This window comes from Micromonospora sp. C28ISP2-4 (assembly GCF_030519385.1).
Taxonomy (GTDB): Bacteria; Actinomycetota; Actinomycetes; order Mycobacteriales; family Micromonosporaceae; genus Micromonospora; species Micromonospora tulbaghiae.
Genome location: NZ_JAUMKG010000005.1, coordinates 1 through 115,343, shown reverse-complemented (window position 1 = coordinate 115,343; position 115,343 = coordinate 1). Strand labels below are relative to the sequence as shown.

Genomic DNA, 115,343 nt, shown 5'->3' with positions numbered 1-115,343 from the left:
CCGGTGGCGTCCAGCTTCTCCGCCGGCCACGGCGTGTCCCCGTACCGTCGCTCCAGGATCCGGTGCAGCGCCCGGACGGCGTAGCGGAAGCCGTGGATGAAGCCGCTCGTCGAGCGTTTGAAGTCCCGTTCCTGGCTGATCGTGCCGGCGAAGTAGAGGCCGGGCACGTTCACCGACTCCCACGCCGGGGTCTGCGCCGGGAAGCGGCCCCTGATCGCGAGTTCCGGACGGCAACTGTCGTCGAAGACGGACGCGTCGAAGGCGAACCCGGTGCAGGCGAGCACCCGGTCGTACCGCAGTTCCTTGACCACCTCGTTCGCGCGGGAGAACGAGAACGTCACCGCGTAACCGGCGTCGTCGCGCTCGATGCGTCTGACCTCGCCGTCCAGGATCGCGTTCGCCGACTTCAGCTGGTAGGTGTCCAGGAAGTTGTTGTTCACCGCGCGCAGGTGCCCCACGTAGTGCGTGCGCCAGGCCATCCGCACCGAACTCGGCCCGGCGACGTGGATCAGCGTGGTGGTCTCCATCAGGTTGTCGGCGGTCTCGAACGCGGAGTTCCCCTTGCCGATGATCAGCACCTTCTGGTCGAGGTAGTCGCGCGGGTCGACGGACATGTCCGCGTACTGTTCGGCGAGTTCCAGCCCGGGGATCTGCGGCAGGTACGGCCGGGAGACGCCGGTGGCGACGACCAGCCGGCGCGCCCGGAAGACCTCCTCCCCCGCCCGGACCTCGAACACCCCGTCGGCCTTGCCGATCGACGTCACGCGGGTCCCGTACCGGACCCGTACGCCGGTCTTCGCGGCGAAGTCCGCCAGGTAGCGGAGCATCACGTCGGCGTCCGGGAAGTACCGCTCGGTGTAGCCGGTGAACCGCAGCGCCGGGTCGTCGCTGAGCAGCGAGTTCCAGTCCAGCCGCAGGTTCAGCTCCGGGTCGTCCGAGCCGGTGCGCGGCTTGTTGATGGAGATCAGTTGCCGGTGGCGGGGAAAGGTGGCGAAGAACGCCCCCGGAATGTCCGCCTGTTCCAGGACCAGATAGTCGCGCTTGCCGTCGGCCTCCAGCAGAGCCGCGAGTTGCAGGCCCGCCGGCCCGGCCCCGACGATCAGGTAGTCAAGCGTCATGTGCGCCCACTCTCAGGAGAAGGAAACGGAGAAGTCCGCGATCACGTCTGCCGCGCGCCGCACGTCACCGTCCAGCGGCCGGTCCGGGTCGACAGGCGGTACGACAGCGGCCACCGCCGCGAGCGCACCGGCGCAGCCGGACGCGGTCGGCGTACGCGCACCGACGTAGGCGGCCTGGCGCAGACCCAGCGCGAGCGACCCGACGACGAGATGCAGCAGCTTGGCCTGGTCCAGTGCCCGCAGCGCGGCCTGGGTGCCGAGCGGGACGACGTCCTGGTTGTGCAGGTTGGTCGGCACGCTCTGCATGCTGGCGGGCACGCTGTCCCGGCGGATCTCGGTGATCAGCGCGGTGGCCGCCAGCTGCACCCCCTGGAGCCCGTGCTGCTGTCCGGGGCCGGCGGCCAGCATCGGCGGCAGGCCGCCGTTGCGGTTCGGGTCGACGAGGAGATCCAGTTGCCGTTCGGCGAGGTTCCCGACCTGCGCCACGACCGTCGACAGCACGTCGGCGGCGAACGCGGCCGGCTGCCCGAAGAAGTTCCCGCCGTGCACCACGAGGTCGTCGCCGGGAAAGAACAGCGGGTTGTCGGTGATGCTCGCGAGGTCGGCCGCGACGACGGCGTCGACGTAGCGCAGGGCGTCCTCGGCCGCGCCGAGCAGTTGCGGCGTGCACCGGATGCTGTACGGCTCCTGCAACGGACGTCCGCCGGACGCGACGAGTCCGTCGCTGACGCGTCGCATCCGCGCGCCCACGTCGATCGCGCCCGGATGGCCGTACGCACGCAGCAGCCGGGCGTCGAGGAACTGCGTGTCGCTGCCGAGCAGATCGGCGAGCAGGCAGGTGAGCACCTGGACCGCCCGATGTGCGGCGCGGACCGCGTCCAGTGCCAGCGCTGTCGCCGCCGTGGTCAGGGATGTGCCGTTTACGAGGGCGAGCGCGTCCCGGCCGTCCAGCGGCAGCGGTTCGAGCCCGGCCAGCCTCAGCGCCTCGGCCGCGGGCATCCGTACCCCGTCCAGGTAGGCGTGGCCGCGGCCCCGTAACGCCTGGGCGGCCGCGCCCAGCGGGATCAGGTCACCACTGGCGCCGACCGAACCCAGCCGGGGCATCGCGGGCACGAACGTGGTCGCGAGCATCGCCGCGAGCGCGTCGATCACGTGCGGGGACACGCCCGACGCGCCGCGGGCCAGCGAGGCGGCCCGCAGCAGCAGCGTCGCGCGGACCACCTCCGGGTCGAGGTCCGGGCCCTGACCGGCGCCGAGGTGGGCGAGCGTGTTGTCGGCCTGGTCACGCAGGTCGGCGCGGCCCGCGTACCCGACGAGGGCGCCGAAGCCGGTGGTGGCGCCGTAGACCGCGCGGTCGTCGCCGAGCACAGTGGACAAGAAGGTACGGGCGGCAGTGACCCGGTCGCGGACCTGCGGGCCGGCCACGACCTTGATGGGGTCGCGGGCGGCGCGGAGATCGGCGATCCGCAGTGGGACATCGAGGTCCACCTCTGTCGTCATGCGATCGCACCCTAGAGACGAATTCTCAGAACGCTCTGAGATCGAGTCGCTACGTTGCGGCGCATGACGCTCGACTATCTGATCATCGGAGCCGGACCGGCCGGGTTGCAGCTCGCTCACCTGCTCGAGCGCGACGGCCGCGACTATCTGGTCCTGGAGGCCGGCCCGGCGCCGGGCACGTTCTTCACCACCTACCCCCGGCACCGGCAACTCATCTCGATCAACAAGGTCTGGACCGGCTCCGACGACCCGGAGTTCAACCTGCGGGCGGACTGGAACTCACTGCTCACCGACGAGCCGGCGCTGCTGTTCAAGAACTACAGCCGGCGCTACTTCCCGGACGCCGCGGACCTGGTGCGCTACCTCGCGGACGTCGCCCGCGGCCTGCGGGTCAGGTACGGCACCCGGGTGTCCCGGGTCGCGCGCGACGGCGAGCTGTTCACCGTCCACGCCGGAGACGACACAGTCACCGCCCGCCGCGTGGTCGTCGCCACCGGCGTGTCCCAGCTGTACGTCCCGCCGATCGAGGGCGCGGAACTCGCCGAGCGGTACGACACGGTCAGCGTCGACCCGGACGACTTCACCGACCAGCGCGTCCTCATCATCGGCAAGGGCAACTCCGCGTTCGAGACCGCCGACGCGCTCGTCGAGACGGCCGCCGTGATCCACGTCGCCGGCCCGCACTCGGTCAAGCTGGCGTGGCAGTCGCACTACGTCGGGCACCTGCGCGCGGTGAACAACAACTTCCTCGACACGTACCAGCTCAAGTCGCAGAACGCGGTCCTCGACGGCACGGTCGAGCGGATCGCCCGGCGCGACGACGGCGGCTTCCGGATCGACTTCCGGTACGCCCGCACCGTCGAGGCGATCCGGCGGATCGACTACGACCGGGTGATCCTCTGCACCGGGTTCCGGTTCGACGCGAGCATCTTCGACCCGTCCGCCCGACCCCGGCTCGTCATCAACGACCGCTTCCCCGAGCAGACCTCGGCGTACGAGTCGGTGAACGTGCCCGGCCTGTACTTCGCCGGCACGCTCACCCAGCAGCGCGACTTCAAGCGCTCGACGAACGGGTTCATCCACGGCTTCCGGTACGGGGTCCGTGCCCTGCACCGGATCCTCGGCGCCCGCCACCACGACACGGCATGGCCGGCCACGCCGCTGGAGGTCACCCCGGAGGCGATCACCGACGCGATCATCGCCCGGATCAACCGCACGTCGGCGCTGTGGCAGCAGTTCGCCGTCCTCGGCGACGTCGTCGTCGTCTCCGGCGACACCGCGCGCTACCACGAGGAGGTGCCGGTCGCGTACCTGCACGACGGCGGCCTGGGGCCGGAGCCGTTCGCGTTCGTGGTCACGCTGGAGTACGGGCCGGACCACGACCAGGTCGACCCCTTCGACATCACCGTGCCGCGGATCGCCGAGAACGACGCCGCGCACGCGCACGACGCCAGCTACCTGCACCCGGTCGTCCGGGTCCACCGTGGCGGCCGGGTCGTCGCGGTGCACCACCTCGCGGAGAACCTGGAGAACCACTGGAACCTGCCGGACGTCCACCACCAGCCGCTCGTGCTCTTCGTCAAGGGCGTCCTCTCCGATGTCGGCTGAGGTCTGGCCCCAGCCCGTGCTGGACCTGCTCGCCGCCGGTGACGACCGGCCGGTCTTCGAGGACGGCGACCGGGCCGTCACCACGACCAAGATGTACCGGATGATCCGGCGCATCGCCGCCGGCCTCCGTGCCGCCGGTGCCGGCCCCGGCGTCGGGGTGGCCCTGCGGCTGGGCGTCAGCGCGGAGGCGTTCGCGGCGATCATCGCGGCGTTCGCGGTCGGCGCCCGGGTCTCCGGGGTCCGCCCCGACCTCAGCCCGGCCCACCGCGCCTGGCAGCTCGGCGGCAACTCGCTCCTGGTCGACGACGCCCGGGTCGCCGAACTGGCACGCAACCCCGACGACGGAAGGCCGCTGATCGCCGCCGGACGCCCGGACGACGTCGCGCGGATCATCTGGACCAGCGGCAGCACCGGCAGCCCGAAGGGCTGCGCGCAGACGTACGCGGCGATGAGCGCGGCCTGGGCGCCGTACCCGGACCGCTGGCCGCCGGCGGTCGCGGACCTCGCCACCCGGCTCCAGCGTTATCTCGTCTTCGGTTCGCTGAGCAGCCAGGTGATGCTGGAGTACGGCATCCTCACCCTGGCCGCCGGCGGCACCCTGGTCGCGGCCCGGTCCCCGGGTCTCCCCGGCATGATCGCCCGGCACCGGGCGACCGCGAGCGTGATCACCGTGGGCAAGCTGTACCAGCTCGTGCGGGACCAGCGCACCGACCCCGTCGACCTGAGCAGTCTGCGGGCCCTGCTGGTCTCCGGCTCCCCGCTCGCACCGGGCCGCCTCGCCGAGGCGCTCGACGTGCTCGGCCCGGTCGTCTTCCACGGTTACGGCCAGACCGAGACCGGCATGATCACGATGGTGACGCCGGCCGAGATGCTGGCGTACCCGGCCGCGCTCGCCTCGGTCGGCCGGCCTCCCCCGGTGACCGAGCTGTCCATCCGGGACGCCGACGGCCGTCCCGCCACCGAGGGAGAGCTGTTCGTCCGCACACCGGCGCAGGCAGCCGCCTACTGGAACGACCCGGCCGAGACCGCCGAGGTGTTCGTCGACGGCTGGGTCCGCACCCGCGACCTGGCCCGGCGCGACGGCGACGGCTACCTGCACCTGCTCGGCCGGATCCGGGACGTCGTCATCGTGCAGGCCAACCTGGTGTACGCGGGCCCGATCGAGCGGGTCCTCGCCGCCGACCCGACAGTCGCCGAGGCGTACGTGGTCGGCCGTCCCGACGATGTCGCAGGGGAGGCGGTGCACGCGTACGTGGTGCCCGCCGCCGGTCACACGCCGGACGCCGGGCGGCTGCGCGCGGCGGTGGCGGGGGCACTGGGGGAAGCGTCGGTCCCGCGGACGATCCAGTGGATCGAGCGGGTTCCGGTGGCGCCGAGCGGCAAGCCCGACAAGCGCGCCCTGGCGCACATGCCGATGAGCTGATCGGGTGAATCACGCGCTACGTGACGCGGTACGCGGTGTAGCGCACCCGGTCGGTCTCGCGGATCGCCGACGCCACGAAGACGCACTGCTCCAGCACGGCCAGCGCGGGCACCGACGTCTCCAGTCGTACGCCCAGGCGGAAGTAGTACTCGGCGGGGTCGACCGCGTCGCCGCGGAGCAACGCGTCGAGGACCTCCGGGCGGCCGCTGCGGACGCCGAACGTGCGGATGTAGACGTGGCCGCCGCCGGCGGTGCGCGCCGAGTAGCGCGTGTCGATCTCGATGGCGCCGTCGGGGCGGATCACCTGCCAGTCGGCGCCGCCGGGCAGGATGTCGGCCTCGAACAGGCCGGTGACCCGGCCGCCGACGATCGGCACGACGCGACGGTGGCCGGCGCGGGTCACCCCGTGGTCCTCCAGCGCCCCGAGCCGGGCCTCGACCTCGAACGCGGCCTCCAGACCGGGCACCGCCGGGGCACTCACCGCGTCCCGGCCGGCGGGTCGGCGCGTACTCATGGGGTGTCCTTCGTGTGCGCGAGGGCGTCGCGGAGGCGTTCCAACGCGGGCACCGCGGCGGCGAGGGCCGCGCGGTCCGCCGCCGGCAGGGTGGCCGCGGCGCGGGCGACCAGGTCTCCGCTCGCGAGGTCGAAGCGGTCGAACAGGTCGAGGGCCTTCGGGGTGGCGAGGACGTCGACGTGGCGGTGGTTGCCGGGGCGGGGGCGTCGCTCGACGAGACCGTTGCTCTCCATCGTGGTCAGGAGGTTGCTGACCGTCGAGCGGCTCAGGCGGAGTCGTTCGGCCAGCTCACCGGGACCGGACACGGTGCCCCGGGGCAGGGCCCGCACGATCTCGATCTGCGCGTCCGGGATCTCCGGCAGGTGTTCGGCGGCCCGGGCGGCGGCGAGCAGCGTGCGGCGCAGCGGTGAGATCACCGACGCCAGTCGCGCCGCGTCCAGCTCGGCCGGTTCCGGGGCAGTCACGGCAGGACGCCCGAGAAGACCGTCGGCGTCAGGGAGACCCGTTCGTTGAGATCGGCGGGCAGGAAGCCGGCCGCCTTCTTGTACCCGGTGGCGATCTCGGTCAGCTCCTCCGGCGGGATGACGTCGTGGATGTGGTCGAACCCGTCGGGCGCGCGCTCGCGGGCGAGCACCATCACCTGTTCCGGGCCCTGCCGCCGGTTGCTCAGCACGAGCGCTGTGGTCGCCGGCCGCCGGTCCGCCTCGTAGGCGTCCAGCGCCGCCCGGACCGTCTGCGCGCCGGCGAGGTGGAACGCGAGGGTACGCGCGTCGAGGATCGCCTGTGACGCCCCGTTGGAGCCGTTCGGATACATGGGGTGTGCGGCGTCCCCGAGCAGCGTCGTGTTCCCGTGGGTCCAGGTGTCGATCGGGTCGCGGTCCACCATGGGGTATTCGAGGATCTCGTCGGCGGCGGCCAGCAGTTCCGGCACGTCGAGCCACGGGAAACGCCAGTCCGCGAAGAGGGAGACGACGGGCGCGGGGTCGACCGACCGGTTCCAGTCCGCGTTGGGCCCGGCGAAACCGGGCCCGCGCCGCTCGGCGACGACATTGATCAGGCCGGCACCGATCGGGTACGCGACGAACTTCTGTTCCGCGTCCCCCGCCATGATCATGGTTCGTCCGTCCAGGAATCCGGGTGCCCGCGCCGTCCCCCGCCACAGCGTCAGCCCGTTCCAGATCGGCGCGCCCTCGCCGGGTTGATGTTGCCGGCGCAGCTCGGAGTGGATGCCGTCCGCACCGACGATCAGGTCGGCGGCGACGCTCACCTCCCCCGCTGCCGTCTCGAAGCGGGCGACGCCGTCCCGGACGCCGACGAGCCGGTGCCCGGTGCGCACCGCGTCGGCCCCCAGCCGTTCCCGTACCGCGGCGAGCAGTTCCATCTGGAACCGGCCGCGGTGCACGGAAAGCTGCGGCCAGCGATATCCGGCGTCCAGCCCGCGGGGTTCGCTCCAGATCTGCTGACCGTACCGGTTGTAGTACGCCAATGTGCCGGGCGCGGCGCCGAGCCTTTCCACGCGTTCGCCGAGACCCAATTCGGTCAGCTCCCGGACGGCGTGCGGAAGCAGATTGATCCCGACGCCGAGTGGGCGCAGCGCGGCGGCGCGCTCATAGACGGCGATGTCGCGGAAGCCGGCCCGATGCAGGCTGAGCGCGGTGGTGAGGCCACCGATACCAGCGCCCACGATCACGATCGCCAAGTCGTCGCTCCCTCCGCCGCCGCCCCACCAACCACACAGTTTGGTCACAAAATCGTCACGCGTCAAGGCGTATTCACATCGAGGTCGACCACTCGTTCCGCATTGCGATTCGCCTTATCAGAATTCTTGACAATCAATCACTTCTGCATGACGCTGATCGACGCGGTCGGATGGTTCACCTCTCCTCGCCGGCCCCCACTCCTCCGGATGCACCAGCGCTTCGCACGGAAGGGCTCGTCGATGAAGAAGGTCACCGCCCTCGCTGTTCTCGCCGGCGTCGCGATCGCCCTGACCGGCTGTACGGACTCCGACGCCACCGATCCGTCCCCCGGCGCGAGCGGCGAACTGCGGAAGGTTCGCGTGGCGGCGCTGCCGATCAGCGAGACCGCCGCGCTGTGGGGCGGCATCAAGGCGGGCATCTTCCGGGAGCAGGGGCTCGACGTGGAGGTGGTGCCCGCACAGGGCGGCGCGCAGGCCATCCCGGCCCTGATCAACGGCGACATCGACTTCGCCATCGGCCAGCCGTTCGGCCCGTTCCGCGCCGACCTGCAGAACCTCGGTGTGGCGATCATCGGGAACTACGCGTCGTCCTACGCCGACGGCGACGACATCAACGCCGTGGTCGCGTCGGCGAAGTCCGGCATCACCCGGCCGGCCCAGCTCGCGGGGCGCAAGGTGTCGGTGAACAGCCTGGGTGCGGCCGGCGACGTCACCATCATGGCGGCCGTCGAGAAGGACGGCGGCGACCCCGCCAAGGTCAAGTTCGTCGAGGTGGCCTTCCCGGACGCGCCGGCCCAGCTCGCGGCCGGCAACATCGACGCCGCCTGGGTGACCGAACCGTTCATCACCCAGATGCGCAAACGCGGTGACGTCCTCGTGGTCGCCCCGTACCAGGCCACCGTTCCCGGACTCACCACTCTGACCACGATCACGTCGAGCAAGCTGAAGGACTCCGACGCCGCACTGGTCGCGGACTTCTCGGCGGCGATGAAGAAGACGCTCACCTGGGCCAAGGATCCGGCGAACGAGAAGGACCTGCGTCAGGCCATCAAGGACAATCTCGAACTGCCGGAGGCGGTGGCGGACTCCGTGCGGCTGCCCGAGTTCGGGTGGGAGCTCGACCGGGCCGGCCTGGAGCAACTGGCGACGCTCGCGCAGAAGTACCGCGTCCTCGACCGGCGACCCGACTTCGACCGCCTCATCCAGCAGCAGTAGCCGGCCGATGCGCAAGATCCTGCTGGGCGCCGTGGGTCTGCTGGGGTTCCTCGTCGTCTGGCAACTGGTCCCGACGCTCGGACTCGTCGACCCGGACTACCTGCCGTACGCCACCGACGTGCTCGGGTGGCTGGTCCAGGAGGTCCGCGACCTGGCGTTCTGGCGGCGGGTCCGGCTCACCATGACGTCGTGGGCGATCGGCCTGACGGTGGCGACGCTCGCGGCGGTCGCGCTGGGGACTGTGGTCGGGATGGTGCCGTTCCTGCGTCGCGCGACGCACACGACAGTCGAGTTCCTGCGGCCGGTGCCGTCGGTCGCGCTGATCCCCCTCGCCGTGCTGATGTTCGGCCTGCAGATGCGCGCCGCGCTCGTCATCATCGTGTACGCGGCGTTCTGGCAGGTGTTCGTGCAGGTGATCTACGGCGTCGCCGACGTCGACACCGTCGCCCGGGACACCGCGCGGAGTTTCGGCCTCACCCGCGCCGAGCGTCTGCGGTACCTCGTCCTGCCGACCGCACTGCCGTACCTGATGACCGGCCTGCGCCTCGGCGCGGCTGTCGCACTCATCCTGGCCGTGACCGCGGAGATGGTGATCGGCAACCCGGGCCTCGGGCGCATGATCGAGCTGTCCCGCTCCTCCGGGGACGCGGTCGGCCTGTACGGCCTCGTCGTGGTCACCGGGCTCCTCGGCCTGCTGGTGAACGTCGTGTTCCGCTTCGTCGAACGCCGCTCGCTGGCCTGGCACCAGTCGGTGCTGGCGGACGAGGCAGCCCGATGACGGCCGTCGGCGCGGGCCGGGCCCGTCCCCGCGACCTGGGCGTCAGGGCCGCCGAGACCATCCTGTACGCGGTCGGGCTTCCCGTCCTGGCCGTGGGGCTCTGGGCCGTCTGGTCCACCCGGTCGACGAACCGGTTCCTCGTCGGCCCCCGTGCGCTCCTCGACGCGTTCCGGCAGACGTGGATCGGCCCGGCGTTCGTCGACGACGTCCTGCCGAGCCTGTACCGGCTACTGGCCGGCCTGTTCGCGTCGATCCTCCTCGGCGTCGCCGCCGGCGTCGTCATCGGCCGGCTCCGCCCGCTGCGTGAACTCCTCGAACCACTGCTGGAGTTCTTCCGCGCGATTCCGCCACCCGTGCTGATTCCGGTCGCGATGCTCCTGCTCGGCACCACCGACACCATGAAGGTCGTCGTCATCGTGTCCGGCGCGATCTGGCCGATCCTGCTGAACACGATCGAAGGCGTCCGGGCGACCGACAGCGTGATGACGGAGACCGCGTACTCGTTCCGGATCTCCCGGTGGGACCGGCTGTGGCTGCTGATCCTCCCGGCGGCGAGTCCGCGCATCATGACCGGCGTACGGCAGGCGCTCTCGGTGGCCCTGATCCTCATGGTCATCTCGGAGATGTTCGCGTCGTCCGCCGGCCTCGGTTACCGGATCGCCTACTTCCAACGGAACTACCTCATCGCCGAGATGTGGAGCGGCATCCTGCTGCTCGGCCTCATCGGCGTCGTCCTCGCCGTGGCCTTCGGTGTCGTCGAACGCCGCGTCCTGCGCTGGTACCACGGAATGAAGGAGGTGACCCGTGGCTGACGGGAGCCCCCTGCTGAGGGTCGAGCACCTGCGGAAGGTCTACCCGACCGGCCGGGGCGAGGTCGAGGCGATCGGAGACCTCAGCTTCACGATGGATCCCGGCGAACTGCTGTGCGTCGTCGGCCCCTCGGGCTGCGGGAAGACCACACTCCTGAAGTGTCTCGCCGGGCTGATCCGGCCCACCAGCGGCCTCGTCGAGATGGAGGGGTCGCCGGTGACCGGCCCGAGCCCGGCGATGGCAGTGGTCTTCCAGGAGTACGGCCGCAGCCTGTACCCGTGGCTGACGGTCCGGGGCAACGTGGAGCTTCCGCTTCGCCACAAGAAGCTCTCCCGCGCCGAACGCGCCCGGAGAGTCGCCGACGCCCTCGACGCGGTCGGGCTGCCGCAGTCGGCGCGGAGCCATCCGTGGCAGCTCTCCGGCGGGATGCAGCAGCGGGTGGCAATCGCGCGCGCCATCGCGTACCAGCCGGACGTGCTGATCATGGACGAGCCGTTCGCCGCCGTGGACGCGCAGACCCGCGCGGACCTGGAGGATCTCGTCCGCGAACTGCACCTGACCCGTGGGATCTCCACTGTCTTCGTGACGCACGACATCGACGAGTCGGTGTATCTGGGCCAACGCGTGCTCGTCCTGTCGAACTCGCCGACCCGGGTGCAGGAGGACCTCGTGGTCGACCTCCCACGGGAACGCGATCAGCTCACCACCCGGGCCCTGCCCCGGTTCACCGAACTGCGGACCCGCGTCTACGAGCAGATCCAGCGGGCCAAGCGCGGGCCGGCCGCGGCGCCACAACCGGCACCTTGACGCTGCCTCGCCGGTCCCGGCACAGGGTCACGTAGCCCACGCGTACGGGCGCGGGCCGGTGGTCCCGTCCTCGCGGGTCCATCGGCCGTGCCCGCATTGATCGCCGGAGATCTATGTTCGGGGTGACGGACCGATGGAGGGCGGAAGCATGATCGGAACCCTGGTGGAGAACGGTCTCACGGCGCTGGCCCGCTACGACTCCTACGGCCAGGAACAGATCGACGAGATCGTGAAGAAGGCGTCGGTGGCCGCGCTCGGCCGACACGCCGAACTCGCGATGCTGGCGGTCGAGGAGACCGGCCGAGGCCTGTTCGAGGACAAGGCGGTGAAGAACATCTTCGCCTGCGAGCACGTCACCAACCACATGGCCGACATCCGTACCGTCGGAGTGATCGCGCAGGACGACATCACGGGCATCACCCAGATCGCCGAGCCGGTGGGCGTGGTGGCCGCGGTGACGCCCGTGACGAACCCGACCTCGACCACCATCTTCAAGGCGCTGCTGGCCCTCAAGACCCGCAATCCGGTGATCTTCGCCTTCCACCCGGCGGCGCAGCGCTGCAGCGCGGAGGCGGCCCGCACGGTCCGCGACGCCGCCGTCGCCGCCGGAGCGCCGGAGCACTGCATCCAGTGGATCGACGAGCCGTCGGTGGCCGCGACGAACGAGCTGATGCGGCATCCCGCCGTCTCGGTGGTCCTGGCGACCGGTGGCAACGCGATGGTGCGGGCCGCCTACTCCACCGGCAAACCGGCGCTCGGCGTCGGAGCCGGCAACGTCCCCGCGTACATCGAGGCGTCGGCCGACGTGGCCCGCGCCGTCAACGACGTGGTGCTGTCCAAGGCGTTCGACAACGGCATGATCTGCGCCTCCGAGCAGGCGGTCATCATCGACGACGCGATCCGGCCGGCGGCCCTCGCCGAGTTCCGGCGACTGCACGCCCACATCGCGACGCCAGAGGAGAAGTCTCTGCTGGAGAAGCTGCTCTTCGGCTCCGGGAAGCTCAACCCGGACGTGGTCGGGCAGCCGGTGACGTGGATCGCCGAACACGCGGGCTTCCCGGTCGACCCGGACACCTCGATCATCCTGGTTCCGGTCGACCGGGTCGGCCCGGCTGAGCCGCTGACCCGGGAGAAGCTCTGCCCGGTGCTCGCCCTGCTGCCCGCCACCGGTCACGACCAGGCCTTCGGGTACGCCGAGCAGATGGTCGAGTTCGACGGCCTGGGTCACAGCGCCGTCATCCACACGCGGGACGCCGACCTGGCCGAGGCGTACGGCCGCCGGGTCAAGGCCGTCCGGATCATCTGGAACGCACCGGCCTCCCAGGGCGGCATCGGCGACATGTACAACGCCTTCCTGCCGTCGCTGACGCTGGGCTGCGGAAGCTACGGCCACAACTCGGTGTCGCACAACGTCACGGCGGTCGACCTCATCAACATCAAGCGGGTGGCCCGGCGAACGAACAACCTGCAGTGGTTCAAGGTTCCGCCGAAGATCTACTTCGAGCCGAACGCGATCCGCTACCTCGCCGACATGCCCGACGTGCACCGGGTCACCGTGGTGACCGACCACACCATGACCAGACTGGGGTACGTGGACCGCGTGCTGTCCGTGCTGCACCGCCGCCGCGAGCAGGTGGCCCTGCAGATCATCGACGACGTCGAGCCGGAGCCCAGGGTGCGCACGGTCGACCGGGGCGCCGAGTCGATGCGCTCGTTCCGCCCGGACACCATCGTCGCGCTCGGCGGGGGTTCGGCGATGGACGCCGCCAAGGTGATGTGGCTGCGCTACGAGCACCCCGAGGTGGTCTTCGCCGATCTGCGGGAGAAGTTCTTCGACATCCGCAAACGCGCCTTCAAGTTCCCCACCCTCGGCGCGCTGGCCCAGCTCGTCTGCATCCCGACCACCTCCGGCACCGGAGCCGAGGTCACCCCGTTCGCGGTCATCACCGACACCGCGTCCGGCAAGAAGTACCCGCTCGCCGACTACGCCCTCACGCCGAGCGTGGCGATCGTCGACCCGGTCCTGGCCGCCGACCTGCCGGCGGTGGTCACCGCGGACAGCGGCTTCGACGCGCTCACCCACGCGATCGAGTCGTACGTGTCCGTCTACGCCAACGACTTCACCGACGGCCTGGCTCTGCACGCCGTCCGGCTCATCTTCGGCAACCTCGCCCGGGCCGTCCACCAGGGCGCCGCCGACCCGGTGGCCCGCGAGAAGATGCACAACGCCGGGACGATCGCCGGCATGGCGTTCGGCAGCGCCTTCCTCGGCATCGTGCACGCCATGTCGCACACCCTGGGTGCCACCTTCCACGTCGCACACGGGCGCACCAACGCGATCCTGCTCCCGCACGTCATCAGGTACAACGGCACCGTGCCGAGCAAGCTCACCGGCTGGCCCAGGTACGAGACCTACCGGGCGCCGCAACGCTTCGCCGACATCGTCCGTACCCTCGGGCTCCCCGCCGCCACCGACGCCGAAGCGGTGGAAGCCCTGGCCACGGCGATCGAGCGCCTGCGCGACGAAGTCGGCATCGAGCCGTCGTTCGCGGCAGTGGGCGTGGACGAGCGGGCCTTCCTCGCGGCGCTGCCGCAACAGGCGCTGAACGCGTACGAGGACCAGTGCGCCCCGGCCAACCCCCGGATGCCGATGCTCGGCGACATGCAGGAGCTGATGCGCGCCGCGTACTACGGACCGGCGACCACCGGCTGACGCGGCGGTGACCGCCGCTTCGTTCAGGAGGGAGAGGTCATGAACGGAACAGTGCTCCGACGGCCCGGACGGTGGCTCACCTGGGGAGCCACGGCGGCCGAGGTGGACGCGACGCTGCCCGGTGACGAGCTCCTCGCCGATCCGGACATCGTCTCCACCCGGGCGGTCACCGTCGACGCGCCACCCGAGGCGGTCTGGCCCTGGCTCGTGCAGATGGGCAGCGGTCGCGGTGGCGCCTACACCTACGACTGGATCGAGAACCTGTTCGGACTCGACATGCACAGCGCCGACCGGATCCTGCCGCAGTTCCAGCAGCTCGCCGGCGGCGACGAACTACCGCTCGACAGGAACGGGCCGGCCATGCGGGTCGAGATCCTCGACCCCCGCCGGACGCTGGTGTTCCGGTCCGCCGACGGCGCCTGGGTGTGGGGCTTCCACCTGCGACGGTACGGCGCGGGCACCCGGCTGATCAGCCGCAACCGGATCTCCCTGGCCGGGCGTCCGGGACCGGGCCGGGCCGCGTACCGAATGGTGATGGAACCGGGCAGTCTGGTCATGGAGCGCCGGATGCTGCTGGGTATCAAGCAGCGCGCGGAACGAACGTCATGAATGTGCCCGGCGGTGCGCGGCGGTTGCCGGCGAGGGCCGAAGGTCCCGCGGCTTCCGGCCTGCGGCCCCCCGCGGCCGGGCGCCGCCGGGCCTAGGCTGGGTCCGGACAAGACGAGATCAGTGGAAGGAAGCACGGTGACCGCGGTCGAATCCGAACTCCGTACGCTCGCCGAACTCGACGACACCGAACTCGCCCGTCTGGACGCGTGGTGGCGGGCGAACAACTACCTGACCATCGGTCAGATCTACCTGCAGGGCAACCCACTGCTGCGCGAGCCCCTCTCGGCTGAACACATCAAGCCGCGCCTGCTCGGTCACTGGGGAACCAGCCCCGGCCTGTCGCTGATCTACGCGCACGTCTCCCGGCTGATCCGGCACACCGGCCAGCAGGCGATCTACCTGGCCGGTCCGGGTCACGGCGGGCCGGCACTGGTGGCCGCCGGCTACCTGGAGGGCACCTACAGCGAGATCTACCCGGACGTCAGCCAGGACGAGGCCGGGATGCTGCGCCTGTTCCGGCAGTTCTCCAGCCCCGGCGGTATCCCGTCGCACGTGTCGGTGACCACCCCGGGTTCCATTCACGAGGGCGGTGAGCTGGGCTACGTCCTGGTCCACGCGTTCGGCGCGGTCATGGACAACCCGGACCTGCTGGCCATCGCGGTGGTGGGCGACGGCGAGGCCGAGACCGGGCCCCTGGAAGGCTCCTGGAAGGGCGTGTCCTTCCTCAACCCGGAGCGCGACGGCGCGGTCCTGCCGATCCTGCACCTCAACGACGCCAAGATCTCCGGTCCCACCGTGCTGGGGCGCAAGGACCCCGAGGAGGTTCGCCACCTGCTGCGGGGCCACGGTTACGACGTCATCGAGGTCGAGGGCTCCGACCTGCCCGGCATGCACCACCGCTTCGCCGCCGCCCTGGCCACCGCCTGGACGAGGATCCGCGACATCCAGACCGCCGCCCGTGACGGCTCCTGGGACGGTACGCGTCCGACCTGGCCGCTGATCGTCCTGCGGTCGCCGAAGGGCTGGACCGGGCCGGACGCCGTCGACGGGGTCACCGTCACCGGGACGTGGCGCTCCCACCAGGTGCCGCTGTCCGGCGTCAAGGACAATCCGGAGCACCTCGCGCTGCTGGAGCGCTGGCTCAGGTCGTACCGTCCGGAGGAGTTGTTCGACTCCACCGGCGCGCCCGTGGCGCTGGTCCGGGACCAGGCCCCCGACGGCGACCTGCGGATGAGCGCCAGCCCGCACGCGAACGGCGGGCTGCTCACCCGGGACCTGGACCTGCCGGACTTCCGTTCCTACGCGATCGAGGTGCCCCAGCCGGCGCAGCAGCGGGCCGAGTCGACGCGCAAGCTGGGCGAGATGATGCGCGACATCTACGCCCGCAACGCCGACCGGTTCCGGTTGTTCTGTCCGGACGAGACGAACAGCAACCGCCTCGGCGGCGTCTTCGACGTCTCCGACCGCGCCTTCATGGAGCGGGTGACACCGGAGGACGTGGCGATCAGCCGCGACGGCCGGGTCATGGAGGTGCTCAGCGAGCACAACTGCCACGGCTGGCTGGAGGGCTACAACCTGACCGGCCGGCACGGCATGTTCGCCACCTACGAGGCGTTCGCCATGGTCAGCGCCTCGCAGACCGTGCAGCACGGCAAGTGGTTGCAGGAGGCCAAGCACCTGCCGTGGCGCGCGAAGGTGCCGAGTCTCAACGTGCTGCTCACCTCGACGGCGTGGCGCAACGACCACAACGGCTTCTCCCACCAGGGCCCGGGCCTGATCCAGGTGGTGCTCACCCAGCGCGGCGACGTCGCCCGGGTCTACCTGCCGCCGGACGCCAACACCCTGCTGTCGGTGGCCGACCACTGCTTCCGGTCACGGTCGTACATCAACCTGATCGTCATCGACAAGCAGCCGCAGTTGCAGTACCTCTCCATGGACGAGGCGATCGAGCACTGCGCCCGCGGCGCGGGGATCTGGGAGTGGGCCGGCACCGACGACGGCACCAGCGATCCCGACATCGTCCTCGCCTGCGCCGGCGACGTCGTCACCATGGAGACGGTCGCGGCGGCACAGATCCTGCGCGAGCGGCTGCCCGGTCTCAAGGTCCGCGTGGTCAACGTGGTCAACCTGATGACCCTGGTCCGGCCCAAGGACCACCCGCACGGCATGAGCGAGACCCTGTTCACCGAGCTGTTCACCGACGACGTCGACGTGGTCTTCTCCTTCCACGGCTACCCCGGCGCGATCCACCAGCTCGTCCACGGCCGCCCGGACGCGGACCGGTTCCGCGTGCGCGGCTTCATCGAGCAGGGCACGACCACCACCCCGTTCGACATGACGGTGCGCAACAAGGCGTCGCGGTACCACCTCGTGATGGACGCCATCAACAACGCCAAGCGTCTGCCACGCGGTGCGGCGGACCTCAAGGCGTGGTGCCGCAGTCAGCTCGACCGCCACGAGGCGTACGTGGTGGAGCACCTGGAGGACATGCCCGAGGTCCGCGACTGGGCCCTCGGCGACTGGGCCGCACGCGGCTGAGGTCGACGGAGACGGTGACGCCGGCCGGGCGTCACCGTCTCCTTTCGCGTACGCGGGTCCGTCGTCAGAGGATGCGGGTGCGGCACGCCCCGGACGCGAGGCAGGCGATCGGGCCGACGGCGCCGTCCCGTCCCGGTTGCCGGGGTTCCCCCAGCAGGTCGACGTCCATGACGGCGGGGCTGCCGTCCGCCTCCTCGAAGTCCGCGTCGGCGCACCGGACCCGTTCCAGGTCCCGGCCGGTGACCACGCCGATGCGTGCCTCGTCGAACGCCTCGGGAAGGTCGGTGACGAGCCAGACCCCGTCGCCCTCGTCGACGACCGTCGCCGTAGCGGTGCCCAGCACCCGTGGCTCCCGCTCACCCTCGAACGGGCGGGCACCCGCGGCGTAGGCGTTCGCGCGGGCGTACACCGGTTGTCTCACCTCGACGTACTTCTGCTGGTCGCTGGGCGGCTGCTCGTCGAGGCGGGCCAGGTACTCGTCGAACGACGCGGGGTGGCCGTCGTATCCGGCGGTGCCGGCCAGCGGCGGTCCCTCACCCTCCGCGCCCATCCCGTAGGCCGCGCCCGGGTCGCCGCCCACAAAGAGGTTCCCCACGTACCTGTCGTCGCCGCCGTAGATCACCGCGTACCCGGCGACCTGAGTGCTGTGCGGCAGGTGATACGGCGTGGCGCGGTCCAGCACCGGCTCCAGCCGCACCGTGCCGCAGATCAGGTTGCAGACGAAGGCACCCCCCTGGCTGAACAGCTCCAGCGCGGCGGGCGAGCCGAAGATGTTGTGGTCGACCAGGTAGGGGCCGTGGCTGACCTCGACGAAGAGGTCCCGGCAGTTGTCGTGGTAGACGTTGCGGGACAACCGGGTGCCCTGCGCCTGCCAGTCCAGCCAGGTGCCGAGCGAGCAGTCGTGGATCCGGTTGTGCCTGATCACCACGTCGATGGCCGCGTGCAGCTTGATGCCGGCGATCTCGTAGCCGTAGAACTCGCGCTTCACGCCGATGCGGTGGATGTGGTTGTCCTCGATCGTGGAGAACGCGCAACCGAGGTGACCCACTATTGCGTTCTGGCCGCAGTCGTAGATCGTGTTGCGGCGGATCACGTGGGAGCCGATGTGCTCCCGGTCCCACCCGATCCGGCGGGCCGCGAAGACCGACTCCAACTGGTACTGGTAGCCCGGCTTGTCGCCGCGCAGAGCCGCGTGGTTCTGCCCGGTCGACCCCTCCTTCCCGATCGAGATCGCCGAGCACTTGGCGTCATGGATCACGTTGTCCTCGATCACCCACCCCTTCGCCCAGTTCGGCCCGATCAGGCCCGGCTGGTCGGCGGTCGGCGGCGCCCACGGGCTGGCCGCCTGTGCCAGCTCGAAGCCGCGCACCGTGATGTAGTCCAGGTGCGGCTGTTCCGGGTAGAAGACGCTGCGGCGTACGTTGATCTCCACCAGTTCCGTGTTCGGGTCGGCGCCGGTGAAGTTGGCCCAGATCGTCGTCTGCTCATCGACCTCGGCGTACCAGACGAGCCGGGTCTGGTCGGGGTCACCGATCGGATGCGTCACCCGGGTCCAGTCGTCGACGACCTCCGTACGCCGGGGCGGATCGTCGACCTCCGCCCGGCTCGCCACCTCGAAGAAGCTCACGCCGTTCAGATACACGTCGCCGAGGTGCCGGCGCGGCGCATCCCTGCCGTACACGATCCAGTCGCCGGTCACCTCCTCGGCGAACGGGTTGAACGAGCCGAACAGCGAGTTGTCGACGACCGCCCGCCACACCGTCCCGCCGAGCGGCTCCCAGCCCGTGACGCGTTCCGATCCCTTGATCACCACGTGCTCGCCGGGCGCCGCCTCGTAGGTGATGCGGCGGGAGTCGCTGAGACCACCGTGGCGTGGCTTCACCCACTCGCGGTACTCCCCCGCGTGCACCACCACCGTGTCACCGGGCTGCGCGACTCCGGCCGCCCGGCTGATCGTCCGGAAGGGCCGCTCGGCGCAGCCGTCGGCGCGATCCGAACCGTTCGTCGCCACATGGAATACCGATGCCATCCGGGTGCCCTCCTTGTCGATCGATTGAGATGCCTTCGGCGCAGCGGCCGGTGCGTTCGCGCCCGTTCACGTCCACACCGGCAGGTCGATCCGGGACGGGTGGGCGCCGTCGTGGGAGATCTCCTGCTGCGCCCGTACGGTGGTGGTCGCGGTGGCGGCAGGTTCACCGGTGCCGGGATTGCGGGCGTAGCGCGGATGCGCTCCGGAGCTGACCTGCACGGCGACGCGGTGGCCGGCCGCGAAGCGGTGGAACGCCGGCCACAGCGGCACGTCCAGCTCGACGTAACCGTCCTCGTCGGGCCGCGGGTCGGTAGCCGCCGTGCCGACGCCGCCGATGCGGCGGATGCCGTCACACACGGTCATCGAGCGGCCGTCGGGGTGCACGTCGCAGATCCGGATGAACACGTCCGCGCTGGCTGCCGTCGAGCGGAACCGGAGACGGGCGACCGGCTCCCCGGCGAGGACGACAGGATGGCCCAGCGGTGGACTGCGGAAGACCGCCACGTCCGTACGGCGTTCGTGGGCGCTGTTGTCGACCGGCCCGGAGGACGGGCCCAGGCCGGGACCACCGAGTGCGGGCGTGGGCCGGTCCGGATCGTATGTGTAGCGGGTGCCGCCCCCGTCGGGAGCGGCGGGGTCGAGCAGCCCGTCCGGGTGCAGGTACCACAGCTGCGCGGCGGTGCCCGGCGGCGGCCACGCGGGCAGGTCGCGCCACTGCTCCGCGCCGGTGAGGAAGGCGCGCACGCGCGCCGGCCGGGCCGCCGGCGTACCGGCGAAGTGTTCCTTGAGGAACGCGATCGACTCGGTGAGGAACGGGCTCTGCTCGCCGCTGTGGCCCCACGGGCCGATCGTGAGCCACGGCGGGCGACCGGCCGCGGCGAGCTGGGCGTAGTTGCGCAGCTGCCAGGGAAGGAAGATGTCGTACCAGCCGGTGGCCATGTACATGGGTGCGGTGACGTCGGGCACCGACGCGGTGTGCGACTGACGGGTCCAGTAGGCGTCGGTGAGCCTCTCGTGGGCCAGCCAGTCCTGATACCAGCTGATCGGGTGGCCCGCCGCCGCCGTGTCGCCGCGGGACAGGGGCAGGACGTCGAACGCCTCGGCCAGCTTCCGGTCCGGCCGCCGGGCGAGCCGCGCCCTGATCAGGGCGCCGCGCATGCCCCGCAGAGCCATCAGGCGCGACCAGCCGAGCGAGCCGCCCAGCGAGAAGGCGCCGTTGGTCCAGGTGACCGCGCCGAAGTCGGCCATCGTGACGTTCAGGCACAGGGCATCGGGGGCGTTCCCGGGATCGTCCCGGCACATCCGCCCCGCCACGGCCCACTGGGTGTAGCCGAGGTAGCTCTCCCCGTACGTCGCGACAGTGCCGGTGAACCACTGCTGTCGGCGTACCCACCTGTGGGTGGCCATGCCGTCGCGCTGCTCGTCGAGCTGCGGCCGGAAGCTGCCACCGGAGCCACCCGTACCGCGGCAGCTCTGCACCAGCACGGTGAACCCCTCGCCGGCCAGCGTCGGCGCGCCTGTGAGCGAGCCGTGGCGGCCGTACGGCGAGCGGACGACGATCGTGGGCAGCGGCGGTTCCACCGGGCCGGCCGGCAGGTAGAGGTCGGCGATCAGCTCGACGCCGTCGTCCATCGGCACGCGCAGCCCGCGCCGCACGGTGAAGGGGTACGGCCGGCGGCGGGCGCGCCGGAGCCGGCTGGGCAGGCGGCGACGCAGGCTCGTCATCACCCGTCCCCGGTTCCGCAGCCCCGGTCGCAGCGCAGTGCGCTCGCGGCTTGCCCGAGGTGGTTCGCGACATCGACACTCATGAGAGGCCGATCGTACGAGGAGGAGCGGACATGGAACCGGAGCCCGCGGACGGTGGCTACCGCAACCCGATCCTCCCGGGTTTCTGGCCCGATCCGAGCATCTGCCGCGCCGGTGCGGACTACTACCTCGTGTGCTCCAGCTTCGAGTACACGCCCGGTGTTCCGATCTTCCACAGTCGCGACCTGTTCAGCTGGCGGCAGATCGGCAACGTGCTCGACCGCCCCGGTCAACTCCGGTTGCCCGCCGACACGCTCGCCTCGCGGGGCATCTACGCGCCGACGATCCGCCACCACGACGGCCGGTTCTGGGTTGTCACGACGAACGTCACGCTCGACCGGCACCTGATCGTCACGGCGACCGATCCCGCCGGCCCGTGGTCGGATCCGGTCTACCTGGACCTGCCCCACGTGGACCCGTCGCTGGCGTGGGACGACGACGGCAACTGCTGGATGACGGTGTCCGGCGTCGAGTCGTACCGGATCGACCCGTGCACGGGAGAGGTCTTCGAGGGCCCGGTGCCGATGTGGTCGGGAACGGGTGGCCAGTACCCCGAGGCACCGCATCTGTACCGGGTCGGCGACTGGTGGTACCTGCTCGTCTCGGAGGGCGGCACCCACACCGGCCACGCGGTGAGCGTCGCCCGCGCGCGCTCGCCGCGCGGGCCGTTCCAGCCCGGGCCGGCCAATCCGATCCTGACGCATCGCGGCACCGACCGGCCGGTGCAGGCGACCGGACATGCCGACATGGTCGAGGCCGCCGACGGCAGCTGGTGGATGGTCCTGCTGGGCATCCGGCCCAGGGGCCAGTGGCCGCCCTACCACGTACTGGGGCGGGAGACGTTCCTGGTGCCGGTGCGCTGGGTCGACGGGTGGCCGGTGGTCGATCCCGTCTCGTCCGGGACCGGCCCGGCGGGGACGGGCGGGTGGGACGACCGGGACGACTTCGACGACGAGCGGCTGGGCGTTCAGTGGATCTCTCCTCGTGACCGGCCCGCCTCGGCCTGGTCGCTGACCGAGCGGCCCGGCTGGCTGACCCTGCACGCGACCGGCGACAGCCTCGACCGCAGTGGCGCCACAGTCGTCGGCCGCCGCCAGCAGCACCACGACTGCCGCGTCAGCGCCCGCATCGACCCCGGCTCCGGCCGATGCGGCCTGACGATCAGGATCGACGAGGCCCATCACTACGACCTGGAACTCGTGCGGGGACGGGCCCGGGTCATCGGCCGGGTCGGGCCGTTCCGTCAGGTGTTCGGGGAATGTCAGGTGCCGGCGGGGGCGGTGACCGTGGCACTGAGCGTCCGGACCTCCGACGTGCTGCCCCCGACGGTCACCTCCTCCGACACCCTGGCGCAGGCGGGCCTCGTGGGCGTCACGGCCGCCGGCAGCGACACGATCAGCTTCGAGGTCGAGACCGGGGACGGCTGGTCGTGTCTGGCGGAACTCGACGGGCGATACCTGTCCACCGAGGTCGCCTCCGGGTTCACCGGCCGGGTCATCGGCATGTACGTCACCGAGGGAACCGCCGGGTTCGACTGGTTCGACTATCGGCCGGCCGGATGACAGGACGGCACCGGACCTCACCCCTTGAACGCGCCTTCCATGATGCCCTGCACCAGGCGGCGCCCGACGAAGACGAACAACACCAGCAGCGGAATGGTGGCCAGGAAGGAGCCGGACATCGCCAGGCCCAGATCGATGTCCCGGTTCTGCTGCAGTGCCTTGATGGCGATCTGGACGGTGTAGTTCTCCGGCGACTTCAAGACGATGAACGGCCACAGGAAGTCGTTCCACGCGTAGACGAACGTGAACAGCCCCAGCACGTACGCCGCCGGGCGGACCAGCGGGAAGGCGATCCGCCAGAAGATCTGCCAGGTGGTCGCGCCGTCCACCCGCGCCGCCTGCATCAGCTCGTCGTCGATGGTGCTGCCGATGTGCTGGCGCATCCAGAAGATGCCGAACGCGCTGACCAGCCCGGGAACGATCACCGCCTGAAGACTGTCCACCCAGTTCAACTGCGAGATGATCAGATACTGCGGCACCACTGCCAACTGCGCCGGCACCGTCATGGTGAGCACCACGATGAGGAACAGCGTGTTGCGGCCGGGGAAGGACAGCTTGGCGAAGGCGAAGCCGGCCAACGCGCAGAGCACCGCCTGGCCCACGGCGATCGTGCCGGCGACGATCAGGCTGTTCAGCAGGGACTGCACGAACGGCACGATGGTGAAGACAAGCTCCGCCAGGTGCAGGAAGTTGCCACCGGGTGTGAGGGTCGGAGGGAGACTCGTCGCGGTGGCGGAGTCCGTCGTCGCCACCACGAACATCCAGTAGAGCGGAAAGACGCTGACGAGCGCCATGAGGGTGAGCAGCGCGTACACCGGGATCGGGACGCGGTTGGCCTGGCGCCGCCTGGCCCGCCTGGGCCTGGCGCTCGGGGGTACGGGCTTCATGGGCGCTCCGAACGGATTCGGGTGGTCAGCAGGTAGTTGAGTCCGGAGAAGGCCACCACGATGACGAAGAGCGCGACGCCGACCGCCGCGCCGTAGCCGAAGTGGAACTGCCCGAAGGACTGCTCGTAGAGGTAGAGGGTGACGGTCTGGCACTGCCGTGCCGCCCCGCACGTGAGCCCACCGACCGGGTTGGCCAGCAGCGGCTCGGTGAAGACCTGCAGCCCGCCGATGGTCGACGTCACGACTGTGAACGCGATGATCGGCCGCAACGAGGGGATGCTGATGTGCAGGAACTGCTTCCAGCCGTTCGCACCGTCGGCGGCGGCGGCCTCGTACAGTTCCCGGGGAACCGCCTGCAGCGCGGCGAGGTACAGCAGCGTGTTGTATCCGGTCCAGCGCCAGGCGATCATCGTCGCGATCATGATGTGACTGCCCCACAGCGACGCCGTGAAGTCGATGTGGTCGAAGCCCAGCAGCCCGAGGAACCAGTTGATCATGCCGTAGTCGCGGTCGAACATCTGGGCGAAGACGATGGTCGTGGCCGCCACCGAGGTGACGTAGGGGACGAGCACCGACATCCGGAACAACGCGGCCAGCCGCAGCCGCGCGTGGTTGAGCAGGTGCGCCAGGCCGAGCGCCAGGAGCAGCTGCGGCACCGTCGACAGCACCCAGATGCTGAACGTGTTCCGCAACGCCCCCCAGAAGCGCGGGTCGTGCAGGAGTCCGGAGAAGTTGTCCAGCCCGACGAAGCGGTGCTCACCGATGGGATCCCAGTCGAACAGGGAGATGTAGAAGGTGAACAGCAACGGGAAGAGACCGAAGATCAGGAACAGCACGAAGAACGGCGAGATGTACGCGTACGGCGCCAGGAACTCCCGTACGCCCTGCCGGATCCGCCGGTTGCGAGCGGGCCTGCGGACGTCCGGTGGGACCGGGGCCGGGCCGAGCATGGTGGTCAAAGCGTCACCCTCCCGATGCGCGGCGGCCGGGCGGTACCCGGCCGCCGCACATCAGCCCTCCGTCATTCGCGTACGGCGTTCTTGACGTTTGTCAGCGCGGTGTCCCAGGCGTTTGCCGGATTCACCTTGCCCTGCTCGACGCTGGTGAGCGTGTTGAGGAACTCGGTGCCGATGGGACCGTCCTGCGGGCCGAAGTAGAAGGGCTTGATCCCCAGCACCGACTGGGTGTAGATCTTGCCGATCGGCGCGTTGCTGAAGAACGGGTCGGTCTTGCCGACCAACTTCGGGTCCGTGTAGACCGACGGGGTGGTGGGCAGCGAGCCCTGCATCAGGAAGTGGTCCAGCTGGCCCTTCGGCGACTGCATCTCGGAGATGTAGTTCCACGCCGCCTTCGCGTTCTTGGCGCGCTTGGGGATGGCGAGGAAGCTGCCGCCCCAGTTCCCCGAGCCACCGGGAATGGTGGCGATGTCCCACTTACCGTTCGTCTCGGGGGCGTTGGTCTTCATCTGGCTGAGCATCCAGGACGGTGAGCACACCACCGCGTAGTCGCCCTTCTTCATGGCCGCGGTCCAGCCGGACGAGAACGACCCCTGCTTGGCGGAGATGCCTGCGTTGAAGGCCTTCAGCGTCACGTCGAACGCCGCCTTGACCTGTTCGTTGTCGTAGTCCAGCTGGCGGTCGGCGCTGTAGTAGCGCTGGCTGCCCTGGTTGACCGCCTGGAAGAAGACGCTGGTCGGCGTGTTGTCCACGAACGGTTTCCCGGTCTTCTGGACGTACTGCTTACCGACGTTGATGAACTCGTCCCACGTCGGCCAGAGCTTGGAGACCTCGTCCCGGTCGGTGGGCAGGCCGGCCGCCTTGAACAGGTCGGTACGGTAGGCCACCGCCAAGCCGCCGACGTCGGTCGGCACGCCGATGATCTTGCCGTCCTTGGTCGTCGACTGCGCCATCACCCAGTCGAGGTAGTTGCCCTTGATGTCGTTCGCGCCCAGCGTGGTGAGGTCGACGAAGTTGTCCGGGGACTGCATGAACTTCGGCAGGTCGTCGGCCTGGATGAGCACCAGGTCGGGCACCTTGCCACCGGCCAGCGCGGCGGTGAGCGCCTGCGCGGTCTCGGTCGTGGTGCCCACCTCGGTGAGCTTGACGCGCACATCCGGGTGCGCCTTCGTGTAGACGTCGACGTCGGCCTTCTGGTTGATGTTGGCGAACGACCAGAACTCGAAGGTCTTCGAGTCGGATTCGCCGTCTGATCCCCCACAACCGGCAAGGAGGAGCGCGACGGCGGCGATGACGGCTGCGGTGGTCCGGACGCGTTTCAACGGCCCTCCAGCGGTGTGATCGTGGGCGGCGGCGGTGGGGTGGCGCGTTCTCGCCGGCGCGGGCGCGCAGGCGGAATCCGGCGAGTGGCCTCACCGACGGGTCAGTCGTTGTCCCGTCGTCGGTGCCCTCGTCGCCTCCGAAACTTATCGAGATATTTACATGCCATGATTTTGTGCGCTGAGGCTACTAACTGCCCCGTCATCCGTCAATGACCTCGCTGCCAGCAAGAGCGCCGGACGGCAGGGTGGATTTCCGACCGACGAGCGCCGAAAGTTTCGGAGCCGGTGGCGCGACCCTCTCAGAAGGAGGCCGTCGGCGACCCTCTCGTCCACGCCCGGACAGCGGCCTGACGCCGATCGCAGCGGCGCGTTTCGGGCTGAGGCGGCGCGTCTGCCGGCCGTGGGCCGCCCGCGTTCGCCAGTCGTCGAGGCGGGTGCCGGCGATGCGGGCGCCGTCGGCGGGGACGACCGAGCGTTCGGACAGCGCGGCACCGAAATAGCGGGCGTCGGGGTCACTCACCACCGAACGAGGATCGTGCCGGGCCGCCAGGGCGGACCGTCCCAGTTCGTCGAGGGGGAACTGCTCCGGGGCCACCGATGACGACGATCTTCATGATCGAGCCCTTCCCTGTCCGCCCTGGCTGAGTCGCGCTGCCACCAGTAGGACGGAATCCCCGCAGGGAATGCAGGAATCGCCTTGAGGATGGCGAAGCGGCCTGAGAGCGTACTCGGTCCCGAGTCGGGCTCCCCGCCGTCAGGTAACTCTGTCGCCGCGTCGTGCCGGGTCCGGCGACAATGCTTGCCGGACGGTGATACGACGAGGGTTGAAGGGTGTTGCTGGAGTGGGTCGACGGTTGGGCGGACACGAATGGCCGGTGATGGTCAGTACCGTCCACCTCGGGCGCCATCGGCACCGGGTCATCCGGCCGGCAAGGCCGCCGGGGTTCGCCGGTCTGTACGAGGGCCGTCTTGGCGCCCAGTTCTGCCTCGACAAGGAAACAGCGATGCTGCTCGCGCTGGCGTGGGGGCTGGCTGCCCGGTCGCCGCACACGATCCTCTATCTTCCTCTACGCCGCGCGACACTTCCTGACCATCACGGTTGGGGGCGACCGCTCGACCTGGTGCTGCTGCATCACCGCCTCGCGTTCCCGCCGTCGCGGTGGAAGCAGGTCCGTTCCCGGTTGGGGACCGGTCGGCCACACACCGTCGTCCTACCCGGTCAGGCGTGGCCGGCGCGGTCGACCCATGATCACCGGCGAGTCCGGCATCAAGAGTTCCGCGATCATCTGCGGTGGGACATCGCCGCCGACACGTTGGTGCTCACCGGCAGCCGCGAGGCGTTCGAGTTGGAAGCCGACCAGGTCCGCGCCTTGGCCGAGGAGTGCCCCGCCCATCGCGCTCGCGTCCCAGGCACGCACTGCTGCGCCGAGATCGGCATGGGCAGACCCCGCCGCCACCCCGACCGACGCCGGCCGCACGCCGAACTGCATGCCGAGTACTCACGGTGATGCCGGGTCCGGCAACGGCAGGCCACGCCAAGGAACTCGCGGCGGTTCCGTGCATCCGATCTTGGCCCCTCAACGACTCGTGCTGCATTTCGCGGTGCCGCCGGGACCATCTCGGCTTGCGCCGGCGTCTCGTTGCCGCGGCAGCACATCACCGCGTAGGCCGCAGCGCGTGAACACCGCTCTTGAAGTCTGGTTGTCGCGCTACGAACGGCCGCCGGTGCGGAGGACGCCGCCTGATGTCTCGCGCGTGTGCCCCGATCAGACCATCCGGTACCTCGGAAGCAGGTAGCGACCGAATCGCACCGAGAGAACGCACGGAATCAATTGGTAGTGGTGACCTGGGTCATCGCTGCCTCAGCACGTGCCTTGACCTCAACCAAGCTTCAGCTTGAACACTGGCCGGGACGCTGTCTCATTCAAGGGGTGCTGCTACATATGCGCGCAATCCAGGTGGCCGTGTTCGGTGGTCCGGAGGTGCTGTGTCCCACGGAACTGCCCGACCCGGTACCCGAACCCGGCCAGGTCGTCGTCGGTATGGCTGCGGCAGACGTCATTCTCCTCGACACCCTGCTGCGCAGCGGCTGGGGCCAGGACTTCTTCCCGCGGACGTTGCCGTACGTGCCGGGTGGCGGAGGAGCGGGCACGGTGGTGGAGACCGGCGAAGGGGTGGACCCGGCATGGATCGGTCGCCGTGTGGTCGTACGGACCAGCACCGGTTACGCCGAACGGATCGTCGCGGACGTCGAGGAGACCATGCCGGTGCCCGACGGACTGGCCATCGAGGTGGCGGCCGCGCTGGTGCACGACGGCGTGACCGCGCTCAGCCTGGACCGGCTGGGCAGGCCGGAGAAGGGAGAATGGGTGCTGGTCTCAGCGGCTGCCGGTGGAGCCGGCTCGCTGCTGGTGCAGTTGGCCGTCGATGCCGGTGCCCGGGTGGTCGCCGCCGCATCCAGCGACGTCAAACTGGCACTGGCCCGCGAGCTGGGCGCGGAGGCTACCGTCGATTACACGCGGTCGGACTGGATCCGCCGGGTGCGGCAGGCGACCGGTGGCGGTGCGGCGTTGGTCTACGACGGGGCGGGTGGCCCGCTCGGCACGGCCGCCTTGGGCGCGGTGGCCGACGGCGGCCGGTTCGTCACCTACGGCACCGCCGACGGGTTCGCCGCACCGGACCCGGAGTCGGCCGCGCGCCGCGGCATACGGGTGCTCGCTCCGCTACTGGATGGTCCCCCGAACCGGGAAACCGTGCGCGAACTGCTGGGTCGTGCGCTGGAACGGGCTGCGGAGGGACGGCTGCGGCCGGCGATCGGCGCCGCCTACCCGTTGGAGCAGGCCGCCGATGCCCACCGTGCACTTGCCGCACGTACAACGGTGGGCAAGTCCCTGTTGTTGGTCGGCGGCCGAACGGCCAGCTGACTTGTCGTCGTCGCCGACGGCGCATGGAACTCGGCGTCCCACACCGCTGTGCGCAGCAGCCGCTGCATCGCCTGCGGATCATCGTGCCCCCGCCCGCTCTGCCAGAGATCAGCAGGTCTTGCTTTCCACTGTCGACAACGGCCCTTCGACGTACACGAACGGTCACGGTGGGCCGGACGGTGAGGGATCGTCGTCGGCACCGGGCCGGGCACCGTCGCCGCGCCGGCTACTCCGCTGCCGAACAGGCGTACGCCGGTCAGCGCGACAGCATCCGGCGGACCCGGCCGCCCACCGCCTGCTTGACCTGCTCGCGCAGTGGCTGCGCGCGGTGTGCCTTGAGTTTCTGCTGCAGCGTCCGGTTCTCGTCCCGCAGCCACTGCATGCGCGCCAGCAGTTCGTCGGTGGTGTGGGCGGAGGCTGGCCGGACCGCCTGCGGGTAGACGGTCTGGCGGACCTGCTCGTCGAAGCGGGTGGCGCTGTCCCCGTCGGCGAACGAAAGGCCGAGGTCGTGCTTGGCGAGGAAGGCGGTGATGCGCGCGAAGCGCTCCTTGTGGCCCTCGTTCAGGGCCGCGTAGTCGGCTTCCTCGTAGAGTTGGGCGGCATCGACGTCGGCCGGTACGTCGCGCATCAACCGGTGCGGGATGTCGAAGTAGCGGGCCAGTTCCAGGGTGCGCGAGTCGTGTGCGAGGAGATACCCGGGAGTGCCGGAGATCAGCGCCGTGATGGTGCCGTGGATCCGGGTGCCGAAGGCGAAGTCGAATCCGGAGAGATACTCCATCCAGGGCCACGGGTCCACGAACATCCGCACCTTGTCCTCGACGAAGAGCGGGTGTGAGGTGTGGATCGGCATGTCGTCGGTCTTGCCGCGCAAATTCGGTGCGTCGCCGTAGAGCAGGGTGCCGAGGGTGTACAGGCCCTGCGCAAGGTAGCGCAGGTTCGGGTAGCGCTGGTGGTGGCGGCGGACGATCGGGGCCAACGCGCGGACGTATGGCGAGATGACGAACGCGAGCCGATCCCCGGTGCCCAGGGTCGCCTTCGCCTTCTCGACCCGGAAGCTGTCGCCGTGCAGGAACATCGACGGACAGCCGATCTGCTCGACAGCGGAGAAACCCAGCGTACGCAGGTAGGTCTCGCTGATCTCGCCGCGTACGCCGATGCTGTGCGACCGGTCCAGCACCGCCCGGCAGAACGCCTTCACCGGCTCGTCGATCGGGCGCAGGTACTCCAGGTCCCCGTCCACGTCGGTCTGCGCCCCGACCCCGAGCACCACCACCGGGATCTTGAGCCGCTCGATCAGCCGGGTCATCGACATCAGCCGGTTCGCGTAGTCGTGGCGAAACGCGTTGGCCAACGGGATCACGAAGACGTCGTACTTCTCGTTGATCTCGTCGGCATCGCGCGGGTCCGCCCGGAACCGCGACGGGGTGATCTCTGCCGCCCGGGTGGCCAGAAGCTTGTGCGCGGCGTGGCTGAAGACCAGGTTGCCGGTGTTCTTGCCGATCCAGTCCCGCTCGTAGGTCTCCTCGGCGGTGTAGACGTCGAACGGGCCCTTGCGGGCTCGCAGCAGGATCCGCTGGTGCATCCGGGGTGTCCACCCTTCGTCCCGGACGCCACGGCGCCCGGCGAGGCCGAATCGGCGCGACCGGCCGAACACGGCCCGTTCCGTGCAGGAGCCGAAATCCTACCGTCTCCACGTCGGTCCGGATCCCACTGGCGGCCGCCACGTCGGCCCGAAGGTCGGCGGGGCAACAGCCAGGGCGTCGACCACATCCTCGCCGCGTACCTGGCCTGCCGTCCGCCTGGGCTGAACGCGTCCCAGCGGTGGAGCGCCTGGGCGAACGAGCCGTGGCGTTCGACCTCGACGTCAACCGTCACCGACTACATCACCGAGCCGGTACAAGCCCCAGACGTGTCCGGCATCCTCGAACGGCTCGGCAGCGACCCGAGCAGCAGCGGGTGACCGCCGGAAGGAAACGATGCCTCGCTGGACCTGCGCGTCGACCCTCGCTACGGGCCCGTCTGGCTTGTCGCCGTTGCGACCCAGAGCACGAACACGATCGTCACGACCACCCGGCGACTGCGACCAGCCCGGTCGCCAGGGCGGCACGAGGCGAGTTGCGCCGGCGCAGTTCAAAGGCCGTGGTGACGGTGAACAGCAACGCGAACATCTCGAACGCGGCGAGCCAGAGGAGTCCGACGAAGCTCAGCAGGCCCTCGACCATGTTGCGGCCGAGAAAGACAACCCGACCGCCGTATGCCGCGCCGCACCAACACAACGTCGCCAGGCCCGCCAACGCCCGCTGCGGCCGCGAGCGGGACTCGAACCCCGATACCGAGGGACTGTGAGATCAAGGCGGCTGTCTGCCGACCTCGATGACCGTTGCTGAACTACTCGTCCCGCCGGCCTCCGCCGGGTACGTCGACCGGCTTGGCTGTACGGATGGCTGTACAGCCGCACACACCGTCAGAATCAGCGGATGGACTGGGCCGACCGTCAACTGAGCTTGCGACCGTCCTTCTGAGCTCCCGCACGCCTCAGGGACGCCGTCAGTTCGAAAGAGCGCCGCTCAACGGCCGCGGCCACATGGCTCGACCAGCGGTCAAGCAGCGTTAGCCAGCTGCAACGTGACTGATCTTGGTCCCCGGAACGACGAAAGGGACGTCCTCCCCGCGGCGGTCACGTCCGCGTTGCCGGCGGTGGAACGCCTCGAACGCGTTCCGGTCGCCACCTGCGGTCAGGGGCCACGAGTTCGGCGTCGTCGTGGGCGGTCATGCCTACCTGTCGCAGCGGGACCGGGTTGTGGTTCGCGACACCGGCCCGGCTTCGTCAGAGGATGGTGACGGTGATCACCTGTAGCACTTGACGTGGTGCTGCACATGTCTGTCCTGGATGCAGTCGTGTATCCAGGACAGGAGCGGAGCATGACGACCGCGTTGCTCGACCGCGCGCCGACGCCGTCGCCCGTCAGCAGCCCTCCCGGGCAGGCGCCACGGTTGTACGTGCTGGACGGGTTGCGGCTGATCTGTGCTCTTGCGGTGGCCGGGTACCACTTCGGCGACTCATGGAGGTTGGACGGGGTGCGCCCGCCGGCATACTTCCTGCCGGACGCGGCACCGGTGCTGATCTATGGCTTCCTCGGAGTCGAGACGTTCTTTCTGATCAGCGGATTCGTCATCCTCATGAGCGGCTGGGGGCGCACCGTTCGCGAGTTCGCTGCCTCCCGCGCCGCGCGACTCTATCCGGCGTTCTGGGTGTGTGTGCTGACCACGACAGCCGTAACGACAGTGCTGCCGATCAGCGGCGGGCTGCCTTTCCCACCTCCGCCGGACGGGTGGGGCGTGCTGGTCAACCTGACCATGTTGGCGGAGCCCCTCAACACGCCGCTTGTCGACACCGTGTACTGGACCCTCTGGATCGAGCTCCGGTTCTATCTGATCGCGGCGTGCATTCTTGCGGCCAAGCTGACCGACCGGGGGGCAAAAATATTCGCTGCCGTGTGGCTGGCCGTCGCCGTGATCATGCCCGTTTTCCGGGGTGCCGCCCTGGACGAGGTCGTGATGTCCGATTTCGCGCCGTACTTCGTCGCCGGAATTACCCTGTTCCTGCTTCGCCGCAACCGATCCGATCGATGGCTGTGGGTGCTGCTACTCGCCGCGTGGCTGGTCAGCCTGCAGCGCGTGCACGAGCGGACCCTGGAGTTGAAGCCCGGCTTCGAGGTGCCCGTCTGGCCGGCACCGGTGCTGCTCACCGGGGTGTACCTTTTGATGCTCGTCATCGCGCTCGGCTACACCGACCGGGTAAAGATGCTCTGGCTGGCCACCGCGGGTGCACTCAGCTACCCCTTCTACCTTTTGCACCCGCGCATCGGATACAGCGTGATCCGCAACGTGTACGAGGAAACCCACCTCCCCCCGTCGGTACTGATCGGCGGCACCGTGTTCGGGCTGCTGGCGGCAGCGTGGCTTGTCCATCGCTTCGTCGAGCGCCCACTCGCACCCGTGATCCGCGGCTTCGTGTTGGGCCGGCGACGACAATGACCATCAGACGCAACGCGCCGAACACGAGGGAGAGCGTGGATCCCAGGACCGCGGATGCCGATTCCGCCTTCCGCGAGCTGTTCGAGGCCGCGTATGACGATTTGCTGCTCTTCGTCGAACGCCGTGCTCACCTCGCCGTTGCCGAAGACGTGGTCGCCGAGACGTTCTTGGTAGCGTGGCGCCGCTTGGACGAAGTACCGAAATCACTCGGCGAGGCCCGCGCCTGGCTGTTCACCGTCGCCCGCAATGTTCTGCACAATCGGCAGCGCAGCGACCAGCGGCAGCAGAGCCTCGCGCTTCGCGTCCTACGGGAACCCGATGCTCGGAGCAGCGCCGAGGCCGACCTCGCCGCTACCCGCATCGACCTGGTGAAGGCTTGGCAACGCCTGTCATCCGCCGATCAGGAAGTGCTGACGCTGACCGCGATCGAAGACCTCACCGGACCGCAGGCAGCACAGGTACTGGGCATTTCCCGGCCCGCGTTCAGTCTGCGCCTGCTGCGCGCCCGCCGCCGACTGCGTCAGCATCTTGGTCAGCGGCCGAACAGCGAACCCACAAACGTCCCTGCACCGGCCGGCCCTTCACGACGCGGAGGCTCCGCATGACCGACGACGATGTCCTCGACCAGACGATCCGCGCCGCCGCGGTCCCGGTGCCCGCACGCGTCGGGCAGGAACCCGCGCGAGAACTGCTCGAGCGGATCGTCGCCACTGATCGGCGACCACGCCCAGCACCAGCGCGCACACCGCACCGCCGGCCTCGCCTGGTGATCGCCGGCGCGGCCGGAGCGCTCGCCGCCGCTGTCGCGTTCACCCTGACACTTGTCAACGCTGGTCCCGCGTTTGCGTCGTGGACGCCCGAGCCGAGTCCGATCTCGGATGCCGAGGCACGCGACCTCGTCAGCAAATGCCTGCCCGCCCAGGACGCGAGCGTCGCAAGGGTGGTCATCGGTGAAAAACGCGGGGAGTACGCATACGTGAACGCCGTGTCGCCGGCTGGAAGCCAGACGTGCTTCCGCGATCGCCACGGAGACGTGACGAATACCAGCATCCTCACCGTGCTGACCAGCACCGAGCGGCTCGGCGCCGGGGGTGTCGAGATGTACTCGTGGGGCCAACTACGCACCGACGAAGGCTACGTCCGGATCATGGCGGGACACGTCGGCTCACAGGTGACGAGTGTGGAGATCAACTTGCGGACCAAGGATGGCGATCTGTCACGGACGGCGCGGGCAACCGTTCGCGACGGTTACTTCGGCGCCTGGTACCCCGAGGGCCGCGACGAGTCGAGCAGCAACGTCACCACACTGACCGTCCGCCTCGCAGACGGCAGCGCGGTGAACCTGTCCGCCCGCGAACTGTACGAACAACCGAAGCTGGACTGAGAGGGGGTCGGCAGGCCCCACCCTCCGACAGTCACCGGCACACCTTTCTTCCGCATCGCCGGAAGCGCCTACCGCCGGCCGGGAGGCCGGCTTGCGGCACGCCCTCGCACCGTCGCCGGTCAGCGGCCCTGCAGGCGCTTGACGTTGTCGCCGAGCCTCCCTGACCTACCTCGGCGAGCAAGCTGATCCCTGCCCTCGCGCTGACCGGCCGATTCAACGAGGCACTGCTGCACACCGAGGCCATGTGGGCCGGCTGGTGCCGGGCGCGCCGGCCCCCGCCCCCTGGCTGTGGCTCCCCGTCAGCTTCATAGATCGTGTGCCGACCGGACTTGCGGCAGCCCGTCCTCGGTCAGCACGATCGTCACCCGGGGGTGCCCGCTTCGACGCCACCGCCGGGACCGCCCGCCGAGCACGACGACGGGCGACGCTCGCCGCCGCGACAGCCGGAGGAAGCGGCCCTCGATGCGCGGTGAGCGCGACGAGGGCCGCGGCCTGGGCGGGTGGCAGCGGACGGCGGGCGGTGGTCAGTCGGGCGGGGCGAACCGGCGACGCAGTTCCCGCTTGAGCACCTTGTGGCTCGGCCCGAGCGGCAGGTCGTCGACATACCGGACCTGCCGCGGGTACTTGTGCCGGCCCAGATGCTCCCGCGACCAGTCGATCATCTCCTGCTCGTCGGGCAGGCCCGGGCCGGCCGGGTCCGCCACCACCACCGCGCAGACCTCCTCGCCGTGACGCGGGTCGGGCACCCCGATCACCGCCACCTGGCCGACCGCCGGGTGCCCGGCAAGGACCTCCTCCACCTCGCGTGGGTAGACGTTGAAGCCACCTCGGATGATCATGTCCTTCTTCCGGTCGATGATGGTGATGAACCCGTCGGCGTCCTTGCGTCCCAGGTCACCGCTACGGAACCAGCCGTCCACCACCGCCTCCGCGGTCGCCTCGGGCCGCCCCAGGTAACCGGCGAAGACGTTGTGCCCCCGGATGACGATCTCGCCGAGCTCTCCGGTCGGCAGCAGCTCGATCCGCTCGTCCACCTCCGCGCGGGCGATCTCCACCTCCACGCCCCAGACCGGGTGCCCGATGGTCCCGGCGCGGGTGCCGAAGTGCGGCTGGTTGGTGGTGGCGGTGGGTGAGGTCTCGGAGAGCCCGTACCCTTCGAAGACCGTCGTCTGGAAGGCGGCGTGGAACCGTTCCAGCACGGCCACCGGCAGCGACGCCCCGCCGGAGACGCAGAGCCGCAGCCGGGGCAGGTCGTCCCGGTCCCGGGCGGCGTCGAGCAGCGCCACGTACATGGTGGGCACGCCGTGGAAGACGTCCACCCCCTCACGCAGCATCAGGTCGATGGCGGCCGGCCCGGTGAACCGGCTCAGCAGCACCAGCGTCGCGCCGATCCGGAAGGAGCCGTTCATCGCCACCGTCTGGCCGAAGCTGTGGAACAGCGGCAGGCAGCCGAGCACTACGTCCGTCCTGCGCGCGTCGTTGGCGTCGAAGACGTTCACGGTGGCGTTCATGACCAGGTTGAGGTGGGTGAGCACGGCGCCCTTGGGCACCCCGGTGGTGCCGCTGGTGTAGAGCACCACCGCCGGGTCCTCCGCCGACCGGGTGACGTACGACGGCAGCGGTGGCAGCGGGTGGCTCAGCTCCTCCAGGCGGGGCGCGACCGCGCCGTCGGCCGCCGGCCCGACGGTCACCAGCGGCACGCCGGCCGCCGCCGCGGCGGCGGCGCCCAGGGCGAGCTGGGAGCTGTGGCACACCAGCAGCTTCGTGCCGCTGTCGGTCAGCACGTGCGCCGCTTCGTCCACGGTCAGCAGCAGGTGCACCGGGACGAGCACCGCGCCGGCGGCGAGGGCCCCGTAGTAGACCCGGGGGAAGTCCACCACGTTCGGGGCCAGCAGGGCCACCTTGTCGCCGGGGCCGATCCCCCGCTCGCGCAGCCCGGCGGCGTAGCTGCGCGCCTCCAGCCACAGCTCGGCGTACGTCACCCGGGTGTCGCCGTCGACCACGGCGACGGTGTCGGCGTGCCGGCGGGCGGACTCGGCCAGCACCATGGCCAGCGACAGCGCGGTCATCGGGCCACGCCCCGCACCAGGCGGCTGACCGTCTCGGCGACGCAGACCGGCTTGCCGCCGACGTCGCTCTCCACGGTGACCGCGGTCACCACCTGCACGCCGCCGTCCACGGGTGACACCTCGGCCAGGGTCGCGGTGGCGCGGACCGCGCTGCCGACCCGGAGCGGGGCCGGGAAGCGCACCCGGTTGAGGCCGTAGTTGACCCCCATGGCCACCCCCTCGACCCGGTAAAGGCCACCGGCCAGCGCCGGCAGCAGGGACAACGTGAGGTAGCCGTGCGCGATGGTGCCGCCGAACGGGCCGGCCGCGGCCCGTCGCGGGTCGATGTGGATCCACTGGCGGTCGTCGGTGGCGTCGGCGAACCGGTCGACCCGTTGCTGGTCGATCCGGAACCAGGGGCCGGGGCCCAGGGTCTCGCCGGTCGCCTCGGCCAAGTCCTCGATGGACGCGAAGACCCTCATGCCAGGTGCCCTCCCAGCTTCGTGTAGCCGCGCAGCAGGTCGCGGGAGATGATCAGTCGCTGCATCTCGTCGGTGCCCTCGAAGATCCGGTAGAGCCGGACCTGCCGGTACCAGCGCTCGATCGGCAGCTCGCGGGTGTAGCCCATGCCGCCGTGGATCTGCAGGACGCGGTCGACCACCCGGTTGACCATGCCCGCGCCGTAAAGCTTCGCCATCGAGGAGGCGTGCCGCGGGTCCATGCCCTGCTCGACGGTCCAGGCGGCGCGCAGGATGAGCCAGCGGGCCGCCTCCAGCTCGGTCTCCGAGTCGGCGATCATCCACTGGATGGCCTGGTTGGTGCCGATCTTCGCGCCGAAGGTCTCCCGGGTGTTGGCGTAGTCGATGGCCATCGACAACGCCCGCTCGGCGATGCCGACGGCGTGCGACGGGATAATGTAACGGCCCTTGCCGATCCACTCCATGCCGAGGCTGAAGCCCTGCCCGGGCTCGCCGAGGATGTTGCGCCCGGGCACCCGGACGTCGTCGAAGACCAGCGAGGCGGGACCACCCTCGCCCATCGTCTGGATGAACTCCGAGCGCCAGCCCATCGACCGGTCCACCAGGAACGCGGTGGCGCCGCCGTGGCGGGCCCCCTTCTCCCGGTCGGTCACCGCGATCACGATGGCGAAGTCGGCGTCGTGACCGCCGGTGATGAAGGTCTTCTCGCCGTTGAGGATCCAGTCGTCGCCGTCGCGGCGGGCGCTGAGCTTGATGTTGGCCGCGTCGGAGCCGGCGCCGGGCTCGGTGATCGCGAAGCAGCTGCGCCGCTCCCCCTCGATGGTCGGGACCAGGTACTCGCGCTTCTGCTCCTCATTGGCGTGGAACAGGATGTTGTCCGCCTCGCCGCCGAACCGGAACGGCACGAACGAGCGGCCGAGTTCGGTCCAGATCAGGGACTGGGTGACGGCCGGCAGGTCCATGCCGCCGTACTCCTCCGGGGTGGCCAGCCCCCAGAACCCGAACTTGCGCGCCTTGAGCTGCAACTCGCGCAGCTCGCTGTACTCCAGTCCGGGCCGGTGCGCCCGTTCCCGCCGCAGCAGCTCCTGCTCCAGCGGCATGACCTCCCTGGTGATGAAGTCGCGGGCGGTGTCGCGGATCGCCCGCTCGGTGTCGGAAAGCGCGAAGTCCATGTCCCCTCCGGGTGCTGGTCCGCCGGCGCGCCTCAGCGCGCGCCGCCGTTGACGTACAGGGTCTGTCCGCTGACGTACGACGCGTCGTCGCTGGCCAGGAAGGCGATCACCGAAGCGATCTCGGTCGGCTGGGCGACCCGGCGCAGCGGGGTGTGCTCGGCGACCGTCCGCTGATGCTCCTCCGGGCTGCTGCCGACCCGCTGCGCGGTGGCGGCGGTCATCGCGGTGGCCACGTAGCCCGGGGCGACGGCGTTGACCGTGACGTTGTACGGGCCGAGTTCGATGGCGAGGGTGGCCGTCAGGCCCTGCACCCCCGCCTTGGCCGCCGCGTAGTTGACCTGGCCCCGGTTGCCGAGGGCGGAGCGGCTGCTGAGGTTGACGATCCGGCCGTAGCGGGCCGCGACCATGTGCTGTTGGGCGGCCTGGCAGCAGAGGAACATGCTGGTCAGGTTGGTGGTCAGCACCGCCTCCCAGTGTGGCAGGGGCATCTTGAACAGCAGGTCGTCGCGGGTGATACCGGCGTTGTTCACCAGCACGTGCAATCCGCCGTACGCCTGCACCACCCGGTCGCTCATCGCGGCCACCGCCGCGGGGTCGGTCACGTCGCAGCCGATGCCGACGGCCCGGCCGCCGGCCGCGGTGATCTCGTCGGCGACCGCTCGGCTGCGCTCCTCGTCGAGGTCGACCACGGCGACGGCGGCGCCCTCGGTGGCCAGCCGGTGCGCGGTCGCCGCGCCGATGCCCTGCCCGGCGCCGGTGACGACGGCCACCCGGTCGGCGAATCTGGTCACGGTTCTCCCCTTTGCTAGAAGGCGTTGACGCCGGTGAGCGCGCGCCCGATGAGCAGCTGCTGGATCTGGCTGGTGCCCTCGTAGAGGGTGGCGACCCGGGCGTCGCGCAGGTACTTGCCGACCGGGTACTCGTCGATGTAGCCGTACCCGCCGAAGACCTGGACGGCGTTGTTGGCCGCCCGGACCGCTGCCTCGCTGGCGAAGAGCTTGGCCATCGAGGCCTCGGTGGCGAACGGCTCGCCCCGGTCCACGAGGTCGGCCACCCGCCACACCAGCAGCCGGGCGGCGGCGGTGTCCACGGCAATGGCGGCGAGCAACTGCTGCACCAGCTGGTGCCCGGCGATCGGCTTGCCGAACTGGGTGCGCTGCCCGGCGTAGCCGACCGCCGCGTCGAGGCAGCCCTGGGCGATGCCGACGCAGCCGGCGGCCACCGACATCCGGCCCTTGGCCAGGGTGGCCAGGGCCAGCCGGAACCCGCCGCCGGCCGGGCCGAGGCGCGCCGAGTCGGGCACCCGGACGGCGTCGAAGCGCAGCTCACCGGTTGCCTGCCCGCGCAGCCCGAGCTTGCCGTGGATCTCCCTCCGGGTGAGCCCGGCGACGTCGGTGGGCACCAGGAACGCGCTGATGCCCCGGTGTCCGGGTCCGCCGGTGCGGGCGAAGAGCAGGACCACGTCGGCCACGGTGCCGTTGGTGATGAACGTCTTCGCGCCGGTGATCAGCCAGTCGCCGCCGTCGCGGGTCGCCCGGGTGGTCAGCGCGGCCGCGTCCGAGCCACTGTCCGGTTCGGTCAGGGCGAAGCAGCCGAGCGCGGTGCCGGCGCAGAGCCGGGGCAGCCACTCGGCCCGCTGCGCGGCGGACCCGTACGCGGCGATGGCCTTGGCGACCAGCCCGAGCGACACCGAGACGATGCCCCGGACGGCGGAGTCGCCCCGGCCGAGCTCTTCCAGCACCAGGCAGTAGGAGAGGTGGTCGCCGCCGGACCCGCCGTCTTCCTCGGAGATGGTCAGCCCGAGGAAGCCCAGCCGGCCGAGCTTGTCCACGATCTCCGGGTCGACCGACTCACGCCGGTCCCACGCCGCGGCGTGCGGAACCACCTCACGATCGACGAACTCGGCGGCGAGCTGACGAACCGCCGCCTGCTCCGCGGAGAGCTGAAGGTCCATGCGGCATAAACTAGCGCTGCAAGTTTAAGCACGTCCAGACCCGGCTGTGGCAGAGTTGCGGACCGACGAGTGAGCGAGGGAGACGCGGATGCCCCGGCCGAGGCAGGCGTTGCTCAGCCGGCAGCGGATCGTCGATGCCGCCGCCGCGCTGATCGACGCGGACGGGCTGGAGGCGTTCTCCACCCGCCGGCTCGCTGCCGAACTCGGCGTACGCGGGCCCTCGCTCTACAACCACTTCGCCACCAAGGACGACATTCTCGACGCGGTGGCCGACAGCGTGACCGCCCAGGTGGACGTCTCCTTCTTCGGGCGCCTCGACTGGCGCGAGGCGCTGCGCCGGTGGGGGCACTCGTATCGGGCGGCACTGGCCGCGCACCCGAACATCGTGCCGTACCTGGCCCGCGGGCCGGGCCGGCGGCCGGCGGCGCTGGCGATGGCCGACGCGGTCTACGGCGGGCTCGTCGCTGCCGGCTGGCCGCCCGCGCGCGCGACGCACATCGGCGCGCTGATGCGCTACTTCGTGGCGGGCTCCGCGCTCGGATCGTTCGCCCGTGGCTTCGTCGAGGACCCGGGGTTGTACGGGGAGCGGTATCCGCACCTGACCCAGGCGCACCGGCTGGCCGAGCATCAGCAACGGGTGGACGAGGGCGCCTTCGCGCTCGGCCTCGACGCGCTCATCCATGGGCTCTCCCGCACCTATGAGGAGCACGTCGGGCCGTTACCACCCCTCCCGCCAGCCGATCCGGGGCACTAGAGTAAAACTTGCAGCGCTAGTTTTCGACCGCCGTGATGGGCGCGATGGATCTCGCACGAACCGACATCTATCTCGACGAAGCGTGGGGTGCCCCCTCCTGCGGGCAGACCATCGCGGTGCACAACGTGCGGAATCCGCGTTCGGCGTCGGCGCTGCCGCGCGCGGAGAGCGCCCGCCGGGACGGGCTGGCGGTGCTGCTCGCCCCCTGGTCGAGGAGGGCGAGCGCGGTGGTGGCCGCCTCGTGCCGCCCGTTGACCAGGTCCAGCACCGCGAGCGCCCACTGGGCGAGCGCGCGCGGGCGGCTGTGCGGGGCGGGCGCCTCACCGATCTCGCGGATGCGGCACAGGCTGGTCAGAGCGTCGCCAGTCCACCGCGCCCCGCTACCCCATCAGCAGAACACCCGCCACCAAGGGAACGGTGCGCCCTACCGTTCGCTACACGCTGGTCGCAGGCATGGGGTCTGTCGGTGGGGCGGCACGGTGACCTCTTCGTATCCGTGCAAGTGGTCGCCACAGAGAATGCGCTATCACGACGCCTCGCCCACGGCGCTCACCTGCACCGGTACGGCGCGCTCCCCGGCGTGCACCGCGTCGAAACCGAGATCGTCGCGCAGAGGATCAAGCGGGCGAGACCCCTCGTCGCCTCCGGAGCCTGAGCGCGGCTTGCTTTCGAGCGCGCTCGAAGCTTTAGCGTCGGGGCCGTGACCACGACAGCCGAGACGAGAACATGGATCATCACGGGCGCGAGTTCAGGCCTCGGTCTGGGGCTCGCCGAGGCGGCACTCCAGGCTGGCGAGCACGTGATCGGGACCGCGCGACGGGCCGACCGCTTCGACGGGCTCAAGGCGCGGTACGGGGATGCGCTCCTCGCCGTCGAGCACGATGTGCGCGACACGGCCGGAGCGGCCGGGGTCGTGCAGCGGGCGCTGGAGGTGTTCGGGCGCGTCGACGTGCTCGTCAACAATGCAGGCGCCGGACAGGTCGGCGCCGCCGAAGAGATCACGGACGCTGCTCTGCGGGCCATGCTCGAGCAGCACCTGTTCGGCCCGGCCGCCTATGTGCGTGCCGTGCTGCCCCACCTGAGGGAACGTGGCTCTGGTGCGATCGTGCAGATGAGCAGCCAGGGCGGGCGGATGTCGTTTCCCGCCGTCGGCAGCTACTCAGCCGGCAAGTTCGCGCTCGAGGGCTGGTCGGAGGCGCTGGCGGGCGAGGTCGCACCGTTCGGCATCCGCGTCCTCATCGTCGAGCCCAGTCGCTTCCGCACCGCGTTCAACGCCGCGGACGTGCTCAACACCGCGCGGCAGAGCGCGATCTACGACGGGGTCACCGGTGCCGTGCGCGCGAACATGGAGGGAGCCGACGGCATCCAGGAGGGCGACCCGGCACGAGCCGCCCGGGTGATCCGGGACATGCTCGAAACACCCGACGCGCCGCTCCGGCTCCCGCTCGGCACCGAGGCGGTTCGCAACCTCACCCGCGTCTACCGTGCAGCGCTCGACGACGTCGAGAAGTGGGCGTCGGTGAGCGAGTCGGCGGACTTCCCAGGCATGCCGCCCGCGGTTCGCGCGTTCTGATCGCCGTACCCTGATGGTCATGGCCACCGAAACGCTGATCGAGCGCATCCTCGCTGCCAGCGACGGGCCGTCCTCGGCGACGGTCGACGCGCTGCACGAGCTGCTCGACGACGCCACCATCGAGGCCTCGACGGCGCCAGGCCCGCGCCGAGGTCACCGACACCTACTACATCGCCCAGCCGGTAGAAGCCCCAGACGTGTCCGGCATCCTCAAACGGCTCGGCAGCCACCGGAGCAACGAAGGATCGTCGCCAGGAGAGAACTATGCACACCGATGACGAACTTGGTTGCCGCACCGCGCAAACGGGGGGCGGTTCAAATCTCCATCGAAGAAAACCAGAGCCCTGACCAGTGTTCCCGCTGGTCAGGGCTCTTTCTTTGTCGGGACGGCCGGATTCGAACCGACGACCCCTTGTTACCGTCCGTAGCTATCCCGACCTTGTCATTGGTCGTCAGAAATAAGCGCTGAGCTGCACAGACACGGTCAGAGATTGATCGCCTCTTGTCACTGGTTGTCAACTACAGGTGGGGGTTTTCGGGGGGTAAACGGGGGGCAGACCGACAGGACGTCGCCAGGGTCCGACCGCGCCCGCCGCCCTACCATCGAGGTCTCCTGCCGCCAAGAGAACGACGAGCCCCATCCATCGGGACCGCCTGCCGCAGGCATGGGGGTACCTGTCGGTGGGGCCACACGAACCATTGCCTCGCCGCCGATGAGGATCGACAAAACCTTGCGGATAACCCAGGTCTAGCTGGTCGGTGACCTCTTTGGGCACGCCGAAGAGCGAGGAGCAACGCCGGCTGCTCGCCGACGTGCGATACGACTCCGGCGCAACCGTCAAGTCATGCTCGTCGAGGCTGACATCAGCTGATCAAGCAGACGTCGGCGGGACGAGATCCGCAGCGTCAAGCGGCCCTGCGGGCGGCGAGGCGTTCGATCACACCGCGGGCGAAGCGCTGATGCTGTTCGATCCGCAGGCCTGCCGCCTGCACGTGGTGCAGGGGGCGTCGGCGGAAGTGCTCGCCGGCCCTGGGAATGCTGACCAGTTCGATGAGGTGCTGTAGCGCGCGTACCGGGCGGGTGGCGCCGATGACGTTGTCGGCCAGGAGAAGCAGGCCGTCCGGGCGGAGGACGCGGACCATCTCCAGGACGACGCGTCGGTCGTCCGGGATCGCGCAGAGCGAGAGCGTGCAGACGACGGTGTCGAAGCTGGAGTCGGGAAAATCCAGGCGGTGGGCGGTGGGCGGTGCCGAGCCGCAGATCCGCCTCCCGGCCCAGGTCGGTGGCTCGCTGTCGCGCGATCTCCAGCATCCTGGGGCTCAGCTCCACCCCGGTGAGCCTCACCTCCTGTGGGTAGTACGGCAGGTCCCGCCCGGTGCCGATGGCGACCTCCAGGGTATGGCCGGTCCAGGCAAAGCGACGCCCTGCCGCCGGAGAGCCTCGCGGGCGTCTCGTTCGGCGCGGTGCTCGACCATCGCACCGGCACCGTATACGCCTCCGCGCCCCCTGTGGGAGCGCATGATCGTCACTTCGATCTGCGTGCCACGCTGAGGGCGGCCCGGCCCGATGTGCGCTGGCGCGTCGTCAACGACGCCATCGCCGCGTTGTTGCACCTGGCTAACACCCCGTCGGCCCGGGTCTACGCAAGATCCTGCTCAGGACGATCAGCACCGGCATCGCCTGCCGCACGATCGATCAGCGCACCGGCGAGATTCCGGTCGACGAGTGCGGGCTGCAGGGTGAAATCGGCCACCTGCGACAAGCGTGGCGATCAGTGGTGTGCCCGTGGATCTACGCTGCGACTGCGGACAGCCGCGACACGTAGCCGCCTTCTCGTCCGGCCCGGAGGACCTGCTTCTTCAGCTGCCTGCCCTCCTGGAGGGCCTCGGAATCGTCGTGATCATGCTGTCACTGGCTCTGCTCAGGACAGACGGACAGGCGCACGGGCCAAGTACGCGGGTCAACAAGACTTGCCGCCCGGCCATACTGCAGCTCGTTCAGCCTGTAACGGCGGTAGCGGTTGGCAGTGACGGTGCGGCGCGAGTCGACCACCGCCCTCGACCAGTCGATTCGCCGGTAGCTGCCCGAGCCGGTCCACGATCCCCTCGGTCTTCAGCGCTGACGCATCAGCCCCGCCGGCGGTCAAGGCTCTGCTGGCCGGCGTCATCTTCGTCTGCTACCCGTTGGCCCCCCGATGACACCGGCGGGCGCCCCTGCCGTACACCGGCTCTGGCCGTGTTTCCCGCAACGCGGCCTACCCGGCGCCGAACACGGCAACCTCGGCCTGCCCGCTGGTTCCCGGGGTAATGATTGCGTCCGATGACGAACCTATTGTGGACTTGTCGTCCGTCGATTCCTGAAGCCTTGTGGACCATGGCAGGATCGGCGATACTTGGACGGGGCCGGTTGGCTGACCTGCTTAGGATTCCTGCGATTTATCCGCCGCATTCCGATGGCGCGGCGCCGGTCCATCCAACGCGGCCCGGCCCATCTCCGCAAGGATCCCGCCGACGCCTCTCTCACCGCAGCTGATTCCAGCGGAAGGGTCACCATGCAGCGCACCATGCTGAAATCGAAGATTCACCGCGCCACGGTCACCCAGGCCGATCTGCACTACGTCGGGTCGTTGACGCTCTGTCGGGACCTCATGACGGCCGCCGACCTCCTGCCCGGTGAGCGGGTCGACATCGTCGACATCAACAACGGCAACCGGCTCTCCACGTACGTCATCGAAGGCCCGCCCGGCAGCGGTGTGGTCGGTATCAACGGCGCGGCCGCGCGGCTCATCGCCCCTGGTGACATCGTGATCATCATTGCCTACGGGGTGTTCTCGGAAGCCGAGATCGCGCACCACCAGGCGCGGGTGGTCTTCGTGGACCAGGACAACCGGGCGCTCGGGACCGGCGCGGACCTCGCCGCACCCGTGCCGGGCACCGGGACTGTACGCGGTGATGTCGTCGCCCGGTGACCCGTCTCGTCGATGGTCCCGCGGGGCGCGCCGGCGGCCGGCGGCAGCCGCGACACCTCGCTAGAACGGCCACGCCCGGTCATCATAATAATTACCGCCCATCGACTGAGGTAATCGCCGCACGTAGAATCTGGATTTTTCACGACCAGCGAATGCGAATCCGCACCCCCGATGGCAGGCTGTTGCATCTAGAGCCGCTCCGCCACGAGCTGCCACTCCCTAGAAACATTTCTGCGAGTTTCCGCAGTGCCGCACGTCTGCTCACATTGAATTCGGGGGAAAGCGTGACCCAGGTCCAAGTTCTCGTCAGCTCACCGGCGTATCGCGCCGACCTGGTCGAGGGCCTCGCGATCGCCGGAATCGCGGCGTCCGTGGCGAAGACCCTGTCCGACTCCGAGATCCTGTGGTCCGCCGACGCTGTCCTGATAGATACCGACGTGCTGCGGTCGGACCGGGACCTGTCGCATGTCGCCGACATCGCCCGGCTCACCGTGGTCCTTCTGCTCCACGACACGGCGACGGTGACGGCGGCCAAGCACCGGATGTACCGCGAGGCCGGAGCCGTCGGTGTGATCTACAAGCGCGAGCCCGCCGACCGCCTCGTCGCCGTGGTACGGGCGGTCACGTACGGATGCGAGACGACCGCCCGGCGGGATGGCGAGGGCGCCGGGACCGGGGAACACGCCGAACCGGTCGGGGGCGAGCTCTCGGAGCGGGAGCAGCAGGTGCTGTCGAAGATCTCGCGCGGCCTGACGCACGGGCAGATCGCGACGCGCCTGGGGATCAGTCCGCACACGGTGGACACCTACGTCAAGCGCATCCGGGCGAAACTCGGGGTGGGCAACAAGGCGGAACTGACCCGGGTCGCCCTGCTGCGTCGCACGGCGACCGCGTCCGGCTCGCCGGCGGGAAGGCCGGACCAGGTGGGCCCGGGACGTGCTTCCCTCGACGGCCGGCGCGGACGCCCAGCGGCGTGAGGTCAACCGACGCCCGAGTCGCCGTCCGTCAGCCCAGGTCGCGTGAGATCACGTCGATCACCCGCTGAAGGCCGAGCTCGTTGAGGAAGTGGCCGGTGTCGAGGACGTCCAGGTGGAAACCCGCCACCGTCTCCTCGCTCCACGGCGCCATCAGGTTCGGAGACGCCTCGACGTCGTCCCGGCCGGCGAAGGCGTGGACGGGGACGTTCAGCGGTGGTGACGGACGGTACGCGTGAGTGGCGAGGACCGTCAGGTCCGCACGCAGGATGGGCAATAACGCCGAAAGGAGATCGTCGTCGTCGAACACCTCCGGCGGCGTTCCACCCAGCTCTCTCATGTAGGTGACGAGTTCCTCGTCGCTCTCGTTCCATCCCCGGACCACCTCTTCGAGAACGGGAGCGGTGCTGCTCGACACGTAGAGCTTCCTCGGCAGGGGGAGCCGACGGTCACGGAGCGCGTGCGCGAGGGCCCGGGAGACCCGCGCGCCCATGCTGGCGCCGAAACACGCGAAGGGCCGGTCCAGCATCGGTTCCAGCACCTCGATCAGCTCGTCCACGAGCGTCGTCATGCTGGTGTGGGGCGTCTCCATGAACCGGTCCGCCCGCCCGGGCAGTTGCACCGCGACCGGTTCGATGGAGGGCGGCAGCAGGTGCGTCCAGTTCCGGAACATCGACACGCTGCCCCCGGCGTAGTGGAAGCAAAGCAGCATGATCCCGGCGTCCTCGCGCCTGCCCAGTCCCTTGAGCCAGCGGAGTTCGTCCACGGTCAGCCCGCGCGGCCCAGGCCGTCGCACAGTACCCGGAGCAGGTCCGGCGGCGCCTCGATGAACCTGTGGTGAGGGCCGGGCAGCAACTCGAAGGTCGTCTCGCCGCAGGACGCCCACCCACCCATGGTGTCGTGGCGTATCTCCACGTCCTCGGTCCATCCGATCGCGGTGATCGGGCAGGTGAGCCGGAACGGATCGGGCACCACGTAACGCTTGTTGGTCTCCACGTCCTCCCGCAGCACCTCTACGTAGAAGGAGATGAGGGCCGGATTCGGCTCCGCGCCGAGTTGCCGGCTCAGCGTGGCTAGCTCCTCGGCGAGTTCCTCGTCGGTCATCTGCAGGAAGCGGCCGAACGGACCGTCCTGGGGCGCCACCTGCGAGGAGATGTAGACCCGGGCGGGCTGCGGCAGCCCGGCCCGGATGATCTCCGACGACACCTCGTAGGCGGCCAGCGCCGAACCGCAGTGCCCGAAGAAGGCGTACGGCAGGTCGAGATACGGCTCGAGACCGGCGACCATCAGCTTCGCCAACTCCTGGTAGGTCTCGAAGTTGGGCTCCGCCAGACGGGTCTCGTGACCGGGTAGTTCCACCGGTAGCAGGTCGACCCCATCGTGCTGCGGGGGCCATCTGCGGTACATGCTGGCACCGCACCCCGAGTAGGGGATGAGGAACACCCGCCCGGACACCCCGGCGGACGGTTCCCGGGGCAACCACTGGTTCCGTTGATTGGGCATCGGCAGCACTCCAGGGGTCAACGTGGCCTGGCGACGATGGGTAGGTGCTTGTACCCGGAGATGAAGTTCGAGCGCAGCCGGGCCCGGTCACCCGCCGGCTCGAACGCGGTGAACCTGCGGAGCAGCTCGTCGAACAGGATCCGGAGGGTGACGCGCGCGACGTTGTGACCGACGCAGTAGTGCGGCCCGAGACCGAATGCGACGTGCCGGTTCGGCCGGCGCCGCAACTGGAACGTCATCGGGTCCGGGAATGCCTTGGCGTCCCGGTTGACCGCGCCGAACCAGACCGCGACGGCGTCACCCGCCTTGATCTTCGTGCCCCTGATCTCGGTGTCGTTGACCGCGTACCGCATGAAGTGGCTGACCGGCGACGCGAGCCGCAGCGCCTCCTCCACGGCGGTCGGCGTGACGCTCAGGTCGGCCGCCCACTCGTCCAACAGGCCGTCACCCATGTGCTCGGCGAGCACGTAGGTTGGCGAATGCGGGGTGGTGACGGCCGCACCGAGCAACACGCTGTAGCAGTTGGACATCACCTCGCCAGGCGACATCGGGCGTCCGTCGATCTCGGTCCGGATCAGCACGCTGATCAGGTCGTCACCGAGGTTCTTGCGTCGCTCGTGGGAGATGTCCTGGAAGTAGGCGAACAGTTCGCGGTGCGCGTTGTCCAGCGTCGTCTGGGTCCCACCCGGCAGCAGGTAGTCGGGGTCCTCCGGCGAACTCGACGCGGTGAGGAGCGTCACCAGCCGGGGCCAGTCCGCGCGCGGCAACCCCATGGCCACTCCCCCGACCGCCACCGGCAGGAACAGCATCGCCTCGGCGAAGTCGAAGGTGCCGCCGTCGGCGAGCGGTTCGAGCACCTCGAGCACAAGGCCACGGATCATCTCCTGCTGGCGCTCGATCGGCCGGATCGCGAGCGCCTTCTGCAGGGAGCCCCGCATGATCGTGTGCCGGGGCGGATCGGTGGCGGGCAGTTGCCGGCCGCCCGCCGGGTCCTCCACGCCGAGCATGCACAGCATCGTGCCGCGCTCCGAGGTGAACGTCTCCGGGTCGTGCAGGACCCGGTGGGCGTCGTCGAACGTGACCACCGACCAGAAGCCCCGCCGGTCGTCCACCTGCCGCCAGGCGAGGCCGTCGAGGCCACGCATCTCCTCCCAGACCGCACGGTAGTCCCCGTCGCTGTACAGCACGGGATCCTCGACGGCCATCGCAGCCGAGGTCACCGGGCACCGGGATGCAGGACTCCCGTTCATGGTCTGGCTATCGCGCTCTCGCATCAGCCGCCGCCTCCAACGGTTCAGTCGGGTGGTCACCGATCTGCCGACGTAGTTCTTCGGCGAGATCGGCAATGGTCGGGCGCAGGAACAGGGTGCGGGCCGGCAGCTCGACGTCGAACTCCTCCTGCAGCGCCACGAGCAGTTCGGCGGCCAGCAGCGAATGCCCATCCAGGTCGAAGAAGTTGTCGTGGATCCCGACCGGCTCGACCATCAGAGCGTCGCTCCAGATTTCGGCGAGCCTCCGCTCGGTTGGATCGGTCGGGCCCACGTAGTCGTTGGACACGTTGCGCGGGACCTTCGCACGCGGCAGTACCGACCGGTTGACCTTGCCGTTGCCGTTCAACGGGATGTCCGGCAGCACGATGATCGCCCACGGCACCAGGTGGGCCGGCAGGGTTTCCCGTAGCTGCTCCCGCAGCGCGGTGCTGAACGCGTTCCAGTGGGCCTTCGGCATCTGGCCCACCGCGACGTAGGCGACCAGTCGGGAGTCGCCGGCGCCGTCGGTGTGTGCCAGCGCGGCGGCCTGCTCGACGCCGGGTTGCCGGAGCAACTCCATCTCCACGGTGCTCGGCTCGACGCGGTAGCCACGAATCTTGACCTGCCGGTCCACCCGGCCGAGGAAGTCGAGTGTCCCGTCGTCGATCCACCGGACCAGGTCCCCGGTCCGGTACATCCGCCCACCGGGACGCGCCGGGTCGAGATCCGCCACGAACGACTCGGCCGTGGTGCCCGGCTTGTTCAGGTAGCCGGTGGCGACGCCGTCGCCGCCGACCCAGAGCTCGCCGACCTCGCCGGGCGGCACCGGCTGCATCGCGTCGTTGAGGACCGCGACGGTGGTGCCGTCGATCGGCGTTCCGATCGGCACCCGTGGCAGGTCGCCGGCGCTGCCGACGGGGGTCCAGCACGTGGTGAACGTGGTGTTCTCGGTGGGACCGTAGCCGTTGGTGAAGATCAGGCGCGGGTACCTGGCGAGCACGCGCTGGACGTGTGCCGGCGACAGGACGTCGCCGCCCGCCAGGAGGTGCCGGACCCCGGCGAGGTTGTCGAGCTGGTGGGTGACCATCTTGTGGAACAGCCCGGTGGTCAGCCACAGCACGCTGACCTTCTCCGCGCGGATCAGCTCGCCGATCTCGGCCAGGTCGGCGAACCCCGGCGGGGCGAGCGCCAGCCGGTTCCCCTTGACCAGCGGCATCCAGATCTCGAACGTCGAGACGTCGAAGCCGACCCTGGTCAACTGGAGGAACACGTCGTCGTCCCGCACGCTGATCCAGCTCGGGTCGTCGATCAGCCGGTGGATCGCCCGGTGGGGAACCACGACGCCCTTCGGCTCGCCGGTCGATCCCGATGTGTAGCAGACATAGGCGGGGGTATCAGGTCCGACTTCCGGCGCGTGGACCGGTTCGGCCCGGCCGGCACGGGCATCCTCGTACCGCAACACGACCGGCACCTCGGGCGCCTGCTCCTGGGGGCCGCCGCCGGTGACGACCGCGAACCGCGCCCCCGAGTCCCGGACGATGCGGGCCCGTTGCTCCGCCAGGTCGGCCGGGTCCAGATAGAGGTACGCGCCACCCGCCTTGAGCACCGCCGTCAGGGTCACGATCAGTTCCGGCGACCGATGGAGTACGACGGCGACGACCGCGCCGCCGCGGACCCCGGCGTCGCGGACGCGCCCGGCCAGTTCATCCGAGGCGCTGTCGAGCTCGCGGTAGGTCATCGTCCGGCCGCGGTAGGAGACCGCGACCGCGTCGGGCGTCCGGGCGGCCTGCTCCGCCACCAGTTCGTGAACGCACCGTCGCATGGTCAGTGACTGCTCGATGTCCATCAAGGATCTATCACTCCTGACTCATGCCCGTCGGCCGGGAGGGTGTGCGATCACCGGCCGGCGGAGATCGTGGCGGGGTCGTGCCGCGCGCTGCGCGGTCGCAGGTCGGTCCAGTGCCGCTCGATGTAGTCGACGCACGCCTGGCGGGAGTCCTCGCCGTGGACGACGGTCCAGCCCGCCGGCACGGAAAGCGTCGCGGGCCAGAGGGAGAACTGCTCCTCCTCGTTGACGAGCACCGAGAACCTTCCATCGGGGTTGTCGAACAGATTCATGCCGCCGACTCCTCAGCTCGAAGACCGGTACTGACCGACCGGTACCGACAGCCCCGCCGGAATCGTGGCCGGCCGCGGAAACCATGCCGTGCGGACGACGGTACAGACGCGCCACGCGGCGGCCCTGTCCCTTCTTCCGGTGACAGCACAGTGATCGTGAGTGTCGATACGGTCACGTGGCGGTCCGCGCCTACGCAGGGACCAGCGTCCCGAGTGAGGAAGGTGAACCGGTCCATGGTCGACTTCGAGATACGCCCGTCCGCGCAGCCCGTGCCGGAGGCGAGACGGAAGGCGATCCTGGCCGCGCCGGGATTCGGCCGGACCTTCACCGACCACATGGTCACGCTGCGCTGGTGCGCCGATCGGGGCTGGCACGACGGGCGCGTCGAGCCCTACGGTCCCTTCCTGCTCGATCCCGCGACGGCCGTCTTCCACTACGGCCAGGAGTGCTTCGAGGGCATGAAGGCCTACCGCCAGGCCAGCGGAGCGGTCGGGTTGTTCCGCCCCGAGGAGAACGCGGCGCGGTTCAACAGGTCGGCCGACCGGGTCGGCATGCCCCCGCTGCCGGAGGAGACCTTCGTGCACGCGCTCGAGCTGCTGGTGGGCCAGGACAGCGCGTGGGTGCCGGACGCCATCGGCACCAGCCTCTACCTGCGCCCATTCATGATCGCCACCGAGCCGGCCCTCGGGTTCACCCTGCCGTCCGCCAGCTACCTCTTCTGCGTCATCGCCTCACCGGTGACCGCGGCCTTCGACGCGGGAACCGCGCCCCGGTCGCTGACGGTGTGGTTGTCCAAGGACTACACCCGGGCGGCACCGGGCGGCACCGGGGCCGCCAAGACCGGCGGGAACTACGCCGCGGCGTTCAAGGCGACCCAGCAGGCGGTGGCGAACGGATGCGACCAGGTGGTCTGGCTGGACGCGCTCGAACACCGGTGGGTCGAGGAGATGGGCGGCATGAACCTGTTCTTCGTCTACGCGCCGGAGGGCGACGGTCGGCCACGGATCGTCACCCCGCCACTGACCGGGACCCTGCTGCCGGGGGTGACCCGTGACTCTCTGCTGACCCTGGCGCCCCAGCTCGGCCTCGCCGCGGAGGAACGCCGGATCTCCGTCGACCAGTGGCGGCAGCAGTGCGCGTCCGGTGAGATCACGGAGGTGTTCGCCTGCGGGACGGCGGCAGTGATCAGCCCGGTGGGTGCCGTCCGGAGCACCGCCGGCGACTGGCCGGTCGGTGACGGCCGGCCGGGTCCGGTCACGCTGCGTCTACGCGAGGAGCTGCTGGGCATCCAGCACGGCAATCGTCCCGATCCCTTCTCCTGGGTCCGCAAAGCCTGCTGACCGCAGCGACGGACCGATGGGCCGCGGGAGCCGTCGTCCCCGGGAGCGAACTTCGACGCTGGGAGGTACCGCCTTGAGGAATGATCCAGCGCCCGACGCGCGGAGCAGTGAGCCGGGCAGTGAGCAGAATCCGTACGATCTGATCGGCGTCGGCTTCGGGCCGTCCAACCTCGCGCTCGCCATCGCGGCCGAGGAGCTCGACGGCGAACGGACGTGTCTGTTCTTCGAACGCAGCCCTTCCCTGCAATGGCACCCGGGAATGCTGCTCGAGGGCTCCCGCATGCAGATCTCGTTCCTGAAGGACCTGGTGTCGCTGCGCAATCCGGCCAGCCCGTACACCTTCCTCCAGTACGCCAAGGCCAAGGACCGCCTGGAGCGGTTCGTCAACCTCAGCGAGTTCCGGCCGACCAGACTGGAGTACCAGGACTACCTGCGCTGGGTCGCGGAGTTCTTCGCCGACCAGGTCCGCTACCACACCGAGGTCACGAGGGTCTCGCCGGTACGGCGGCCGGGAGAGGACGTGCACCGGCTGTTCCGGGTGGAGGCGCGCGACATCCGAACCGGGGAGACCACGGTCCACCATGCGGCGAATGTCGTGCACGCCGCCGGCGGACGGCCCCGCCTCCCCCCGGGGGGAGTGTGCGCCAGCCCGGCGGTCATCCATTCCAGTGACTTCCTGCCGCATTTTCCCGACCGGTTCGCCGACCGGTCGCGGCCCTACGAGTTCGCTGTCGCGGGCGACGGGCAGAGCGCCGGCGAGGTCGCGTTGTACCTGATGCGCACGTATCCCGAAAGCCGCGTACACCTCTTCCTGTCCGGCCAGGCGCTGCGGGCGACCGACAACAGCCCGTTCGTCAACGAACAGTTCTTCGAGAGCAGCGCGAACGCCTTTTCCGCCCGGACCCGCGCCGAGCGGACCGCGCTGCGGGCAGAGCTGCGCAACACGAACTATGGCGTGGTCGAGGCCGGAACCCTCGACGACCTTTACCGGACGGTGTACGAGGACGAGGTCCGCGGACGCCAACGGCTGATCGTCCACCCGGCGACAAGGGTCGTCGCCGTGCGGGAGGGCGACGAGGGTCCGCGGGTCGCGATCCTCGATCGTCGCAGCGGCGCGGAGGGCGAGATCCGGTGCGACGGGGTGGTGCTGGCCACCGGATACGTCCGGGCCCTGGACGAGTCGATCTTCAGCGAGCTGACGCCCTTCCTGCGGACCGAGGGCGACAAGCTGCTGCTGTCGGGCTACCGGGTGCACACCACCGCGGAGGTGGAGGGCGGGTTCTACGTCCAGGGTTACGGCGAGCAGCACTTCGGACTCGGTGACACCCTGCTGTCGCTGCTCCCGTTCCGCTCCCGGCAGATCTTCACCGACATCTGCCGGCGGACCCCGCCGCCCCGACGGGCGGTGGCGGTGTCCGGCGCGTCGGCGTACCCGCCACCGCACTACCTCGAGCACGACCCGGAGAAGCTCTACGCGGTGATGGAACGCTTCAACTTCGCCACGGTGATCTCTGCCCGGGCCGCCGAGGACCCGGTCGTGACGCACGTGCCGCTCACGCTCGACCGGTCGCGCGGCGCACACGGCGTGCTCTTCGGGCATCTGGACCGGGCCAACCCCCATGCGCAGCTGATCGACGGCAGGCAGGTGACCGTGGTGTTCCACGGACCGAACACCTACCTGTCGCCGTACGCGCTCGAGACCGAAGCGCTCCCCACCTGGAACTCGATGAACGTCCACGTGCGCGGTCAAGGCAGGCTGCTCGCCGACCGGGCCGCTCTGGTGACCGGGCTCTCCGGGATCTGCGAGAAGTCGGACCCCGGCGCGGACTCCTACCGGCTGGATCCGGACGACCCGCGCATCGACCGGCTCGTCGACTACGTCGTGGGCTTCGAGATCGAGATCCAGGCTCTGGTCGGGCGGTTCAAGCTCTCCCAGGAACTCGACGACCGGAACCGGCGGCTGGCCGCGTCCGCGCTCATGGCCACCGCGCGACGCGACGAGAGCGAGGTGATCGGGAAGGTCTTCGGGATGAGTCCGGTCAACGGCCGGCAGAACGGCTCGCCCGCGCTGTGGAGTGCCCACTCACGCTGACTCGATCCGGCCGACGGGCCTGTGCGAAGGCCGACGATGCGACCGACCGACACCGATTGCGGAGGACGGCAATGCGGGAGGAACAGACCTCGTGGAACCTCGATCGTGGACGGGTGATCTCGGCGCTGCGCGAGGCCGGATCCGGCAGGGGGACGGTCCTGCTCTACGAGGGCGCACCGGAGACCGGGAAGACGTGGGTGCTCGACGAGGCGCTCCGGCTCGCGGCGGATGCCGGTTTCACGACCGTCCGGGTCCGCGTAGAGGACGAGCCGGTCGCGGACCCGGCCGCCGGCCGGGACCTGACCGCCGTGGTGATCGACGACGTGCACCGCGCCTCGCCGACGGTCGCCCGGACGCTCCGGTCGCTTACCACCGCCGAACGACCCGTCCTCTGGGTGCTGGCTCGCGAGTCCGGGGCCGGCTGTTCCGAGGTCGAGCGCCTCTGTCGGGCGATCCGGGCACGGGGTGACGCGGGCGGGGAACTCGTCCCGTGGACGGAGGACGAGACCACCGACTACCTCACCGAGCGGTTGCACGCGACACCGGACCCCGCGCTGACCCGCCTCGCCGGCACCGCCGGCGGCAACCCGGCGCTGCTCGAGACGCTCGTCGACGGCCTGTCGGAGGAGGAGTTCGTCGAGGTCAGCGACGGACGCGCACGGTTGGTCAGGTCAGGGCTGCCTGACCGCGTGCTGCGCTCGGTGCGGGAGCGCCTACTGCGCACCTGCCGTGAGCAGTTGGCACGTGACGCGATCGCCCAACTCACCGACGCCGCGCTTCCGGCCGGGGACCACGTCGGCGTCGTCGGTCGGCCGCAGGAGACGGTGACCCGCGCGACCCGCGCATGGCGCTGCGGCGCCCTGTCCCGTGGACTGCGACTCGCGCAGCAGACGATCTCGGAAAGCCGTCGTCTGGCCGGCCAGGGCGCCGCGGCTGACGTCGAGTTCGCCGCGGCCGTCCTGCTCGCCGACGCATCGCGGTTCGACCAGTGCGACGAGGTGCTGGAGGCCGTCCGTGCGCGGATGACGCGCGCCGGCCGCGCCGGATGGGAGGGGCGGTGGTCGGGGGCCAGAGCCCACTGCCTGATGCGGGCCGGCCGGCTCGGCGCCGCGGTGTCGGTCCTGGACGGTCGTCCGGTCGCCGAGTTGGCCCCGTCAGAGCTGGCGATACACGCGCTCGCCGCCCTCCGGGACGGCGACGTGGCGAAATCGGCGCGGTACGTCCGTCGCGCCAAGTTGGCCGGCGGTCGTCCGGCGGAGTACGGGTGGGTGGCACTGCAACTCGCGGAGGCCCAACACGGCCCGGAGCACGCCCTGTCCCTTCTCGCCGAGACCTACGGCACCGACCTGCGGCTCCGAGATCTGCTCGTGCACGAGCCGGCGGCGGCGCCGTTCCTCGTACGGGCCGCGCTGGCCTGCGACGAGCGCTCCACCGCTCGGTGGGTCTGCCGACTGATCAGTGACCTGGCGGACGGCCTCTTCCCCGCCTTCCGCGCGGCCGAGGCCCATGCGCACGGCCTGCTCCATGAGGATCCGGGACAGCTCTCACGGGCGCGACGGCTGTACCCGGACATCTGGTCGCGCGCCCGGGTGGCCGAGGACGTCGCCGATGTCGCACACGACGCCGCCGGCGGCGGACGGTCACGGGCGCGGCTGCGGACGACCGGCGCGCTCCAGGAGGCGCTCTCGCTGTACTCGGAGGCGGCTGCCGCACGGGACTTCGCCCGGGTACGCAGCAGACTGCGGTCGGTCGGCGTCTACGACACCTACGCCCGGTTCGGTGGCGCCTCCGGCACCACCTTCGTCGACCTCACGAGCCAGCAGGAACGCATCGTCCGGCTGGTCGCCGACGGCCTGACCAACCAGCAGATCGCCGACCAGATGTTTGTCAGCTCGCACACTGTGAACTTCCACCTCAGGAGCATCTTCCGCAAGATCGGCGTCAATTCCCGGGTCGAGCTGGCTGCGAGGTACAAGTCGTGGACGACCACCTCGATGCCGCGGTCGGGTTGACGGCCGTCCAGCACCGGCTCGCCCGCCGGATCAGCGCACCCACGCCAGGACCAGAGGAGTGTCGTCATGTCGCGTACCGATCGGTCGGCTGTCGGAGTCGTTCCGGCCACGCCGGCAGTCCAGACCGGGAACCTCGTCACCGACTTCTATGACGACATCCGGAGGCTCTCGGCGGCGACGTGGCCGACCCCGGTACGCGACGACCGGACACGGTTCACCGTGGGCGGAGCGCTGCCCGACCTGACCCCGGCCGTTCGCCGCTACCTAGAGGCGGCCGAGGTGTCGTGGCACGAGATGGGGTACTACCAGGACCACCGGTTGATGCTGCTCAACCTCGCGCGCAACCCGGGGACCAACACGACGAAGACTTTCGCGTCGTTGCTGATCGTCGCCCGTGCGGCCGAGTTCGTCCGGCGGTACGGCGAACCGGTGGTGATCTTCTCGCCGACGTCGGCCAACAAGGGCACCGCGCTGCGGGACGCGCTCGCCCGAGCGCTGTCCTGCGGTCTGGTGGAGCCGGAGCAGCTTCGTGTGGTCGTCCTGGCGCCGGCGGCGAACGCCGCCAAGCTGCGCGCGAACGCGTTGTCCGCGGACCCCCGGCTGGCTCGGCTGAACCCCGTGCTGACCTCCGACGACCCGGTCGCGGAGAGCGTCAAGGCGCTCGGCCGGCGCTTCGTCGACGACTACGCCGAGAGGGTGCACCGGGAGCACGGCAGTCACCTCTGGTATTCCCTCGACCTGAACAACTACCTGATCGCGGACGTCGGTCGCGCACTGTTCGAACACGCCGTGGCGCCGGTCGACGCCGCCGACCGGCCGCGCACCCACGCGCACGCGGTGTCGAGCGCCTTCGGCCTACTGGGCTACCACCTCGGCCGCGACATGCTGGAGCGCGACGGCCGGTCGGACCCGACGAGGCGGCCGCACAGCCTGCTCGTGCAGCACCTCGGCACGCCGGACATGGTGCTGCACCTGCGATTCGGCGACTTCGACCGCGACCGCGTCCCGCGGTATCGACCGGATCCCGTCACCGGCCATCTCCAGCAGCGGCACGACCCGCACTTCCCGCTGCTCACGACCGATCCGGGCGAGGTCCTCGACCCGACCTTCTACACCCGACGGCCCACGACGGCAGACCGGATGACCGACATCATCGAGCGGCACGGCGGGGACGGGATCGTCGTGTCCGGCCTGGAATGCGCCCAGCGGTACGCGCAAGCGGCGCCGCTGCTCGCCGACGCCGGTTTCCGCGTACCGGAGGACCCCGCCACGGTGCGCGAGTGGTCGCTCATGATGGCCCTCACCGGTGTCCTCAACGGCATCGACCGCGGCCTGGTCGGTCCGGCCCACGACCTGGTGGTGCACGGTTCGGGCTGGTACACCGACGAGGACGTCAGAGCACTGACGGGTCGCGAGCTGACGCCCGTGTCGTCGGCTGACGACATCTTCCGGGCCGTGTCCGCCGGGAGCCGTTCTTGCTGATCCGACGCTCGGTCCTCGCGCAGCCGGTGTTCGCCTGGCGGACCAGCACCCGGCCGGGGCTGGTTCGGCTCAGGTCGGCCTGGGACGACGTCCGGTTTCGCCGCGCGACGTCCGTCCGGTCCACGGTCGACGGCCCACTCACCCTCGGATACCTCGGCCTCCCGGAGGGGACCAGTCATGTGATGCCGTTCCTGGAGAAGCAGGCGGCCCGCGGCGGGCCGGTCCTGCGCCGGAGCACGCGGACGGTGCCGTGGGCCGAGGCGCTGGCGCCCGCCGACGTCGATCTCATGGCCATCGGCGCGCCGCCCGCCCGCGTCCGGCCGCTGTTGTCGGCCGGCGACCTGCTCCTTCCCTTCCGAGTCGAACTCGTCGTGCCAGTCGTGCCGGACGTGGCGGCCATGCGCGCCCGCGTGTCGAGGAAGGAGCGGCAGCGCGTCGCGCGCCAGCGGCGTGACCTCGGGTGGAGGCTCGAACACACCGCCGCCGCCGAGGACTTCCAGTGGTTCTACGACCACGTGCACCTACCGACCATGCGGCGGCGGCACGGCCCCGCGACCCGCAGCCTGGAACGCGACATCGCGCTCCAGTGCGTGTTCCGCCGCGGTTTCCTGTTCTTCCTCACCGATGAACACGAACGCGTCGCGGGAATGCTGTGTCTCTTCGACCGGCGGACCCACACACTCACCCTCCGGCTGGCCGGAGTGACGCACGGCGCCCCGGCCCACTACGCCACCGGCGCGTTCGCGGCACTGTACGTGCTGATCCTGGAGTGGGCGGCCGTACACGACGTCCGGGCGGTCAACCTGTCCGGATGTGAACCCTTCCTCAGCAAGGGGATCTTCCAGTTCAAGCGGAAGCTGCACCCGCAGGTGATGCGGCCAGCCGACCACTTCGGGGCCAAGCGGCTCCTGCTGCGGGTGGTCCGGGACACGCCGCGGGTACGGGACTTCCTGGTGGCCAACCCGGTCATCGCCGAGGCCCCCGGCGGCGGGCTGGAAGCCGTCTACTTCCACGACGACCGACGGGCGGCGCGCCTTGACCTCCGCTGGGAGGGCACCGGCCTGCGCGGCGCCCGGCTGACGCACCTGGACTCGTTCCTGCGGTCCACGTCCGACGGGGGGACACCATTCGTATCGGCGTGATGATCCTGCCCGCGATCGGGTGGCGGGAGGCACAACAGTGCTGGCGGCTGGTGGACGAGCTGGGCTTTGCGCACGCCTGGTCCTACGACCACATCGCGTGGCGCGACCTGATCGGGCGGCCGTGGTACGCGGCGGTGCCCACGCTCGCCGCCGCCGCGCAGTGCACCCGGCGGATCCAACTCGGCACGCTGGTCGCGTCCCCGAACTTCCGCCATCCAGTGCCCTTCGCCAAGGAGGCGCTCACCCTGTCGGAGATCTCCGGCGGCCGCTTCGTGCTCGGCCTGGGCGCGGGGGGCTCCGGCGTCGACGCGGAGGTGCTCGGCTCGCCGCCGTGGTCACCGGCCGAGCGCCGCGAGCGGTTCGTGGAGTTCGTCGAGGTCGTCGATCAGCTGCTCCGCGAGCCGTGTACGACCTACGCGGGCCGGTTCTACTCCGCGCGCCGGGCATGGATCGACCCGGCCGGAGGGGCGCGCGCCAGACTGCCGGTGATGATCGCCGGCAGCGGTCCCACCGGGATGCGCCTCGCGGCTCGCCACGGCGACGGCTGGGTGACCCACGGCGTGGCCGCGCAACGGGGGCGCGTGGCTCCGGAGGCGACACCCGAGACGGTCCGCAGGCAGCTCGACGCCGTCGCGCGGATCTGCGCCGAGGAGGGCCGGGACCCGGCCACGTTGCGGAAGCTTGTGTTGAACGTCAATCGCACGCACTCGCCGCTCGCCTCAGTCGGTGCGTTCACCGAGACGGTCGAGCGCTACGCGCGGATCGGCGTGACAGACCTGATCGTGCCGTTCCCGAGGAGCGAGGCGCCGTACCAGGGGAATGTGCGTGTGCTGGAGCAGATCGCGGCGGACGTGCTGCCCGCGTTGACGGAGGACTGACCGATGTGCGGAATCGCCGGCTGGGTGGACTTCACCCGTGACCTGTCCACGGAGGACGCTCTCGTCGGGGCGATGACCGGCGTCCTCGCGCCTCGCGGGCCGGACGACGGGGGCCTCTGGCTGTCCCGGCACGCCGCCGTCGGTCACCGCCGACTCGCGGTGATCGACGCCGCGGGTGGCACCCAGCCCATGGTGACCACCCGGTCACCCGGTGGCGAGCCGATCGTGCTGACCTACAGCGGGGAGATCTACAACTTCCGGGAGCTGCGCGCCGAACTCCTCGCGCGGGGGCACCGGCTACGTACCCGGTCCGACACCGAGGTGCTGCTGCACGCGTACGTGGAGTGGGGTTCGTCGGCCGTCGACCGCATGGTGGGCATGTTCGCGTTCGCCGTGTGGGACGGCGACCGCCGGGAGCTGTTCCTGGCACGCGACCGCCTCGGCGTGAAGCCGCTGTACTACCACCGCTACCCGGGGGGCCTGCTGTTCGGATCCGAGCCGAAGGCGATCCTCGCCAACCCGCTGTTCACCGCCCGGACGAGCGAGGACGCGTTACCGATGCTGTTCAACTCCCGGCTCACCCCGCTGGGCCGGACCCCGTTGCTGGGGCTGTCCGAGGTGCGGCCCGGGCACGTGCTGCGGTTCACGCCGGACGGGATCGCCGAGTCGCGGTACTGGGCGCTGCACAGCCACGAGCACACCGACGACCTCGACAAGACGGTGTCGACCGTGCGTGAACTGCTCGAACACATCGTCGCCGAGCAGCTGGTCTCCGACGTGCCGCTGGGCGCATTGCTCTCCGGCGGCCTGGACTCGTCCGTGGTGGCGGCGCTCGCGGCCGGGCACCTGCGAGAGAGGGGCGCTGGACCACTGGCGACGTACTCGGTCGACTTCGCCGACGCCGAGTCGCACTTCCGGCCAACCACGCTGCGCCCGGATCGGGACAGCCCGTTCGCCACGCTGGCTGCCGCGCACCTCGGCGTCGACCACCGTGAGGTGATCGTGGACGACGAGCAGATGCGCGCCGCCCTTCTGGTCGCCCGACGCGCACGCGACCTGCCGAGCCTCGGCCAGTTCGACGCGTCGATGCTGGAACTCTTCCGTTCGGTGCGCCGGACCTCGACTGTCGCGTTGTCCGGCGAGGCGGCGGACGAGGTGTTCGGCGGCTACCCGTGGTTCCACGAGCCGGACGCGGTGTGGGCGGACACGTTCCCCTGGTTGGGAGACGGGGTGCGGCTGACCGACTTTCTCGCGCCGGACGTGCAGGCCCGGATCCGGCCACGGGAGCAGGAGCGTGACCTCTACCGGACGCTGCTCGCCGAGGTGCCCGACCTGCCCGGGGAGTCCCGCCTCGGTGCGCGGATGCGGGAGGCGCTGTATCTCAGCATGCAGGCCCCGCTCTCCCTGCTCCTCGACCGGAAGGATCGGATGAGCATGGCTGTGGGGCTGGAGGTGCGGGTGCCGTTCTGCGACCACCGGCTGGTCGAGTACCTGTGGAACGTCCCGTGGGAGATGAAGACGGCCGACGGCCGGGAGAAGAGCCTGCTGCGGATGGCATTCGCCGACCGGCTGCCGCCCGGGGTGTCGAGCCGGCCCAAGAGCGCCTACCCGGCGTCGTTCTCGCCAGGCTACGCGGCGGAGGTGACCGCCGGTGTGCGGGCGCTGACCGGCGATCCGGCGTCGCCCCTGGCCGAGGTCCTGGACCAGCGACGGCTCGCGGACATGATCGCGGCCGCGGACCGTCCGACCCTGACGCACGCCAACCACGCCCACGTCCTGATCCCGCTGCTGGAGGTCGACCGGTGGATGCGCGACCTGCGCGTCAGCCTGTGCTGACGCCGCGACCGTGGGAGCGAGCCGGGCGAACACCGCCCGGGCCGTGCGAAGGAGGAACCCATGTCCGAACCTCATGACGCCACCGGAGCGCCGTCCGGGACGGATCCACGAATCGATCTCGTCAGGTCGATTTTCGCCGCTGTGCTCGACAAACCGACGGTGGCCCCGGACGACAACTTCTTCGACCTGGGCGGCGAGTCACTGCTGGCGTCCCGCCTGCTCACCCGGCTGCAGGCGACGTTCGGCGCCCAGCTCACCCCGCGGCAGTTCTTCACCGCGCCGACCCCGGCCGACGTGGTGAGCCGGCTCGACTCGTACCGGGCCAGCCGTCCCCCGATCCGGCGGCGTGACCGTCCGGAGCGGATCCCGCTGTCGTTCGCGCAACAGCGACAGTGGCTGCTCAACCAGGTCGCCGGTGGTGGTTGCGGCTACAACACGCCCCTGGCGTTGTGGCTGTCGGGCGAGCTCGACGTCGAGGCGCTGCGGTACGCGGTACGCGACGTCATCGCCCGGCATGAGCCGCTGCGGACCGTCTTCCCGGCGGAGGCGGGCACACCGCGGCAACAGATCCTGGACGTACCGGACGCGGCCACCGCCGTACCGGTCATCCCGCTCGACCCGAACGGGGCCCGGGCGACCATCCGGCGGTACGCGGCCGAAGGGTTCGACCTGACCCGGGACGCGCCGCTGCGCACGTACCTGTTCGTGCTCGGCCCCACCGAACACGTGCTCCTGCTGGCCCTGCACCACGTCGCGGTCGACGGCTGGTCGTTCGCCGCGTTGCGGCGTGACCTGTCCACCGCCTACCTGGCCCGGTTGGCCGGCAGCACGCCGACGTGGCCGGACCTGCCCGTGCGGTACACGGACTACGCGCAGTGGCAACGGGAGCTGGCCGACCGCGACGAGGGGTCCCTGCTGGCCGCCCAGCTGGACCACTGGCGGACGGCGCTCGAGGGCGTACCCGAGCGGCTCACCCTGCCGACGGACCGTCCTCGCCCGGCGGTCGCCGGCTACGAAGGGGGCCGGGTCCGTCTGGACCTCGACGCCGGCCTGCACCGGCGGCTCGCCGATCTCGCGCGGGAGCACCAGGCCACGCTGTTCATGGTCCTGCAGGCGGGCGTCACGGCGCTGTTGACCAGGCTGGGTGCCGGCACGGACGTACCGCTCGGCGCGCCCGTCGCCGGACGTATGGACGCGGCCCTCGACGACCTCGTCGGCTTCTTCGTCAACACGCTCGTGCTGCGCACCGACACCGGTGGCGACCCGTCCTTCCACGAGCTGATCCAGCGGGTCCGGACGGTCGACCTCGCCGCGTTCGACGCGGCGGACGTGCCGTTCGAGCACGTGGTCGAGGCGGTCAACCCGGCCCGCTCGCTCGGTGTGCACCCGCTCTTCCAGGTGCTGTTCCTGATGGACACGAACGTCGAGCCCGCGCTGGAGGCCCCGGACGTCACGAGCCGCTTCGAGACGGTCGACATCGGGACGTCCCGGTTCGAGCTGGCGTTCACCTTCCGGGAACGGCGGTCGACCGACGGCCGGCCGGGTGGTGTGGACGGGCTGGTCGAGTACGCGGCCGACGTGTACGACCACAGCACCGTCGAGGCCATGGCCGGGTATCTGCGCCGGCTTCTCGACCAGGCCGCGGCGGACCCCGACCTGCCCCTGTCCCGGTACGAGCTGCTCTCCGCGGCCGGCCGGTCCCGGGTGCTGACCGAATGGAACGACTCCACCCGGTCCCTGCCGCCCGGAGATCTCGTCACCTGGCTGGAGGACCAGGCCGAACGGACGCCCGCGGCGGTCGCCGTGGTCACGGACACGGTCAGCGTCACGTACGCCGAGCTGCATGCCAGGGCGAACCGGCTGGCCAGGGAACTGACCCGGCGTGGCGCGGGACCCGAGCAGGTCGTCGCCGTGTTCCTCGACCGCTCCGTGGACCTGCTGGTCGCGATGCTGGCCGTCGTGAAGGTGGGCGCGGTCTACCTCCCGGTGGACCCGGACCTTCCCGACGAGCGGGCCGGCTTCATGATCCGGGATGCGGGGGCGGTGGTCGTGGTGACGACCGGCGCGCACCGGCACCGTACGCCCACCCCCCTGATCCTCGACGACCCGCTCGACGCCGCACGGATCGACCGGCAGCCCTCGACGACCCTCACCCGGACCGAGCGGCGGATCGGGGGCCCTTCCGCTGCCGCCTACGTCATCTACACGTCCGGCTCGACCGGCGTGCCCAAGGGCGTCGTCATGCCCGCGGCCGGGCTGCTGAACATGGTGGCCTGGCAGGCGGACGGCGGCGCCGGAGATCCGGGAGGTGTCACCGCCCACCTGGCAAGTCTCGGCTTCGACGTGTCCCTCCAGGAGACTCTGGCCACGCTCGCCTGCGGTGGCGCGGTGGCGATACCCGACCCGGAGGTCCGGACCGATCCGGCCCGGCTGGTGCACTGGCTCGACCGGCACCGGATCAGCATGATCATCGCGCCGACGCTGATGATCGACGGCATCTGCACGGCCGCCGTGGCCGAGCACACCGAACTGCCGGCGCTGAGGGACATCGTGCAGGCGGGCTCACCGCTGACGGTGAGCGAGGGCCTGCGTGCGGTGTACGGCGGCCGCGCCGACCGCCGGCTGATCAACCAGTACGGACCGACCGAGACCCACTGCGCGGCCTCGTTCCCCGTGTCCGGCCCACTCGTCACGGGTAGCGCCGCCACCGCCGTGCCCATCGGTCGCCCCGTGTGGAACCAGCGCCTTTACCTGCTGGACGAGGCGCTGCGCCCGGTGCCGCCCGGCGTCCTCGGCGAGGTCTACATCGGCGGCGCGGGCGTGGCACGCGGCTACCTGGCCAACCCGGTGCTCACCGCGACGCGCTTCCTGCCGGATCCCTTCGGCACACCCGGCGAGCGGATGTACCGGACCGGGGACCTGGCCCGCTGGAACAGCGACGGAACGGTGACGTTCGCCGGCCGTGCCGATCACCAGGTGAAGATCCGGGGATACCGGGTGGAACCCGGGGAGGTCGAAGCGGTCCTGCTCCGGCACGCCGACGTGGCGCAGGCGGTCGTGACCGCGGTCGAGGCGGCGCCGGGGGACCTCCGTCTCGTGGCGCACGTGGTGGGCGCGGATGCCGGCCGGCCGGACGTCGCGGCGCTGCGGCGCCACGTGTCCGAGGCCCTTCCCTCCTTCATGGTCCCGGCCTCGTTCGTCGTGCTCGACCGCTTGCCGGAGAACGCCAACGGGAAGGTGGACCGGGCCGCGCTACCCGCGCCGCGGTGGACCGCCACCGGCCGGGCGCCGCGCACCCCCCAGGAAGAGCTGTTGTGTCGCTTGGTCGCCGAGGTGCTGGGACTCGCCGAGGTGGGTGTCGACGACGGGTTCTTCGACCTCGGTGGCCACTCGCTCCTGGCCAGCCAACTGGCCGGCCGGGTGCGCTCGGTGTTCGGCGTGGACCTGCCGGTGCGGGTGGTCTTCGACCGGCAGACGGTCGCGGGCATCGCCGGCGCCGTCGACGGGCTGACCGCCGGCCGGGCACCGGCGCGGCCGATGCCCCGTCCGGAGCGGGTGCCGCTGTCCTTCGCGCAGCAACGGCTGTGGTTCGTGGAGCAGTTGGCGTCGTCGGTGAGCAGCGGCTCGGCGTACCACCTGCCGCTCGTGTTCACACTGGCCGGCGAACTCGACGTGGTCGCGCTGGAGGCGGCGATCGGTGACGTGATCGGCCGGCACGAGATCCTGCGTACGGTGATCCGGACCTGCGGTGACGAGCCGTACCAGCAGGTGCTCGACCCCGAGCCGTTCCGACTGGCCACGGCGCGGTGCGCGGAGGCGGACGTCCCCGCGGCGGTGGCGGCCGAGGTCGACCGGCCGTTCGACCTGCACGGCGGGCGGCTGTTGCGGGCCCGGCTCCTGCGGCTCGCCGCCGACCGGCACGTGCTGGTCGTCTGCCTGCACCACATCGCCACCGACGGCTGGTCGATGCGACCGCTGCTGCGGGACCTGTCCGCCGCCTACACCGCCCGGCTCGGCGGCAGCCCTCCGGACTGGGCGCCACTGCCCGTCCAGTACGCGGACTTCACGCTGTGGCAGCGGGAGCTGCTCGGTTCCGGCGGGAGCGGTGTCGCCGCGCAGGTGCGGTACTGGAGGGAGCGGTTGGCCGGTCTGCCGGAACAGATCGCGCTGCCCGTGGACCGACCGCGCCCCGCCGTACGCGGTCAGCGGGGCCGGACCTTTCACTTCGACCTGGACGCGGACCTGCACGAGGGGCTCACCCGGCTCGCCCACGCCGGGGGCGCCAGCCTGTTCATGGCCCTGCAGGTGACCCTCGCCGGCCTGCTCACCCGGCTCGGCTCGGGCACCGACATCCCCATCGGCGCCCCCATCGCGGGTCGCGGCGACGAGGCGTTCAGCGACCTCGTCGGTCTCTTCGTCAACACCCTGGTGCTGCGCACCGACACCAGCGTTAACCCGACCTTCGCCGAACTTCTGGCCCGGGTACGCGAGACCGATCTGGGCGCGTACGCCAACCAGGACGTGCCGTTCGAGCAACTGGTCGAGGTGCTCAATCCGACCCGGTCGCTGAGCCACAACCCGCTGTTCCAGGTGGCGCTGGTCCTGCAGAACGCCGGCCAGGCCACCCTGGAGCTGCCCGGCGTGCAGGTGGCCGAGCAGCAGGCCGGGCTGCGCCACGCCAAGTTCGACCTCCTGTTCGCGTTCACCGAGCGGCGCGGCGACGGCGGCCGGCCCGAGGGCATGGACGGGCTGGTCGAGTACCCGACGGACATCTTCGACGAGGAGACCGTCACGGCGCTGACCCAACGGTTGATCCAGGTGATGCGTGCCGCGGTCGGCGAGCCCGACCGGCGCCTGGACGGCGTCGACGTGCTGCTCCCCGGTGAGCGGGAGAAACTGCTCGCCATGTTGGGTAGCTGACCCGGAGATTCGACGGGCGATCAGGAGGTGGCCGTGTCGGTAGCGGACCGGAGCGAGGTCGGGGCGGCCCGAAGGGCCGGCCCGCCGGGCGGGCGGCTGCGGAGCAACCCGACCTGGTGGCGCTGGCTGGCGGCGGCGTCGCTGGCCAGATTGCCCCAGACGATGCTGCCGGTCGCCCTGGTACTCACCGCCCACGCCTCGACCGGGTCGTTCGTCAGCAGCGGATTGCTCAGCGGCGCCAGCGCGATGACCTACGCGGTCTGCGCGCCCTGGCGGGGCCGGCAGATGGACCGGGCCACGCTACCCCGTGCGCTGGGCTGGTCGCTGCTCGGCTCGACGGCCGGCCTCGTCACCACGGCGATCGCGGCCGCCGCGGGAGCCCCCTTGGTGGTGCTCCTCGTCCTGGTCGTCGTGGCCGCCGCCAGTGGCGCGGGGGTGACCGGGGCGTACCGGTCACTGTTGCCGTACATCCTGCGTCCGGAGCAGCTCAAACAGGCCTACGCGATCGACGCGGTCGCCCTGCAGCTGGCGTGGATCGGTGGCCCGGCGCTGGCGTCCGTGGTGGCCGCCCTGGTCGGGCCACGGGCGTGCGTCGGCGCGGTGGCCGCCGTCCTTGCGTCGGGTGCGCTGCTCAGCTGGACGTTGCCGCGCCGGGCGGCCGCGAGCGCCACCCGGCGGTCCGGTCCGGCCCGCGCCATGCTGGCGCAACTCTGGGTGCCGTTGCTGCTCAACGTGGGGATCGGCATCAACCTCGGCGCCCTCGACGTGGCGCTCCCGGCGCTGCTCGCCGGCCACGGCCGGCCGGCCACGAGCGGTGGCCTGGTGCTCGCGGGCATCTTCGCCACGAGCGCGGTCAGCGGCTCCATCTACGCCGCGCTGCCGGCCACCAACCCGCTGCGCAGCGCGCCCACCCGCACCGTGGCCTGGCTGCTGATCGCCGTCTACGGGCTGGTCACCGCGCTCGCCGCCGGGGCGCCCGCGCTGTGGCTCGCCATCGCCTGCCTGCTGGTCGCCGGACTGGCCTTCGCGCCGGGTGACACCTCGGCCATGCTACTGGTCCCCGAGCAGGTCGCGGAGGACCGGTTGGCGGAGGCGTTCGGATACTTCGCCGCGTTCGGCTACCTGGGGACCGCCGCGGCCAGTCCGGTCGCGGGGTGGCTCGTGACGCGGTTCGGCGCCGACGCGGGTCTGCTCCTGGCCGGTCTCGCGCCGCTGATCACCGCCGTGGTGGTGCCGATGGCTCGGCTCCGCAGGAGCTAGGCCCCCGCCAGCAGGTCCGCCCGCCCGAGGTGGTCGCGCAGGCCGAGGAGTTCCCAGCGCTGCAACGCGAGCGGCACGTTGCCCTCGCGCCAGAGCCGGTCGTGGAACGCCTTCAGGTCGAACGCCGCGCCGTGGCGCCGCGCGCAGGTCGCCACGAGGTCGAGGACCTGCAGCTTGCCGACCTGATAGCTCAAGCCCTGACCGGGATTGCCGGCGAAGAACGCGGCCTCCTGCGCCGCGGTCGCCCGGTCCATGGGGACCGCTTCCGCGAGCACCTCCTCCGCCGCCTGCGGCGTCAGCTCGCCGAGCGCCAGCGCGACGTCGATGTCTGCTCGCAACGCTCGGAGCCGCCTCGCGTTGACGACGAAGTCGGCTCCGGGCGATCCGTCGTCGAACGCTCCCAGGGACAGCATCAGTTCTTCGTGGTAGAAGGCGATGCCCTCGTTCGGCGCGGAATCGTAGTAGCGACGGCGTGCCGGATTGTCGTGCCGCCATGACAGGGCGAGTTGGTGCGCGTGTACGCCCTCGTGCGCGAGCCCGGTGAGCGGATCCCGGATCTCTGCCAGGTCGAAGTACGGCAGTCGCGGGCTCGGCGGCCGGACGTAGCGCACCGCGTCGTCGTCGGACCTGGACGGCGACGCCGGGTCGTGCGCCACCCCCAGCCACGTCAACGGCTCGAGGTACGCGGGCATGGGCGCCATCCGGTAGCGTCGCCGACCCGTCAAGGGGCTCAGGAGGCCGTGCTCGGTGTGGAACCGCCGCAGAGCACGCTCGGCCGCGCGTTGCCGGCTGATCAGCTCGGCCAGATCGGGCAGCTTCCCACCGGCGGCGGCATCGGTGCGGCGCGGCAGCGTCTCGGTCCACACCGCCCGGTTCCATTCCTGCCGGGCCATCGCCCGCACCTGCTCCGCCGAGTACGGCAGGAGCGCCACCTGGTGCAGGAAGAACGCGAACGCGTCCGCGCCGACGGATACGTCGTCGGTGTCGAACGGAGCCTGCCGGGCCAGCCAGTCCCGGTATCCAGCCACCGCCCGCGCGGCGCCCGCTGTCGCGTCGGGCCACCGCCGGTCGGGCACCTCGGCGGCCAGCGCCGCCAGGGCGGAGCGCAACAGGTCGTCGGCCCGCCGGAGCACGGTGAGGGCACGCCGGGCGAACGGCCCGGCGATCGTGCCGGTGAGGTTCTCGCGTGCCTGCTCGAGCACGGCGGGCACGTTGCGCAGGTGGCGAACGATGGCGTCGACCCGCTCGGCGCCGAACGGCGGCGGCCGGAGCAGGAGGTTGTAGACGCACACCAGGCTCTGGTCGATGTAGAACGACGGGTCGCGCCGCCAGGCGCGTACCAGGTCCAGCTCCCACCGCACCCGCGCCAACGCCGAACCGAGCAGCCGCCTGTCCACCTGGGCACGCACGTCCGTCGGCGGCACGTCGATCCGGCGATACCGGTCGGCGAAGCCCGCGCCGGCCTCGCGTCGGGCGCGTACCGCCGCCGACGACCAGTCGGCCACCCAGTCCCGCGGCCGTTCCACCCGGGTGATGTCGTCGTAGGAGTCCGGTTGGGTCCGGGTGCGCCAAGCCCAGAATTCGGCGGCCAGCTCCGCCAGCGCGGGGGAAGAGGTGGTGTCCATGCCCGCTCACCGCCATGCCGGGAGACCCCGGATCGGGACCGACGATCGACAAGCGACCGTATCCGCTCGCCGGCGGGGCGGCAAGCGGAGGGCCACCGCGCGCGGTCTACCCATCTGAGTAGTTCTCCTGCCGCCGGCCGCGTCCCTAGAGTCAGTTCCTGACCTCCGTCCGGGATGGGAAAGGTTCCGGCGCGGAGTGGCCTGGCGCCGAAGAGAAGGAGCCGAGTGTGACTCTCCTGTCGTCGCATCGCCCGGTGGAGCCGCGGCCGTGACCGCGAGCCTCGTGGACCTCTTCGAAGCGCAGGTGCAACAGCGGCCGGACGCGGTCGCGCTGGCATGCGGCCGGGAATCGGTGTCGTACCGCGAGCTCGGCCGCCGGGCCGACCGGTTGGCCCGGCTGCTGACCGAGCACGGTGCCCGCCCGGGCACGTTCGTCGGGGTCCGGTTGCACCGGTCGGTGGACGTGCCGATGGTACTGCTCGCTGTCCTGAAGTGCGGAGCCGCCTACGTGCCGTTGGACCCGACCTTTCCCGAGGAGCGCGTGGCGTGGATGCTGCGGGACTCGGAGCCCGTCGTGGTCGTCGGCACGTCGGACGTGCTCGGCCCCGGTGACGCCGACCTGGGCGGGATGGAGGCGGTCCTTACCGGCCACTCGGCGGTCGAGGAGGCCCGTGTGCTCGCCCACGACGGCGGCGGAGTAGACGCCGGACCGGTCGCGTACGTGGTGCCCGCTCACGATCGCGCGGGTGCCGTGCGCCGCCTCGCCGGTGCCGACCCGGACGCGCTGCGACAGGTCCACACGCTGCCCAACGGTGTGGAGATGTTCCACCAGAACAAGAGCGAGACCGAATTCCTCTTCGAGGAGATCTTCACCCGGCACGGGTACCTGCGACACGGCATCAGCGTCCGTGACGGCGACGTGATCTTCGACGTCGGCGCGAACATCGGCATGTTCACGCTGTTCGCCGGCCTGCACTGGCCCCGCGCCACCGTCTTCGCCTTCGAACCGGTCCCGCCCCTGTACGAGTCCCTGCGCCGCAACGTCGAGCTGCACGACCTGCCCGCCACCGCGCTCCCGTACGGGCTCGCCGCGAAGACCGGCGAGGAGACGTTCACCTTCTACCCGTACAACACGGTCATCTCGTCCAGCCGTACCAGCCCCGAGGCGGCGCACGACCTGGTCCGGTCCTACCTGCGCAACCGATCCGACCATCTCCTCGACGCACCCGGTGACGACACGGGCATCAGCGACGAGGACCTCGACGAGCTGGTCGACGCCGGCCTGTCCAGCGAACGTTTCACCTGTCCGCTGCGTACGCTCTCCGACGTCGTACGGGAGCACGGCGTCGAGCGCATCGACCTGCTGAAGGTTGACGTGGAGAGCGCCGAGTACGAGGTTCTCCAGGGCATCGACGACGAGCACTGGCCCCTCATCCGCCAAGTGGTCGTCGAGGTGCACGACGTCGACGACCGCCTGGCGAGCGTGCTGACCCTGCTGCGAGGGCGCGGGTACGAGGTGACCCATGCGCAGGACCAGCTCCTGGGCGACACCGCGCTCCACAACGTCTACGCCACCCGGCCCGCCGCCGGTGGTGGTGTCGCCACCGACCGCCCGGCGACCGGCGACCCGGAGCCGGGGCAGCGGTGGCGCGGCCGTACCGCGTTCCTGGACGACCTCCGCGCCGCCGTCACCGCCGCGCTGCCCGGCCACCCGGTTCCGCCCGCGCTCCTGCTGGTCGACCGGCTGCCGCCGGAGCACGGTGGGGACATCGACCCGGGCGGCCCGGGCGTCCACCCGGCCGGGCCCGAGCGGATCCACCTCGACGACCCGGCGGTCGCGGCCCGACTGGCCGACGGCCCGGACGGAGGGCTGCCCTCGTCACCACGCGCGGACGACGCCGCCTACATGATCTACACCTCCGGGTCCACCGGCCGACCGAAGGGCGTGGTCGTCCCGCACCGCAACGTCGTAGCACTGTTCACCGCGGCGGGCGAGCTGTTCGACTTCGGTCCGGGCGACACCTGGACGCTGTTCCACTCGTACGCCTTCGACTTCTCGGTCTGGGAGATGTGGGGCGCCCTGCTGCACGGCGGCACGCTGGTCGTGGTGCCGACCGAGATCGCCCAGTCCCCGCCCGAGCTCCTGCGCCTGCTGGCCGACCGGCGTGTCACGGTGCTCAACCAGATCCCGTCGGCGTTCTACGAACTGATGCGGGCCGACGCCGAGGACCCGGTCACCTCGAACCGGCTCGCGCTGCGCTATGTCATCTTCGGGGGCGAGGCGCTCGACCTGGCGAGGCTGGACCAGTGGTACGAACGGCACGACCCGCACCACCCCGAACTGGTCAACATGTACGGCATCACCGAGACCACGGTGCACGTCACCCATGCCGCGCTCGATCGCGACCGGCTCTCCGCGCACAGCCAGATCGGCCGGCCGCTGCCCGGATACCGCTGCTACGTGCTGGACGAGAAGATGGACCTCGTGCCGCCGGGCGTGACGGGTGAGCTGTACGTCGGCGGTTCCGGCCTGGGATGGGGGTACTGGCGTCGCGGCGGGCTGACGGCCGAACGCTTCGTGCCGGATCCGTTCGGCCGTGCCGGTGAACGGTTGTACCGGACCGGTGACCTGGTGCGACTGGGCAGCGGCGGCCTCGAATACCTGGGGCGGGCCGACGACCAGGTCAAGATCCGCGGCTTCCGGATCGAACTGGGCGAGGTCGAGTCGGTCCTCGCGCGCTGCCCCGCCGTGGCCGGTGCGGTGGTCGTCGCCGGCACGGACGCACGGGGCGAGCGGTGCCTGATCGGGCACGTCATGCCAGACCTGGCCGGCGCCGCCGTGGACCGGGAGAGACTGAGCGCGACGGCAAAGGAATTCGTCGAACAGCGGCTACCCGCCTACATGGTGCCCGTGGCCGTCGTGGTCTCCGAGACGTTCCCCCTCGCGCCCACCGGGAAGGTCGACCGACGGGCCCTCCCCGCGCCGACGTTCCGTACCCGGTCGCGCGCCACCCGGACACCCGTGGAGAGCGAGCTGTGCGGATTGTTCGGCGAGGTCCTCGGCCTCGACGGGGTCGGTGCCGAGGACAGCTTCTTCGACCTGGGCGGGCATTCGCTGCTGGTGACGCGGCTGGTCAGCCGGGTGCGTTCGGTGCTCGGGGTGGAACTCGGCATGCGGGCGCCGTTCGACGCGCCCACACCCGCGCTCCTGGCGGACGTCGTGGCGCAGGCCCGGGAACGCCGGCTCAGGCTGCGGCCGATGCCGCGGCCCGAGCGGGTGCCGCTGGCCCCGGCCCAGGCAAGGATGTGGTTCCTGCACCGCCTGGAGGGACCCTCGCCGACGTATAACATTTCGCTGGCCCTGCGCCTGCGGGGCCAGCTGGACGGCGCCGCCCTCCGGGCCGCGCTGAACGACGTGGTCACCCGCCACGAGAGCCTGCGCACCGTGTACCCCGAGACCGACGGCGTGCCGTGGCAACAGGTGATCCCAGCCGCCACCGCCCACCTGGACGTCGAATCGGTGCGGGCGGACGGGAAGGACCTCGACGGCGTGCTACGGCCGCTGGCCCGCAACACCTTCGACCTCGCTCGTGACCTCCCGATCCGGGCCTGGCTGGTCGAGGTCACGGACGACGATCACCTCCTCATGGTGCTGGTGCACCACATCGCGGCGGACGGCTGGTCCCTCGCACCCTTGGTCAGGGACCTCCGCGCCGCGTACGACGCCCGGCGCACCGGCGCGGCGCCCGCCTGGGCGGAGCTTCCCGTGCAGTACGTGGACTACACGCTCTGGCAGCGTGAGCTGCTCGGCGACCCGTCCCGTCCCGACAGCATCCAGAGCACGCAGCTGGACTACTGGCGGCGCACGCTGTCGGGGCTGCCCGACCGCATCCCGCTGCCCGCCGACCGGCCGCATCCCGCCGTCGAGACCCACCAGGGCGACCTCCACGGTTTCAGTTGGGACGCGGACATGCGTGCCGCGCTGGCCACGCTCGCCGCAACGCACGACGCCAGCCTGTTCATGGTGCTGCACGCCGGTCTGGTGGCGCTGCTCGCGCGGCTCGGCGCGGGCACCGACATCCCGATCGGCACGTCGGTCGCCGGGCGTACCGACGAGGCGCTGGACGACCTGGTCGGCTTCTTCGTCAACACGCTCGTCCTGCGCACCGACTGCTCCGACGCTCCGACGTTCCGGCGCCTGCTCGCCCGGGTCCGGGACGTGGACGTGGACGCCTACGCGCATCAGGACGTGCCCTTCGACCACGTGGTCGACATGCTCAACCCGACTCGCTCCCGCGCCCACCAGTCCCTGTTCCAGGTGTTCCTCGGCCTGCAGAAGCCACCGCCCACCGACATCCCGATGGACGGACTAACCGTGACCGAGGAGGGATTCATCCCGACCGGTACGTCCAAGTTCGACCTCTTCCTGCACTTTACCGACCGGGAGGACCGGCTCGACGGCACGATCGAGTTCAACACCGACGTGTTCGACCGCGAAACGGCCGTGTCCCTCGTGACGCGTCTGCGCCGGCTGCTGACCGCGGTAGCCGCCGAACCGGAGCGGCCCCTGGCCCAGATCGAGCTGCTCACCGAGGACGAGCGGCGGCGAGTTCTGGTCGACTGGAACGACACGGCCCGGGCCGTACCGTTCGCCCCGCTCGCGGACCTGTTCGACGAGCAGGTGGCGCGCGCGCCGGATGCGGCGGCCGTCGTCCACGGCGACAGCCAGGTGACCTACGCCGAGCTGGCCGAGCGGGCAAACCGGCTGGCGCGGCTGCTCATCGACCACGGCGTCGGCCCGGAACGGACGGTTGCCGTGCTGATCCGGCGGTCGGTGGACGTCGTGGCCTGTCTGACGGCGATCCTCAAGGCGGGCGGCACGTACCTGCCGATCGATCCGGACTATCCGACTGAGCGGATCGCGTTCATGCTGGGTGACGCGAACCCGGTGACGGTGCTGACCACCACGGACCTGCGCGCCTCGGTGCCCGACGGCGCGTACGCGTGCATCGCCGTCGACGACACCGACCTGGCGGCCTACCCCGCCCGTCCGGTGCGCGACGACGAACGGATTGCGCCCGTGCACCGGCTGACCCCGGCGTACGTCATCTACACCTCCGGCTCCACTGGGCGGCCGAAGGGCGTGGTCATGACGCCGGACGTCATGGTGAACATGTTCGAGTGGCACAACACGGTGCTCGGCCGGGGTCCCGGGATCCGCACCGCGCAGTTCGCCTCGTTGAGCTTCGACGTGTCACTCCAGGAGATGCTGTCCGCGCTGACGTCCGGTCGCACCCTGGTGATCGTGCCGGGCGACGTGCGCACGGACCCGCCACGGCTGGTCCGGTGGCTCGAACGGCACCGGGTCAACGAGTTGTTCGCGCCGAACCTGCTGATCGACGCGCTCGCCGGCGCCGCCAACGAGCTGCACGCCGACCTGCCGGACCTGCGAGACATCGTCCAAGCCGGCGAGGCGCTGACGGTGAGCCGGCAGGTCAGGGCGTTCTGCGGACGCCTGCCGGGCCGCCGGCTGCACAACAACTACGGGTCGACCGAGGCCCAGGTCGTCACGGCGCACACTCTGGACGGCGACGTCGCCGGCTGGCCCTCACCCGTGCCCATCGGGCGGCTGCTGCCGAACCTTCGCGCCTACGTGCTCGATGTCGGCCTGCGCCCGGTGCCGGTCGGGGTCGTGGGGGACCTGTACACCGCCGGCGCGGGCCTGCCCCGGGGATACGGCAACCGTCCCGGGCTGACGGCCGAGCGGTTCGTACCCGACCCGTACGGCCCGCCGGGTGGTCGGATGTACCGCACCGGCGACCTGGCCCGCTGGCATCCGGACGGCTACCTCGAGTTCCGGGGCCGGTCCGACGATCAGGTGAAGATCCGTGGGTTCCGGGTGGAACCGGGCGAGGCGGAGGCGGCGCTCGTCGGATGCCCGGGGGTGGCGCGGGCCGCGGTGGTCGTCCGGTCGGACAGCCGGGGCGAGCCGTGCCTGGTGGGGTACGTGACACCGGAACCGGACGCCGCGCCGGACCTGGGCGTCGTGGCGCGCGGGTTCACCGCCGAGCGGTTGCCCGCCTTCCTCGTGCCGGCCGTGGTCATGGTCCTCGACGATCTCCCGCTGCTGCCCAACGGGAAACTCGACCGCAGACGGCTGCCGGAGCCGGTGTTCGCCGGGGCGGCCGGCGGCCCGCGTTCGCCGATGGAGGCGGCGTTGTGCCGGCTCTTCGCCGAGGTACTCGGTCTCGACGAGGTAGGCCCGGACGACGGGTTCTTCGAGCTGGGCGGACACTCGCTGCTGGCGGCCGGCCTGATCAGCAGGGTGCGCACAGTGCTCGGGGTGGACGTGGGCGTGGGCGCGCTGTTCCATGCTCCGACGGCCGCAGGGCTGGCCCGGTCGATCGCGGGCGACACCAGGGGCGGAGCCTTCGACACGCTGCTCGCGCTACGCGGACACGGCAGCCTGCCTCCCGTGTTCTGCATCCATCCGTCGAGCGGGATGAGCTGGTCGTACGCGGGCCTGCTGCACCACGTCGACCGGGAGACGCCGCTCTACGGGCTGCAGGCGGCCGGTCTCGTCGACGGGGGCGTGATGCCGGAGAGCGTCGAGCAGATGGCCGAAGACTACCTGTCCCACATCAGGCGGGTGCAACCGGAGGGTCCCTACCAGTTGCTGGGCTGGTCGTTCGGCGGTCTGGTCGCCCACGCGCTCGCGGTCCGTCTCGAGCAGGCCGGCGAGAAGGTGTCGTTGCTGGCGATCCTGGATGTGCCCCCGGTCGTGGACCGGACCGGCGAGGAACTCCCGGACGACAGCATCGAGCAGGCACTCGGGGATGAACTCGACCAGGCCAGCCTCCCGGACCATACCGTCGCGCGGATCACCGCCAACGTCCGGCACAGCCTGCGGCTGCAGAGCCGCTTCACGCCGAGCGTGTTCGGGGGCGACCTGCTGCTCTGCACGGCCGGCCCGTCCGGGTTGGCGGATCAATGGCGTCCCTACATCGGCGGTCACATCATCACGCACGAGGTCGCCACGACGCACCACCGCATGATGCGCGCCCCCGCCCTGAGGCAGCTCGGTCCCGTACTGGCGGCGGCCCTCGCCGACCTGGACCGGTAGCACAGGTGCCGGCGCCGGCCGTTTGTGGTGCCGGCGACAGAGCGTCAAGCCGGACGGCAACGTTTCAGATGCCGGACCTTTCCGCCCGCCGGATCCCATCATCCGAAAGCTTCTACCAGAACTACGCGTGCCTCGGTTGGAAACAGGCAGGTCAACTCACTTCGGGTGGCCCGAGGACCCCAGTAACGGAAAGTAAGCGCGCATGCGCTGAATAGCACAGTTGCCGGAGGGCACTTAATCTTCGCAATCAGGTCCGTGAATGTTCCACGGCCTGCCGACAGGACAGGGGCCCTCTCTCGGCTGCCGATGGGGGGCCGGACAAACGGGGGTGTTCCTAGGATGGCGCTTCGGGTACTCATCTGCGACGAGCGACCGCTGGTCACTGCTGGCTTGCAGCGGTTGCTGTCGGCGGAGCCCGACTTCGACATCGTGGGTGTGGCGGACAGCGGTGTGCACGCCCTGATGCTCGTACGCTCCGAACGGCCCCACGCCGTGGTGACCGGACTACGCCTGCGCGGAATGTCGGGCACCGACCTGACCCGTCGGCTGCGCGGCGACAACGAACAGACCAACCCCCCGGTGGTGGTGTACGCGGTCGAGGGCTCCGAAGAGACGCACACGGAGGTGCTGCGGGCCGGAGCCAACGCGCTGTTGTCGGATGACGCCAGCCGCGAGGAGCTGGTGCTCGCGATCCGGGCGGTGACCCGGGGGCAGGCGATGCTCGGCCCGTCGGTGGCCCGGCGACTGCTCGACTGGTTCCGCAAGCACGAGACCGAGCAGCCGCGTCCGCTGGACCCCCTGGCCATGACGCTCACCACCAGGGAGCGGGAGATCCTGCTGCTCACCGCGCAAGGGCTGTCGGTCGAGCAGATCGCGAGCAAGCTCTACATCGGCGTGGCGACGGTGCGGACCCACATCTATCGCCTGCGGTGCAAGCTCCAGGTCCGGGACCGCGCCCAGCTCGTCTCCTTCGCCTATCAGGCGGGGCTGGTCAACTTCAACTGACCGCGCGCGGTCGGTGGGCCGGGGCGGAGCCACCGACGGAAGTTGCTCAGCCCCGGCTGATCGGCGCATCCTCGACCACCTCGCGCGATGGCGGCGCCTCCCGGTCGGCCCCGGGCTCCGGTCCCGATGCCGGCGTCTCGTCGACCGGCTCCGGCAGCTCACGCATGGGCCGCAGCGGGCTGGCCAGGATCCAGAGCACGTTGAGCACCAGACCCACCGCACCGATGATCATTCCGGCCCGGAGGCTGAGCAGGTCGCCGACCACTCCGCCGGCGAAGGTGCCCAGGGCGATCACCCCGTAGGAGATGAACTTGTAGGTGGCATTCATCCGGCCGAGCAGGTCGTTGGGGGTGATGGTCTGCCGGACACTGATCGCGACCACGTTCGACACGACGAGGAAGCCGCTGGCGGCGAACGCCACGGTCAGCACCACCACGGTGAACGCCGTGTTCGCCGGCGTCACGGCGATGACGACGAACGCCACGAACGGCAGGACGATCGACGCCAGGTACGAGCGGCCGATGCCCAGCCGCGCGATGAGCCGCCCGGCGGCGACGGCGCCGAGCACGCCACCGATCGCCCCGCAGGAGCGGATCAGACCGATCGTCGCGGCGTTGAGGTCCAGCGCCCGGACGGCGAAGACCGGGAACAACGCCATCACCCAGTTGGCGAAGAAGTTGTAGAGGGCGGCGCTCACCACGAGGGTACGCAGCAACGGAGCGCGTACGACAGTCACCAGGCCCTGGCGGATCTGGGCCATGATCGGTGGAGCGCCCCCGGCAGGCGGCTCGGGCTGCGGCTCCCGATCCCGGATCGACGCCAGCGTCACGGCCGACACGACGAACGAGATCATCTGCGCCAGCAGCGCGAACGGTGCGGTGAGCAGTTGCACCAGCACACCGCCGAGGCCGGGACCGCCGACTTCGGCGACCGAGTCGCTGGCCTGCAACCGGCTGTTCGCCGCGACAAGGTCACGAGACGGCACGATCGACGGGACGAACGAGTAGTAGCAGAGCTCGAACAGCACCGAGCAGGTGCTGAACACGAAGACCAGGCCCAGCATGATCCACATGGTCAGCGTGCCGGTCACCGCCAGGCCGAGGATGCCGAGCAGGACGACGCCACGCACCACGTCGGTGGTGATCATGATGGGGAGCCGGCGGCGCCTGTCGATCCAGGCCCCCGCCCAGAGGGCGAACAACAGGTACGGCAGGAACGTCGCGGTGCCGATCAGGCCGACCATGGACGGGCTGGCATCCAGGGTGTAGATCGCCACCAGCGGCAGCGCCAACTGCGACACCTTGCTGCCCAGCAGCGCGACCGACTGCCCGCCCCACAACTTGAGGAAGCTGGCGTTGCGGTTCAACGGGACGTCTGCGGATGCCTTCACCTGCGGTCCTCCACTGCGGGCTCGCGTACGTCAAAGGGGGTTGCCGTGCGAAAAGGCGTGCCCGGCGAACTTCAGGCTCGGGACGGGGGACGTCCCGGGCATACCGACGTTACCGCCAACCCGGGCACTCGGCCCGGCGACGTCATCAAGGTAAGCAAAATGATGGCGCTGATTACCTCGGAAAATGCGTTTGAGCCGCTCAACTGCAACCCAGCAGCGCCTGCCGAATCAACGTCACGAGGCAGACGCCGTCCTCCGCGCTACCTAGCGTGAGGAGCATTCCGGATCAGATTCCCGCGACCGACGAGCGAGGGGCCATGACGCAGATGCGGCGAGAGGACGCCACGACGGATCGAGTGTCGATGCTGTCCGACGTCAAGCAGGAGTTGTTGCGGCGGCGGTTGCGGGAGCGGGCGTCGGTGCAACGGGGTGTGCCGGTGGTGTCGCGGGACGAGCCGTTGTTGCCGTCGTTCCAGCAGGAGGGGTTGTGGTTCCTGGACCGGTTGGATCCGGGGCAGACGGTCTACAACGTGCCGTTCGCGTTGCGGCTGCGTGGTGAGCTGGACGTCGCGGCGTTGCGGTCGGGGTTACAGCTGCTGACCGCCCGGCACGAGGCGTTACGGACCCGGTTCACCACCGCAGGCGACGGCAGTCCGCGCCTGCTCATCGACGCTGCAGGCGACGGCCCGGACCTGCCGGTGATCGACCTGTCCACCGCCGAGGACCCGTTCACCGAAGCGGTCCGCCACGCCGACACCGAGGCCCAGCGGCCGTTCGACCTGGCCACCGGACCGCTGCTGCGCGCCGCCCTGCTGCGCCTGCACACCGATGACCACGTGCTGCTGCTGAGCCTGCACCACGCCGTCACCGACGGCTGGTCGGTCAGCATCCTCACCCACGAACTGTCCGAGGCCTACCAGGCCCTCACCCAGGGCCGGCAACCCCAGCTACCCCCGCTGACCGTCCAGCCCGCCGACGTCGCCGCCTGGCAACGCCGCCAGCTCACCGGCGACACCCTCCGCGAACACCTCACCTACTGGGAACACAACCTGCGCGACCTGCCCACCCTCGACCTGCCCACCGACCGGCCCCGGCCCGCCGAACGCACCTGGGCCGGCGCCAGCTACCGGGCCCACCTGCCCCGCGACCTCGGCCACCGCCTCCGCCGACTCGCCACCGACCACAACGCCTCTCTCCTGGCCACCCTCCTGGCCGGCTTCACCGTGGTCCTGTCCCGCTACACCGGCCAGAGCGACATCACCGTCGGCTCCGTGTTCAGCGGCCGCCACCACCCCGAAGTCGAACCCCTCGTCGGCTACTTCGCCAACACCGTCGTGCTCCGCACCGACCTCACCGGCGACCCCGACTTCCACACCCTGATCAACCGCTGCAACGACACCGTCCTCGGCGCCCTGCAACACCAGGACATCCCCTTCAGCACCCTCGTCAGCCACCTCAAACCCCCACGCGACCCCAGCCGAAACCCCCTCTTCCAAACCAGCTTCTCCCTACGTTCGTCGGGGCCGGCGGATTCGGGTTTCGGATTGGGTGAGGTGCCCGGGGAAATGCTCCCCTTCCACACCACCCGGTCGCGGTTCGACATGACGGTGACCGCCATTCAGGGCCCCGATGACGAGCTCGAAGTGCTCGTCGAATATTCGACGGAGTTGTTCGGGGAAGGTCGGGTTCGGCGGTTGGTCGCTCATCTGGGTCGGGTGCTGGCCGCCGCGGTAGCGGACCCGGGGCTGCCGGTGAGTCGGCTGCCGTTGCTGGACGAGGAGGAACAGCGGCTGCTGGACTCGTTCAACGACACGGCGGTGGACCACGGACCCGCGGCGTGTCTGCACGAGACGATCAGCCGGCAGGCCGCCCGCACTCCCGACGCGGTGGCCGTGCGTTACGCAGGCGCCGACCTCACCTACGCGCAACTGGACCGACGCGCCAACCAACTCGCCCGGCACCTCATCGACCTCGGCGCCGGACCCGACCGGCTCGTCGGCATCTGCGCCCAGCGCAGCACCGAACTCGTCGTGGCCCTACTGGCCACCCTCAAAGCCGGCGCCGCCTACGTCCCCCTGGACCCCGACCATCCCCGCGAACGCCTGCGCTACCTCATCGACGACACCGGCGTGCCCGTGGTGCTCACCCAGCAACACCTCACCGACCGGCTCCCCGACACCACACCCCACCTGGCCCTGGACACCGACTGGCCCACCGTCGCCACCCACCCCGACACCCCACCCGAAACCGCAGTCACCCCCGACAACCTGGCCTACGTCATCTACACCTCCGGCTCCACCGGCCAACCCAAAGGCGTCATGGTCGAACACCGCGCCATCGACAACCGCCTGCGCTGGATGCAACACACCTACCCGCTGCACGCCCACGACGCCGTCCTGCAGAAAACCCCCTACACCTTCGACGTCTCCGTCTGGGAATTCTTCTGGCCCCTCATGGTCGGCGCCCGCCTCGTCCTCGCCCAGCCCGAGGGACACCGCGACAACGCCTACCTCACCCACACCATCACCAGCGAGAACATCACCACCATCCACTTCGTCCCCGCCATGCTCCGCCACTTCCTGAACCACCTCGACACCACCACCGCACCCACCACCCTCACCCGCGTCTTCTGCAGCGGCGAAGCCCTCACCGCCGACCTACGCGACCGCTTCTTCACTCACCTCGACGCCGAACTCCACAACCTCTACGGCCCCACCGAAGCCGCCGTCGACGTCACCTACTGGCAATGCCACCCCCACCACACCGACCCCACCATCCCCATCGGCCGACCCATCGCCAACACCCAATGCCACGTCCTCGACCCCCACCACCAGCCCACCCCCATCGGCATCCCCGGCGAACTCCACCTCGCAGGCACCTGCCTCGCCCGCGGCTACCACCACCGCGACGACCTCACCCATCACACCTTCATCACCCACCCCACCACCGGCCAACGCCTCTACCGCACCGGCGACATCGCCACCTGGAACCCCGACGGCACCCTCGAATACCTCGGCCGCAACGACCACCAGGTCAAAATCAACGGCCAACGCATCGAACTCGGCGAAATCGAAAACACCCTCACCACCCACCCCCACATCAACCACGCCATCGCCGGCACCCACCAACCCGACCCCCACACCACCCCCCACCTCATCGCCTGGATCACCACCGACCACCCCCACCCCGACCAACTCACCACCGACCTCCGCACCTGGCTCACCGACCACCTCCCCCTGCACCTCATCCCCGCCACCATCACCCCCATCACCCACCTCCCCCTCACCACCAGCGGAAAAATCGACCGCAAACAACTCCCCCTCCCCCACACCGACACCCCCACCCACCACCGACCCCACACCCCCACCGAACACACCCTCGCCACCATCTGGACCACCCTCACCAACAACCCCAACCCCCAACCCCACGACAACTTCTTCACCACCGGCGGCAACAGCCTCCACGCCATCCAACTCATCACCCACATCCACAACCACTTCCACATCACCCTCCCCCTACGCACCCTCTACACCCACCCCACCCTCACCACCATGGCCACCGCCATCGACACCGCCACACAAGCCGAGCAGGACCGGCTCGCCGAGGAGATCGACCAGCTGTCCGAGGAGGAGCTGGACCGGCTGCTCGCCGAGAGCGCCGACGACTCGAACCCGTCAGTCACCGGGGAGGACCGATGAGCACGCCGACCATCGAGGAGAAGCGCCGCGAGTTGTTACGGCGGCGGTTGCGGGAGCGGGCGTCGGTGCAACGGGGTGTGCCGGTGGTGTCGCGGGACGAGCCGTTGTTGCCGTCGTTCCAGCAGGAGGGGTTGTGGTTCCTGGACCGGTTGGATCCGGGGCAGACGGTCTACAACGTGCCGTTCGCGTTGCGGCTGCGTGGTGAGCTGGACGTCGCGGCGTTGCGGTCGGGGTTACAGCTGCTGACCGCCCGGCACGAGGCGTTACGGACCCGGTTCACCACCGCAGGCGACGGCAGTCCGCGCCTGCTCATCGACGCTGCAGGCGACGGCCCGGACCTGCCGGTGATCGACCTGTCCACCGCCGAGGACCCGTTCACCGAAGCGGTCCGCCACGCCGACACCGAGGCCCAGCGGCCGTTCGACCTGGCCACCGGACCGCTGCTGCGCGCCGCCCTGCTGCGCCTGCACACCGATGACCACGTGCTGCTGCTGAGCCTGCACCACGCCGTCACCGACGGCTGGTCGGTCAGCATCCTCACCCACGAACTGTCCGAGGCCTACCAGGCCCTCACCCAGGGCCGGCAACCCCAGCTACCCCCGCTGACCGTCCAGCCCGCCGACGTCGCCGCCTGGCAACGCCGCCAGCTCACCGGCGACACCCTCCGCGAACACCTCACCTACTGGGAACACAACCTGCGCGACCTGCCCACCCTCGACCTGCCCACCGACCGGCCCCGGCCCGCCGAACGCACCTGGGCCGGCGCCAGCTACCGGGCCCACCTGCCCCGCGACCTCGGCCACCGCCTCCGCCGACTCGCCACCGACCACAACGCCTCTCTCCTGGCCACCCTCCTGGCCGGCTTCACCGTGGTCCTGTCCCGCTACACCGGCCAGAGCGACATCACCGTCGGCTCCGTGTTCAGCGGCCGCCACCACCCCGAAGTCGAACCCCTCGTCGGCTACTTCGCCAACACCGTCGTGCTCCGCACCGACCTCACCGGCGACCCCGACTTCCACACCCTGATCAACCGCTGCAACGACACCGTCCTCGGCGCCCTGCAACACCAGGACATCCCCTTCAGCACCCTCGTCAGCCACCTCAAACCCCCACGCGACCCCAGCCGAAACCCCCTCTTCCAAACCAGCTTCTCGTTCCAGCCCGCAGGCACCACGAACACCTCTCTCCAGTTCCCCGGCATCGACAGCGAGACGTTGCCGTACGAGTCGAAGCGCTCCCGCTTCGACTTCGGCATCACGGTGCGCGAGCAGCCGGACGGGGCCATGGATCTGTCGGTGGAGTACTCGACGGAGTTGTTCGGGGAAGGTCGGGTTCGGCGGTTGGTCGCTCATCTGGGTCGGGTGCTGGCCGCCGCGGTAGCGGACCCGGGGCTGCCGGTGAGTCGGCTGCCGTTGCTGGACGAGGAGGAACAGCGGCTGCTGGACTCGTTCAACGACACGGCGGTGGACCACGGACCCGCGGCGTGTCTGCACGAGACGATCAGCCGGCAGGCCGCCCGCACTCCCGACGCGGTGGCCGTGCGTTACGCAGGCGCCGACCTCACCTACGCGCAACTGGACCGACGCGCCAACCAACTCGCCCGGCACCTCATCGACCTCGGCGCCGGACCCGACCGGCTCGTCGGCATCTGCGCCCAGCGCAGCACCGAACTCGTCGTGGCCCTACTGGCCACCCTCAAAGCCGGCGCCGCCTACGTCCCCCTGGACCCCGACCATCCCCGCGAACGCCTGCGCTACCTCATCGACGACACCGGCGTGCCCGTGGTGCTCACCCAGCAACACCTCACCGACCGGCTCCCCGACACCACACCCCACCTGGCCCTGGACACCGACTGGCCCACCGTCGCCACCCACCCCGACACCCCACCCGAAACCGCAGTCACCCCCGACAACCTGGCCTACGTCATCTACACCTCCGGCTCCACCGGCCAACCCAAAGGCGTCATGGTCGAACACCGCGCCATCGACAACCGCCTGCGCTGGATGCAACACACCTACCCGCTGCACGCCCACGACGCCGTCCTGCAGAAAACCCCCTACACCTTCGACGTCTCCGTCTGGGAATTCTTCTGGCCCCTCATGGTCGGCGCCCGCCTCGTCCTCGCCCAGCCCGAGGGACACCGCGACAACGCCTACCTCACCCACACCATCACCAGCGAGAACATCACCACCATCCACTTCGTCCCCGCCATGCTCCGCCACTTCCTGAACCACCTCGACACCACCACCGCACCCACCACCCTCACCCGCGTCTTCTGCAGCGGCGAAGCCCTCACCGCCGACCTACGCGACCGCTTCTTCACTCACCTCGACGCCGAACTCCACAACCTCTACGGCCCCACCGAAGCCGCCGTCGACGTCACCTACTGGCAATGCCACCCCCACCACACCGACCCCACCATCCCCATCGGCCGACCCATCGCCAACACCCAATGCCACGTCCTCGACCCCCACCACCAGCCCACCCCCATCGGCATCCCCGGCGAACTCCACCTCGCAGGCACCTGCCTCGCCCGCGGCTACCACCACCGCGACGACCTCACCCATCACACCTTCATCACCCACCCCACCACCGGCCAACGCCTCTACCGCACCGGCGACATCGCCACCTGGAACCCCGACGGCACCCTCGAATACCTCGGCCGCAACGACCACCAGGTCAAAATCAACGGCCAACGCATCGAACTCGGCGAAATCGAAAACACCCTCACCACCCACCCCCACATCAACCACGCCATCGCCGGCACCCACCAACCCGACCCCCACACCACCCCCCACCTCATCGCCTGGATCACCACCGACCACCCCCACCCCGACCAACTCACCACCGACCTCCGCACCTGGCTCACCGACCACCTCCCCCTGCACCTCATCCCCGCCACCATCACCCCCATCACCCACCTCCCCCTCACCACCAGCGGAAAAATCGACCGCAAACAACTCCCCCTCCCCCACACCGACACCCCCACCCACCACCGACCCCACACCCCCACCGAACACACCCTCGCCACCATCTGGACCACCCTCACCAACAACCCCAACCCCCAACCCCACGACAACTTCTTCACCACCGGCGGCAACAGCCTCCACGCCATCCAACTCATCACCCACATCCACAACCACTTCCACATCACCCTCCCCCTACGCACCCTCTACACCCACCCCACCCTCACCACCATGGCCACCGCCATCGACACCGCCCGAACCGGCGGCGAGGACCGGGAGACGGCATCGTCGCTGGTGCCGCTGCGTGCCGAGGGCAGCCGGACACCGTTGCACCTGGTACACCCGGTGGGCGGCTCCGTCGTGCCGTACCTGCCATTGGTCGCGCTGCTCCCCAGCGACCTGCCGGTGTGGGGTTTCGAGGCCGCGGGGCTGCACGACGGCGAGCCGTGCACGGACCTGACGGAGATGGCGGCCCGGTACGTTGCGGAGCTGCGCCGCCGCCAGCCGCACGGGCCGTACCGGCTCGGTGGCTGGTCGTTCGGCGGGATGGTCGCCTACCAGATGGCCGGCCGGCTGGCCCGGGACGGCGAGCGGGTGGAGCTGTTGCTGCTGCTGGACACCTCGTCCCCGGCTGGGGACGGCCCGCTGCCGGACGACACCGAACTACTGATCGACTTCGCCGCGGACGTCGCGGCGCTCCAAGACGCCGACGTGCCGGCGCTGGACCGCGACCGGCTCGCCGCGCTGCCGCCCGATGAGCGGACCGCGGCGGTCCTGGCCGCGCTCCGCGAGCGAGGACTCGTGCCGGCCGAGGCGGTCGACGAGATGGCCCGTCGCAGCGCGGTGTTCCGGGCCAACGCGTTGGCGTTCCGCCGCTACCGTCCGGCACCGTACGACGGGGTGGTGTCGCTGCTGACCGCGGAGGATTCGGGCGACCACCACACGCGTCGGTGGATCGAGGCGAACCTCGCCCGGGTCGAGCACCGGCGGGTGCCTGGTACCCACTACAGCATGCTACGGGAACCACACCTGACCGACGTCGCATCAATCATCGACGATCTGATTCACGGGTGTAGTTGAAAGCGACCCCGTCCGTCCCCGCCCGGTGCCGGCGATGCCGGCACCGGGCTGTCGACCTAGGAGTGTCACGGTGCGCACTACCGATGCACGTCACACCCCGGCCGTCAGCGTCCGCGTTGCGGGCCCGGCCGCCGAGGACTCCGCCCGGCCGCTGCCGCCGGCCACGGTCCGGGCGCTACGCGACGCGGCCACGGCCGCGGCCGCCGGCGAGGACGAGGTACTCGCCGCCGCGGCCGCGATTGTCCAGTGCGCCCTGCGGCACCCGGGCGAGCTCGTCCTGACCGGGCCGGCCGGCCGGCGTACCGTCCCGGTCGACCTCGCGGAGCCGCCGACCGTGCCGGACCTGCTCGACCGGATCCGCGCCGCGGCCGTCGACGTCCCGGACGGCATCCCGGCACCGGACTCCCTGGTGTGCTGGTCTCCCGCGCCGGCCGGCGACGGCCCCGACCGCGCCGGCACGGTCCCCGCGCTGCGGATTGCCGGGCGTCCCGCCACCGCCGTCCACGTCCACACCGAGGACCCGGACCGCAGAGCCGCGGAGCTGTTCGCGCAGCGGCTGCACACCGTGCTGACGCGGATCCCCGGTGCCGTCGCCGCCGGACGACCGGTCACGCACGTCGTCGGCGACGATGAGCTGGCATGGATCCGCCGACGGCTCACCGGCGATCGGCTGGGCGACCCGCCGGCCGAGCCCTGCCACCTGGCGGTGCTGCGGCACGGCGCGGAGAACCCGGACGCCCGCGCGATCGTCGACGGACCGGCCGTCCGTACCTACGGCGCGCTCCGCGCCGACGTGCTCCGGTACGCGGCGGCGCTGCGCAGCCACCTCCCGGCCGCCGCGACGCAGCCGATCGTGGGCGTGCTCGCGGACGACCTGACGTCGTTCCTGACCGGTGCGCTGGCCGCGATGACCGCCGACGCGGCCTTCCTGCCCCTCGACCCGGCCCTGCCGGTGGAGCGCATCCGCACGCTCGTCCGCCGAGCCGGCGCGAGCGTCGTGCTGACCGGGCCGGGGACCGACCGTTCGGCGCTGAGCGACGTGCCGGTCCTGCCGCTGGACGCCCCGACACCGCCCGGTCCGCCACCGGTTCCCACCGGGGATCCCGGCGACCTGGCGTACGTGCTGTTCACCTCCGGCTCCACCGGGACGCCCAAGGCCGTCGCGGTGGAGCACCGGCAACTGTCGGCGTACGCCCGTTCCGTCGCCGCGCTGCTCTCCCTCGGCCCCGGCGTCACCACCGCCAGCCCGGCCGGTATCGGCGCCGACCTCGGCTACACCGCCACGTTCCCCACCCTGGCCCACGGTGGCACTGTCGCGGCTGTCCCGGCGGACGCCCGTCTCGACGCGGGCCGGTTCGCCGCCCACCTACGCGCGGCCGGAGTCGACCTGGTCAAGATGGCCCCGTCCCACCTGGCGGCGCTCCTCGCCGACCCGCAGGGCCCGGCCTGCCTCCCGGCCCGCACGCTGGTGCTCGGCGGGGAACGGCTCGACCCCGCGCTGCTGGAGCGGCTCCGTGCTCTCCGGCCCGAGCTGCGGGTCTACAACCACTACGGGCCGACGGAGACGACAATCGGCGCGTTCGCCGGTGCCGCACCCGCCCGGCCGGGACGGGACGTCTCCCTCGGTGCGCCGCTGTCACACGTGTGGGCCGAACTGCGCGGCCCGGACGGCGCCCCCACTCCGGTCGGCGTTCCCGGCCGGCTGTTCATCGGGGGCGCCGGGGTGGCTCGCGGCTATCTCGGTGACGACGAGCAGACCGGGCAGCGCTTCCAGCTGGTGGCCCATCCCCCCGGCCGGCCGGATCTCCCCGGAGGGCGGGTCTACGACACCGGCGACGTGTGTGTCTTGACCCCCGCCGGTGACCTGGTCTTCGTCGGCCGCGCTGACGACCAGGTCAAGATCCGCGGCTTCCGGGTGGAGCCACGCGAGGTGGAGCGGACCCTGCTCGATCAGCCCGGCGTACGCCAGGCGTGTGTGCTCGCCGAGGAGCGTCACGGCGAGTCGGTGCTCGTCGGGTACGTGGTGCACGACGGGCAGCCGGACCCGGCGGCGCTTGTCGACCGGCTGCGTTCACAGCTCCCCGAGGCGTGGGTGCCGGCCCGGCTGGTGCCCGTCGCGGAGCTGCCGCTGCTGCCCAACGGCAAGATCGACCGGGCCCGGTTGCGGGCGACGGCGACGGACACTCCGGCCGGTGCCGGTGCGGCCGCCCCGGCGCCGGCCGACGACGTGACGGCCGTGGTCGCCATGGTCTGGGCCGACCTGCTCGGCGTCGATCGGGTCGACGCCGACGCCAACGTCTTCGACCTGGGCGCGCACTCGCTCACCGTGACCCGGGCGCTGGGTGTGCTCCGGGATCTGCTCCGGATCGACGTGGACACGGCGCTGTTCTTCAGCCGGCCGACCGTGCGGCTGTTCACCGAGGCGCTGCTGGCCGGCCCGGCCGCCGACCGGCTGCGCCGTCGTGCCGCGGTCGTCCGTGAGGTGCTGGAGCTGGCCGACGCAGCCTGAGCACCGCGGCAGGGTGACAAACGCGACGACGGCCGGTGTCCGAGGACACCGGCCGTCGTCGGGGCAGGCGGATCAGCCGGTGGCGCGGACCATGCCCGCGCCCACCGTCCGCTTGGAGACCGGGTCGATGAGGATGAACGAGCCGGTCGACCGGTTGAGCCGGTAGTCGTCGCACATCAGCGGCTGGGTGGTCCGCAGGCCGATCCGGCCGATGCCGTTGAAGCCCAGCTCGTCGGTGTCGTGCCGGTGCAACGTGTTCACATCGATGCCGTAACGCAGCGAGGTGACGATCGACGGAACCACTCGGGTGGTGTGCTTGACCAGCAGCCGAGACCCGGCGGTGAGTGCCGTGGTGTCCATCCAGCACACCACGGCACCCAGGTCCTGGGTGGCGCGGGGCTGGTTGTTGGGGCGGGCGAGCAGGTCGCCTCGGGAGACGTCGATGTCGTCGGCCAGTCGCACGGTCACCGACATCGGCGCGAACGCCTCCTCCACCGGCCCGAGCGGACCGTCGATCGCGGTCACCCGGCTGCTCATCCCGCTGGGCAGCGCGACCACCTCGTCACCGACCCGGACCACTCCCGCGGCCACCTGTCCCGCGTAGCCGCGGTAGTCGTGGTGCTCGTCGGTGCGCGGGCGGATCACGTACTGCACCGGGAGCCGCAGGTCGACCAGGTTCTGGTCGGAGGCGACGTGCACTTCCTCCAGGTGGTGCAGCAGCGGCGGGCCCTCGTACCACGGCATCCGCGCGGACCGGTGCACGACGTTGTCGCCGCGCAGCGCGGACATCGGAACAGCGGTCACGTCCGGGATGCGCAGCCGGGTGGCGAACTCGGTGAACTCGTCCCGGATCCGCCGGTACACGGCCTCCTCGTAGTCCACCAGGTCCATCTTGTTGATCGCCAGCACCAGGTGCGGCACGCCGAGCAGCGAGCACAGGAACGCATGCCGGCGGCTCTGCTCGGTCAGCCCGACCCGCGCGTCGACGAGCACCACGGCCAGGTTGGCGGTGGAGGCGCCGGTGACCATGTTCCGGGTGTACTGCACGTGCCCCGGCGTGTCGGCGATGATGAACTTGCGGCGGGCGGTGGCGAAGTAGCGGTAGGCGACGTCGATGGTGATGCCCTGCTCGCGCTCGGCGCGCAGGCCGTCGGTGAGCAGTGCCAGGTTCACCTCGTCGGCGCCCATCCGCTCGCTGGTCTGCTCGACGGCGTCGAGCTGGTCCTCGGGCACGGCGCTGGTGTCGTAGAGCAACCGCCCGATCAGGGTGCTCTTGCCGTCGTCGACCGAGCCGGCGGTCGCGATCCGGAGCAGGTCCATCAGAAATACCCTTCCCTCTTGCGGTCCTCCATGGCGCTCTCGTTGACCCGGTCGTCGGCCCGGGTTGCCCCGCGTTCGGTGAGCCGGCTCGCGGCCACCTCCCGCAGCACCTCCTCGACGGTGGTGGCCGTCGAGGACACCGCGCCGGTGCAGCTCATGTCCCCCACCGTCCGGAACCGGACCTGCTCCTCCGCGCTGCTCTCCCCGTCCCGCATCGGCAGGTGCGGGCCGACCGAGAAGATCATCCCGTCCCGGCGGAACACCTCCCGCTTGTGCGCGAAGTAGATCGAGGGAACGTCGATCCGGCGCTCGGCGATGTACTGCCACACGTCCAGCTCGGTCCAGTTGGACAGCGGGAACGCCCGCAGGTGCTCGCCCGGCCGCAACAGTCCGTTGTAGAGGTTCCACAGTTCCGGCCGCTGGTTCTTCGGATCCCACTGGCCGAACTCGTCCCGGAAGGACAGCACGCGTTCCTTGGCCCGGGCCTTCTCCTCGTCGCGCCGGGCACCGCCGAACAGCGCGTCGAAACGGTGCCGGCTGACAGCCTCCAGCAGCGCCGGGGTCTGCAGGCGGTTGCGGGACGGCTCTCCGGGCGGCTCGACGATCTGTCCGTCGGCGATCATCTCCGGCACCGAGGACACGACCAGGCGCAGCCGCCACTCCTCGACCAGGCGGTCGCGGAATGCCAGCACCTCCGGGAAGTTGTGCCCGGTGTCCACGTGCAGCACCGGAAACGGCACCGGCGCGGGCCAGAACGCGAGCCGGGCCAGATGCAGCATGACGATGGAGTCCTTGCCGCCGGAGAACATCAGCGCGGGTCGGTCAGCCTCCGCCGCCACCTCACGCAGCACGTGCAGCGCCTCGGCCTCCAGCGCCTCGAGATGGGAAAGTCGGTACACGGACATCGGTCACCTCGTCAATCCGCGCCCGCGCCGGGCGCTGCGTCGGCGGCGGCGCCGCCACTGTCATCTCGCCGGGAACGCGCCACCGCCCGGGCACCGAGCTCGTGCCAGAGCGCCGCCGGGCGGCCCAGGCGTACCGCCTCGGACCGGCCCAGCAGGTAGTAGGGCGCGACCCGGAGCTGCGGCGTGAGACCACGGGCGCCGCACACGTGCATGGCCAGCCGGGTCACCTCCAACGTCGTCTCCGCGGCCAGGGCCAGCGCCTGGGTGCCGACCACGCCGAACGGACGATCCGCGTCGGCCGTCTCCGCCGCCCGTTCCACGAGCAGCCGCAGCGCGGCCACCTCCGCGTACGCGCCGGCGAGCGCGAACTCCACGCTCTGGAAGTCGCGCAGCCGCCGGCCGAACTGTTCCCGGGCGCCGGTGTGCCGCACCGCCTCGCCCAGCGCTCCCTGCGCCAGCCCGAGCAGCAGGGCGGCCTGGCGGATGCGTGCCCGCCCGACGACGCCCTCCGGGCAGTCGTCGAGCGCCACGTCCCGACAGAGCACCCGCTCACCCGGAATACGGACCCCAGCCGCGTCCGTGACGCCCGGGACCTCGGCCGACGGCACCGTGCTGCCGGCCGGCAGCAGCGCCAGCGCCGGGCCGCCCTCGACGGCGACCGGCAGCAGCACCGCCACGTTCGTGCCGTCCACGGGGATCGCGCCCGACGCCTTCCACGCCCCGTCGCCGTCCGGGGCGGCCGTCACCGACACCCGGTCGAAACCCCCCATTTCCGCCGGCACCGCGCCGGCGACCAGTTCCGCGAGCAGGTCCTCGGACGCACCGCCGGCGAGCGCCGCGTCGATCGCCGCCGCCACCGCCGGGTACGGCGTGACGGCCGCCGCCCGCCCGAGTTCCTCGGCGACCACCACCGCCGCCCCGAGTCCCAGCTCCATGCCCCCGGCGGCGACCGGCACGTCCAGCGTGCACGCCCCGCCCCGCCGTACGGCGTCCCACGCGGCCTGTGGGTCCGCGCCCGACGCGTGCACCGGCACCCGGGCGAGCCGGCCGCGCATCACCTGCCGCAGCCGGTCTCGCATCGGATCGGAGGGGCCACCGGCGGTCGAGTCCGGGTCGTCCAGCGCGAGGTTCGCGATGATCTGGAGCATCACCTCCGAGGCACCGGCGGAGAAGGTCAGACCCGGCGCCTCCCGGTACGCCGCCTCCAGCACGTCCGCCCGCCACCGCCCCAGCACCGCAGGGTGGTAGCCGAGCCCGTGCGCGCCGACCGCCCAGCCGGCCACCTCCTGCGCCAGCTCGCTGCTGTACAGCTTCGCCACAGCGGTGGCGGCCTCGTCGGCCGTGTCGGTGGCCTCCAGCCTCGTCAGCACGGACCAGGCCAGCGCCCGGCTGGCCGCGAGCCGGGCGTCGAACCTTCCGGCGTCGACGAGCAGCGCCGCCTCGGCCGGGCTGTCGTCGTGGCCGAGTCCCGCCACCGCGGCCTCGTACCATCGCTCGGCCTTGAGCGTGTAGTCCAGGCCGGTCCGCTCGATCGCCAACGCCTGCGACAGCAGCGGCCAGCCCTGCCCGACCTCGCCGAGCACCGCGTCCGGCCCGACCCGCACCCCGCTCAGCTCGACGCGGTGGAACTGCTCGTCGGCGATGCTCGGAATCCGGCTGCGGGAGACCCCGTCGGCGTGCAGGTCCACCAGGAACAGGGTGATGCCGTCGTAGCGGCCCGCGCCCGATCCGGTACGCGCCGCGCACAGGCCGAGATCGGTGATGTCGCTCTTGAGGCTGAACACCTTGACCCCGTCGAGGCGCCAGCCGTCCCCGTCGGGAGTGGCGGTGGTCCGCAAACCGCCCAGGTCGGAGCCGGCTTCCGGCTCGGTGTAGAGGACGCTGGCGAAGCGTTCGCCCCGGGCCATCGCGGGCAGATGCGCGGCCTTCTGTTCCGGGGTGCCGGCGAGCAGCAGGAACAGCGCGACGATCTGAATGGTGTTGACGTGCAACGTGTCCGGCACGTCGGCGCGTACCAACTCCTCGTAGACGATCGCCGCGGCGCTGTGCCCCAGGCCGTCCCCGCCGTACTCCTCGGGCCAGTTCGGCGCGAGCAGCCGCAGCCGGCCGAGGTGGCGGTAGACCTCCCGGGCGTCCGGCTCCGACTGCCCGCCGGACCGCAGCGCGGCCAGCTCACGGCGCAGCTCGGGGTCGGCCAGCCGGTCCCGCACGGACCGGCGGAACCGCTCGTGGCCCTCGTCGACGTCGATAGTGGTCTCCATCGGTCACTCTCCTCGATCCGCGCGGCGCATCGCTTCCCGCACCACCGCCGCGACCGCGCCGACCGGGCCGGCGCCCAACAGGGTGTAGTGGTCCTCGCCCGGCACCGACCGGGTCCGCAGATCCGGTGCCACCTGCTGCCAGGCCGGCCCGTGGTCCGGCGACAGGCCGGCCCGGACATACCAGACCGGACCCTCGTACCGGCCGGGCCGGTGGGCGGCCAGCGCCAGCGCGTTGCTGCGGCAGACCTGGTAGCGGGCCTCGATCTCCGTGGCGGTCAGGTCGGCGGTGAGGCCGGCCCGCGCCGCCAGTTCGGCCACGCCCGGTTCGGTCCCGTCGGCCGCGTACGCCGGCTCGGGTGGCGGCAGGCCGGCGGTGCGGCACAGGTCGTGCAGGAAGAAGCGGCGGATCGCCGCCTCGTCCTCCGGTGGGCCCGGCCTGGGGTACGCCGCGTCCAGCAGCACCGCCGTCCCGCCGGCCCGGCGGGCCATCTCGTAGGCGACGACGCCGCCGAACGACCAGCCCGCGAAGACCCACCGACGCTCGGTCTCGTCCAGCGTGGCCAGGTAGCGCTCGGCGAGACCGCCGAGGCGGTCGGCGTCGGGCAGGTCGTCGGCCGGCCGGTCCGCCGCGAAGCCCCACACCGGCTCGTCTCCGCCGAGGGCGGACACCAGCGCCGCGTAACAGAGGACCGCGCCGCCGACCGGATGCACCAGCACCAGGCCGCGGCGGCCGGCGCCGGGCCGCAGCACCGCCGGACCGTCCGGTTGCGGCACCGACCGGTGCCGCAACCGGGCCAGCAGCGCCCGCTTGGCCGGTGAGAGCGCGGCTTCCGGTCCCACCTCGCGTACCGCTCCGGCCGACGGTACGGAGGTCACGACGCCTGCCCCTGCTCGGCGGCGAGCATGGCCGCGGCTTCCTCGTCGCTCATCGACTCGATCATCCGCAGCAGGTCGTCGTCGTTGATTTGGCCGGCCTGGGCGGTGCGGATCAGGGCCGCGAGCCCTCGTACGGTCGGGGCGCGGAAGAAGTCGGTCAGCCCGACCTCCACCCCGAACTGCCGGCGGATCCGCGACACCACCTGCGCGGCGCCGAGGCTGTGCCCGCCCAGGGTGAAGAAGTTCTCCTCCGGGCCTACCTGCTCCAGGCGCAGCACCGGCCCGACCACCTCGCGGGCCAGCGTCTCCTCGGTCTCGTCGGCGTAGCGCGCCTCGCCGGCCGCCACCTGGGGGGTCTCCGGCGCCGGCAGCGCACGCCGGTCGACCTTGCCGCTGGTGGTCAACGGGATGTCGGCGATCCGGACGAAGTGGGCCGGCACCATGTAGGGCGGCAACTGCTCGCCCAGCGCCGCGCGCAGTCGCTCGTCGGCAGGCGGTTCACCGGTCAGGTATCCGACCAGATGCCGTTCGCCGCGGTCGTCCGCCCACGGCTGCACGACTGCCTGCCGCACGCCGGGCACCTGAGCCAGCACGGCCTCGATCTCGCCCAGCTCGATCCGCAGTCCGCGGATCTTCACCTGCTGGTCGATCCGTCCGCAGAACACCAGCGCCCCGTCGTGCTGACGGCGGACCAGGTCGCCGGTGCGGTACAACCGGCCGCCGGGCGCGGTCCCGAACGGGTCGTCGAGGAACTTCTCCGCGCTGAGCTCGGGCCGGTTGAGGTAACCACGCGCCAGACCGAGCCCGCCGATCACCAGCTCACCGGGTACGCCGACGGGTACCGGCTCGCCGTGCGGGTCGAGCACGTGCGCCACGTGGTTGGCCATCGGCAGCCCGATCGGGGGCGAGGTGTCCCAGGTGCCGGTGCACTCCTGCACCACCATGGTGACGGTGCACTCGGTCGGGCCGTAGCCGTTGAAGAAGCGCCGGCCCTGGTTCCACCGGTTGACCAGCTCGCCCGGGAACGCCTCGCCGCCGACGAACGCGATGCGCAGCTTCGGCAGCCGCTCCGGTTCGAGCAGCGCCATCAGCGACGGCGGCAGGTCGATCACGGTGATCTCGGCGCGTTCCAGCAGCGCCTGCAACCTGTCGATCTCCAGCCGGTCCTCGTCCGGCACCACGTAGAGGCGGGCGCCGGTGAGCAGGGCCGAGAACATCTCGAACACCGACACGTCGAAGGTGACAGCGGCGAAGCCGAGCACCCGGTCCTGCGGGGTGAGCTCGAACAGCTCCTGCACCGAGGCGATGAAGTTGGTGACGGCGCGGTGCTCGATGAGCACCCCCTTCGGGGTGCCGGTGCTGCCGGAGGTGTACAGCGCGTAGGCGAGGTCGTGCGGGGCGGGGGTCACCGCCGCCACCTCCGCCCGGTCGACCTCGGCCGGACGGTCGAGGTGTACGACGGCCGGCCCGTCGGCCGGCAGCGCGCCGCCCGCCGCGGTGGTGCTGACCACCGCGACCGCCGAGCTGTCGGTCAGGATCGCCGCGATCCGGGCCGCCGGATGTCCCGGGTCCAGCGGCACGTAGCCGGCTCCGCAGCGGAGCACCGCGAGCACCGCGGCGACGAGGTCGGCGCCCCGGGGCAGGCAGATCCCCACCAGGGTGTTCGGCCCGGCGCCGGCCGCGCGCAGCCGGCCCGCGATCTCCTCGGCCCGCCGGTCCAGCTCCGCGTAGCTCAGTTCGGTGTCGCCGACCACCACGGCGACGGCGTCGGGACGCTCGGCCACCTGCCGGGCGAACAGCTCCACCACCGTCGTCTCCGGCCGCTCGCGGCGCGGACCGTCGAACTCGTGCAGGAGCCGTTCCCGCTCCCCCTGGTCCAGCAGTGGAATCTCGGTGACCTTGCGGTCCGGGTCCGCGACCACCGCGGACAGCAGCCGCCCGTAGTGCGCCATCACCTGCTCGATGGTCTCCGGGTCGAACAGGTCGGTGTTGAACTCGACGTTGAGGTCCAGCCCGCCGTCACGCTCGAACAGGTTCCAGCTCATGTCGAAGCGGGACGTGCCGGGGCTGAGCAGGACCCGTTCGGTCTCCAGACCGGGCAGGGTGACCTCACCCTCGGCGTTCTGGAAGGTGAACGCGATCTGGAAGATCGGCGAGCGGGACGGGTCGCGGTCCGGTCGTACCGCCTCGACCAGCTTCTCGAACGGCAGCTCGCCGTGGGCGAACGCCTCCTGCACGGTGGGGGTGACCCGTCCGGCCAGTTCCCGGAAGGTCGGATCGCCTGCGACGTCGGCGCGCAGCACCAGCATGTTCACGAAGAACCCGACGACCGCCTCCACCTCCGAGTGCTGCCGGTTCGCCGTCGGCGAGCCGATGACCAGGTCGTCCTGGCCGGTGTAGCGGTGCAGCAGGGCGAAGAACGCCGCCACGTAGACGCTGTACGGGGTGGTTCCCAGCGAACGGGCCAATTGCTGCACCGCGCCGGGGCCGCCCACCGGCAGGAACCGGCGGATGAACGTGCCGCGGTAGGTGGCCTCCGCCGGCCGCGGGCGGTCGGTCGGGAACTCCAGCACCGGCGCCCCTTCGAGGCGCTCCCGCCAGAACCCGGTGAGCCGCTCCAGGTTCTCCTCGCGCAGCCAGTCCCGCTGCCACAACGCGTAGTCCGCATACTGCAACGGCACCGCCTCGAGGTCGGCCCGGTCTCCGTCGACCGCCGCCCGGTAGCACTCGCCCAGTTCGCGGACGAACACACCCAGCGACCACCCGTCGAAGACCACGTGGTGCACCACGAAGACGAACAGATGGTCGTCGTCGGCGATCCGGATCAGCCGCGCGCGCCACAGCGGCGCGCGTCCCAGGTCGAACGCCTCCCGGGCCAGTGCCCGGGCCGCCTCGACGGCGGCCTCCGCACCGCCTGTGACGTCCTGCACCGGCAGATCCACCGGCACCTCGGCCGCCACCACCTGCACCGGCCCGTCGTCCCCGTCGGCCATCCGGGCCCGCAGCGACTCGTGCCGGGCCACCACGGCGGCCAGGCCCGCGCGTAGGGCGTCCGCGTCCAGGCGGCCCCGCAGCCGGAAGCACACCGGCACGTTGTAGGTCGGCTGTCCCGGGGCCAGCCGGTCCAGGAACCAGAGTGTCTCCTGGGCATACGACAGCGGCGAGCTGTCACCGCGCGGGCGTGGCGTGGGACCGGCGGCGGTGTCCGGCTCGTCGTCGCGCAGCAGGGCGAGCAGTTCCGCGCGGCGGTCCGCGGGCAGTCGGGCCAGCCGCTTCATCAAATCGTTCACGATCGGCCTCCAGGGCTGATGGCGGAAGGGGAAACCGCGGCGGCCGGCGGGCGGCGGCCGAGGTCGGTGACGGCGAGGCGGAGCACCTCGATGCCGCGCCGGTAGTCGTCGATCAGGATGTGCTCATCGGCGGCGTGGTCGAGGGTGCTGTCGCCGGGCCCGTAGGTGGCCATCGGCACCGGCCACACCTCGGCCAGGGTGTTCATGTCCGATGTCGCCGTCTTCAGCTTCGGCCGGGGCGTGCCGCCGACCTCGCGGATAGCCGCGGTCAGCGCCCGCACGACCGGATCACGCCGGTCGCTGCGGACCGCCGAGACGGAGTTGAGCAGTTCGAGGCCGCCGCCGCGGGAGACGGCACGCAGCCGCTCCAGTAGCGCGGCGTCGTCGAACCCCACCGGGGTCCGGTAGCTGAGCTCCAGTGTCGCGTCGGTCGTGTCGCCCGACATCGCCACCAGGGTGACGCCGGGCAGGTCGAACGCGGCGTGACTGACCTCGGGCCCGGCCGCGGCGATCGCGTCGTGCCAGAACGCGGCGGCGGCCTCGGTGGCCTTCTCCACCGGATTGCTCGGGTGGGTCGCCGCCCGGTGCACCCGGTACCGCAGGTCCAGCTTGCCCTTGTAGCCGATCACCACGTTCTGCCAGCCGCTCGGCTCGCCCACCACCACGGCGTCCGGGCAGGGCCAGGTGGCGCGCACGTGCATCGCTCCACGAGAGCCCGGGGTCTCCTCCTCCACCACGCCGGCCACCACCAGCCGGCCGGGGAAGTCCGCCGACGTCGCGGCGGTCATCACCATGGCCGCGAGCGGGCCCTTGGCGTCCACCGCGCCCCGCCCGATGATCCGGTCGCTCTCCCGGCGGGGCGTCATCGGGTCCGGCACGGTGTCGAGATGGCTGAGCAGAACCACGGTGGGCCCGTCTCCGGTCCCGGTCACGCCCACCACGTTGCCTACCTCGTCGACGTGCGCGTCCAGGCCCAGCCCGGTCATCGCCTCGGCCAGGAACGCCGACAACCGGTGCTCTGCGCCGGAGGGGGACGGGATGCGGACCATCTCCTCCAGAAGGTCCACATCGGATGTACTGCTCATCAGGACGCCCTCGCCAGCGACTCCTGCCGGACCGGCTGGTTCGGGACCGGCTGTTCCAGGGCCACCTGCGTACCAGTGCCGGACAGTGCCCGGCGCACCGGACCGCGGCAGCGGCCGTCCGCCACCAGCACCCGGCGCACGCCACCGAGCAGGGCCTCGCGGGCGGCGACCAGCTTCAGTGCCATCCCGCCCCGCGCCCACCTGGGCGGACGGCCGGACGGCGGCACGTGGCAGATCGGCAGCACCGAGTGCTCGTCGCCGGGATCCTGCTGAACGCCGGGGGCGCCGGTCAGCAGCACCAGGGACTCGGCACCGAGCGCCGCGGCGACGGCCGCCGCGGCCCGGTCGGCGTCGATGTTGACGATCTCGCCGTCCGGCGTGATCGCCGGTGGAGAGATCACCGGTACCGCGCCGGCATCGAGGAGGCTGCCCAGGAACTCCCCGTCCACGGTGTCCACCACGCCGGAGTGGTTGTCGCGCACCAGGACGACCCGGCCGTCGACGACCGCCCGCTGAGCCTTCTTCCGACGCGCGACCAGAAGGCCCGCGTCGATCCCGGTGAGACCGACCGCCCGGACCCCCTGCTCGACCAGGCAGCGCACCAGGCGGGGCTTCACCCGGCCGGCCAGGGCGAGGGTGACCACCTCCAGGGTGCGCTCGTCGGTGTGCCGGGCGCTCACCCCGTCCGGGGCGACCTGCTTGCGCTGCGGTACGCCGAGCTGCTGCGCCAGATCCTCGATGTCGGCCGACCCGCCGTGGACCACCACCACCCGCCGGCCCTGCCGGACCAGTTCGGCGACGTCCTCGCACACCGCGGCGGCGTCCACGTCACCGTTACCGCCGCACTTCACCACCGTGACCGGTGGACGTCCACTGTTCTGCTTCATCAGATCGTGCCTTCCTCCAGAGACGCTGACAGGGCCGCGTGGGTGAGGTCCGTCAGACCGGGTGCAGACCGGGAAACTCCAGGCCGAGCCGCTCGGGCCAGCCCATCCGTACGTTCAGTGACTGCACGGCGTTGCCGGCGCCGCCCTTGACCAGGTTGTCCAGGGCGGATACCGCCAGCAGCCGGCGCGAGTCGGGTTGGAGCGCGAAACCGACGTCGCAGAAGTTCGAGCCGAGCAGGATCTTCGGTTCCGGCAGCCGGTACAGGCCCCGCCGCTGGGCAACCACCCGCACGAACGGCTCCTCGGCGTAGCGGCGCCGGTAGGCGGCCCGCACCTCCTGCTCGGTGACGCCCTCGCGCAGCCGCGTACGGCACACCACCTGGACGCCGCGTACCGCCTCCACGCCGGTCGCCGTCATGGTCGGCCGGACCCCGCACGCCTGGGCGATCTCCGCCTCGTGCCGGTGGCCGGAGGTGGCGAACAGCCGCAGCGCGCCGCTGCGCTCGGCGTGCAGGTTGGCCTCGCCGGCGGTGGCACCCGACCCACTGGATCCGGTACGGGCGTCCACGTCCACGTCCGGCTCGATGAGCCCCGCGTCGGTCAGCGGGGTCAGCGCCAGGATCGCGGCGGCGGCCATGCAACCCGGCACGGCGATCCGGTCCGCGCCGGTGAGTTGCTCGCGGGCCAGCTCCGGGAAGCCCGGCACGAACTCGTCGAGCAGTTCCGGTGCCTCGTGGGGCTCACCGTAGTAGTGCCGGAAGACCTCCGGGTCGCGCAGCCGGAAGTCGCCGGACAGGTCGATCACCGTCTTGGCCAGCGTGGCCAGCCGCGGCAGCGTCCGCATCGTGGTTCGGTGCGGAGTGGCCAGGAACAGCACGTCGTACCCGGTGAGCTGCTCCTCGGTGCAGAAGGTCAGATCGGTGACACCGCGCAGGTTCGGGTGCGGGCCGTCCACCCGCTTGCCCGGGAACCGCGAGGAGACCGCCGCGGCCACCTCCACCCGGGGGTGGCCCAGCAGCAGCCGCAGCACCTCCCCACCGATGTAGCCGGCCGCGCCGACCACCGCTGCCCGGATCATCCGGCACCGCCTCTCGTCAGGTCGTGGAACCGTCGTGCCACCAGGTCCGCGATCACTCCCGCCACGTCGATCCGCCCCTGGTGGGCGGCCTGCAACCCGGCGAACTCCACGCCGGCGTTGACCTCCAGCGCGTACATGGCGCCGTCGCGGTCCTCGACCACGTCGACCCCGGCGATGTCCGCGCCGACCGCCTCCGCGGTGGCCACCGCGAGCTTGGCCAGGCGGTCGTCGAGCGGGCACGGCTGTGTGCCCGCGCCCTGGGCCACGTTGGTGCGCCAGTGGGCCGACCGGCGGTACGCCGCAGCGACCGGCTCGCCGTCCACCACCACGACCCGGATGTCCCGGTCCGGCTTGTCGATGAACTCCTGGAGGTAGATCAGGTGCGCCTGCGGGGCGGGCAGCGCCGCGCAGTGCTCCAGCACCGCCTGGGCGGCGTCCGGATCCCGCACCAGCGAGACCCGGCGCCCCCAGGAGGAACTCAGCGGCTTGACGACCACCGGATAACCGAGCCGCTCGATCTCCTCGGCGGCCGCCTCCGGGGTCAGGGCGAGCACCGTGCGCGGCGTCGCCACGCCGGCGCGCTGCAGCGCCAGCGAGGTCAGCCACTTGTCACCACAGGTGCCGATGGCCGCCGCCGAGTTGATCACCGGTGTGCCGGCGGCCTCCAGGCTCACCGCCGCATACCGGGCCCGGGTCGCGGAGATCTCCCGGTTGAGGACGAGGGACCACGGCCCGACCGGGGCGCCGACCCCGGCGGAGAGGCGACGCGGGTCGACCTGCTCCACCGGGAGCCCGCGCTGCTCCAAGGCATCGAGAATGCTCTTCTCCTCGGCCCGTACCCGGGAGGCCAGCACGGCCAGCCGGGCCGGGCCGTCAGTGACGGCGCTCACTCGCCCCAGTCCTCCTCCGGCTCCGGCGCCAGCGCGAAGGTGACCGGGCTGATGCTCAGCACCTCCAGTTCACTGCGACAGTCGGGGCACTCGACCAGCTCGGACGGACGCAGACCGGCGCCGGTGGGGACGGTGGTGGCGCACTCGGGACACGCGCTCATTGCTCGACCTCTCTTCTGACACGACCCGAACCGTTCGGGTCGACAACTGGGTGCCCTCCCCGGCGGGGGTTCGCCGGCGGGCTGAATCGGGACAGGTGCTCGCGTACGGCGGCGGCCACCGCCGGGGCGGAGATGCCGTAGTGCTCCAGCAGCGGCTCGTGTCCGCCCACGTACGAGGCGAAGGTGTCCGGCATGCCGACCCGCACCACGGGCACGGGACCGTGCTCGGCGAGCGTCTCCGTGACGGCGCTGCCCAGGCCGCCGCCGCGCCAGTGCTCCTCCACGGTGACCACCAGCCGCGCGCCGGCCGTGGCGGCGCAGAGGCCGGCGACGTCCAGGGGCTTGACCGTGTGCATGTTCAGCACGACCGGCTCGATCCCCTCGGTGGCCAGTTCCTCGGCGGCGGCCAGCGCCGCGCGCACCGGATGCGGGCCGCACGCCACCAGGACCACCTCGTGGCCGGGCCGCAGCATCTGCACCTGGCCGATGACAGGCGGCTCCGCCGTGGGGACGGCGGGCGTGGCCTTGCGGCCGAGCCGCAGGTACAGCGGCCCGGGCAATCGCGTGGCCTGCTCCATCACGGCCTCGACCGCGGCGGCGTCCGCCGGTACCACCACCGTCATGTTGGGCAGCGCCCGCATCACCGCGAGGTCTTCCAGCGCCTGGTGGGTCGGGCCGAGGTGACCCGCGGCGAGCCCACTGTGGGTGGCCGCGATGCGTACCGGCAGGGCGTTGTAGGCAATGTCGATCTTGACGGCCTCGATCGCGCGGGCCGCCGCGAACGCCGCGAACGTGTTCACGTACGGCGTCCAGCCGGCGGCGGCCATACCGGCTGCGACACCCATCAGGTTCTGCTCGGCGATGCCGAGGTTGACATACCGGTCCGCGGCCGCGCCGAAGTCCACCCCGCCGAACAAGCCGGTGTCGGTGTCCAGGCAGATCAACTTCGCCTGCTCGGCGAGCTGCGCCACCAGCCGGTCCCGGTACGCCTCGCGTGTCGCGCGGGCCGGCACCACTGTCGCGTCAGTCATCGCCGTCACCTCGTGCCTGCCGACGCAGCGCGGCGCTGGCCCGTGCGTGCTGCCGCTCGGTGAACCGGACGTAGTGGCTGGCCACCCGGTCGGCCACGAACGGCACACCGGCGCCCTTAACGGTCCGCGCGATCAGCACGCTCGGCCGCCCTGGCGTCCACGGCGCCGCGCGCAGCGCCGACCGCACCTGAGCCATGTCGTTGCCGTCGACCTCGCGCACCGCCCAGCCGAAGGACCGCCACCGCTCGGCCAGCGGCTCCAGCGGGCAGATCTGCTCGGTGGCGCCGGTGAGCTGGAGTCCGTTGCGGTCCACCACGGCGGTGAGCTGGTCCAGGCCCAGGCCCGCAGCCCCGGCCGCCGCCTCCCACACCGAGCCCTCCTGCAGCTCGCCGTCACCCAGGGCGACGTACGTCCGCCGAGGGCTGCCGTCGAGGCGGGCGGCCAGCGCGAATCCGACGCCCAGGGCGAGTCCGTGTCCGAGCGATCCGGTGGGCATCTCCACGCCGGGCACCGCGCGCACCGGGTGCGCCATCAGCCGGCTGCCCGGCCGGCCGAAACCGGCCAGCTCGGCGGGGTCGAAGAAGCCCCGCTCGGCCAGCGTCGCGTACAGGCCGACGGCGCCGTGGCCCTTGCTGAGGAGGAAGATGTCCCGTTCCGGTGCCTGCGGACGCTCCGGGTCGACGGTCAGCACGTCGAAGTAGAGCGCGGTCAGCACCTCGACCAGCGACATCGAGCCGCCGAGGTGACCGCCCTCGCCACCGGTGCAGACGTCCACGATGTGCTGCCGGATGCGCCGGGCGCGATCGGTCAGCTCCGCCAGGCTCCGCGGCGCACGCATGGCGGCGGGCTCCAGCACCGCCGTCACGACGCCCTCCCGGCGACCGCGGCCAGCACGTCCCGGTGCTGCCACACCTTCTCGAAGGCATCGGCGTAGCGCTGGAGCAGGGGTCCGGAGTCCGGGTGCAGGTGGCGCTTCTGCAAGGTCAGCGAGTCGTCGATGATCGCGCGGGCCACCGGGAAACGCTCGTCCGGTCCGGCCGTGCCCTCCGCGGCGGCCCAGGGGTACCCCGAGCCGAACCCGATCCGGTCGGTGAAGACCTTCTGCTCGGGCAGCGGCACCAACTGGTACTGCGACATCGGTACGCCTTCGGCACGCAGCACGCGACGCAGCGCGTCCCGCAGCGCGGTCGGCGCCACCTCGGGCAGTCCCAGCGCAGCCGGGTCGAACCGGAACCGCAGGATGTGCCACGCGTGGGTGGCGTGCTCGGGTGCGCCCGGCACGGCGATTCCGGGCAGGTCGCGCAACCGGTCCAGGAATCGGGTGACGTTCTCCTGGCGGTGGCGGGCGTAATCGTCGAAGCGGTCCAGCTGGCTGGCGGCGAAGGCCGCCTGGATCGGGTTCAGCTTGGAGTTCCACCCGAGGAAGTAGGAGATGTAGTCACGGGGCCGGCCAGACTCGATGACCTCGCCGAACTGGCGGCCCATCCGGACCTTCTCGGCCAGGGCCGGGTCGTCGGTGGTCAGCAGGCCGCCCTCGCCGCAGGTCGGCAGGTTCTTGGTCACCTGGAGGCTGAAGGCGGCCACGTCGCCCAGCGAGCCGACCGGCTTGCCCCGGTACAGCGCGCCGTGGGCCTGAGCCGCGTCCTCCAGGATCGCCAGGTCGTGCCGCCGGGCCAGCGCACCGAGCGCGTCCATGTCCGCCGGCAGTCCGTGGAGGTGGACCACGAGGATCGCCCGGGTACGGCCGGTGATCCGCCGCTCCACGTCGGCCGGATCGAGGTTGAACGTGACCGGGTCGACGTCGGCGAAGACCGGCACCGCCATCTGGTGCAGGGGCGCCAGCGCCGAGGCGATGAAGCTCAACGAAGGCACGATCACCTCGTCGCCGGGACCGATCCCCAGCGCGGCGAGGGCAAGCGACAGTGCCGTGGTGCCGTTCGACACCCCGACGCAGTGGGCGACCCCGGTCCGCTCGGCGAATCGTTGCTCGAGATCCCGTACCGCCGTCTCGTTCTCGGCGTTGGAGACGAGCTGGCCGCCGTCGAGCACGGTCAGCACCGCCTTGCGGTCCTCCTCGGTGATGATGGGCCAGGGCACCTGCCGGATGTCCCGTGGCACAGCCGGAGCACCGCCCAGCATGGCCAGCTTGGTCACGACGATCACTCTCCCGTCTCGGTGGTGAGGGTGGGTCAGAGGCGCCCGACGGCTCGGTCGACCGCCTCCACAGCGCACTGGTACCGCTGCTGGAGCCGCGCTCCGTGGTGTTCGAGGGACTCGGCCGCCGCCTGCGGCGCCGGCCACCCGTGGGCCGCGGTGACGCGCAGGCCGCTCCAGGTGTGTCCGACCGCCTCCACCGCCCGGCCCGCCTCGCGCAGGCAGGGCAGGTCCCGGTCGACCCCGACCGTGCGCAGCAGCTCGCCGTGCAGGCACGCCTGCGCCTGCATCGACCAGCCGAAGGGGTACACGTCGCGCACCGTCGCGGAGTCGCCGGCGGCAGCGGCGGCGACGACCTCGTCGAGGTAGCGGCGCAGCCCGGCCAGACCGGTCCACGCTCCGCCGTCCGACGCCGGCGCGGCGGTGAACCCGTCGACGTTCGCGCGGAGCGCCGCCCGCAGACCGTCACGGTCCAGGGGCCGCGAGTCGCCGATCTCGACCCGCAGGTAACGCCGGTCGATGCGGGTGGCGCTGAAGAAGGCGTCCTGGTCGTCCGCCGGATTCGCCGAGCCCCAGGCGGCGAGGAAGTCCTCGGCGCGGATGGGGCCGGTGAACGCCGGGGGTTGCGCGTCGGAGACCAGCACCAGGCCGCGGGCCAGGTCCACGCCGTAGACCACGATCAGGTGTGCGGCGTGTACGTCGTGGTATGCCGGCCGGAACGGCAGGTGGAAGTTGTCCACCGCGGCGATCGGCAGCCGTCCGGCGGCGATCTCGTCGGCCAGTTCGGACAGCGGATCCCGGTCGGCGGCCGGCGTCGTCCACTGCGACCGCACGTGGTGGTGCGGGGCGATGCTGCGGCCGAGGTCTTCGGGATGACGACTGGGGTGGTAGAACTCCTCGGTCCGCACGTCACCGGGGATGTGCCGGAACTCCCAGCCGGCGCCCAGCACCTCAAGCGGGTCACCGCCGGCCGTGTCGACCACCGCGGCGAACGTCGTCTGCAGACAGCTCAGCGGGTCGCGGTACCACAGCAGCGGGCGCCGCAGCGCCTGCGCCGGCCGCCGTCCGGCCCGGTCGGCCGATTCGGTCGCTCCGGCGCGCACGGCCGGCTCCGCGCCCTCGGTGGTGGTCGCCGTCGCCGTCATCGGTTCGCCTCCTCGACCGGACCGACCAGGGTGGCCGCGAAGACGTGCACCGCGATGTTGTGCGGCAGCCGGACCGCCGTGAGGTCGGCGCGACGCACCACCGGCACCCGCTGGCACCACATCGCGGCGGGTACGCCGAACTGCACGTGGTGCGGGTAGTGCATGAGTGGCGACTCGAAGGCGCGGGTCTCACCGAACGTCGCGGGCGCCGCCCAGAAGTCCGATACCCGCAGCGGCTCGAAGTCCACCGCGCCGTGCGCGAAGTGCAGCGCCATCTCGTCCTCGACCCGGCGCTCCGCCGAGGCGAGCAGGTACAGCCAGTCGTAGCGGCCCGGGGCCACGCGTACGAACTGCCCGTCGCACCGCACGTTGTCCGGCATGCCGGTGCCCAGCGGAGGCAACTGGAACGGAACTCCGTCCACGACCACCTGACTGCCCGCCGACGGCAGATGCTCGGCCGCGAAGGAGTTCCCCCAGACGTTGAACCGGCCGGCGCTCGTATCCTCCGCACGGGAGGCGCCGACGTTGTTGAAGTGTGACGCCAGATCCAATACGTGGGCGGCGATGGTCGCTGATGTCGGCACCCGCTGCTCCTTCCGCGAGAGGGCTTGTCGAGCCGGAACCCACATCCGAAGCTACGGCTGCTGCGACGTGGGAACAGCCGCGACAGAACGACATACAAGTCGCCGTGAGAGGGAGTTTGGAGCGTGTGACTACGTCTCTCGCACACGCCGGTAAGCGAAACTGGTAAATGGACCCGGAATATGGATTCCGAACGCGCGTGCGCGCCTTGAGGGAAGTAGTTTCGACCCTGATCCGACCGGAGACGACGGCGGCACCCGCCAGCCGGGGACCGGTCACCACGAGCCGGGAAGGACCGCACCGATGGGCTCTACCAGCAGATACGCGTCCGAACGGATGATGCTCACCATGTGGAGCGCGCCCCGCAGCCGTTCCACCGCGTTCGAGCGGATGATGATGGAGAGGGGTGACTTCACCGTCCTCCACGAGCCGTTCTCACACGTCATGGACTTCGGCTCGGCAACCGTGCTGGACCATCAGGTGACGAGCGAGAAGGAATTGCTGTCCACCTTGAAGGAAATGCCGGGGCGCGTCTTCTTCAAGGACACAACCGATTTTCACTACCCCGAACTACTGAACGACAAACCCTTCCTCCGCGACGGAGTCCACACGTTCATCATCCGAGACCCGCGGGAGGTGATCGAGTCCCACGCCCACCTGAACCCGGAGGTGTCCCGCGACGACATCGGCTTCGCGCGGCTGCACGAGATCTACGACGCGGTCGCCGACGCGACCGGCGAGGCGCCGGTGGTCATCGACTCCGACGACCTGATTGACCGGCCGGCCGACACCGTGGCCGCTTACTGCGCGCGCGTCGGCATCCCCTTCGACGCCGACGCGCTGCGCTGGCAGCCGGGCACGCCACGGCAGTGGCAGCGCACCGAGCGCTGGCACGAGGCCGCCGCGGCCAGCAGCGGGTTCTCCCGCCCGCCACGGCAGTACGCGCGCACCGTCGACAACGACCCTCGGCTGGCCGAATACCACCGCTATCACCAGCCGTACCACCAGAAGCTCTGGGAGCAGCGACTGCGCCTGGCGTGACGGGGCGTCAACCCACCTGGCGGCGGTAGACGGCCCGGCGTTCGTCCACCCGGCGCACCTGCTTGAAGCCGCACCTGCCGAACAGGGAGGCGGTGCCCATGTAGTGCGAGCCGTTGTCGCCGCACACCGGATAGCCCTCCACCACTGTGGCGCCCTGCTGCCCGGCGTACGCCACCGCGCCGTCCAGCAGGGCCGCCGCGAGTCCCTCGCCCCGGTGCTCCCGGGCGAGGAAGAAGCAGACCACCGACCACACCGGGGTCTCGTCGGTACGGCGGTACTTCGGCGAGCGTTCCAGCGAGCCGTACTCCTCACGCGGCGCCACCGAGCACCACCCCACCGGCTCGTCGTCCCGGTAGCCGAGTACGCCCGGCACCACGCCGGACCGCACCAGCTCGCGCAGCGCACGCCGGTTACCGGGACTACGGTTCGCCTCGAACTCGCTGCGACGCAGCCTCCAGAACATGCACCAGCAGCCGTTGGCAGCACCCCGGTCGCCGAACAGGCGCAGCAGGTCCGGCCAGCGCTGCTCGGTCAGCGGGTGACACACCAGCTCCTCCGTCCGGCCGCGCCCGCCCTTCGCCCGGCTCACGACCTCACCGGCTCCACCTTGCCGTCCAGCAGACAGAACTCGTTACCCTCCGGATCGGCAAGCACATGCCAGGTCTCCTTCCCGGTCTGCCCCACGTCGACCGGACGAGCGCCCAGCTCGCGGAGCCGCTCCAGTTCGGCCGCCTGATCCTGGTCGGTCGCGCTCACGTCGATGTGCAACCGCAGCTTCTCCCGCTTGGGATTGTCCGTGCGGTTGAACACCATCGTGGGCTGCGCCCCGCCAAACCCCTCACCAGGACCGATCTCCACACTGTCCGCTTCGTGCGTCAACACGGTAAAACCCAGCACCCCGCACCAGAAGGTCGCGAGTCGGTGCGGGTCATGCGCATCGAGCACAAGCTCGCTGATTCTGCACGCCATGCCCGGCCCGTACCCCGCCGCAGCGGAAACCACACCTACGGCAGATCTTGACGCGAACGCGGGCAACAGCCCACCCACATGAGCCGAGCGGAAATCACAGGGATGGTGACGGCCTTCGGCGACATCGCCGCCGCTCTTCGCGGCACCGACCCCGCGGACAAGGCCGAGGTCTACCGCCACCCGGCCTTCGGCTCCCCTACCAGCCAGAAACGCAAACGGTGCGCGCTGAAGTCGATCTCAGCGCACACCGTGGGATTATCGTTTGTGTCCGAGGGGCGACACGAACCATCGCCCCACCGTCGATGACGCTGGCCAAGACCTTGAAGCTCGCGCAAGTCCAGGTGCTGCGATGACCTCTCTGGGCTCGCGAGTCCCCATCGGGCGAGCCTCACCTTCGAGCCGACGGCTTAATCCTTTGCACACTGTCGTGGTGCCGGCCGCGAACACCCCAGAGGCGAGGTGGCGACGGTATCCGACTTTGCTGCTGCATCCCTGCCAAGGCCGTTCACTCACGCCGCGCGCGAGCCATCACTCTTGTGATCTTGATGGAAGGCGGCGCAGTCTGTGGCGTTGGCGCGAACTTACAGGGGGTGCATGCGAGCGTGACTCTCAGTCAGATTGCGATCGAGAAGACGACGAAGTTAGTCGAGTTCCTCGCGGACGTGACAGCCGCAGTCGAGCGGGACCCGGTGTGCGACATTCTGGAGGACCCGGACGCGCCTGATCCAGTCATCTGGCTCGATGCCCTGCCACGGGGCGTTCAGTGGATGGCTAGCCCCTCCGATGACGTGATCATGCGACTGCGTCCGTCTCGGCCACCAGCGGAGCCGGCACCACCGGAGTTGCTACACGAGTGGATCGACATGGACTCCGTGGGCGGGTTCGCTGGTTCCGTGCCACGCCTGCTGGACGCACATGGGCGCAGCGAGGACAGTCGCGGGGCGCCGCCGGGCCGGATTGTGCGCGCCTTCGACGCCTGGCTTGAGCAGTGGCAGGCATGGTCCGACGAGGCTCAGCGCCTACACGCTGTCGGGCGGTTATACGAGCAACTTGAGCGCGCTGCCAAGACCATGGAGCAGCAGGACGACGAGTACGAGTTCGTTCTCGGGATCGGTCTGCTTCGGTGGACAGCGCCGGACGGCACCCGTTTTCGTCGTCACCTCATGGCCGAGGGCGTAGTCGCTCGACTGGACAGAGCGACGGCCGAGGTGTCGGTGTCGATGGGGACGGGACGCAGAAGGATCGAAGACCGGGAAATTCTCGGCGATCAGGAGCTGTTCCGGAGTGAGCGTGGGAGGTATCGCCGTCAGGAGATCATCGACGGAGACATCCCATGGCTAGCTTTGTTGCCTCCGATCGTGAGCCTCATCGAAGAATGCCTGGATACGGCGGTACACCAAGAGGAGCATCCCGCGGTGACCTGTGACGAGCTGCCGAGCTTCCCGGTGGTCAGCTTGTCCCCAGCGCTGTTGGTACGTCGGCGTAGTCGGGCGCTCCTTGCCGAGGCTTACCAGCACATCCGAGAGGCGCTGCGACAACCTGATGCACAGGTTCCCGTCGCACTTGCTCAGCTTGTGGTGGACACGGAGCCCGCGCAGCGTAACCGGTGGCTGAGGAATCAGGGTGCTGTCAACGGCGACGTGCTCGGTAGCGACCCTCTCTTTCCCAAGGCGACGAACGATGAGCAGATGCACGTCATCGAGCTGCTTCGCACCGAGACGGGAGTCGTGGTTCAGGGGCCACCGGGCACCGGCAAGACGCACACGATTGCCAATTTGGTGTCGGCGCTCCTGGCGCGCGGTCAGCGGGTGCTCGTCACGAGCCAGAACGATCAGGCGCTTCGCGAGCTTCGCGAGAAGGTACCGGTGTCGCTGCGTGATCTCTGCGTACTGATGACCGATGGCAGAAACGCGGCTACCGAGGTCGGCTTCGGTCTTGACGCTCTGTCCCACCTGACCGCGTACGCCGATACCGAGGAACTGACCAAGCAGGTTGAGGCGCTTCGCGGTGAACGGCACGAGTTGCGGTCTCGGTCCGCCTACCTCAACCACCGCATTCAACAGCTACGTGAGGTGGAGTACATCGGTCACGACCCGGTCGTTCCCTGGTTCAGCAGAGAGCTCTACCGGGGATCACTTGGTCAGATCGCACGCCAGGTGAAGGGCAACGCAGTGAGGTTCCCCCGGTAGCTCGGAGGCTTTCGATCATGCTCTGATGGAGCTGAAGGGAGTCATCCGTGGCAGCACCGAAGAAGTACCCCGATGAGCTGCGTGAACGTGCGGTGCGGTTGTATCGGGAGTCGGACCCGAAGCCCGTGATCCGCCAGCTGGCCCGCCAGCTTGGCGTGCATCACGAGGCGTTGCGGAACTGGATCCGCCAGGATGAGGCCGACCGCGGTCAGCGCGACGACCGGCCGACGACCTCTGAGCTGGAGGAGCTTCGGCGGCTGCGGCGGGAGAACGCCGAACTGAAGCGGGCCAACGAGATCCTGAAAGCCGCCTCGGCTTTTTTCGCCTCGGAACTCGACCCGACCCGGCGACGGTCGTGACGCTCGTTGACGAGCTGAAAGATCGCTTCGGGGTCGAGCCCGTCCTCCGGGTCCTCAACATCGCCGTGTCGACCTACTACGGCTGGCTCGCCCAAGCCGCCAACCCCTCTGCTCGCCGACGCGAGGACGCGGATCTGATCGTGGAGATCGCGGAGATCCACGACGTGTCCGGTGGCACCTACGGCAGCCCACGGGTGCACGCCATGCTGCGCCGGCAAGGCCGGCACGTGGGCCGCAAGCGGGTCGAGCGGTTGATGCGCCAGCACGGTCTGCAGGGCGCGTTCCTGCGCAAGAAGTGGCGCATCCCGTCGACGCGGTCGAACCCGAAGGCGACACCGGCTCCGGACCTGGTCCACCGGCAGTTCACCGCTGCGGCGCCGAACCGGCTCTGGGTCGCCGACGCCACCCGGATCCCCTGCGGGCAGGGCGTGTTCTGGCTAGCCGCGGTGCGGGACGTGTTCTCCAACCGCATCGTGGGCTGGCGCTGCTCCGACCGGTGCGACACCGACCTGATCCTCGGCGCCCTCGAATACGGCATCTGGTCCCGCGACGTCCGCGACGGCCACCTAATCCACCACTCGGACAGGGGGTCGAACTACACGTCCTTCCGCTTCGCCCAACGCCTGGCCGACAACGGCATCCTGCCCTCCATGGGCTCGGTCGGCGACTCGTTCGACAACGCGCTGATGGAGAACTTCTGGTCAACGCTGAAGATCGAACTGGTCTACCGAAACTCCTGGCGGACCCGCGACGAAGCAGAGAACGCGATCTTCACCTACATCGACGGCTGGTACAACACCCGCCGCATTCAGAACGACCTCGGCTGGCGATCCCCAGACGAGTACGAAGCCGCCTGGCATGCCCACCAGGCCCGACAAGACCAGACGGCTATCGTTCAGCCTGAGCCCACCGGCGCCAGGTAACCAACCCTCCGGCAAACCGGGGGAACCTCAGCATGCTCCTGGCCCGGAAGCTCGGTGCCGCCGAGAACCCGCATGACGCGATCTTCGCCTCTCGACGCGGCACCTGGCTGTCGCCCAACAACGTGCGCCGCCAGTGGCGCCAGGCACGCGCCGACGCCGACCTCGACTGGGTCACCCCGCACACCTTCCGCAAGACCGTGGCCACCCTGATCAAGGAGGGGACCTACACCAAGAGCGCCGCAGCTCAGCTTGGGCACTCCAGCGAGGAGGTCACCGAGACCTACTACATCGCCAAGCCCGTCCAAGCCCCGGACGTGTCCGACATCCTTGAGCGACTCGGCACCAGCCGAAAGGGGCTGCAGCCACCAGCAGCACACAACGATGCACACCGATGACGAACTTGGTTGCCGTACCCCGTAAATGGGGGGTTTTCGGGGGGCGGTTCAAAACTTCATAGATGAAAGCGAAAGCCCTGACCAGCATTCTCGCTGGTCAGGGCTTTTTTTCTTGTCGGGACGGCCGGATTCGAACCGACGACCCCTTGACCCCCAGGACGTCGCGGTAGGCGTTCGCGCACGTCAGCAACGGTGCGCACGGCGGCGCGTCGTCGAGGGCTGCGCTGCCCGTGTCCGTCCGGGTTGGACGTGTGGTCCCCCGCTGGTCCCCGGTGCCACTGTTGGCTTCTGTGGCACTCCAACGCATCCAACCGTTGGATGTGGTCGTCCGCAGCACCTGCGGGTGCCGGCTTCCCGTCGCGCAGGCTTCGCCCTGCCGGGCCGGGCCTGCCCGGTCCAGGTGGAGCGCCCCACCGGACGTACGACCTGGGCCGGGCAGGCCCGGTCTGGCTGCCTGTGGTGTGCGGCGGGTGGCACCGGACTAGCCGGGCATCCCAGAGCTGCCCGGGTCCAAGGGCGGGTAGCCCTTGCCGCCGGAGGCGCGCTCCGGGTCGTAGGGCCGGAGGCCCTGCCCGCCGGAGGCAGGGGGCACCATGGCGGGATAGGCGAACGGGCAGTCTCGGCGAACCGCACCGCCTGTTTGGCCGTTCCCGCGTCTAGACCACTCAAGCCGTGGGGAACCGGTACGGGATCCGATTCAGCCTCCCTGCGGGACGGTCGAGAGCCGAGGAAGCGACTGGACGAGGTTTGGAACGATGACAGCGTGCGATCCTTGAGTGGACGATGGAGGAGCCAGCGAGAGCAGGCAGATACCGAACTGCGCCAACTTCCTTGGCGCCTTTCGGCGGCACTGGTCCTGGGAGTAGTGCTCGGCGGTGGCCTGCTCGCCCTCTGGTTACTGGAGGACTGGGCGAGCCGTCAAGGCGGGATGAGTCCAGCGGCGGAGGCGAAGCTTCGCCTAGAGGCGATCCGGACGGCACTGACAGTAGCGGCCGGCCTTGGTGCCGGAGTAACTCTTCTAGTAGCGTTGCGTCGTCAGTCAATTTCCGAACGTAGCCAGCAGCACATCGAGCGTTCTCAGCGTTTCGCCGAGGAGGACGCGCGAGAGCAACGGATCACTGCCTTGTATGTGGCAGCAGCAGAGCAGTTGGGAAGCGATAAGGCTGCGGTCCGACTGGCTGGGCTATATGCCTTAGAGCGGTTGGGACAAGACAATCCGAAGTTGCGTCAGACAGTGGTCGAGGTATGGTGCGCGTATCTGCGGATGCCGTACATACCTCCACTGAGGGTGCTGGAGCGGAACGAGCAATCGTCGCCGCAGTATGCGCCGTCGAGCGCTGAGGTACCGGAGCCGGTCGAGGAGCAGGGGCGGCGCGAAGAGCTTCAGGTGCGGTTGACAGCCCAACGACTGATCACCAACCATCTGAGCGTTCCTAATGAGACTGACTTTTCAGCTTCGATCACCTACTGGCGTGGCGCTACAGGCGAGCGCATGAGCCTTGACCTGGTCGGTGCAACCCTCGTCGGGTTCGACCTATCATCTTGTCACGTGGACCAGATCAATCTGGGTGGAGCACAGCTTCACGGCTACACCAACCTGACCGGAGCGCAATTCCACGGCCAGGCCCGCCTAAATAGGGCGCAGTTCTACGGATACGCCATCTTCAAAGAAGTGCAGTTCCATGACACGGCAGGCTTACGCGAAGCGCAGTTCTATGGTGGCGTAGACCTGGAGGGAGCCCAGTTTCATGAATACGCCGCCCTGGGCGGGGCGCAGGCACACAAGGAGGCCAACCTGCACGGAGCGCAGTTCTTCGGCGAGACGCGGCTCAGTGTCATGCAATTCCACGGGAACGTGGACCTGGGCGCAACAGAGTTTCGCGGCTATGTGGACGCTCGCGCGACACAGTTCCATGGGGACGTGAACTTGCGCTTCGCGAAGTTTCGCGCGCGTCTCGGTTTGCACAGCGCCCACTTTTACGGCTATCTCAGCATGCGCGGGGCGCAGTTCCAACATCCCTTGAACATGTCGGACGTTTGGGCCACATCCGTTGCGGAGCTACCACCCGGGTGGACTCTCGGCAGTGAACGGGGGCCAACCGGATTACTCCGGGTCGTTGCAGTAGTCGTCGATGACACAGGTCAGTCCGACGACCAACGTATGGCTTCAGGAGACGATGTCCACATCCAGGACCCTCCTTAATCCTCGACGTATCGCCGAAGCCCTGCATTCTGGTTCCAGAGATGAATGCAGGGCTTCGGCATGTCCGGCATGGTTGCGTGCGGCCGGGGTCGCCGCGCCGGGAGCGAAGCGGCAAGGCGCGGCGTGCGCCGGCCGCACGCAGCGGGCCGCTTGCGGCCCGCCTTGAAGACGTATGGAAAGTTCTCACCGGCGAGAATCCGGACAGA

The 115,343-nt window shown here is 70.6% G+C and carries 83 protein-coding genes and 1 pseudogene (1 of these 84 running past the window's edge); 39 read left to right on the top strand and 45 right to left on the bottom strand.

Annotated features, from left to right (window positions below):
• Together Q3W68_RS19395 and Q3W68_RS19390 are read right to left on the bottom strand one after the other, a co-directional pair.
• Nucleotides 1–1,118, bottom strand: partial view of an NAD(P)-binding domain-containing protein gene (locus tag Q3W68_RS19395; protein ID WP_302906784.1) — the 5' portion only. The gene continues 448 nt to the left of window position 1, outside the view; 1,118 of the gene's 1,566 nt are visible here — the first part of the coding sequence; it begins with the start codon at nt 1,116–1,118; its stop codon lies beyond the left edge, outside the window.
• A gap of 12 nt (nt 1,119–1,130) precedes the next feature.
• Complete coding sequence (locus Q3W68_RS19390) at nt 1,131–2,618, bottom strand: aromatic amino acid ammonia-lyase (RefSeq protein ID WP_302906783.1); 1,488 nt, start codon at nt 2,616–2,618, stop codon at nt 1,131–1,133.
• A 63-nt stretch (nt 2,619–2,681) separates the two neighbouring features.
• Here Q3W68_RS19390 and Q3W68_RS19385 point away from each other — a divergent pair, with 63 nt between their 5' ends.
• Both Q3W68_RS19385 and Q3W68_RS19380 read left to right on the top strand, forming a co-directional pair.
• Nucleotides 2,682–4,226: an NAD(P)-binding domain-containing protein gene (locus Q3W68_RS19385; RefSeq protein ID WP_302906782.1), complete on the top strand. Its 1,545-nt coding sequence runs from the start codon at nt 2,682–2,684 to the stop codon at nt 4,224–4,226.
• Nucleotides 4,216–5,649 carry a class I adenylate-forming enzyme family protein gene (locus Q3W68_RS19380; protein WP_302906781.1) on the top strand — a complete coding sequence of 478 codons (1,434 nt, stop codon included), beginning with the start codon at nt 4,216–4,218 and terminating at the stop codon, nt 5,647–5,649. Before Q3W68_RS19385 ends, Q3W68_RS19380 begins: the two co-directional genes overlap by 11 nt.
• Nucleotides 5,650–5,665: 16 nt before the next feature.
• Here Q3W68_RS19380 and Q3W68_RS19375 read toward each other — a convergent pair whose 3' ends face one another.
• The 3 genes from Q3W68_RS19375 to Q3W68_RS19365 are packed head-to-tail and all read right to left on the bottom strand — an operon-like array spanning nt 5,666 to nt 7,853.
• Nucleotides 5,666–6,163 (bottom strand): DUF3237 domain-containing protein, encoded by a 498-nt coding sequence (locus Q3W68_RS19375; protein ID WP_302906780.1) that lies wholly within the window; start codon nt 6,161–6,163, stop codon nt 5,666–5,668.
• Complete coding sequence (locus Q3W68_RS19370; RefSeq protein ID WP_302906779.1) at nt 6,160–6,627, bottom strand: MarR family winged helix-turn-helix transcriptional regulator; 468 nt, start codon at nt 6,625–6,627, stop codon at nt 6,160–6,162. The genes Q3W68_RS19375 and Q3W68_RS19370 overlap by 4 nt, the downstream gene beginning before the upstream one ends.
• Complete coding sequence (locus Q3W68_RS19365) at nt 6,624–7,853, bottom strand: flavin-dependent oxidoreductase (RefSeq protein WP_302907144.1); 1,230 nt, start codon at nt 7,851–7,853, stop codon at nt 6,624–6,626. The genes Q3W68_RS19370 and Q3W68_RS19365 overlap by 4 nt, the downstream gene beginning before the upstream one ends.
• Nucleotides 7,854–8,009: 156 nt before the next feature.
• Here Q3W68_RS19365 and Q3W68_RS19360 point away from each other — a divergent pair, with 156 nt between their 5' ends.
• From Q3W68_RS19360 to Q3W68_RS19330, 7 genes are all read left to right on the top strand, one after another.
• Nucleotides 8,010–9,077 carry an ABC transporter substrate-binding protein gene (locus tag Q3W68_RS19360; RefSeq protein WP_302906778.1) on the top strand — a complete coding sequence of 356 codons (1,068 nt, stop codon included), beginning with the start codon at nt 8,010–8,012 and terminating at the stop codon, nt 9,075–9,077.
• 7 nt (nt 9,078–9,084) lie between these two features.
• A complete protein-coding gene (locus Q3W68_RS19355) occupies nt 9,085–9,855 on the top strand; it encodes an ABC transporter permease (protein WP_302906777.1) in 771 nt (256 codons plus the stop codon).
• Nucleotides 9,852–10,667, top strand: coding sequence for an ABC transporter permease (locus Q3W68_RS19350; RefSeq protein ID WP_302906776.1), 816 nt, complete (start codon nt 9,852–9,854; stop codon nt 10,665–10,667). Before Q3W68_RS19355 ends, Q3W68_RS19350 begins: the two co-directional genes overlap by 4 nt.
• Nucleotides 10,660–11,472, top strand: coding sequence for an ABC transporter ATP-binding protein (locus tag Q3W68_RS19345; protein ID WP_302906775.1), 813 nt, complete (start codon nt 10,660–10,662; stop codon nt 11,470–11,472). Before Q3W68_RS19350 ends, Q3W68_RS19345 begins: the two co-directional genes overlap by 8 nt.
• Before the next feature lie 148 nt (nt 11,473–11,620).
• Nucleotides 11,621–14,185: a bifunctional acetaldehyde-CoA/alcohol dehydrogenase gene (adhE, locus tag Q3W68_RS19340; RefSeq protein WP_302906774.1), complete on the top strand. Its 2,565-nt coding sequence runs from the start codon at nt 11,621–11,623 to the stop codon at nt 14,183–14,185.
• Nucleotides 14,186–14,224: 39 nt separating this feature from the next.
• Nucleotides 14,225–14,794, top strand: a complete 570-nt coding sequence (locus Q3W68_RS19335; protein ID WP_302906773.1) for an SRPBCC family protein — start codon at nt 14,225–14,227, stop codon at nt 14,792–14,794.
• A 135-nt stretch (nt 14,795–14,929) separates the two neighbouring features.
• On the top strand, nt 14,930–17,332 hold the full coding sequence (locus tag Q3W68_RS19330; RefSeq protein WP_302906772.1) for a phosphoketolase: 2,403 nt from the start codon (nt 14,930–14,932) through the stop codon (nt 17,330–17,332).
• A gap of 64 nt (nt 17,333–17,396) precedes the next feature.
• Here the strand turns inward: Q3W68_RS19330 and Q3W68_RS19325 are convergent, their stop codons facing one another.
• Both Q3W68_RS19325 and Q3W68_RS19320 read right to left on the bottom strand, forming a co-directional pair.
• A complete protein-coding gene (locus tag Q3W68_RS19325; protein WP_302906771.1) occupies nt 17,397–19,361 on the bottom strand; it encodes a right-handed parallel beta-helix repeat-containing protein in 1,965 nt (654 codons plus the stop codon).
• A gap of 66 nt (nt 19,362–19,427) precedes the next feature.
• On the bottom strand, nt 19,428–21,086 hold the full coding sequence (locus Q3W68_RS19320) for a CocE/NonD family hydrolase (RefSeq protein ID WP_302906770.1): 1,659 nt from the start codon (nt 21,084–21,086) through the stop codon (nt 19,428–19,430).
• 113 nt (nt 21,087–21,199) lie between these two features.
• Between Q3W68_RS19320 and Q3W68_RS19315 the strand changes: the two genes are divergently transcribed.
• A complete protein-coding gene (locus tag Q3W68_RS19315) occupies nt 21,200–22,729 on the top strand; it encodes a glycoside hydrolase family 43 protein (RefSeq protein WP_302906769.1) in 1,530 nt (509 codons plus the stop codon).
• A gap of 17 nt (nt 22,730–22,746) precedes the next feature.
• Here Q3W68_RS19315 and Q3W68_RS19310 read toward each other — a convergent pair whose 3' ends face one another.
• The 4 genes from Q3W68_RS19310 to Q3W68_RS19295 form a co-directional block, all read right to left on the bottom strand.
• Nucleotides 22,747–23,616, bottom strand: coding sequence for a carbohydrate ABC transporter permease (locus Q3W68_RS19310; protein WP_302906768.1), 870 nt, complete (start codon nt 23,614–23,616; stop codon nt 22,747–22,749).
• Complete coding sequence (locus tag Q3W68_RS19305) at nt 23,613–24,566, bottom strand: carbohydrate ABC transporter permease (protein WP_302907143.1); 954 nt, start codon at nt 24,564–24,566, stop codon at nt 23,613–23,615. Before Q3W68_RS19305 ends, Q3W68_RS19310 begins: the two co-directional genes overlap by 4 nt.
• 71 nt (nt 24,567–24,637) lie before the next feature.
• The gene (locus tag Q3W68_RS19300) at nt 24,638–25,894 is read right to left on the bottom strand and encodes an ABC transporter substrate-binding protein (protein WP_302906767.1); all 1,257 of its coding nucleotides are present in this window, start codon (nt 25,892–25,894) and stop codon (nt 24,638–24,640) included.
• Nucleotides 25,895–26,093: 199 nt separating this feature from the next.
• Nucleotides 26,094–26,489, bottom strand: a complete 396-nt coding sequence (locus Q3W68_RS19295) for a hypothetical protein (protein ID WP_302906766.1) — start codon at nt 26,487–26,489, stop codon at nt 26,094–26,096.
• A gap of 409 nt (nt 26,490–26,898) precedes the next feature.
• Between Q3W68_RS19295 and Q3W68_RS19290 the strand changes: the two genes are divergently transcribed.
• A complete protein-coding gene (locus Q3W68_RS19290) occupies nt 26,899–27,402 on the top strand; it encodes a hypothetical protein (protein WP_302906765.1) in 504 nt (167 codons plus the stop codon).
• A gap of 435 nt (nt 27,403–27,837) precedes the next feature.
• A complete protein-coding gene (locus Q3W68_RS19285) occupies nt 27,838–28,818 on the top strand; it encodes a zinc-binding dehydrogenase (protein WP_302907142.1) in 981 nt (326 codons plus the stop codon).
• 256 nt (nt 28,819–29,074) lie between these two features.
• Here Q3W68_RS19285 and Q3W68_RS19280 read toward each other — a convergent pair whose 3' ends face one another.
• On the bottom strand, nt 29,075–30,400 hold the full coding sequence (locus tag Q3W68_RS19280; protein ID WP_302906764.1) for a polysaccharide pyruvyl transferase family protein: 1,326 nt from the start codon (nt 30,398–30,400) through the stop codon (nt 29,075–29,077).
• 478 nt (nt 30,401–30,878) lie between these two features.
• Nucleotides 30,879–31,040, bottom strand: a complete 162-nt coding sequence (locus Q3W68_RS19275; protein ID WP_302906763.1) for a hypothetical protein — start codon at nt 31,038–31,040, stop codon at nt 30,879–30,881.
• A gap of 700 nt (nt 31,041–31,740) precedes the next feature.
• On the opposite strand from Q3W68_RS19275, the gene Q3W68_RS19270 reads away from it, so the two are divergent.
• The 3 genes from Q3W68_RS19270 to Q3W68_RS19260 are packed head-to-tail and all read left to right on the top strand — an operon-like array spanning nt 31,741 to nt 34,240.
• Nucleotides 31,741–32,856 (top strand): acyltransferase, encoded by a 1,116-nt coding sequence (locus Q3W68_RS19270; RefSeq protein ID WP_302906762.1) that lies wholly within the window; start codon nt 31,741–31,743, stop codon nt 32,854–32,856.
• Nucleotides 32,857–32,891: 35 nt separating this feature from the next.
• The gene (locus tag Q3W68_RS19265) at nt 32,892–33,461 is read left to right on the top strand and encodes an RNA polymerase sigma factor (RefSeq protein ID WP_302906761.1); all 570 of its coding nucleotides are present in this window, start codon (nt 32,892–32,894) and stop codon (nt 33,459–33,461) included.
• Nucleotides 33,458–34,240 (top strand): hypothetical protein, encoded by a 783-nt coding sequence (locus tag Q3W68_RS19260; protein WP_302906760.1) that lies wholly within the window; start codon nt 33,458–33,460, stop codon nt 34,238–34,240. Before Q3W68_RS19265 ends, Q3W68_RS19260 begins: the two co-directional genes overlap by 4 nt.
• Before the next feature lie 524 nt (nt 34,241–34,764).
• On the opposite strand, the gene Q3W68_RS19255 is transcribed toward Q3W68_RS19260, so the two are convergent.
• Genes Q3W68_RS19255 through Q3W68_RS19235 form a run of 5 tightly spaced genes read right to left on the bottom strand, consistent with a single transcriptional unit; the run spans nt 34,765 to nt 39,893 of the window.
• Nucleotides 34,765–36,309 carry a long-chain fatty acid--CoA ligase gene (locus Q3W68_RS19255; protein ID WP_302906759.1) on the bottom strand — a complete coding sequence of 515 codons (1,545 nt, stop codon included), beginning with the start codon at nt 36,307–36,309 and terminating at the stop codon, nt 34,765–34,767.
• Nucleotides 36,306–36,770: a MaoC family dehydratase gene (locus tag Q3W68_RS19250; protein ID WP_302906758.1), complete on the bottom strand. Its 465-nt coding sequence runs from the start codon at nt 36,768–36,770 to the stop codon at nt 36,306–36,308. The genes Q3W68_RS19255 and Q3W68_RS19250 overlap by 4 nt, the downstream gene beginning before the upstream one ends.
• A complete protein-coding gene (locus Q3W68_RS19245; protein WP_302906757.1) occupies nt 36,767–37,939 on the bottom strand; it encodes an acyl-CoA dehydrogenase family protein in 1,173 nt (390 codons plus the stop codon). Before Q3W68_RS19245 ends, Q3W68_RS19250 begins: the two co-directional genes overlap by 4 nt.
• Before the next feature lie 32 nt (nt 37,940–37,971).
• Nucleotides 37,972–38,730, bottom strand: a complete 759-nt coding sequence (locus Q3W68_RS19240) for an SDR family NAD(P)-dependent oxidoreductase (protein WP_302906756.1) — start codon at nt 38,728–38,730, stop codon at nt 37,972–37,974.
• A gap of 14 nt (nt 38,731–38,744) precedes the next feature.
• Entirely contained in the window at nt 38,745–39,893 is a 1,149-nt protein-coding gene (locus tag Q3W68_RS19235; protein ID WP_302906755.1) for an acyl-CoA dehydrogenase family protein, read from the bottom strand.
• Between the two features lie 88 nt (nt 39,894–39,981).
• On the opposite strand from Q3W68_RS19235, the gene Q3W68_RS19230 reads away from it, so the two are divergent.
• A complete protein-coding gene (locus Q3W68_RS19230; protein ID WP_184684906.1) occupies nt 39,982–40,647 on the top strand; it encodes a TetR/AcrR family transcriptional regulator in 666 nt (221 codons plus the stop codon).
• 67 nt (nt 40,648–40,714) lie between these two features.
• Here Q3W68_RS19230 and Q3W68_RS19225 read toward each other — a convergent pair whose 3' ends face one another.
• Nucleotides 40,715–40,915: a hypothetical protein gene (locus tag Q3W68_RS19225; RefSeq protein WP_302906754.1), complete on the bottom strand. Its 201-nt coding sequence runs from the start codon at nt 40,913–40,915 to the stop codon at nt 40,715–40,717.
• A gap of 432 nt (nt 40,916–41,347) precedes the next feature.
• Here Q3W68_RS19225 and Q3W68_RS19220 point away from each other — a divergent pair, with 432 nt between their 5' ends.
• Nucleotides 41,348–42,220, top strand: coding sequence for an SDR family NAD(P)-dependent oxidoreductase (locus Q3W68_RS19220; RefSeq protein ID WP_302906753.1), 873 nt, complete (start codon nt 41,348–41,350; stop codon nt 42,218–42,220).
• 906 nt (nt 42,221–43,126) lie between these two features.
• On the opposite strand, the gene Q3W68_RS19215 is transcribed toward Q3W68_RS19220, so the two are convergent.
• The gene (locus Q3W68_RS19215) at nt 43,127–43,450 is read right to left on the bottom strand and encodes a class I SAM-dependent methyltransferase (protein ID WP_302907141.1); all 324 of its coding nucleotides are present in this window, start codon (nt 43,448–43,450) and stop codon (nt 43,127–43,129) included.
• Between the two features lie 28 nt (nt 43,451–43,478).
• Nucleotides 43,479–43,604: pseudogene (locus tag Q3W68_RS28355) on the bottom strand (class I SAM-dependent methyltransferase); the annotation flags it as partial.
• Nucleotides 43,605–44,772: 1,168 nt separating this feature from the next.
• Here Q3W68_RS28355 and panD point away from each other — a divergent pair.
• Together panD and Q3W68_RS19205 are read left to right on the top strand one after the other, a co-directional pair.
• Complete coding sequence (panD, locus tag Q3W68_RS19210) at nt 44,773–45,189, top strand: aspartate 1-decarboxylase (protein ID WP_302906752.1); 417 nt, start codon at nt 44,773–44,775, stop codon at nt 45,187–45,189.
• 152 nt (nt 45,190–45,341) lie between these two features.
• A complete protein-coding gene (locus tag Q3W68_RS19205; protein ID WP_302906751.1) occupies nt 45,342–46,166 on the top strand; it encodes a response regulator transcription factor in 825 nt (274 codons plus the stop codon).
• 28 nt (nt 46,167–46,194) lie between these two features.
• On the opposite strand, the gene Q3W68_RS19200 is transcribed toward Q3W68_RS19205, so the two are convergent.
• The 5 genes from Q3W68_RS19200 to Q3W68_RS19180 form a co-directional block, all read right to left on the bottom strand.
• Nucleotides 46,195–46,929, bottom strand: coding sequence for a thioesterase II family protein (locus tag Q3W68_RS19200; protein WP_302906750.1), 735 nt, complete (start codon nt 46,927–46,929; stop codon nt 46,195–46,197).
• A gap of 2 nt (nt 46,930–46,931) precedes the next feature.
• Nucleotides 46,932–47,666: a thioesterase II family protein gene (locus Q3W68_RS19195; protein ID WP_302906749.1), complete on the bottom strand. Its 735-nt coding sequence runs from the start codon at nt 47,664–47,666 to the stop codon at nt 46,932–46,934.
• Between the two features lie 17 nt (nt 47,667–47,683).
• Entirely contained in the window at nt 47,684–48,853 is a 1,170-nt protein-coding gene (locus Q3W68_RS19190) for a cytochrome P450 (protein ID WP_302906748.1), read from the bottom strand.
• A 70-nt stretch (nt 48,854–48,923) separates the two neighbouring features.
• Nucleotides 48,924–50,762 carry a non-ribosomal peptide synthetase gene (locus Q3W68_RS19185; protein WP_302906747.1) on the bottom strand — a complete coding sequence of 613 codons (1,839 nt, stop codon included), beginning with the start codon at nt 50,760–50,762 and terminating at the stop codon, nt 48,924–48,926.
• A gap of 50 nt (nt 50,763–50,812) precedes the next feature.
• The gene (locus Q3W68_RS19180) at nt 50,813–51,034 is read right to left on the bottom strand and encodes an MbtH family NRPS accessory protein (protein WP_302906746.1); all 222 of its coding nucleotides are present in this window, start codon (nt 51,032–51,034) and stop codon (nt 50,813–50,815) included.
• A 234-nt stretch (nt 51,035–51,268) separates the two neighbouring features.
• On the opposite strand from Q3W68_RS19180, the gene Q3W68_RS19175 reads away from it, so the two are divergent.
• The 9 genes from Q3W68_RS19175 to Q3W68_RS19135 all read left to right on the top strand — a co-directional run bounded on the left by Q3W68_RS19175 (nt 51,269) and on the right by Q3W68_RS19135 (nt 67,997).
• Complete coding sequence (locus Q3W68_RS19175) at nt 51,269–52,375, top strand: branched-chain amino acid aminotransferase (RefSeq protein ID WP_302906745.1); 1,107 nt, start codon at nt 51,269–51,271, stop codon at nt 52,373–52,375.
• Nucleotides 52,376–52,448: 73 nt separating this feature from the next.
• Nucleotides 52,449–54,467, top strand: coding sequence for a SidA/IucD/PvdA family monooxygenase (locus Q3W68_RS19170; protein ID WP_302906744.1), 2,019 nt, complete (start codon nt 52,449–52,451; stop codon nt 54,465–54,467).
• 71 nt (nt 54,468–54,538) lie between these two features.
• Nucleotides 54,539–56,479 (top strand): LuxR family transcriptional regulator, encoded by a 1,941-nt coding sequence (locus Q3W68_RS19165; RefSeq protein WP_302906743.1) that lies wholly within the window; start codon nt 54,539–54,541, stop codon nt 56,477–56,479.
• A gap of 66 nt (nt 56,480–56,545) precedes the next feature.
• The gene (locus tag Q3W68_RS19160; RefSeq protein ID WP_302906742.1) at nt 56,546–57,961 is read left to right on the top strand and encodes a DUF6002 family protein; all 1,416 of its coding nucleotides are present in this window, start codon (nt 56,546–56,548) and stop codon (nt 57,959–57,961) included.
• Nucleotides 57,962–58,143: 182 nt separating this feature from the next.
• Nucleotides 58,144–59,103 carry a hypothetical protein gene (locus Q3W68_RS19155; RefSeq protein WP_302906741.1) on the top strand — a complete coding sequence of 320 codons (960 nt, stop codon included), beginning with the start codon at nt 58,144–58,146 and terminating at the stop codon, nt 59,101–59,103.
• On the top strand, nt 59,088–59,981 hold the full coding sequence (locus tag Q3W68_RS19150; RefSeq protein ID WP_302907140.1) for an LLM class flavin-dependent oxidoreductase: 894 nt from the start codon (nt 59,088–59,090) through the stop codon (nt 59,979–59,981). The genes Q3W68_RS19155 and Q3W68_RS19150 overlap by 16 nt, the downstream gene beginning before the upstream one ends.
• A 3-nt stretch (nt 59,982–59,984) precedes the next feature.
• A complete protein-coding gene (gene asnB, locus Q3W68_RS19145) occupies nt 59,985–61,817 on the top strand; it encodes an asparagine synthase (glutamine-hydrolyzing) (protein WP_302906740.1) in 1,833 nt (610 codons plus the stop codon).
• A 60-nt stretch (nt 61,818–61,877) separates the two neighbouring features.
• Nucleotides 61,878–66,737 carry a non-ribosomal peptide synthetase gene (locus Q3W68_RS19140; protein WP_302906739.1) on the top strand — a complete coding sequence of 1,620 codons (4,860 nt, stop codon included), beginning with the start codon at nt 61,878–61,880 and terminating at the stop codon, nt 66,735–66,737.
• Nucleotides 66,738–66,770: 33 nt separating this feature from the next.
• Entirely contained in the window at nt 66,771–67,997 is a 1,227-nt protein-coding gene (locus Q3W68_RS19135; protein ID WP_302906738.1) for an MFS transporter, read from the top strand.
• On the opposite strand, the gene Q3W68_RS19130 is transcribed toward Q3W68_RS19135, so the two are convergent.
• Complete coding sequence (locus tag Q3W68_RS19130; protein WP_302906737.1) at nt 67,994–69,622, bottom strand: DUF885 family protein; 1,629 nt, start codon at nt 69,620–69,622, stop codon at nt 67,994–67,996. The genes Q3W68_RS19135 and Q3W68_RS19130 overlap by 4 nt on opposite strands.
• A gap of 268 nt (nt 69,623–69,890) precedes the next feature.
• Here Q3W68_RS19130 and Q3W68_RS19125 point away from each other — a divergent pair, with 268 nt between their 5' ends.
• Both Q3W68_RS19125 and Q3W68_RS19120 read left to right on the top strand, forming a co-directional pair.
• Nucleotides 69,891–76,745: a non-ribosomal peptide synthetase gene (locus tag Q3W68_RS19125; RefSeq protein WP_302906736.1), complete on the top strand. Its 6,855-nt coding sequence runs from the start codon at nt 69,891–69,893 to the stop codon at nt 76,743–76,745.
• A gap of 339 nt (nt 76,746–77,084) precedes the next feature.
• Nucleotides 77,085–77,750 carry a response regulator transcription factor gene (locus Q3W68_RS19120; protein WP_302906735.1) on the top strand — a complete coding sequence of 222 codons (666 nt, stop codon included), beginning with the start codon at nt 77,085–77,087 and terminating at the stop codon, nt 77,748–77,750.
• Between the two features lie 46 nt (nt 77,751–77,796).
• Here Q3W68_RS19120 and Q3W68_RS19115 read toward each other — a convergent pair whose 3' ends face one another.
• Nucleotides 77,797–79,140, bottom strand: coding sequence for an MFS transporter (locus Q3W68_RS19115; RefSeq protein ID WP_302906734.1), 1,344 nt, complete (start codon nt 79,138–79,140; stop codon nt 77,797–77,799).
• A 317-nt stretch (nt 79,141–79,457) separates the two neighbouring features.
• On the opposite strand from Q3W68_RS19115, the gene Q3W68_RS19110 reads away from it, so the two are divergent.
• The 3 genes from Q3W68_RS19110 (at nt 79,458) to Q3W68_RS19100 (ending at nt 89,393) form a co-directional block, all read left to right on the top strand.
• Nucleotides 79,458–82,838, top strand: coding sequence for an amino acid adenylation domain-containing protein (locus Q3W68_RS19110; RefSeq protein WP_302906733.1), 3,381 nt, complete (start codon nt 79,458–79,460; stop codon nt 82,836–82,838).
• Nucleotides 82,835–86,884 (top strand): amino acid adenylation domain-containing protein, encoded by a 4,050-nt coding sequence (locus tag Q3W68_RS19105; protein WP_302906732.1) that lies wholly within the window; start codon nt 82,835–82,837, stop codon nt 86,882–86,884. Before Q3W68_RS19110 ends, Q3W68_RS19105 begins: the two co-directional genes overlap by 4 nt.
• 70 nt (nt 86,885–86,954) lie before the next feature.
• Nucleotides 86,955–89,393: a non-ribosomal peptide synthetase gene (locus Q3W68_RS19100; RefSeq protein WP_302906731.1), complete on the top strand. Its 2,439-nt coding sequence runs from the start codon at nt 86,955–86,957 to the stop codon at nt 89,391–89,393.
• Between the two features lie 72 nt (nt 89,394–89,465).
• Here Q3W68_RS19100 and Q3W68_RS19095 read toward each other — a convergent pair whose 3' ends face one another.
• The 15 genes from Q3W68_RS19095 to Q3W68_RS19025 are packed head-to-tail and all read right to left on the bottom strand — an operon-like array spanning nt 89,466 to nt 107,060.
• On the bottom strand, nt 89,466–90,713 hold the full coding sequence (locus Q3W68_RS19095) for a sulfate adenylyltransferase subunit 1 (protein ID WP_302906730.1): 1,248 nt from the start codon (nt 90,711–90,713) through the stop codon (nt 89,466–89,468).
• Nucleotides 90,713–91,618: a sulfate adenylyltransferase subunit CysD gene (gene cysD / locus Q3W68_RS19090; protein ID WP_302906729.1), complete on the bottom strand. Its 906-nt coding sequence runs from the start codon at nt 91,616–91,618 to the stop codon at nt 90,713–90,715. Before cysD ends, Q3W68_RS19095 begins: the two co-directional genes overlap by 1 nt.
• Before the next feature lie 11 nt (nt 91,619–91,629).
• Entirely contained in the window at nt 91,630–93,879 is a 2,250-nt protein-coding gene (locus tag Q3W68_RS19085; protein ID WP_302906728.1) for an acyl-CoA dehydrogenase family protein, read from the bottom strand.
• Between the two features lie 3 nt (nt 93,880–93,882).
• On the bottom strand, nt 93,883–94,755 hold the full coding sequence (locus tag Q3W68_RS19080) for a thioesterase domain-containing protein (protein ID WP_302906727.1): 873 nt from the start codon (nt 94,753–94,755) through the stop codon (nt 93,883–93,885).
• Nucleotides 94,752–98,045: an amino acid adenylation domain-containing protein gene (locus tag Q3W68_RS19075; RefSeq protein WP_302906726.1), complete on the bottom strand. Its 3,294-nt coding sequence runs from the start codon at nt 98,043–98,045 to the stop codon at nt 94,752–94,754. Before Q3W68_RS19075 ends, Q3W68_RS19080 begins: the two co-directional genes overlap by 4 nt.
• Nucleotides 98,042–99,130 carry a M20/M25/M40 family metallo-hydrolase gene (locus Q3W68_RS19070; RefSeq protein WP_302906725.1) on the bottom strand — a complete coding sequence of 363 codons (1,089 nt, stop codon included), beginning with the start codon at nt 99,128–99,130 and terminating at the stop codon, nt 98,042–98,044. Before Q3W68_RS19070 ends, Q3W68_RS19075 begins: the two co-directional genes overlap by 4 nt.
• On the bottom strand, nt 99,130–100,017 hold the full coding sequence (locus Q3W68_RS19065; RefSeq protein WP_302906724.1) for a [LysW]-aminoadipate kinase: 888 nt from the start codon (nt 100,015–100,017) through the stop codon (nt 99,130–99,132). The genes Q3W68_RS19070 and Q3W68_RS19065 overlap by 1 nt, the downstream gene beginning before the upstream one ends.
• A 52-nt stretch (nt 100,018–100,069) precedes the next feature.
• Nucleotides 100,070–101,095 carry an N-acetyl-gamma-glutamyl-phosphate reductase gene (gene argC, locus Q3W68_RS19060; protein WP_302906723.1) on the bottom strand — a complete coding sequence of 342 codons (1,026 nt, stop codon included), beginning with the start codon at nt 101,093–101,095 and terminating at the stop codon, nt 100,070–100,072.
• Nucleotides 101,092–101,985: a RimK family alpha-L-glutamate ligase gene (locus Q3W68_RS19055; RefSeq protein ID WP_302906722.1), complete on the bottom strand. Its 894-nt coding sequence runs from the start codon at nt 101,983–101,985 to the stop codon at nt 101,092–101,094. The genes argC and Q3W68_RS19055 overlap by 4 nt, the downstream gene beginning before the upstream one ends.
• Entirely contained in the window at nt 101,982–102,146 is a 165-nt protein-coding gene (locus tag Q3W68_RS19050) for a lysine biosynthesis protein LysW (protein WP_302906721.1), read from the bottom strand. The genes Q3W68_RS19055 and Q3W68_RS19050 overlap by 4 nt, the downstream gene beginning before the upstream one ends.
• On the bottom strand, nt 102,143–103,177 hold the full coding sequence (locus tag Q3W68_RS19045; RefSeq protein WP_302906720.1) for a transketolase family protein: 1,035 nt from the start codon (nt 103,175–103,177) through the stop codon (nt 102,143–102,145). The genes Q3W68_RS19050 and Q3W68_RS19045 overlap by 4 nt, the downstream gene beginning before the upstream one ends.
• Nucleotides 103,170–104,042, bottom strand: a complete 873-nt coding sequence (locus Q3W68_RS19040) for a transketolase (RefSeq protein WP_302906719.1) — start codon at nt 104,040–104,042, stop codon at nt 103,170–103,172. Before Q3W68_RS19040 ends, Q3W68_RS19045 begins: the two co-directional genes overlap by 8 nt.
• Entirely contained in the window at nt 104,039–105,331 is a 1,293-nt protein-coding gene (locus Q3W68_RS19035) for a DegT/DnrJ/EryC1/StrS aminotransferase family protein (protein WP_302906718.1), read from the bottom strand. Before Q3W68_RS19035 ends, Q3W68_RS19040 begins: the two co-directional genes overlap by 4 nt.
• Nucleotides 105,332–105,366: 35 nt before the next feature.
• Complete coding sequence (locus tag Q3W68_RS19030) at nt 105,367–106,476, bottom strand: BtrH N-terminal domain-containing protein (RefSeq protein WP_302906717.1); 1,110 nt, start codon at nt 106,474–106,476, stop codon at nt 105,367–105,369.
• Nucleotides 106,473–107,060, bottom strand: coding sequence for a hypothetical protein (locus Q3W68_RS19025; protein WP_302906716.1), 588 nt, complete (start codon nt 107,058–107,060; stop codon nt 106,473–106,475). Before Q3W68_RS19025 ends, Q3W68_RS19030 begins: the two co-directional genes overlap by 4 nt.
• 346 nt (nt 107,061–107,406) lie before the next feature.
• Between Q3W68_RS19025 and Q3W68_RS19020 the strand changes: the two genes are divergently transcribed.
• Nucleotides 107,407–108,099 (top strand): hypothetical protein, encoded by a 693-nt coding sequence (locus Q3W68_RS19020; RefSeq protein WP_302906715.1) that lies wholly within the window; start codon nt 107,407–107,409, stop codon nt 108,097–108,099.
• Nucleotides 108,100–108,106: 7 nt separating this feature from the next.
• On the opposite strand, the gene Q3W68_RS19015 is transcribed toward Q3W68_RS19020, so the two are convergent.
• Together Q3W68_RS19015 and Q3W68_RS19010 are read right to left on the bottom strand one after the other, a co-directional pair.
• Nucleotides 108,107–108,688 carry a GNAT family N-acetyltransferase gene (locus tag Q3W68_RS19015; RefSeq protein WP_302906714.1) on the bottom strand — a complete coding sequence of 194 codons (582 nt, stop codon included), beginning with the start codon at nt 108,686–108,688 and terminating at the stop codon, nt 108,107–108,109.
• On the bottom strand, nt 108,685–109,248 hold the full coding sequence (locus Q3W68_RS19010; protein WP_368045748.1) for a VOC family protein: 564 nt from the start codon (nt 109,246–109,248) through the stop codon (nt 108,685–108,687). The genes Q3W68_RS19015 and Q3W68_RS19010 overlap by 4 nt, the downstream gene beginning before the upstream one ends.
• Before the next feature lie 422 nt (nt 109,249–109,670).
• On the opposite strand from Q3W68_RS19010, the gene Q3W68_RS19005 reads away from it, so the two are divergent.
• From Q3W68_RS19005 to Q3W68_RS18985, 5 genes are all read left to right on the top strand, one after another.
• Nucleotides 109,671–111,257 (top strand): AAA domain-containing protein, encoded by a 1,587-nt coding sequence (locus tag Q3W68_RS19005; protein ID WP_302906713.1) that lies wholly within the window; start codon nt 109,671–109,673, stop codon nt 111,255–111,257.
• A 47-nt stretch (nt 111,258–111,304) separates the two neighbouring features.
• Nucleotides 111,305–111,616 (top strand): transposase, encoded by a 312-nt coding sequence (locus Q3W68_RS19000; RefSeq protein ID WP_104113285.1) that lies wholly within the window; start codon nt 111,305–111,307, stop codon nt 111,614–111,616.
• Nucleotides 111,613–112,539, top strand: a complete 927-nt coding sequence (locus Q3W68_RS18995) for an IS3 family transposase (RefSeq protein WP_302905756.1) — start codon at nt 111,613–111,615, stop codon at nt 112,537–112,539. Before Q3W68_RS19000 ends, Q3W68_RS18995 begins: the two co-directional genes overlap by 4 nt.
• 32 nt (nt 112,540–112,571) lie before the next feature.
• Nucleotides 112,572–112,934 carry a tyrosine-type recombinase/integrase gene (locus Q3W68_RS18990; RefSeq protein WP_302906712.1) on the top strand — a complete coding sequence of 121 codons (363 nt, stop codon included), beginning with the start codon at nt 112,572–112,574 and terminating at the stop codon, nt 112,932–112,934.
• 772 nt (nt 112,935–113,706) lie between these two features.
• Nucleotides 113,707–115,137, top strand: a complete 1,431-nt coding sequence (locus tag Q3W68_RS18985) for a pentapeptide repeat-containing protein (protein WP_302906711.1) — start codon at nt 113,707–113,709, stop codon at nt 115,135–115,137.
• Nucleotides 115,138–115,343 lie beyond the last annotated feature (206 nt).

Bases quoted from the DNA above. Each gene is read 5' to 3' on its own strand.
- Q3W68_RS19315 (WP_302906769.1), top strand. From the start codon at position 21,200: ATGGAACCGGAGCCCGCGGACGGTGGCTACCGCAACCCGATCCTCCCG.
- Q3W68_RS19250 (WP_302906758.1), bottom strand. From the start codon at position 36,770: ATGAGGGTCTTCGCGTCCATCGAGGACTTGGCCGAGGCGACCGGCGAG.
- Q3W68_RS19235 (WP_302906755.1), bottom strand. From the start codon at position 39,893: ATGGACCTTCAGCTCTCCGCGGAGCAGGCGGCGGTTCGTCAGCTCGCC.
- Q3W68_RS19245 (WP_302906757.1), bottom strand. From the start codon at position 37,939: ATGGACTTCGCGCTTTCCGACACCGAGCGGGCGATCCGCGACACCGCC.
- Q3W68_RS19130 (WP_302906737.1), bottom strand. From the start codon at position 69,622: ATGGACACCACCTCTTCCCCCGCGCTGGCGGAGCTGGCCGCCGAATTC.
- Q3W68_RS19030 (WP_302906717.1), bottom strand. From the start codon at position 106,476: ATGACGGCGACGGCGACCACCACCGAGGGCGCGGAGCCGGCCGTGCGC.
- Q3W68_RS19110 (WP_302906733.1), top strand. From the start codon at position 79,458: ATGACGCAGATGCGGCGAGAGGACGCCACGACGGATCGAGTGTCGATG.
- Q3W68_RS19205 (WP_302906751.1), top strand. From the start codon at position 45,342: ATGCGAATCCGCACCCCCGATGGCAGGCTGTTGCATCTAGAGCCGCTC.
- Q3W68_RS19355 (WP_302906777.1), top strand. From the start codon at position 9,085: ATGCGCAAGATCCTGCTGGGCGCCGTGGGTCTGCTGGGGTTCCTCGTC.
- Q3W68_RS19285 (WP_302907142.1), top strand. From the start codon at position 27,838: ATGCGCGCAATCCAGGTGGCCGTGTTCGGTGGTCCGGAGGTGCTGTGT.
- Q3W68_RS19095 (WP_302906730.1), bottom strand. From the start codon at position 90,713: ATGGACCTGCTCCGGATCGCGACCGCCGGCTCGGTCGACGACGGCAAG.
- Q3W68_RS19120 (WP_302906735.1), top strand. From the start codon at position 77,085: ATGGCGCTTCGGGTACTCATCTGCGACGAGCGACCGCTGGTCACTGCT.
- Q3W68_RS18990 (WP_302906712.1), top strand. From the start codon at position 112,572: ATGCTCCTGGCCCGGAAGCTCGGTGCCGCCGAGAACCCGCATGACGCG.
- Q3W68_RS19050 (WP_302906721.1), bottom strand. From the start codon at position 102,146: ATGAGCGCGTGTCCCGAGTGCGCCACCACCGTCCCCACCGGCGCCGGT.
- Q3W68_RS19045 (WP_302906720.1), bottom strand. From the start codon at position 103,177: ATGACTGACGCGACAGTGGTGCCGGCCCGCGCGACACGCGAGGCGTAC.
- Q3W68_RS19260 (WP_302906760.1), top strand. From the start codon at position 33,458: ATGACCGACGACGATGTCCTCGACCAGACGATCCGCGCCGCCGCGGTC.
- Q3W68_RS19070 (WP_302906725.1), bottom strand. From the start codon at position 99,130: ATGAGCAGTACATCCGATGTGGACCTTCTGGAGGAGATGGTCCGCATC.
- Q3W68_RS19180 (WP_302906746.1), bottom strand. From the start codon at position 51,034: ATGAATCTGTTCGACAACCCCGATGGAAGGTTCTCGGTGCTCGTCAAC.
- Q3W68_RS19325 (WP_302906771.1), bottom strand. From the start codon at position 19,361: ATGGCATCGGTATTCCATGTGGCGACGAACGGTTCGGATCGCGCCGAC.
- Q3W68_RS19020 (WP_302906715.1), top strand. From the start codon at position 107,407: ATGTGGAGCGCGCCCCGCAGCCGTTCCACCGCGTTCGAGCGGATGATG.
- Q3W68_RS19230 (WP_184684906.1), top strand. From the start codon at position 39,982: ATGCCCCGGCCGAGGCAGGCGTTGCTCAGCCGGCAGCGGATCGTCGAT.
- Q3W68_RS19390 (WP_302906783.1), bottom strand. From the start codon at position 2,618: ATGACGACAGAGGTGGACCTCGATGTCCCACTGCGGATCGCCGATCTC.
- Q3W68_RS19155 (WP_302906741.1), top strand. From the start codon at position 58,144: ATGCCGTTCCTGGAGAAGCAGGCGGCCCGCGGCGGGCCGGTCCTGCGC.
- Q3W68_RS19185 (WP_302906747.1), bottom strand. From the start codon at position 50,762: ATGGACATCGAGCAGTCACTGACCATGCGACGGTGCGTTCACGAACTG.
- argC (WP_302906723.1), bottom strand. From the start codon at position 101,095: ATGATCCGGGCAGCGGTGGTCGGCGCGGCCGGCTACATCGGTGGGGAG.
- Q3W68_RS19275 (WP_302906763.1), bottom strand. From the start codon at position 31,040: ATGGTCGAGGGCCTGCTGAGCTTCGTCGGACTCCTCTGGCTCGCCGCG.
- Q3W68_RS19280 (WP_302906764.1), bottom strand. From the start codon at position 30,400: ATGCACCAGCGGATCCTGCTGCGAGCCCGCAAGGGCCCGTTCGACGTC.
- Q3W68_RS19305 (WP_302907143.1), bottom strand. From the start codon at position 24,566: ATGCTCGGCCCGGCCCCGGTCCCACCGGACGTCCGCAGGCCCGCTCGC.
- Q3W68_RS19290 (WP_302906765.1), top strand. From the start codon at position 26,899: ATGCTGCTCGCGCTGGCGTGGGGGCTGGCTGCCCGGTCGCCGCACACG.
- Q3W68_RS19360 (WP_302906778.1), top strand. From the start codon at position 8,010: ATGACGCTGATCGACGCGGTCGGATGGTTCACCTCTCCTCGCCGGCCC.
- Q3W68_RS19380 (WP_302906781.1), top strand. From the start codon at position 4,216: ATGTCGGCTGAGGTCTGGCCCCAGCCCGTGCTGGACCTGCTCGCCGCC.
- Q3W68_RS19195 (WP_302906749.1), bottom strand. From the start codon at position 47,666: ATGCCCAATCAACGGAACCAGTGGTTGCCCCGGGAACCGTCCGCCGGG.
- Q3W68_RS19385 (WP_302906782.1), top strand. From the start codon at position 2,682: ATGACGCTCGACTATCTGATCATCGGAGCCGGACCGGCCGGGTTGCAG.
- asnB (WP_302906740.1), top strand. From the start codon at position 59,985: ATGTGCGGAATCGCCGGCTGGGTGGACTTCACCCGTGACCTGTCCACG.
- Q3W68_RS19310 (WP_302906768.1), bottom strand. From the start codon at position 23,616: ATGAAGCCCGTACCCCCGAGCGCCAGGCCCAGGCGGGCCAGGCGGCGC.
- Q3W68_RS19335 (WP_302906773.1), top strand. From the start codon at position 14,225: ATGAACGGAACAGTGCTCCGACGGCCCGGACGGTGGCTCACCTGGGGA.
- Q3W68_RS19375 (WP_302906780.1), bottom strand. From the start codon at position 6,163: ATGAGTACGCGCCGACCCGCCGGCCGGGACGCGGTGAGTGCCCCGGCG.
- Q3W68_RS19270 (WP_302906762.1), top strand. From the start codon at position 31,741: ATGACGACCGCGTTGCTCGACCGCGCGCCGACGCCGTCGCCCGTCAGC.
- Q3W68_RS19160 (WP_302906742.1), top strand. From the start codon at position 56,546: ATGTCGCGTACCGATCGGTCGGCTGTCGGAGTCGTTCCGGCCACGCCG.
- Q3W68_RS19105 (WP_302906732.1), top strand. From the start codon at position 82,835: ATGAGCACGCCGACCATCGAGGAGAAGCGCCGCGAGTTGTTACGGCGG.
- Q3W68_RS19320 (WP_302906770.1), bottom strand. From the start codon at position 21,086: ATGACGAGCCTGCGTCGCCGCCTGCCCAGCCGGCTCCGGCGCGCCCGC.
- panD (WP_302906752.1), top strand. From the start codon at position 44,773: ATGCAGCGCACCATGCTGAAATCGAAGATTCACCGCGCCACGGTCACC.
- adhE (WP_302906774.1), top strand. From the start codon at position 11,621: ATGATCGGAACCCTGGTGGAGAACGGTCTCACGGCGCTGGCCCGCTAC.
- Q3W68_RS19085 (WP_302906728.1), bottom strand. From the start codon at position 93,879: ATGGAGACCACTATCGACGTCGACGAGGGCCACGAGCGGTTCCGCCGG.
- Q3W68_RS19350 (WP_302906776.1), top strand. From the start codon at position 9,852: ATGACGGCCGTCGGCGCGGGCCGGGCCCGTCCCCGCGACCTGGGCGTC.
- Q3W68_RS19175 (WP_302906745.1), top strand. From the start codon at position 51,269: ATGGTCGACTTCGAGATACGCCCGTCCGCGCAGCCCGTGCCGGAGGCG.
- Q3W68_RS19255 (WP_302906759.1), bottom strand. From the start codon at position 36,309: ATGACCGCGCTGTCGCTGGCCATGGTGCTGGCCGAGTCCGCCCGCCGG.
- Q3W68_RS19140 (WP_302906739.1), top strand. From the start codon at position 61,878: ATGTCCGAACCTCATGACGCCACCGGAGCGCCGTCCGGGACGGATCCA.
- Q3W68_RS19165 (WP_302906743.1), top strand. From the start codon at position 54,539: ATGCGGGAGGAACAGACCTCGTGGAACCTCGATCGTGGACGGGTGATC.
- cysD (WP_302906729.1), bottom strand. From the start codon at position 91,618: ATGTCCGTGTACCGACTTTCCCATCTCGAGGCGCTGGAGGCCGAGGCG.
- Q3W68_RS19065 (WP_302906724.1), bottom strand. From the start codon at position 100,017: ATGAAGCAGAACAGTGGACGTCCACCGGTCACGGTGGTGAAGTGCGGC.